This is a genomic window from Acinetobacter sp. WCHAc010052 (assembly GCF_002165295.2).
GTDB classification, from domain to species: domain Bacteria; phylum Pseudomonadota; class Gammaproteobacteria; order Pseudomonadales; family Moraxellaceae; genus Acinetobacter; species Acinetobacter chinensis.
The window spans coordinates 2474354-2589696 of the sequence record NZ_CP032143.1; the positions used below are offsets into that span (position 1 = coordinate 2474354).

Sequence of the window (115343 nt, forward strand, 5' to 3'; positions counted from 1 at the left end):
ACAGATGGCTTTTGGTGTACAGTCCATCGACCGTCAGGTATTAAAGAACAATACGGTTGGACTGGCTAAAGCAGCTAAAGTTTTTAATATTCCAACCACAATCACAACCGTAGAAACAGACAGTTTTTCAGGTCATACCTATCCTGAACTGCTCGATGTATTTCCAGACCTGCCACTGCTTGAACGTACTTCCATGAATTCGTGGGATGATCAGAAAGTCCGTGATTCACTGGCAAAAAATCAACGTAAAAAAATTATTGTTTCAGGTCTATGGACTGAAGTGTGTAATTTAACTTTTGCTCTGAGTGCCCTGCACGACACAGATTATGAAATCTATATGGTCGCAGATGCTTCGGGTGGTACAACAAAAGAAGCACATGACTATGCCATGCAGCGTATGATTCAGGCAGGTGTCATTCCTGTCACCTGGCAGCAGGTGCTGCTCGAATGGCAACGTGACTGGGCTAAACGCGACAGCTATGACGCGGTAATGGATATCGTCCGTGAACATTCTGGCGCATACGGTATGGGTGTGGACTATGCATATACCATGGTACATAAAGCACCTCAGCGTACTCAGTCCCAGCATGAAACTGTTGCACCAGTTCCAGCAAAATAACAATCAGGGCGTACTTTGGTACGCCTTCTTTTTTCTTGATGTACAACCATTGTCATAAAAGGAAATTGTCATGTCTGCAATACAGGTCATATATAAAAACGGAAAAATTACAACGCTTGATCGACAGCATCCTGAAGTGGAAGCACTTGCCATCAGTGACGGAAAAATCTTTCAGGTGGGTGACAACCAGGACATTTTAAAACTGGCTGATCGAGACACAAAAATTATTGATCTGAATGGCCGTCGGGTCATTCCGGGTCTGAATGACAGTCACCTGCACATTATCCGTGGTGGCTTGAATTACAACATGGAACTGCGCTGGGAAGGTGTTCCCTCTGTCGCAGATGCACTCAGATTACTGAAAGAACAGGCAGATAACACCCCTGCTCCTCAATGGGTTCGTGTGGTCGGTGGCTGGTCAGAGTTTCAGTTTGTTGAGCGACGCTTACCTACACTCGAAGAACTGAATAAAGCAGCTCCTGATACCCCTGTATTTGTTTTACACCTGTATGCCCGTGCCATGCTCAACCGTGCCGCACTGAATGTACTGGGCTTCAACAAAGACACCCCCGATCCACCAGGTGGAAAGATTCAGCGCGATGAAAAAGGTGAACCGACTGGCTTACTGCTCGCTACACCATCTGCCATGATTCTGTATTCCACCTTAGGCAAAGCACCGACTTTGCCCGTGGAAGATCAGGTCAATTCCACCCGCCATTTCATGCGTGAACTGAACCGTTTAGGCATCACCTCTGCAATTGATGCAGGGGGTGGTGGACAGAATTATCCAGATGATTATGCCGTAATCAATGAACTGCATAAAAATGATCAGATGACTGTGCGTATTGCTTATAACCTGTTTGCCCAAAAGGCAGGTTCAGAACTGCAGGATTATCAGAAATGGACAGATATGACATTTCCTGGAGATGGCGATTCATTATTGCAGGTCAATGGCGCTGGTGAAAACCTGACCTGGTCTGCAGGTGATTTTGAAAACTTTGTCGAACCACGCCCTGTCCTGCCTGAAAATATGGAAAGTGAACTGGAAAGCATCGTGGAATTACTGGCAGAGAAAAAATGGCCGTTCCGTATTCATGCCACCTATGATGAAAGTATTGACCGGATGCTGAATGTTTTTGAGCGGGTCAACTCCAGACAACCCTTTGCAACCCGTTTTATCATTGACCATGCAGAAACAGTTTCTGAACGGAATATTGAACGGATTGGTGCACTGGGCGGTGGTATTGCCATTCAGCACCGTATGGCTTTCCAGGGTGAAACCTTTGTTCAGCGTTATGGACAGGAAGCTGCGGCTGCAACACCACCTGTAAAGAAAATGCTTGAACTGGGTGTTCCTGTCGGGGCTGGTACTGATGCAACCCGAGTAGCCTCCTATAACCCATGGGTATGTCTGTACTGGCTCTCTACAGGCAAAACACTGGGCGGTTTAAGCCTGTTTGATGAAAAGAATATTCTGGACCGTAAAACCGCACTGGAACTCTGGACCAAAGGTTCTGCATGGTTCTCAGGCGAGCAGAATGTGAAAGGTGCTTTAACTGCGGGCGAATATGCAGATCTGGTTGTCCTGTCTGATGACTACTTCCAGGTTGAAGCTGAAAATATTCAGTGGATTGAATCTGTACTGACTGTCATGGGCGGAAAAGTGGTTTATGCAGGTGCCGAATTTAAACAGGATGATCCTCCTTTACCACCGGCTTCGCCCGACTGGTCACCAGTGAAAAAATTTGGTGGCTACTGGCGTCGTTCGGAAAACCGCAATGCACCATCTTTACAACCCTTGCAGTCCGAGTCCTGCGCATGTTCAAACAGCTGTGGCATGCATGGTCACAGTCATGCATGGTTTATGGAAGTCCCTGTCAAAGACAAAAAATCGTTCTGGGGTGCACTGGGCTGTTCATGTTTTGCATTCTGATGCCCTGTTCAAAACCATCTGAACGATCTGTAGCACTCAGAGGGAATTTTTATCAATGCACAGTCTCTCAATATTAGGTCTTAAAACTGAAAATGACAGATTGTGCATCTGATTTCCCTGAGACCACCAGAAATAAATTTAATTTTTCCCAGGATACATCATGAAGGTATATCTGATTTCTCTGGCAGTTGGACTGCTTGTCGGCATTTTATATTCAATGCTGAATGTAAAATCTCCTGCTCCTCCCATGGTCGCATTACTTGGATTACTGGGAATCGTCGTTGGTGAACAGCTTATTCCATGGATCAAAAACCTGATTTAAGCACTGAATAAAAAGAGCGGATCACCCTGTTTTGCCTTAGGCAATCCATAACAATATCTCTCATCATCACGGATTATCCAGCAATGCGTTTCAATTTAACCAAAATTTTAAGCTTTAATGCAGGCTATGTAGATACGGCAAGTTTCCTTGCACTGCATGGACTTTTTGCAGCACATGTGACGGGTAACTTTGTGACTTTAGGAGCAGCACTGGTCAATGACAGCCCGACTGGTGCCTTTGCCAAACTGTTTGCCTTGCCCATGTTCTGTCTAATGGTACTCCTGACGCGATTAGTTGATTTACGTCTTGTTCAGGCTCATAAAAGTTCTTATGAATTTCTGCTGATTTCCAAAATTATTCTGTTCAGCCTTGCCGCTGTTTTATCTGTTTTTTATTTGCCGTTCCCACAAACAGATACCTGGCCCAGTTTTATTGTGGGTATGTTACTGGTCAGCGCGATGGCGATTCAGAATGCCATGCATCGGCTGCACTGGGTCAAGGAGTCTCCGACAACCGTCATGACAGGTTCAACCACCCAGCTCATGCTTGATGTTGCAGATCTGCTCCGCAAACCCGATACAGAGAAAAAAGTACAGATTACTGCCCGTATTCAAAATATTTTACCGACCATGTTCTGTTTTGCGCTGGGTTGTGCCATTGCTGCACTGGTCTATCACTTTGCTTTACTGTGGATATTTATTATTCCACCCGTACTGACCGTACTCGCTTATCTGAAAAAAGAAGATTATAAAAAAGCCTGATGGTCAGGCTGTGTGTTCATATTAAAATGATCAGGAAATAGAAATGTCTGAAACTTCATCACAAAATCCAGCGTTCTGGAAAGACTGCCGTGACCCGATTATTCTGACCGTGGTCGGTGGTGCTATTGATACCATTGGTTTTATTGCTTTATTCGGTTTTTTTACGGCTCATGTCACAGGTAACCTGGTGCTGGCTGGCGCAGCATGGGTCAAAGGCGGTGCAGGTATATGGATTAAACTTGCAGCTATTCCACTGTTTATTTTGACGGTTGCCCTCACTAAATTTCTGATTGACCGCAGTTCAGCGAAGCATAAAACTCTGACTTATCTGTTTATTGCTGAAGCCCTGTTTTTAACGGCTTTTATGGCAGCCGGTCTGTTTTTTGAACCATTCAAAGATGCAGATAATATTGGTGTTGCCATCACTGGTGGGCTGGGACTCATCGCACTGGCAATACGTAATACATCCAGTAAAACCCTGATTAAACACATCAGCCCAAGCACCATGATGACAGGCAACACCACTCAACTGGGCATTGATTTATCACATTATGTGCGACACCGTTCAGCTGAACATAAAAAAGCACTGATCAAAAGTTTAAGCATCGTGCTGGGTTTTGTATTCGGTGCATTTGCAGGTGCTTATTTATATGTACAGCTGGATTTCTGGAGCGTGGCATTCTTCATTATTCCAGTTTTATATCTGGCATTCCTCGCTTCTCAGCAGCGTTTTAAAACACCCGAAAAATAGACATTTTTCTGTATTTTCATAACAATCATTTAAAACAGAGATCAGATCCTGATGTAAATGACACAGGATCTGGAGTGAAAGTTATGTCATCATGCTTAGATATAGACAAAATATACCCGTGATTTTTAAATAAATAAAAAGCAACAAACGACAGAGAACAGATTCATGACATGCTGGTTCAGGGGTGTTTTTACCCCCTTATTAACGATCACTTAAAAATAATGATAAAAACCGATACCATACTTCATCCAGTCCAGATCATTCTGCTGCTGATACTCCCAGTTCAGGCTGATGGAGTTCTGCTGATTCAGAGAATACTGTACCGCGCTGTTCAGCCGTAGATTCCATTGATGTGAATCTTCCCAGTAAGGCAGTTCCACCTGAATCAGGCTATTCACTTTATCCGTCCATATATTCTGACAACCCGCCGTTGGTCCCATTCCGACACGCCAGCCATTATCAAGCGCTTTACCTGCCTGAGCATAATTCTGTATCTGTACATAACACAGATGTTTACGTGACTGCGTGGCCAGTGTGCTTCCCATCTGAGCTTTGAAACTGAATACACCATGCTGTTCATTTTCACTGAACACGCCCTTGTGAACAGCTTCCTGTTGCCAGCCCAGATTGAAGCCCCAGCTCAATGGTGTTTTAAATGGCGTCACAGGGTTATAGGAGTTGACCGAAAGAAAGTCAAAATGATTCAGCTTCAAACGGTCGTCACGATACTGCACCGAACCATCCCAGAACATCAGCTGAGTTCCTGTTCTGAAGCCACCCTGAGGATCTCTCAGATCATGATATGCCTGTCTGTGTCCGAGCTGAACGAATTTATCACCCTGGACTTCACCTGCCTGAACTGAAAAATTTCGGGCATGATGCGACTGAACCGGATTTGTCTTTGGCTGCTCTGGTGCGCTGCGCTGCTTTTCAATATCAATCCGACTGCGTAAACCCAGCAACTGCCTGAACCGGGGCTGAGCAAAGCTTTCATCCACCTGTCTGGAGGTAAATTTAAGATATAAATCGTCATAAGCCATTTCAAGGATTTTTGCCTGCTCACTGGAAGTATATTTTTCCAGGTGAGACGACATCTTCCCTAGTTCTGCATAGGCAACTGCATGTGCTTCTCTTGCAAGTCGTTTCCCATGCTGTGCTGCCTGAGAAAGTAACTGTGTTTCCAGTGCAGGACGATAAACCGTTTCTGTAACCAGATCCTGTTGAGCAATGGACTTGAGGGTTTCCACAGGGATTGCAGCGACACTGAACTGATCTTTCAGATTCAGCTCTGGACGTACCAGATCAATCAGCCCCAGTAAACGATAAGCACAGTTATCACTGACAAAATAGTAAGGAAAGCTGACTTTCTGCATTTCCCAGATATGCTCCACCAGCATCTGGGTTTCTTCATGAGTCAGATTCAGCTCATATTCCCACAGGTCACGGCTTTCAAAGTCACCATATTCTTTGACCTTACGGTAATACGGCATCAGGGAATACTCCCCTGGATACTGCCCTGTCAGACCTTTCCAGGCATAGGACCAGTTGTCATTACCATTGACTGTCGCTGCATAATTGACAGCGTAAGACACCAGATTTAACTGTTTCTGATCTTTAGGATCAAGTCTTAACAGGGTATGTCCAAACATGGAACTGGGATTGCCCATAAAGTCTGTTGCATAGATCAGGGTCGCTTTATGCGGTTTGATCTGACCGATCCACCGATCAAACTCAGGACAGGCTACATCGGGCAGTTTATCTGCAGGAATACTGAGCTGTCTGATCAGCCAGTTGCTTCTTGCCGGAAATCTGCAACGCACAGACTGATCAGGTGAAACCTGTGCAAACAGCCCTTCAATATTTGCCATTAATTCCTGTTTTTGCTGGGTCTTTCCATTTTTCGACTGAAAATAACCTGAATAACTGACATCACTTTCTCCCCGATCATTCAGATACATCAGTCTTTTCCAGGTAATATCCTGTTCAAGATTTTTATGCTGTGCCTGCTGCTGATAGTGCTGAACAATACTCTCAGAGGAGTGTTCAGTTGCTGCAACAGTCATGGAGATCAGAGAAAAAAACAAGGCGGTAAATTTCATTCAGCTCTGGCGCTTTCTTTATTATGACTTTATAGAATATGGATTTTTTAATAAGAAAAAACCCTGCCAGTATGACAGGGTTTCTCTCACTTACAATTAAACGTAAGCTTTTAATACTTCATCATTTGCCATTACAGTCTGAAGACTTGCAAGAACCTGTAATGAATTCTGATTTTCAACAGAATAGATTTCTGAGAAATTCTGTTTAGAAACAGCGAAGAAACGTGCTTTATCTTCAGATTTGATGCTCATCAGTTCTGCAAGAACATTCAGGCTTTCACCCTGACCTACAGCCATATCACGAGCAAGTGATTCTGAGTTTTCATTTGTGAATGTTACAACCTGTGCAGTAACTGTACCACCTTTACCACAACCTAAAGTACCGAAAGTAATACCCAGCAGCTGATTAGTAAAAATACCGTTCGTTGTTGCAGCAAGGATTTTAGGAATTACACCTTTCTGTCCTGCCCAAACCTGTGTACCCACACCACAACCTACATCTTTATCTGCAAATGCAGCTGTAGAACCTACTGCCAAAACAGCAGCCAATGCCAGTTTCTTTAACATAAACTTCTCCAGAATTTTTTTCAGTGTTTCTAGTTTTTCATTGTGTAAATTTTATTACACGCTTTTAATGTAGCGTTATCAATCCAGGAACGCAAAACAAATTATTACAGATATTCATATTTAAAATTAAACAGCTGAATTTATTTGTCTTTTAATTTCCATTGACCATTCTCTGAGCGTATTCCAAGTATTTTTAAGACTAAAACCAGACTCAGCAGTAAAAGTAAATACCAGGAACCCAGTTTGCCCCAGCCGACCATATGCCAGGCATCCACCTGACTTGGATAAAGCCAGATTTTATAGAACGTACTGATATTTTCTGCCACCCAGATAATAAATGCCAGCAGGATCAGGACAGGTAACATAGGTAATGCAAACTGATGATGTTTTAATTCAAACCTGATGTGGGTTTTCCAGAAAATAATGATGCTCCACAGAAAAAGTAGATTTCGGAAATCCGGTATAAAAAACTTACTCATAAAATTCATATAAGAAAGTATCGCAAGGCAGAGCATATTGGCAAAACCAGGCAGTTTCTCAAATGAAACGTGATACAGACGCAGTGAACGGGCAAAAAAACTGCCGACTGCCGAATACATAAACCCCGCAAATAACGGCACCGTCATAATTTTAAACACGGCGGGCTGAGGATATTGCCAGGAAGCAATCTGAGGATGTGTCAGAAAAACTTCCATCACCATTGCCATAAGATGAAACAGTGCAATAACTTTAGCTTCAGCCCAGGACTCCAGTTTCAGATACAGCAGACAGACCTGAATAATCAGGGCATAGAACAGCAGAAAGTCATAACGGAAAAAGCCATAAACAGGATCGCTGCCCATGGGTGCAGTCACCACAAAAGCAACCAGCAACAAAATACCAAATAAGGCAGCAAACGCTGCCTTAGAGGAAAATTCAAAAATTGAAACGAACCAGGTCTTCAATACTGATTAACCCAGATATTTCGCACTGTATTCATGCACTGTATCAATAAATGCTTTCGGACGTGCAGGATCAACCCACTGAGTAATGCCATGACCTAAATTTGCGACATAACCCGTTTTTTCACCATTGGCATAAGCATCATCCAGCATGGCTCTGGTTGCCTTTTCAATGCTGGCTGCTGAACCATATAAAGTCGCAGGATCCAGGTTACCCTGCAGTGCTGCACGTCCATTGACTGTCTGGCGGGCAACATTCAACGGCGTGGTCCAGTCCAGTCCAAATGCATCTGCACCGGTTGCAATCATTGGCTCAAGCCACTGACCACCACCTTTGGTGAACAGGATGACAGGTACTTTACGTCCTTCATTTTCACGTTTTAAACCTGCCACAATTTTCTGCATATATTTCAGTGAAAATTCAAGATATTCACGATGCGCCAGTGCCCCACCCCAGCTGTCAAAAATCTGTACAGCCTGCGCACCTGCATCAATCTGAGCATTCAGATAATCAATCACAGCATCTGCAAGTCTGTCCAGCAAAGCGTGCAGCACTTCCGGCTGGGCATACATCATCTGTTTCGTGAAGCGGAAATCTTTACTCGAACCACCTTCAACCATATAGGTAGCCAGTGTCCATGGACTGCCTGAGAAGCCAATCAAAGGTACCTGACCACCCAAAGCAGAACGGATGGTGGAGACTGCATTCATAACATAAGCCAGGTCAGACTTTGCATTAAATGCAGGCAGGTTTGCCACATCCTGCTCTGTACGGACAGTTTTATGAAATTTAGGTCCTTCGCCTGCTTCAAAATACAAGCCCAGACCCAGTGCATCAGGAACAGTCAGAATGTCAGAAAACAGAATCGCTGCATCCAGTTCATAACGGCGTAATGGCTGTAAAGTCACTTCACAGGCAAATTCAGTATTTTTGCACAGAGAAAGAAAATCACCGGCTTTTGCACGGGTTTCACGATATTCAGGGAGATACCGTCCTGCCTGGCGCATCATCCATACTGGTGTTGTGTCTACAGGTTCACGCAGTAAAGCACGAAGAAAACGATCATTTTTTAAGGCGGTCATTCACTTTCCTGACTTCAGTTTAATCTTTGGAATATCATAACAAAAAGTCTGACTTTTTAATAACTTCTCTCTGCATTCTGCACTTTGTATAAAATAAATATAATAAATTCAGGATTTACACAAAACAAATACTGCAACACCATTTTATTTCTGCAATACTTGTCCAGTTTTTCACAATGTAAATGAATAATTCTTAAGGTTGAATTTCATGTTCGTTCGCACATTACTCGCAATGAGTTTAAGTTGCATTTTTGCCGGAACTGCATTTGCAGCCTCCACAGCTGAACAGCCATTAAATCCTAAAGTCGTTACGGATACAGCTATTGAGGATCCAATTGATCCTTTGGCAACAGGTGCATCTGCAGCAAAAGCAACATCTGAAGTCAGAATTTCCAAACAAGAACAACAGGATCTGAATAACGCATCCCAGACACTGCAGAACCTGCAGAATGCTGAAGATACAACAGCTGCAATCGGTGAAGCCCCTGCTTCATCTGCTCAGCCTTCGACCACAGTAAACAAAACAACACCTGCTGTAAAAGCATCATGGACACTGGATGGTCTGAACAATGCGCAATGGTATGAAAATATCGGCAAAGGTCAGTTCCCTGTTTATGCACGTGCGCACGTTATGCTGAACAATGCACATGCTTCTCCAGGTGCAATTGATGGTTCAAGCGGTAAAAATACACTGAAAGCCATTGCATCTTTCCAGCAGATCAATGGACTGAAAGCTACCGGTATTCTGACCCGTGAAACATGGGATGCACTGGTTGCAAATCAGGGCTCTAAACCTGCATTTATTGAATATACGCTGACTGATGCAGACATCAAAGGACCATACGCAGCTTCTATTCCGCATGATTATGCACTCCAGTCAAAAATGAAAGGACTGTACTACACCCGCGTCACTGAAATGCTGGGTGAAAAGTTCCATATGGATGAAGAGTTCCTGAAAAAACTTAATCCAAAAGCAACATTCAAAAAAGCGGGTGAAAAAATCATTGTGGCAAATATCCGCAATGAAGTTCCAGAAGATATTCACCTGATTGTTGCCCATAAAGGTGCAAAACAACTTTATCTGTTCAACAGCCGTAATCAGATGATCGGTTCATTCCCTGCAACCATCGGCAGTTCTGATACTCCGTCGCCAACAGGAACATATAAAGTGACAGGTGTGGCTCCAAACCCTTGGTACAGCTACTCTCCAAGCAACTTTGTACAAGGTAAGAACCTGAAACCTCTTTCTTTACCACCTGGTCCTAACGGTCCTGTCGGTAATATCTGGATTGGTCTGAGTAAAAAGTCGTTTGGTATTCACGGGACACCAAATCCATCTGCCATTTCAAAAACAGCATCACACGGCTGTATCCGTCTGACCAACTGGGATGCCAATGATCTGGGTAAAAAAGTAAAAGCAGGCGTAACTGTAAAATTCCTTGAATAATCAGTCAGCTCTCTGAATGAAAAAGCCTGCATATGCAGGCTTTTTTATGACTGTAATTTTCTATGATCTGTATATTTTTCTCTATCTGTTTCAAATATAGAACGACATGTTGCTTTTTTCCTGTTTTTCCAGCCTGACTCAACCTATTAAAATAAGCTCAAGTTAAAAATAAATATACGGAGTTGGCTATGACAACTTATCTACATCACAGTGAAGACCGCGGTCACGTAAAAATGGGATGGCTGGATACTAAGCACAGTTTCTCATTTGGCAGCTGGTATAACCCTAAATTTATGGGTGTCGGTTCTTTACGTGTCATTAATGATGACACAATTGCTGCACATAATGGCTTCGGCACTCACTCGCATGACAATATGGAAATTCTGACCTGTGTGCTTTCAGGAACAATTTCCCATAAAGACAGCATGGGAAATGAACGTCATATTACCGCTGGTGAATGGCAGCTGATGAGTGCAGGTACAGGTGTGCAGCACAGTGAAATCAACAATGGCGATATTCCTGTGCATATGCTTCAGATCTGGATTATTCCAAATGAACAGAATGCAGAACCGAATTATCAGCAGATCATGCGTGACCCAAAACAGAATCCAAATGAATGGAATCTGATCGTCGGTCCAGATGCTAGTGCACCGATGCATATCCGCCAGAATGCTGAAGTAAAAACCGCTTATCTTGAAAAAGGTCACAGTCTGGAAGTAAAAGCAACTCAGCAGTTTAACTATGTCCATGTGATTGAAGGTGAAATTGATATTGCAGGTCAGACGGTTAAAGCAGGTGATGCGTTATTGTTTGATGATGTTTCCACACTGACTGCAAATGCAGACAGCCAGTTCATCTGGTTCGATCTGACCCGATAAAACAAGGTACTGTAAAAAAGCCCTGACTGATGTCAGGGCTTTTTATGATTATCTGATCTGTATATTTCAGACTTTGATCAGCATATTACCAGCGAACTTCCAGACCCAGAGATCCGCCTTCATTTTTTGCACCTTTTTCTGAATACTGCCCATTAAACTGCCCATAGAAAGACAGGTTGGTAATCGACATCATCTTAAATCCGGCACTCACATCCAGTGTGTTTTTCTCCGGAACAGCACCCTGTACTTCAAATTTATACCCTGGAGCTGAAGCAAACTGCGCTTCCATTGAACGCCTGGTCGAAAAATCATGCGCCAGACTCAGTCGGGCATAAGGCTGAATACTTCCCTCACTGAACATAAAGGTTGTATCAAACTGAGCTCCTGCAAATAATGGTACGGAATAGGCATTGTTAGCACTGTAAACAAGCCCAAGAGCCTGACTGCCATCTGTCACTGTTTCACGGGTACTATCCACATTTACAGCAGATACCTGCAATCCTGCAAACGGTGTAATGTTCAGTTTTTTCCATGCCAGCTTATAACCTGCCTCAGTTCGCAGATTCATCGTATTGCCTTCAAACTCTGCCTGAAGATCACTGGAAATCCCTGCTACAGGAATCACTGGCACATCCGACCCTTCAACCATCGCAAAACGTTTCGTAGATGCATCCAGCCAGTCATAACTTAATGCACCCTTGATATACATTCTGTCCAGATTTTTATTGACATAAAATGCAAGACTGTTGGTCTCAGCAAGACCTGTCGTCGCTCTGTCTTCTACTGCAAACTGAGTTTTTGCATTACCAAAAGCCAGACCCAGTAATGTATTTTTATTTAGAGCATAATCCAGACCTGCAACTGTTCTGTAGCTGGTACCGGCATATGCTGCAGCACCTGAGTCACGATCTCTGTTGATTTCTGTTTTACCATTCTGCCCCGAAATCCAGACGCGCCACTGACTGTTATCAATACATTTAGCCCCATCTGGCGTAGACTGGTCACAGATGACGGTATAGACATCATTATGATGTGCATAAGCAGTCCGGGAATTCCAGTAGTCTGACTGTGCAGAAACATCATTCAGCACACCATGTCCGTGGTTGAATGCTGTCTGCAGAATTGCAGCATTTCCTTCACCACTGATGGAGTTATATGCGGTCTGTAATGCGCTGATGTCAGGTCGATACAGCAGAGCGGCTGCTACAGGTTCAAACTCGGGGCTGACCTGTGCCAGCTGAATGGCGTTGATCGCCCGTCCTAAGTGCTGTCCATTTTCAGTCAGCGTAGTCCGTGCAAAATCAATATCTGCCTGAATGGAAGATGAGTTTGCTGTAACAACTTTATTGAACAGTGCCACCGCAGATGGAACAGCTGAAACAGTAAATCCTGTATCAACGACATTGGTCGCACTGACCAGTGTCTGATTAAACAGACCAGGTGTGACTTTTTCTGGGTTCAATAAGTTAACTGATATGGTTCCGCCCAGTGTCGCAGTCCCTGTGACACTCATAATATCGGATGCGCCCAGGCTTGATGTCGAACCTGTCCCAGTACTCATTAAACTGCGCAGTCCTGCAGTTGCAACCGGCTGCACAGATGCCCGGTCAAGATCATAATCCCAATGTAAAACACCACTGTCCGTCTGTGTAAAATTACCGTCCAGATAAGTGGAATCCACTCGGTTAACTCCACCGACAGCCCAGTTCCCTTCATTGAGAGCTTCACCTTTTACAGCTGCACCTGCCAGATTCATCTGAATGTTCTTTCCTGCAAGCAACCAGGCATTCAGTGCATTGGTCAGGGTATTACGTCCATCATCCAGCCACAGTGAACCCGTCATGAAACCGCTGTTTACTACATTATCATTGCCAGTTCCTGCATTCACAGCGTTCGCATCCAGCCAGCCAGCGGCTGCCAGCTGCATATTTTCATCCAGATACAGCCCTTCTGTTTGCCCGAATGCAGTCAGATAACCGGCATTACTCAGAAGATTGTTCGCTCCATCAAACATACCAATCGCAGCGCCTGTTCCTTCACCACCGATCAGCACACTGTCTTTTCCAATACTGATTTCAATATTGCCATTCGTAGAACCCTGACTCTGCGCAAAAATACTGTATGAGCCTTGTCCTTTGGTCGCTATATTGCCCTGCTGATTAACAGTGATATTGCCTGCTGTACCTGTACCACCAGCTGAACCTGCGAAGAATCCTGTCAGATTACCTGTGGTATCCATCAGGTTTGCATAACCACCACCGCCAGCAAGAGACTGTACAACAATACCGTGGGCATAACGACCCGCTGTATATATACCTGTCGACTCGGCACCTGCTGCTGCAACATTGCTGATATTGATATTGCCACTGTTACCTGAACCCTGCCCCTCGGTCAGTACCTGCTGGGTCGCAGCTGCGAAACCACCACCGCCACCAATCGACTGTGCAACAATGGCGGATGAACCATCAGTTTCAGTTTCGATATAACCTGAGTTATTTACGGATACATTTTTAGCATGGCTTTGTGATGTATTGGTTCCGCCCAGTAATAACTGTTCGCTTAAGCCAATAGAGCCACCACCACCAGAAATGGATTGCGCAATAATTGCCTGAGATAAACGACCTGTTGTATTGATGGCTCCGGTATTTTTTACAGTGACTGCATCACCCAGTCCAGATGCTGAGGATGAACCCAGTTCAGCATAGACAGCCATCTGATCCAGACCACTGCTCAGACCACCACCGCCACCAATCGACTGCGCAACAATAGCAGCAGCATGCTCACCTTCAGTATACAGTCCACCGTCATTTTCAACCACTACAGTTCCGGCATTACCCTGAGCACCTGTTGCTGCACCTGCAATCAATATGCCTGAAGCACTGCCCGATGTACCACCACCGCCACCAATCGACTGAGCGACAATGGCATCAGCACCATTGCCCTTAGTGATGATCAACCCGTCTTTTCCTGTATTTTTAACAGTTACGCCCGATGCATTTCCGCCTGCGATGGCATTTTTCATCGAATTAAAATAATCCTGCAATGGAGCAGAAATTACGCCTTGAGCTGTGCTGATCAGACCACTGACAGATGTCATGGCGGAAATAACACTGGCTGTTGCTCCACTGCCTAAACCAATGGATCCCAGTTTTTCCTTGACCGTATTTGCTGCTCCACTGATGGTGCCTTCAATATCAATACCATAGCTTGAGCCACCCTGACCGCCACCACCGCCAATGGATTGAGCCAGTATTCCCCTGGAGTTTTCTGCTTCTGTGTAAATCAACTCTGATGAGTTTGTGACCGTAACCTGCCCGGCATTACCTGCATGCGCACCATTGCCACCCACAGAAATAAACGCTTCTTTGGTTGTGTTGTCTTTAGTATCCACACCACCGTCACTGGAACCACCATCACCACCGCCACCACCGATGGACTGCGCTACGATTGCCGATGAGTTTTTACCAAAGGTCCGTAAAATACCTTCATTGCCCAAAATCACATTCTGCCCATTACCAGCTGCCGAACCAAATCCTCCGACTGAAACTGAGCCTGATGCATTACCACCAACACCACCGCCACCACCAATAGATTGTGCCTGAATCGCAGCAGCACGTTCACCCTGTGTCTCAATCGTGCCTTTTGTACTGTTAGTGACAGTCACAATCTGACCATCACCACCAGTCGCAGTGGTAAATACAGGTATACCTTTTACTTTTGCATCACTGATTTCATCAAGGACATTCGCTAAAGTACCACCACCAATTGCTATGGTTGCCTGCTCAACAGAACCGCCCGTACCACCACCACCGCCAATGGACTGCGCGAGAATCCCCTGAGAACCATCACCTTTGGTCAGAATACCTGCATCATTGTCAACAGTTACAGTATCTGCATTGCCTGCATTTTTACCTGAACCACCGATACCGACTGTCGCTTTCTTTTCGACGTCTCCACCCGTACCGCCACCGCCACCGATTGACTGAGCAAAAATACCCCGTGAGAAAAGCCCGTCAGTAAGTAAGGATAATGCATTTTCTACGACAACCCTGCCACCATTACCCGCTGTCCCACCATCACCACCAATTGCCAGTTTTGCTGAAGCTGTACCGCCTACACCGCCACCACCACCCACTGACTGTGCGAAAATGGCATCAGCACGGTTACCTTTGGTATAGATGATATTCTGGATGTCACCTGCCAGCTGAGTCTGCTTCGTCACAACACTCACCAGATCTGCATTGCCTGCTGCACCTGTCAGATTACGGGTATCCCAATCCTGACCCAATACGCCAGCAAGTGCACTCATACCTGCAGCCAGCTCTTCCTGAAATGCACCACCACCTACGCCAACAGTAGCACCTGAAGTATCACCACCATTACCACCACCACCGCCAATCGCCTGTGCAAAAATACCTTTGGCATTATCACCTTCGGTCACAATAACCCCAGCGTGCTCAACATTAACCTCGCCAGACTGACCAGCCGCACCTTTATAACCGCCTACACCTAAGGCAAAGGTCAATTTATTATCATTTAACTGAATATCTGAAGGGTTTAATAGTTTAGTTCCATCCTTCGTAAGGTTAAAAACCTTGGACTCAACGATTGAAGTTCCACCATCGCCACCACCACCGCCGATGGACTGAGCATAAATACCGTGTGAACCACGACCTGAGGTTGCCAGTATGCCTGAACTGGTGACATTGACATCATCGGCATCATTTCCGATACCGCCCCAACCACCAACACTGAAAGAAATATTGGTATCTGATTTCGCGGTTGAGGCTGCAGTAGAATTTGAACCCGAAGTACTGCTGCCGCCTGATGTACCTGTATTGCCGCTATTAGAGTTACCTGTATTGCTCGATGCACTGTCCTTACACAGATCACCACACTGAAGCTTTAAAGTCATGGTGCTGGCATTGCCGCCGTTACCACCTCCACCACCAATGGATTGAGCCTGAATAGCACTGGATAACATACCCGAAGTAAAGATATTACCGATGCTGTTGACTGTCACAATATCTGCTGTATTGCCGCTGCCGCCAAAGCCGCCGACTGAGGCAGTGATATTTGTCGCCTTATCCGTATTTTTAGGACTATCAATGTATACAGAACCACTATAGCTGTTGCCGCCGTTACCGCCGCCACCGCCAATCGATTGCGCTAAAATTCCCGCTGCGCGCGCGCCTTCTGTAGCAATATCACCAAGACGCTTAACATCAACAGCGCCGCCTGTACCGCCTGTACCGCCCCAGCCGCCAACACTTGCAGATAAGCCCATGCTGTTTTTGGCCAGTGATGCATCAACTGTCATTGCCATACCACCGTTACCGCCGCCGCCGCCGATGGATTGAGCTAATACGCCGTTACTGTAGTTTCCAAAAGTATTAATTAATCCTTCAGAATTGACATTAACCTTGCCAGCTGCATCACCATTGCCGCCAAATCCACCGACAGCAACTGATGCGCTCAGAGCCTTTTTATCTTCGGACAAATTTGAGCTTGCCGCAACCGACAGCCCAAATCCGCCATTACCGCCAGCGCCCGCAATGGATTGGGCAGCAATGCCTGATGATCCATTCCCGAATGTGACAATATTATCTTTTGAATGTACCGTAACAGTATCAGATGTGTTGCCGTCACCGCCCCAACCGCCAATCGATACTGATGCTGCCGGTGCCGAATTGTCTTTTGAAATACTTAAAGCAAAGCTTCCGGAAAGTCCGCCGTTGCCGCCGCCGCCGCCAATGGATTGCGCCAGTATACCTTGTGAATCAGCACTTTCCGTGAGGATTGTATAAATGGGCTGATCTGGTTTACTTTCCGCTAAAATCTGGCTGTTATCAGAATCGATGCTGACTTCACCCGCAGTATTGCCATTTCCTCCAAAGCCGCCAACACTTGCCGATAATGCCAAAGCCTTACCTGTGCCTGCTTTTGCATTGACCGCAATGCTGGCTGCAACTGACAAGCCACCATTGCCGCCCTCACCGCCAATGGATTGCCCCACAATTGCACTGGAGCCTACGCCTTCAGTTGCAATGACATAATTTTTATTTACAACTCCAACGTTTCCAGCACGTCCGCCATTACCACCTTGACCGCCGACACTCACACTGACTCCAGCTGCGGTGCTGTCTAATGAACCAGCAATACTGCCCGCAATTGATAACCCGCCATTACCGCCATTACCGCCAATGGATTGAGCCAGAATGCCGTTGGAATACGAACCAGCGGTCGCAATTGATTGTACCTGGTCTAATACAGGAGTATTTGCATCAATGGAAGCGATATTGCGAACTGAAACATTATTGACCGGGGCAGTTGAGTTCTTTTTAGTTGATGCATCATAGCCGGCAGCATTTCCGCCCTTGCCGCCAACAGAAACTGAAGCGCTTAAAGCCAGTTCCTGCGCAAAAGCTCCGCTCAGATTTGCAGCAAATCCTCCGTTACCGCCGCTGCCATTGATGGATTGAGCCAATATCGCTGAGGACGAGTTTCCTGTAGTTTCAATACTTCCGGAGTTATTCACAGACACTGTATTTGCTGTGTTCGCATCACCACCATTACCGCCGACGCTTGCCCCTAAGCTGATAGCTTGCTTAGCACTGAGCGCCAGAGAAACCGAAGTTGAAAAACCGCCATCGCCACCAGAGCCGCCAATCGATTGCGCAATAATACCGGATGAATTATTGCCATGCGTGACAATATCATTATCTACAGTGACTTTGACCTCACCTGATTTACCGCCCGTTCCGCCATTGCCACCAACAGTTACAGCACTTGAAAATGCAGGAGCGCCTTCGAGCGAAGCCGACAGGCTTAAACCTGCTGCAAAACCGCCCGTGCCTCCATCACCGCCAATTGACTGGGCAACGACACCATGAGATGAATTACCAGAGGTTTCAATATCACCATCACTGTTCAGTTTTACATTGCCTGAGTTTCCGCCTTTACCAGCCCCACCACCCAGTGCGACTGAAATTGCTCCCGCCGCGCCTTCCACAGACAATGCTGCGGAACCTGCAACTGAAAAGCCGCCATTACCGCCACTTCCGCCAATAGACTGTGCCTGTAAACCGGATGAAAGATTCCCTTCTGTAATCACTGTATTGCTTGAAACCAATGTGACTGAATCTGATGTTCCGCCATTACCGCCCTTTCCACCCAGACTGACGCCTACACTGGCACTCGGATATAAATTGGCACTGGCACCCGCAGCTACTGAAAAACCGCCATTGCCGCCAGAGCCGCCAAGTGACTGAGCAAGTATTCCCGTTGAGCTTTCACCAGACGTTTTAGTAATTTGTTCATTCTTCTTTGTGCCAGCCTTTACACTGACTGCACCAGCCTTACCGCCTATAGCGCCAGAACCGCCCAATCCCACACTGACCGTTCCACCTATTGCAGCCCCGCCAGACACGGCAAAACCGCCATTACCGCCGCTGCCACCCAGAGACTGTGCGATGATTCCCGCTGAACCTGAGCCATTGGTTATCATTGAACCATATGAATCTACATTAACAGAACCAGAAGTTCCTCCAGCACCTGCACCGCCACCCAGACTTACATTTGCTGAAGCCGCTTTGACATCCAATCCTGCACTGATAGCAAATCCGCCATTGCCGCCGTCACCGCCAATCGATTGAGCCACAATTGCTGTCGAAGCATCGCCTTCAGTTACGATATTATGATCGGTTTCAATGGTTACACTCCCGGACTTGCCGCCATCGCCGCTGCCGCCACCCAGAGCAACTCCTGCTGAATATCCACCGCCTGTTAAAGCCGTTCCTGCTACAGAAAACCCGCCATTACCGCCTGAGCCGCCAATCGATTGAGCCAATATGCCAATCGCATTATTTCCTGCTGTTGACAGTGTTGCTGTATTTACCGCTGAATTTTTTGATTTATTTGCTGTGACTAAAACATCTCTGGATTGACCGCCGGCACCGCCAGCACCGCCTAGAGCCACATTTGCGGCAAATACGCCATTGCCTCCAGCCTTAACAGCAAGTGCCAGACCGCCATTACCACCAGTTCCGCCAATAGACTGGGCTACAATCGCTGAGGAGTTATTGCCTCTGGTTGCAATTTCACCCGTACTGTTCACTATCGCATTATTTGCTTCAGCGCCTGCTGAGCCTGCACCGCCAAAACTTAGACCAATTGAGTTTCCACCCATGATATCGGCAGCACCGGCAAACCCACCATTACCACCATCACCACCAATCGACTGTGCAACAATCGCTGAGGAGTTATCACCATTGGTTTCAATGTAATCAGCATCATTTTCTACTTTGGCAACACCTGCTTTTCCGCCTGCACCACCTTTACCGCCAATGGCCAGATTTACTGCATTTGCACTGCCCAGTGAAGCAGCGACTGCACCACCAGCATTCCCCCCAGCACCACCAATCGACTGACTGACGATTGCTGATGAACTGCTTCCCGATGTGACAATTTGAGCTTTATTTATGATTTTTACAGTATCTGCCTGACCACCTGCCCCACCTTTACCGCCTAAAGCGATATTGGCATTCAACACAGAAGGACCTATGCTGCCGCTTACGGCAATACCGCCATTACCACCGCCACCACCAACAGATTGTGCGAGAATCCCTGTTGATGAATTTCCTGTTGTTGTAATGAATGCCGCATTATCAACCTCAACAGTCGAAGCTTTACCGCCTTTGCCACCTGCTCCACCAAGAGCTACATTTGCGCTGATTAAGCTCGAACTTACACTTGCAGCAACTGTAATCCCACCGTTACCACCACCGCCACCTATCGACTGAGCCAAGACACCTGTTGATAAATCACCCGATGTTTCAATCGACCCTGACTGTGCTTTTACATTAACTGCTCCACCAACACCACCCTCTGCACCATTCCCCCCCAAAGCAATGTTTGCCGTTATACCAACTCCTGCACCAGCTGATACAGCCACCCCGCCATTACCACCACCGCCACCAATGGACTGAGCCCGAATCCCTGAAGAATCTGCTCCAGATGTAATCAGTTTGCCGCTCTGCATATCTACAGTTACTGTACCGGCAGCTCCACCCTTACCACCTTTACCGCCGATAGCTAATGAAACTGCACCTACCCCTACGGAGGTACTGCCATTACCACCACCACCACCAATAGACTGAGCAAGAATGGCAGATGAATTGGTTGCCTCCTTAGAACCTGTAGTGATATTTCCAGATTGGGTGACTTCTACTGCATCCGCTTTGTTACCTTCCCCACCTTCTGCGCCTATTGCTGCCAGACCAATTGCTGTACCACCATTACCACCACCTCCACCAATAGATTGAGCCAGGATTCCATACGAAAATGAACCCTTTGTAATCAACTGGCTGGCTTGATTATCCACAACAACTTTTCCACCATAGCCACCAACATTCCCTTCTGCTGCTAAAGTGACCAGACCAGCACCAAACTTACCACTACCACCACCACCACCTAAGGACTGAGCAATAATTGCTGAAGACTCATTCTTGCCATTCATCGTAATACTGGATTTATTATTAATTGTTACTTTATCCGCATCACCACCAGAACCACCGGAACCTCCCAACGCGGCAATCCCTACAGCATAGCCACTATTACCCCCTGAACCGCCGATTGACTGCCCTAAAATTCCTGTAGATTCATCACCATTAGAAACGATAGTCGTATTTTTATCAGTTGAGATTTCAACTGATCCTGCTTTTCCTGCACTGCTTCCCTTTCCTTGATGTGAAACAATACCGACTGAGCCACCAGCATCTCCGCCACGACCTCCTTCACTCACAGCTAAAACTCCTACAGAATTTTTGCCATGAGTAATAATTTCCAGGCTATCCGTTTGAATAACTGCCTTTCCTGCTTCACCGCCAGGATTGCCATTTCCACCCTGCGCATTTGCAGCAGCATATGAACCGCCGCCATCGCCACCAGTCCCCCCCCTGGAAGCTGCATAAAGCCCAATCGACTCACCTGTAGTTTCAATTTTTAACTTTGAAACATTAAGCACAGCATCAGAAGCATCACCACCCGCACCACCAGCTTTACCTTTTCCACCTAAATAATATGATCCACCCTTACCGCCTTTACCGCCTTCATTGACAGCCTGAATCGCAATTCCATTATTATTTTTAACTGTTGTCTGATTTTTCCCCTGTCCTTTCACAATGACATTAAGACTGTCATTTATTGCAGCAGGACTCGCAGCCTCAGCTTTTGTTGTTGGTGAAAAATTCATTGTTAAGTCATAAGATGGAATCTTAACAGTAAATTTCTCCTCATCAGCCGAATCATATGCCACAGTTGCAGTCACAGTTCTGGCAGGCGTATTGACGGATGGATCTGAATTTTTTTGGGTACTTTCAACAACAGTATATTCTGTCAGTTTCTGTTTATCTTTTGGCGTTAAAGTAATTGTTTTTATATGCGTATCACTGCCTGATGTCGCTTTAAATTTCATGACGACAACACCAGTGTTTACATCAATACTGGCAGCACCATCAGCAACATAAGTTAATCCCACATCCCCTCCAGGCTTACCTGAAGTTGGAGGTACAAACAGCACACCCGTTCTGCCATTTTTACCATCTTCAGCTTTCGCTTTCGCACCTATCGCTTTATTATCACTGTTACTGTAAGTGCTCGACCCAAGCGTGATTGTCTGTGTAAAATTATTGCTGTCTGTACAATTTATTGCGGTATTTGAAGTTGTTTTGCATGTTTTAACTGCATCATACGCATAAGCATTAACCCCTATCACGGGCAGTGCTAACAAAAATGCTGACTGTAAAGCTGTTTTAGCTGTTGATCTTTTCCCTTTTCTTTTTACATTCTCAGCAACAGCAACCCATGCCCCAAGAGTTTCATTCCATATAATGCGATATACATGATTCATTTTTATGTCCCCAGTGCAAACTTATAATCAGGACTGTTCATTGATCAATGCATGTCAAATCATCAGCACCGCAAACATTATTCGCAAAAGAAGGTTCTTTCCTTCTGTTGGGAATAAGTTCAAATAAACAGAAATGACCAAGTTATTAATAGAAATAATTCAGCCACGCATGAAGCATGCGTAATAAACGGCTCATTAGAGCACCTGACTGATAAAATGAATATCACTAGAAATGGGGATTAATTACAAAAATATATACTGATTAATCAGTAAATCATTCAGTATATAAAAGCCTTAATAATTCAAAATAAACCGGATAATCAAATTAAGTCATTAGCAATCAACAAAATGATTATAATCAGAATAATCAAACAGTAATTATTGATTATATTTCACACATTACAAAGAATATTTTTATAAAAATATATCCGGCTACATAATATAATTCACTTTTATCATGATTTTTTTCATATTTATTTTAGAAAAAAATAATCCATATATCGGATCAGTACATCCCTGTACATTAATCTTATTCTAAATAAAACGTTCGCAATGGTGGATAACCATTGAATTCAACTGATGCATAAGAAGTGGTATATGCACCTGTACTTAACCAGTACAGGCGATCACCAATGACCAGATCCAAAGGCAACTGATATGGAATTTTTTCATACATAATATCGGTTGAGTCACAGGTTGGACCTGCCAGTACTACTTTGGACTGTTCTGCCTGAGGCTGCATTTTAGGCGTATAAATCGGATATTTGGTTGTCTCACCCAGGGTTTCAATTAAACCGTTAAATACCCCAACATCTGTATAAATCCAGCGTTTTGAGTCTTTTTCAGATTTATTTGAAATTAAAACAATTTCAGAAACAATCACACCCGCATCACCGACAAGTGAGCGTCCTGGCTCTAAAAACAGTGTAATTTCCCGGTTAAAATTATGTTTTAAATACATTTTAATCTGTTCAGCATAAGCCTGAATGCTGTTGATTTCTGACAGATAGCGGGCTGGAAATCCACCTCCCATATTAATCAGTTCAAGCTGAATCTGATGCTGATTTTCCAGCGTTTCAAAAACTGATTTTACTGTATCCAGTGCTGTACGCCAGACCGTAACTTCTTTTTGCTGACTCCCCACATGAAAAGAGACACCATAAGGTTTTAACCCCAGTTTTTTTGCTTGAACCATTAAGTCCACTGCCATGGCAGGGTCACAGCCAAACTTTCTGGACAAAGGCCATTCTGCGGTAGTTCCTGATTCGACCAGCACCCTGACAAAGACACGGGAACCTGGTGCAAACTGTGCAATCTGCTCAAGATCTGCACGGGCATCTGTCACAAACAGTCTAACCCCCTGATCATAGGCATATTGAACATCGACCGCTTTTTTAATGGTATTTCCAAAAGAAATCCGTTCCGGTGATACACCGCTTTCCAGAACACGATCCAGTTCATAAGTGGAAGCGACATCAAAGTTTGAACCGATATTTTTCAGACGCTGAATAATTTCACGACCTGGATTTGCTTTGACTGCATAAAAAACGGTTGCTGATGGAAAGCACTGTTTCAGTTCTTCATATTTAAACTGGATACGATCCAGATCGACCACTAAAAATGGACTGTTTTTCATTGCAGAAAAGTTCTGAATTTTTTTCCATTGTTGTGACGAATAGTAATGTTCTAACTGCATAGGAAATCCATTATTTTTCAATTTTATGATGAGATGGCATACGTTTTTAACCATCAGAAGGTCTGGAGCAGTGCTGTAACTCAATCCAGGCTCAGCACCGCAAACTGAATATGCTGCCTACAGAATTTATTGATTTAAGCGCTGTAACCATCCAGTCACTGTCGGGTTTTCAACCAGATCCTGAAACTCAACGCTGATGCCAGAAGCTCGCCAGACACTGACCAGTGTCATCAGACTCATGGAATCCAGTCCCAGCATGAACAGATCATCCTCATCCTGAATATCCTGAGCATCTATATTGAGCTGCTTTGCAACGATCTGACGTATTTCTTCCAGATTCAGTCGGGTTGCATTCATTTCTGCTCTCCTGAATGAATGTCCTGAATGATGGATGCTGTATCCATCACTCTGGCGCATCTTCCTGCTGCATAATTCAGTGCCATTCTGTGTTCCTCAAGACTGAAATCTGCCAGTGCATCTCCTGCCAGAAACGCCTGTATATCCAGCATAAAGGCTTCAGCTGCCGTCATCAGACAACCGATATGTGCATAGACACCACAAATGATCAGCTGATCACGGTTTTGCGCTTTGATCTGCTGTTCGAAGTCAATTTTTTTAAATGCGCTGTAACGCCATTTTGTGAGTACAGTATCCTGCTCTGCAGGTTCCAGGGCAGAGATGATCGGCACTGTTTTTTCACCGGATGCCAGTCCCTTACCCCAGAAATCAGTCAGTAACTGACGGTGTTCAGGTGTCTGATCGCCCGGCTGTGCAGTGTAATAAACAGGAATACCTACTGCATGACACTGATCAATCAGTTTTCGACAGTTCTGAATCAGCTCTGGTATGGGCGCCTGTGTCTGATCATAGAAATCCAGAAAATACTGCTGCATATCGTGAACAAGTAATACTGCCCGATCTGTTTCAATGCGCCAGTTAACTTTATTGACCGGAAAACTGCCAGCCTGTGGCATGGCATAACCGGCTATACGGGGAATGGTCATTTTTTTACCTGCAAATTCAATTGGATGCTTTTATAAGACGTTGTCGCAATTCTTTTTTGTCGATTTTCCCTAAAGCGGTATAGGGCATATCCTCGACAAATTCGATGTGGTCTGGAATTTTAAATGTGGCTAAACCTGATTTCTGAACATGCTGTCTAAGCTGCATATTTAAACGCACAGGTGCAGGGTCATGTGCTTCACGGCGCCACTGAATAAACGCACAGCTTTTTTCACCCAGCATGTGATCCGGCATGGCAACCAGTGCCGACTGTATGACCTGAGTATGCTGGTTCAGCACCTGTTCAACTTCTTCAGTGGCAATTTTTTCTCCACCCCGATTGATCTGATCCTTACTTCGACCTTCAACAATGATATTTCCTTCAGAAGTCATACGGACCAGATCACCTGTCCGATAAAAACCGTCACTGGTAAATGCTTTGCGGTTATGTTCTTCTGCTTTGAAATAACCACGGATGGTGTAAGGACCTCGGGTCAACAGGTGTCCTGTTTCTCCAGCAGGCAGTTCCTGATCTTCATCATCGACAATTTTAATTTCATCATCTGCGCTGATGCGGCTTCCCTGCGTGGAAATGATGGTTTCTACAGAATCATCATAGCGGGTATAGTTGACCAGTCCCTCTGCCATACCAAAGACCTGTTGCAGGCAGCAGTCATAGTCCTCTATCAGTTGTCTTGCCAGTGCATCAGGCAGTCGGGCACCGCCCACCTGTACCACTTCAAGATCAGCAAAAATATTTCTGGCACCCTGCTGAACAGCTTCGACCCACTTTGCCGCCAGTGCAGGAACCAGGGCAACATGCGTAACCCTGTGCGTTTGAATAAGTTCAAAACATGTTCCAGGTGAAGGCTCTCTGGCAAGAACCAGTGTTCCACCGGCAAAAAACAATCCAAGCGACCCTGCTGAACTTAAACTGAAATTATGTGCAACAGGCAGTACCATCAGCATACGAGTGTTTTCATCCAGCTGACAGATTTCAGCACTGGCACGTACGCTGTATAAATAGTCGTCGTGTGTTCTTGGAATTAATTTAGGTGTTCCTGTGCTGCCACCAGACAACTGAAAAAATGCAACCTGTCTGGCTGTAATCTCTGCTGTAATCACATACCTGTTCGCAACTGTTGACAGTTCAGGCCATGCATCAAATTCTGCTGCATTTCCAATGACAATAACCTGTTGCAGTGATGGACAGCGCGACTGGCACTCTCTTGCCAGAGTCCGATAGTCAAATCCCATATACTGTTCAGCGCAGATGTAAAGTCTGGCTTCTGTCTGTCCAATAAAATGACTGACTTCAGCATGTCGGTGTGCAGGCAGACTCATAACCGGACGCATCCCAATACGGATTGAGGCAAAATACGCAATAAAAAATTCTGCAATATTCGGCAGCTGAATCACGACGCTGTCACCTGTCTGGTAGCCTTTCTGCGCAAGATATACAGCAAACAGATCCACCTTTTGTGCCAGTTCAGCATAAGTAATATGGCAATCAGCGCAGATAATGGCTGTACGTGTGGCATATTTCTGAACACAGTCGTCAAAGAACTGGCTGATGGTCTGCCCCTGCCAGTAACCTCTGGCAATATAACGCTCTACAAACTCAGGCGGATACGGCACGATTCCTTCCCCGAGTTTCGCTTCAATAAGTTGATGATCTGACATGACAAAACCTGTTAGTTAAAGATCAGTTCTTCAGCTTTTAAACCCAAAGCATTGAACATTGTTTTAAATTTTGCAGCGGTTTCACTCAGCTCAAGTTCAGGTTGTGAGGCTTCTACAATGCCTGCGCCTGCATACAGTCGGGCTGACTGATCATGGATACGACCACAACGGACATTGACTGACCATGCGCCATTACCATGAGCATCACTCCATCCCATCGTGCCGGCAAAAAGATTGCGCTGGAAAGGTTCCAGTTCTGAAATCAGGCTTCTTGCCAGCTGAGCAGGCTGTCCGCATACCGCAGGCGTTGGATGTAAAACAGAAACAAGGTCAAAAATATGCTGTTCAGGGTCTTTCAGTTTGCCCTGAACTGGAGTTGCCAGATGCCATAAGGTCTGGGTTTTAATTAAGGAGGGTGTTTTAGGAATATTCAGGGTTTTACATAAAGGAGAGAGTAAATCTGCAATCGATTCGATCACGAGCCGATGTTCATAATGATCTTTGGCTGAGGCTAAAAGGCGTTCAGCCTGTGCCTGATCTTCGGCATGATTTTCACAGCGGATCAGTGTTCCTGCAACAGGATGGCTGAAAACATTTTCATTCTGCTTTGCCACCAGCAGTTCTGGACTGGCTCCCATAAACCATCCATTTTTCTGAGGATTCTGTGCCAGAGCAAAAGTATATCCCTCAGGATTGGACATTAATAAACGGGAAAACAGCTCGACAATATTAATTTTTTCAGTGGTTTTTAAATCTATGGCACGTGCCAGAACTGCTTTTTTCAGTTCAGTTTTCTGCATGATTTCAACCAGCTTTCTGACCCCATCCACGTAGTCTGCATGTTGTGGCAGCAGCCTTGCTTCCGTATTTTCTGCACACAATGTGGTGCAGCTGACCTCAGCAATATCTGCCAAATGTGTGTTCCTGGCTTCCGCAATGGAGAGTTCAGGCAAGTCACGGTTATCAAATGGCAGACTGCCTACAATAATCAGCTCAGAGTTGTCTGTTTCCTGAATCTGATCGGTCAGCTGCTGTTTTGCCTGCTCTAACCATTTTTTTTGCTGCTCCAGAAAATTTAGATTTTCAGATCGCTCAAAACCAATATTCCTGATCATTTTTTTACTGGAAATCATGCCTGTCGGAGTTGCAAAGACAAAGCCTGGAATACCTTCTTCCAGCAGTTCTTCCCTTTTGATTCCAATTGCATTTTTAAATACAGATGGTTCTACTGACAACATATTTTCTCTCACTCTTTGGGAGATATTTTTATTCGATACAGCACCTGTTCACCGAGACCTCAAGTTACCTCAAGACTGTTGAACACCGACAATATAATGGTTATCATTTTTAAATGATAACCATTATCGTTTAGTTTTTGTTAAAATTATAAGGAGTACAGTATGACGGGCTTATTTATTGTTACCGGTGCAGCTCGAGGCATCGGTGCAGCCATAGTAAAGAAGCTGCTTGCCCAGGGGCATCAGGTGACTGGAATTGACCTGAATCCAAAGGTGGATGAATGGGAGGTTATGAAAACATCTGACCACCAGGAAATTCAGAATTTTGAAGCCATCAGCCACGATATTCAGCAAACTGCAACACTGATTGAAAAAATCCAGCATTCAAAATTTAAGCATCAGAGCATCATGGGGCTGGTCAATGCAGCCGGTGTCCTGGAAATGGGCAGTCTGCTCGAAACATCAAAAGAACAGTGGCTGAATAATCTGAACATCAATTTTATTGGACCTGCCCAGCTGAGTCAGTGGGTGGCACAGCAGATGCTTCCACATCGCTCAGGTTCCATAGTCAGTATCAGCTCCAATGCAGCACTTGTTCCCCGATCAGGTATGGGGCTGTATGCCACTACCAAAGCAGCCGTCAGTCATTATTTTAAAAACCTGGCGCTGGAACTGGCGCCCCACGGAATCCGCTGTAACCTGGTCCTGCCGGGTTCCACACTGACACAGATGCAACGCCAGTTATGGACAGATGATCGACCTCCTGAAAGTATTATTGAAGGTAATCTTGAACAGTACCGCAGCGGCATTCCCCTGAAAAAAATTGCAGAACCTGAAGATATTGCCAATGCTGTACTGTTTCTGCTTTCTGACCAGGCAAAACAGATCACCATGCATGAACTAGTCGTCGATGGTGGCGCAACACTTGGGGTATAGCACCACCCAGAACTGTCGGAACTAATCCGGCAGTTTTTTACCAATCACACAATCATTCAGTGTCATTTCAGGATGCATCAGCCATGACTTCAGCATGTTCATAAAGTCATGCCAGTATTCTTCCAGACTCGCCACTGTATACAGTTCAGGATGCCCATCCATCGCCAGAAACAACCGTTCCTGACCATCCACAATTTTATTGGTGACAGCCATATCAAAATCTTCAATCGGTCCTGCCGAAATGGTAGTTTTCTTTAAATGACAGCCTTCAAAAAACTCAGGCAATGGAAATGGAATCCAGTTCACCACAGGACCAAATAAAATATTATCAAATGGCTCAAAGTCATCCAGAACAAAACGTAACTGCTCAAAATAACTTTGCTGGTGCGGACGGATTTCTGAAAATCTGGACGCCAGCAGTTTCACTGTTTCCTGTAAATTTTCTGTACCCTGAGTACCCAGTCTGAGCGGTAGAATATTCATGGTCAGACATGGAATCCGCATTGCAGCTGTACCGATACGTGACAGTACCGGTATACCGAAACACTGCTGCTGATCATCCATCTGCTTTGCCATATAACCCATAAATACTGCCATGACAATCATTGCAGCAGGCAGTTTCAACTCAGCTGCCAGTACATTCAGCTGCTGTTGCTCCTCCTGAGCAATCACATCCTCAAAACGGTAACCCTGAGTAAACGGATCATTCAACTGCCGTTTCAGCCGTTTTTTTGGTGCATATTCACCTGAAAAGTTTTTCTTCCAGAAACTTAAATCTGTTTCTGCTTTTTCAGACTCAATATAACGCTGCTCATCTTCTATAAATTTACCGTAGTGATCAAAAGCCTTGTTTTTAAGTTCCGTTCCATTTTTCAAAGACTGATAATAATCAATAAAACGGCTGATCATCAGACCATAAGCATAGCCATCCAGCGCGACATGATGCGCCCTGAAGAACAGACCATACTTCTGATCATCCAGATGAACAAAAGTGTAGTCATATAAATGCCCTGTCGTTAAATCAAATGCAGGTGTCACCTGCTGTTCAATCCATTCCATCAATGCCTGTTCATTCAGGTGTGACAGATCCATAAAGCGGGCGGGCTGAACCTCAACATCATCCTGACGGTAGCATTTACCCTCCTGTTCAATCACACGCCAGTGCAGTGCTTTCGCTTCCTGTAAAGTCAGAAGTACTGCTTTATGAAATAATTCTCTATTGAGTGCCCCCTCAATGACCAGCCATTCTGCGGTATGAAACGGCAGACTGCCATGATAATTATGACCGAGCCACATGCTGTGCTGCGCTCGGGTCAACAGCTGCAATGTATCCACTTTTTGCATATAAATACCAGTAATCAAACAGGTTTTATCAGATAAATACCCGTCTTAAAATTGACGATAATTTTTGTAGCATTCGTTACGCCAGATATTATTCAGAACTGATGTGACAGAATCTGTAATAAAAGATAACAATTATCATTAACAATTGTAATTAAATATCTTTAAATTTATATTATGCTGATCCTGAATATAAAATATGCAGACATGCAGCTTTATGTTTATTCTTCCGTACACAAAAGTAGATGAGAAAATGGCAACAAATCCCGCTTCAACGCCACGACACATTCAGGTGCAATCCTCTGTTCAGCTCTCTCCCCACATGCAGCGCATCTACTTTTCAGGCAGCGGTTTTTCCGGTTTTCCACGCGATGCTGGTGGTGCTCATATTAAATTATTTTTTCCTGATCAACCGGATGCCACTCCACCACTCCCTTATAAAAATGAACTGGGTAAAGTGGTCTGGCCTGATGGAAAAAAACCGATTACCCGTACCTACACCATCCGGGATTTCTTAGTTCAGGAACAGCTGCTCGTCATTGATTTTGTCCGTCATGCAGATTTTGGCATTGCTGCTGACTGGGCGGTCAAAGCTCAACCGGGAAATATCATTGGGCTGGCAGGACCTGGTGGACCCGCAAGATTCAATCCGGCAGCTGATTATTTTATTTTTATTGGTGACTTATCTGCCCTGCCCATGATTGCAGCGTCACTTGAACAGTTGACTGATACGGCTTTTGGTGAAGTCTGGATTGAAACAGAAAACGAAACTGACCAGCAGAATTTAAGCCACCCTGAAGGTATCCAGATTCACTGGATCAGCTCTGACTCTGACACAGAAAGTACGATTCAACATGCTTTTAAAAGTCTCGACTGGAGCCATAACAATATCTCAGTCACCCTGGCAGGTGAAAACACACGTGTTGTCAATTTAAGAAAAATATTAAGACAGCAGTACAGCATCAGTAAAACAAACTTATATGCCGTTCCCTACTGGAAACGTGGGCACAGTGAAGAAAGCTACCATGATGAACGTCATAACGTCATGGACGATGAAGGATAATACCGATGTATAAACAAGAAAATAAAAGCAGATTTCCTGCAATCAAAACATTTGCGCTGATTGCACTGGTGACTGCCTTAACTGCCTGTTCAAAACAGGATGGCAGTACCTCAACGTCCACTCAGTCAGCAGACCCGCAGACTCAGAGCACCAGTCCACAGCAACGACAGATTACGGATGCCCTGGATCGCCAGGTCAGTATTCCCAGTCATCCTCAGAAAATTATTGTACTGAGCGAACTGGATCTGGACAGTTCAATTGCTCTCGGTATTACCCCTGTAGGCAGCACCTATGTCCGTGGACAGAGTACCTTTCAGCCCTATCTGTCCCAGCAGACTCAACAGGTTGCTTCAGTGGGTAATTTTGGACAACCCAGCATGGAAACCATTCTCTCATTACAGCCTGACCTGATTATTGCTGGCAGTATGATTGATACTCAGCTGATCAATCAGCTGAGCCAGATTGCACCCACTGTGGTCACTTTTGCACGTGGTGAAGCCTGGAAAAGCAGCTTTAACCGAATAGCAGATGTACTGAATCAGCAGGAAAAAGCCACCCAGGTACTGGCTGTATACGACCAGAATGTCCAGCAGGCAAAAGGCAAACTTGCAAAACTTCAGGGGCAAACGGTCAGCGTCACCCGCTGGACAGCAAATGGTCCTGTTTATATGTTTAAAGACTCATTTGCAAGCCAGGTTCTGGCAGATTTAGGACTGACCCGTCCAACACAGCAGCAGCAGGCAGGAGCAAGTCATTCCTCTCCGATCAGTAAAGAACGCTATGATCAGATTGATGCTGACTGGTTGATTATCGGCAGTGCTTTATCATCTGAAAAGCAACTGGACACCCTGAATCAGACACCTGAATTCAAACGGCTCAATGCTGTAAAAAACAACCAGTATTTTGTCGTTGATGCATCCATGTGGACAGGTGTGGGTGGTCCAAATGCTGCAAATAAAGCAATCGCAGATGTCACTGCATATATGTCCAGACCATAAGTTGCCATGTCTCAAACATTGCAGAAATCAGGTCATTTACAATATGTCTGTGCGGTGACTGTACTGATATTACTGAGCATACTGTCCATTGCCAAAGGAGCAGGTTCACCGGGTTTTACTCACAGCCTGAGCCTGCTTTGGCAAAGTCTCTCCAGTTTCAGCCTGACACCACTTGAACCTTTGTCTGAACTGCGTATTCCGCGTACATTTGCAGCGTTACTGACGGGAACAGCACTGTCACTTTCAGGTGTCCTGTTACAGAATCTGTTAAAAAACCCACTGGCTGACAGCGGTCTGATTGGCATCAACAGTGGTGCTTCTCTGGCTGTAGTGATTGCCGTTATTTTACAGCTCAGTGGTCTGAGCCTGTTTTTCTGGGCAATGTTAGGTGCACTGGTCAGTGCTGTGCTGGTTTTTGCCTTAACTCCCCGTGGACAGACTGACTTCAGTTCCCTGACCCGCCTGATCCTGGCAGGACTGGCGATCACCAGTACCTTTCAGGGACTGATGGCTGCGCTGTTACTGAAGTTTCAGAATGGACTGGATGAATACCGTTTCTGGGTGCTTGGATCACTCAACCGCGTTGAACCCGAATACCTTCTGACAGCCAGCCTGTCTGTTCTGGCAGGTGTCATCATCACATTTTCGGTCATACGCCCGCTGACCTTAAGCCTGGTCGGCGATCAGCTTGCCCAAAGCCTGGGACTGAACATCAAGTTACTGGAACTGAGCTGTATCACTGCCATTGTACTCATGACCGGAAGTGCCGTTGCACTGACTGGACCGATTGCTTTTTTAGGACTGATTGCACCCTATTTTGCCCGGGCTGCTGGCGCAGTGACCATTAGACAGCAACTACTTTACAGTGCATGGTTTGGCATGGTGCTGTTATTAATTGCAGATATTTTTGCCCGTATCATTGTCCAGCCCTTTGAAGCACCTGTCAGTATTTTATTGACCCTTGTCGGTGCTCCGGTTCTGATCTGGATGGTACGACAGTCCAGCCTGCAGAACATCGTTCAGGCGGAGAAGTAAAATGAAAGAACCTTATTCATTTTCAGTATTCAACCCGCCCCTGATTTCATGGTTACTCCTCTGTGTCATTGCATTGTTTCTGGTACTGACCAGTCTGATGTATGGTGAGATTCAACTTTCACCTGCAGAACTTTGGTCTGTGGCTTTTGATCAGGCTCAACCCATGCATCAGCTTTTGATTGAAAATATCCGGCTGCCCCGCCTGCTGGCAGGTCTGCTGATTGGTGCGGCTCTTGCACTGTCAGGTTTACTGCTGCAACTGGTCACAAAAAACACCTTAGCCAGTCCCGATATTTTTGGAATCAGTGACAGTGCTGTGCTGGCTTTAGCCTTTACCATTTTACTGACCAGCAGTCATGTAATGGGAGAGTGGTGGCATGCGCTGCTCGGTGCTGTTGCCTGTATCGGTATTATCCTGATTGCCTCCGGTGGGGTCGGTACTCAGGGTTATCGCATACTGGTCATTGGAGTTGGAATCGCAACCTTAATGAAAGCCAGTTTTGATCTGATTCTTTCCACACTGCCCATCATGCACAGCAGCAGTATTTTAGTATTCAGTTCAGGCAGCTTAATTGGTCGCAGTTATTCAGTACTATTACCAACTTCCATTTTGATTCTGTCACTGATTTTTATAATCACGTTATGGCGACGACTGTTCAGTGTTGTTGTTCTCCCTGATACGGTCATTCAGAGCATTGGAATTTCGCTACCGGCATTGCGCTTTATCATGATTATTATTGCAGCATTTCTTGCAGGTACAGCGGTCAGTATTGCAGGCCCAATTGGTTTTGTCGCCATTGCAGCTCCGATTCTGAGTTTTAAACTGTTCCCTGCAGATCTTTTCCCTTTAGCCCCAGCGATGTGTATTGGCGCATTAATGGTTGTGGCTGCAGACCTGCTCGGCAGAACTCTGCTGGCACCCGTTGAAATTCCTGCGGGCATTATCAGTGGAATGATCGGTGGACCTTTACTCTTATGGCTTTTATATAATAATTCACGAAATATGAGCAGGAAATGACACTCAAAATTTCTCAGTTAAATGCAGCCTATAAAAAACATGCTGTGCTGAAAGATATCAATCTTGAACTGAATCAGGGTCAGGTGACTGTTTTAATTGGTCCGAACGGCAGTGGAAAATCCACACTTCTGAAATGTATTGCCCAGATTCATGCTCAATACGATGGTCAGGTCATGTGGGAAAATCATATTCTGAATGATCTGTCCAAACGTGACCTTGCCCGACAGCTGGCACTTCTGCCCCAGCATGTGACTGCTCCCAGTGGAATGACGGTTGAACAACTGATCCGTTTTGGTCGCTTTCCACATCAGGGCTGGTTCAAACAATGGAAAACTGAAGATCAGCTTGCCATAGATGAAGCATTAACCTCTACCCATTTGACTGAAATGAGGCATCTGCCCTTATCCAGTCTGTCAGGCGGACAGCGTCAACGTGCATGGATTGCAATGGTGCTGGCACAACAGACACCTCTCATCCTGCTCGATGAACCGATCAGCATGCTCGATATCGGGCATCAGGCAGATATTTTGAATCTAGTCAGAGAACTGGCAAACAGAGGCAAAAGCATCATCATGGTATTACATGATTTAGCCACAGCTGCCCGATGTGCTGACTATATGATTGCAATGAAAGACGGGGAAATTGTTGCTCAGGGTATGCCTGCACAGATTCTCACGCCTGATTTAGTCATGCAGCTGTATCATATTCAGGTTGAGATCCATCAGGTAAGGCACTCAACCCAGACAGGTACACAAAGACTGATTGTCATCCCTGAAAATTTTGGCGACCCTGCTTGTTAATTCGCCCCTCTATCTCACCGACACCGTGATTAAAGATAAATAGCGTGCAATGAATTAAATTGTTTTTTCATTTATCCAGCACCAATAACACTTTAGTACATACTGACTATGCAGCTTCATATTTTTTAAGGTATTGCGGTTTGTTCTGATGGTACACGGAACAATGATATTCAACATATTATTGTTCAAGTTGAGCATGCAATGTGTCGCTCATTGCATCTACAACAAACACTTCTGAGGCTTCATAAGCGAATAACTTCAGTCAAACTAAAAATGCATCAACCGATACATAAAAAGCTCATTTTCTTTGCCTGACACAATTATATAGCTTTAACATTATATCGCTGATAAAAATATAGTTTTGTAGTCTTCAGCTGCGTCATCATTCAAGGTAAATTCACAAGTATTTGATTTAAATGGAGCATCAAAGACTTGTATTTAAATATGATAACTTCCCAAGCGATTAATGAGCATTTCCTGAAAATAGTCAATTTTAACCTTAGAATTATTTTCGATACAGATCGATTTGATCTGTGAACGATACTCACTATGTACAGGGTTTGCTTGCCATTGCCATGTTGTACTACATGCTGAACAAAGTATTCCACTTAATAAAGGGAAAATTAATCTTTTATTTTTCATATATAGAGTGACATATTTAAAGACAGCAGAATTACAACCTGCTGAACCATCAATTCAAGTATTTAGCTTATCTCACTTCACCGAATAACAATAGAGTAAGAATAACCAGTTATAAATGAGTCGAACAAATCTCAGTTAAAATCATATTGTCAATCAGTTTGGCATTTTAAGGATTTATTTCTGCCAATCTTTTTGATAACTCAGCATCATTTCCATCAATTAAAGGTACACCTTCATAATAAAACTTACTAGAATATTTACCTCTATTATTTATTGTTAATAAAAACCCAGACCAAATGTCACCATCCTTTTCACACTCTAAATAAAGTGAATCAATTGCTGCTAATAACTCCCCACTTGTATTTAATGCGTAATCTTTTGTATATAAAACAGAAGGAACTCCTACCCAGCATTCTATAGTTGTCTTATTTCTCAATCCAAGATTTTCATCCCTCATCCTTTCAGTATAAAAAGAAATATTATTCCAATTATTAGGAATAATATTATCAACAACTTCTTGAACTATTATATTGATAAGTTGAGCTTTTTCGATAAAGTTCATTTTACCCACCTGCTCTATTTTCAAATTGAACTCTAACCCAAGTACCATCTACTTTCTGATATTTAGTTACAAAACCTTCTGGACGAATTTTATTACTATCATAAATCACCTCAATCTTAACAGGAACATTCTTACCTGTTTGTCTATAAATTTCGGCTACAGGATTTTCAAAATCTGTTTTATAACGACTCTGATTTAAATTTTTCAGTAAAGTCCCATCTGAGAGTGTAACAGAACGCCCACATTAAAGACTGCTAAGCGTAGTCTGACAAACAATATAAAGTATTTTCCTGGTTTCAATAATGCAAGTCATGCTTTGTGCAGCATTTATAAAATTTTAGCAAAAAAAAGCCCTTGTAAATACAAGGGCTTTTTCATATCTGGCGGAAGCGGTGAGATTCGAACTCACGGAGGACTCACACCCTCGTCGGTTTTCAAGACCGGTGCATTAAACCGCTCTGCCACGCTTCCAATGGCGCCTATCATATAAATATTTTAAATACTTGGCAATTATTTTTATGCTCCACCAACACCAAACGATCAAAATAAGCACAAATTTATTTTAAACTTATAATTTTTATACAATAAAAGAAAAAATAAACGGATTATGCAGTTCCAGTTCACGCACGGACTATTTATTCATTACAAAAATGCCAGCAATTTCCATCTCATCCTCATACAAGAAGATTGAATTTCAATCAGACATGTTTATAATTAGGTAGATCGGTATATCTATTTTATAAATTATGAAAGCAAATCAAGCCAAAGATAAAATTCTGGATGCAGCTAAAACTTTATTCTACAAAGATGGCATTCATGCGACAGGCATCAATACCATTACAGATCAAGCAGGCGTTGCCAAAATGTCGCTGTATAACAATTTTCCATCCAAAGCTGATCTGGTGGAAGCCTATATCGAGTCGCGTAATATCGAATGGCAAGCCTTGTATGCCAAACGCCTGGAAACAGTCCATACACCATTGGATAAAATTTTAGCAGTGTTTGATGCCTATCGTGATCATGCAGAGTCCGCAGTGGACAATGGTTTCCGAGGTTGTGGCATGCTCAATGCAGCTGCGGAATTTCCTGCACACAGCCCTGAACGTAATGCAGTGAAATTGCTTAAAGAAGGTATTGAGCAATTGTTAACTGAACATTTAAGTGAATTATTTTCTGATTATGAGCAGATTCAATACATCGCCACCATGTTGTCTTTTCTGCTTGAGGGTTCAATCGCCCGTGCAGGTCTGGAATGTTCAAGTGACAAGCTGATTATAGTTCGGAAAATGGCGGAAGACCTGATACAAACCCAATTAAAACTCACAGGAAAATAATTCATTTCCCAATATTTAAAAACAACAAAATCAACGTAATAAAAGGAAGTTTGCAATGAACGCCAAACAATCAGGTCTGATCAGTATCAGTGCTTTTGTCCTGTTATGGGGAAGTGCCGCCATTTTTACCAAATGGGGACTGCATCATGGGGCTGTCATTCCCTTTCTGTTCTTTCGTTTTCTCATTGCGACTGTACTGATTTCTTTGTTTTGCATCATCAGCAAACAGGCTTTTTTACCGCAGAATACACCTTATAAATATGTGATTTTGACAGGTTGTTTTCTCATTACCGGTTATACCCTGTTTTACTTTTTATCGCTTGAGTTTGGGATTTCACCGGGACTTCTTTCGACCATTTTAGCTTTACAGCCGATTTTGACCTTTTTTATCACCGAGAAAAGCTTTTCTAAAGTGAAGTTAGTTGGGCTGATTCTGAGTTTTATCGGGATTATCTTTTTAGTTTATAACAATCTGTTTGTGAATAAATTATCGCTATGGGCAACGGTTTCCTCGATTATTTGTCTGGCATGTATAACGACTGGTGTGATTTTACAACGTAAAATTTCGGAAAAACCGTGGCAAGTTTTACCTCTACAATATGTGATTTCACTGATTTTTATTGCCTTAATTATCCCATTTCAGTCCTTTGACTTTGAAATGAATTTAGACTTTTGGATTCCTGTTTTATATCAAGGGATTATTATTTCTGTAGTCGCTCAACTGATTTTTTACAAGCTGTTGCAGTCAGGTAATCTAGTCAATACCACAAGTCTGTTTTATCTCGTACCGCTTGTAACCTTGATTCTGGACTTTATAATTTTTAGAACGCAACTGTCTGCCTTTGACTATGTTGGGATTGTGGCGATTTTGAGTGGGGTGTATCTGGTTTATCGCAATAAAGCAATTCTCAAAAGTTAAAAATGATATTAAAACCCATAGTTAATCAATATTTTTTGCAAAGAGACCTATTTATTTATATTTTTAATCATTTAAAGCGTATTTTAATATGATTAAAGTATATGTCAGATATGCAAAGCTCAGGTGAATCACATGTTCAATCATGAAAATGAGCCGTCTCTTTTTCCTTTGTAATTTTCAATGGTTTTAACTTAACTATTGTTCATTTTGTCATCTGGTTATTTTACCAATTTTAGTTCTAAATATTGACAAGACAAGGATTTCAATCAATGTTTGCCATTTTTACCGTCTTGTTCGGAAGCTTGATTGCTGCACTCATGTACGGATGGCTCAATCTATTAGGCTATTCAGTATTTTTGATTAAAACCGTAATGATCATTGAGGTATTGTGCATCATCATTGCTGCGATTTATGAACAGAATGCAAGTAAAACATCAGGCGCCAGCGGTTGGCTAATCTTTGTATTTATTGTATTCAATGTTTTCGCTGCATTCGGTTTCGGTGGTCTTAAACTTGTTTTATGGTTTTTCTCTTTGTTTTAGGACTGTAAAAGGGTGTCTTAGCAACATTAATCATGCATAGAAAAACCCGCTTTCGCGGGTTTTTTTCAATCAATCCGATCTCTTAAAGACGAACCAATTCCACAATTTTTTCTGCCAGTTCTTCAACAGTTTCCTGAGCAAAACTTACATCGGCGCCTTGCGCAACATCACTGATGATCACCACACCCGTCTGACGAAGCAATGCAACCTGCTCAGCAGATAAACCTGCTTTGGCAATGGCAACAATACCTTGCTGAATCAAAACACTTTCAAGTGATTGCGCATTCTCAAGTGCTTTCGCAGATACCGCAACCACAGCAGGCTTTTGCCCCAAACGTGCAGCACGTGCTTCAGCAGTCACAGGCTCATCATGTGCAGTCCATTCCACCGCAGCTTCTACCATACCCGCACCAACAGTGACGTTGCTTAAACGGTCGATGAAGATGAACGAACCTGTATAACGACTGTCCTGATAACGGTCAAATACCACAGGTGCATCAAACTCAATCTCAACATCTGCAATTGCATTCAGATCAAGCTGTTCAACCTGGATTTTTTCCAAAGTATTCACGTTAGTACGGAAGTTGATTTTCGCAACTTTCGCAGGAATCGTTTGCGTACCAATTTTTACGTTATATAGCTTACCAATCACAAGTGGTTGATCCGCCATCCACACTACAGAGGCACGTACAGAACGAGACAAAGACGGTTGCTCGCCTGCTTTCACAAGGACATTACCACGAGAAACATCGATTTCATCATTCAATGTCAATGTCACCGCTTGACCTGCAATCGCATGTTCAAGATTGCCATCAAAAGTCACGATTTCTTTAACCGTCGATTTTTTGCCCGATGGTAAAGCGACAAGTTCATCGCCAACTTTCACTTCACCTAAAGCAATCGTGCCACAGAAACCACGGAAGTCGAGGTTTGGACGGTTGACATATTGCACAGGGAAACGGAACTCGTGCGCACTGGTATCACGTGTAATTTCAAGCGTTTCCAGGGTATTCATCAGGGTTTTACCTGTATACCATAGCGTATTTGGTGATGGATTTACCACGTTATCACCATTCAACGCAGAAATTGGCGTGAAGATGATATTGGCAGGTTTACGATCGCCTAACTGATTTACGAATGCATTATATTCTTCTTGAATTTCATTGAAGCGCGCTTCTGAAAATTCAACGAGATCCATTTTATTGATCGCAACCACGATATTACGAATACCCAACAGGCTCGCAATAAATGAGTGACGACGAGTCTGTGTTTGTACGCCATATCGAGCATCAATCAGGATAATCGCAAGATCAGCCGTAGACGCACCTGTCGCCATGTTACGAGTGTACTGCTCATGCCCTGGGGTATCGGCAATGATGAACTTACGTTTTTCTGTAGAGAAATAACGATATGCTACATCAATAGTAATGCCCTGCTCACGTTCCGCTTGCAGACCATCGACAAGTAATGCTAAATCAGGTGCATCACCTGTCGTACCGACTTTTTTCGAGTCACGGGTAACGGCTTGTAATTGATCTTCATAAATCAATTTTGAATCGTAAAGTAAACGACCAATCAAAGTCGATTTACCATCATCCACGTTACCGCAAGTGAGAAAACGCAATAAGTCTTTATTTTCGTGCTGTTTTAAATACGCCAGGATATCCTGGCTAATCAATTCTGATTGATGAGACATTGCTCAAAGCTCCACATATTCTTTAGAAATCGGTTTAATCCCCCTGTATCCCCCTTTTTCAAAGGGGGAAATTCTCCTCTCTTTTCTAAAGATGAGCAGCACTGCTGCGCAAGGGGAGAGATTTATCAGGGATAAGATTTATAAACTGTTAGAAATAACCTTCCTGCTTTTTCTTTTCCATCGAGCCTGCTTCATCATGGTCAATCATACGACCTTGACGTTCAGAACTTGTTGCCAGAAGCATTTCCTGGATAATTTCAGGCAAGGTATCCGCTGTAGATTCAACTGCACCTGTCAATGGATAACAGCCCAAAGTACGGAAACGTACCGATTTCATTTGTGGAACTTCGCCTTCTTTTAAGCGCATGCGTTCATCATCCACCATGATCAGCGTACCATCACGCTCAACCACAGGACGCTCAGCAGCCAGATACAAAGGCACCAAAGGAATACTTTCCTGGTAGATATATTGCCAGATGTCCAGTTCAGTCCAGTTTGACAATGGGAACACACGGATACTTTCACCTTTGTTCACTTTACCATTGTAAAGATTCCAAAGTTCAGGGCGCTGGTTTTTAGGGTCCCAACGGTGTTTATTGTCACGGAACGAGTAAACACGCTCTTTGGCACGTGATTTTTCTTCATCACGGCGCGCACCACCAAATGCAGCATCAAACTGATATTTATCCAAAGCCTGTTTTAAGCCTTGAGTTTTCATGATATCCGTATATTTAGAGCTACCATAATCAAATGGATTGACGTTGGCGTCTTTGCCTTCTTTATTTTGATGTACGATCAGATCGAAACCATGTTCTTTCGCCATGTTATCGCGGAACGTGATCATGTCCTTGAACTTCCAGCCTGTGTCGACATGCAACAGTGGGAAAGGAAGTTTTGCAGGATAGAATGCTTTTAAAGCAAGATGCAGCATGACAGCTGAGTCTTTCCCGATTGAGTAAAGCATCACTGGATTTTCAAATTCAGCAGCAACTTCACGGATAATATGAATACTCTCAGCTTCAAGCTGTTTAAGATGAGTAAGTCTTTCCTCAGATATAGGCATTTTGACAGCACCAGCTCAAATAGTTGTGTACTTATTACACATTCAACAATATTTATTCATTATAGTGATTTACATATGCAGACTATTGCTTGTTTTGTTATATTGATATGCAAAATCATCATATAAAACAAAACTTATAATCAGTATAAGTTTTTATTAAGTATCCTGTAATCTAAATATCGCTGATAAGCTCATCGTTATTTACTCTAAGTCAGACCTTTCTGTCCGCCCCAAAAGCCCCTAAAGTATTCTTCTTTCAGCATATACTGTACAGCCTGATGAACATTGCACAAATTAAAAACCGCCTGGAACAGGCTCATCTTGCAGGATTTATTTATCAGCATCAGGCACATCTGCTTGTGCTGCAGGAACCATTGAATGATGCTGCAAAAGCTCTGAATATTTTTGTCCAGCATGAACACAGTGCCGATCAGATCGGTCTTCAGTTTGGTCTGCGTATTTCCGATAATCAGACTGAGTTTTTAATCGGAATTACACACAGTGATCAGAACCGCCAATATGAAATTGGGGCGGGGAATCTGAAAGCTGATCAGAAAGCATTTAACCTACTCTATGCTTTTTATAATTATCCAAAAGGTTTTTATCTGATCCATCTTCCTTTGAATGCAAATGCAGCCCAGCTTGAATCTGCACTGGATGCGCAGTTTTTTCATCATGAAACGCTTACTTTTTTACATACTGCATTTAAAACAAATCCTATGGGTGAGCAACGTGCATGGATGAAAGACTTTATTGTCCAGCAGTCCCTGGATATGAAAGTCAGAATTCAGACTGCATTGCTTCAATAAACCTTTGTAATGAACCGTGGCAATAAAAAAAAGTCCCCAAAGGGACTTTTTTATTCATCAATCAATAGCCCAACAGGCTCTTGTCTAAAGGAAATTCTATTCCGATTGAAGCACCGCCATCATTACCGTTGACATCTGAATCACTGATCCAGCCATTAACTTTCAGCGGAATATCAGGACGCAAATAATGTGACCAGGTCAGGTCTACTGCCTTGATTTCATCTTTCTGAGGGAATGCTGCATTGGTCAGACGGTCAGAACCATTCACCTTAACGACCATGACCCGACCATTCAGACGGTTAAGTGGATCCAACCGGATATCACCACCGACCGAAACCATCTGACCATCACCACCCATAGCATGTCCTAACGGGAAACCATGCTGATAGTAGCCATCCTTGTAAATCGTATGATTATAGGAAATACCTTTCACCTTACCATTTGTCCGTGTATCAGCCCATTCAGCATATAACTGATATGGCATGTTGCGGAAACTGGATGAATAGTCCGCCCCTGCCAGATACATTTTTTTAGCCGGTAATCCACCCGCCTCATCTTCACCGATAAACTGCCCATAAATACTGGCAGGTACCTGTAACCAGTGATTCAGATTCAGACGTGCATCAAAACCACCCACCTGATTGGATGGATCTGCTTCACCTGTTCCACCATTATCTTTATTTCCAACAAAAGCATCCCATAAAGAACTGAAACTTTCCGGGCGACCTTCACCACCCCACTGGAACGCTCTTGAAGCACCTACTTCCAGATAAGGAAGCGGTTGAGCGGTGAATCGTAAGCCCACGAGCTTTGCGTCCGGTACAGCTTTATAATCATCAAGTTGACCCGCAAAAGCCTGATACTGCCAGGGTCCAATCCATGACAGCCATTTAGTCTCAAAAGCACTCTGTTCAGCTCGCTGTGCCGTAAAACCATAAACTGGACGACTTGCATCACCACGGATCAGACTACCGTCATGTCCTGGTCCCCAATAAGTCGGGATCTGACCCGCTATGAGCCACTGATTCCAGAGTTTTCCTGCAATATAAGAACCTTCGACGTTGACATCCTGATCATGATCAATCCGAGGGTCTTTTTCACCATTTACCCGAATTTTAGCATCCCAGTTTGCACCACCTGCATTCAGTTCCAATGCAGCTGCATACTGAGCTTTCTGGGAGGCAGCAAAAGACTGAGGAATTTCTTTCTGGTCTGTGCCTGCAAACAATCCAATTTTCGCAATCTCATTATCTGCTTTCAGCTCATTCAGAATGGAAGCTACTACTTTTTCCTGTACAGGAGAGCTGATCTTTGCCTGAGATAATGCCCGTTGAATTTCATCGCCACTCATTGGCCAGGTAGATGTACTGATCTGAATGACACCCTGCTGGTTCAACCAGTTCAGATCTGTTCTAAGCGTTTCGCTGTTCAGGATCAGACCCTGTGTCCATCCTTGCTGGCTGAATAATGTCAGCATTAAAGCTGAAAATAAGTGGGAACGTTTCACTGGCATACTTCTTTCATTTTTCATCATTGGGAATATTTTGAATGATTCTATATACTTATTACTCTATTTTTACATTAATTAACAAAACAGAACGCGATAAGCTTAAAAAACATTCAATCCACACACTTAATATGCGCAGTGTTACATAAGTCACTTAAAGACCTGAAATATGAGCAAAAAAAGTGCAAAATCGCCAACAAAAACCCGTTAAATATCTACCATTTCAAATAAATCATGACTTAAATCACATATTAAAAAGTCAGAAAAACACGTCTATCCCTGATAAAAACCCAAAGCCACACCCGTTTTATATTTAACTTTTCCTCTTTTAAATGCTCTGTTTTTTAATTATTAATTTATCGAATAATCTAATATTACATATATTCACATGAATGACTGTCCTGACAGACCAAGCCTATAGATACATGGGCTCAACAGACGCCCAATAAAAAAGCCACTTAATCAAGTGGCTTTTTTAAACGTCATTTCAAAATTAATTTTTATGACGCATATGAGGGAATAAAATCACATCACGGATACTTGGTGCGTTGGCAAACAGCATAACAAGACGGTCAATACCAATACCTTCACCAGCTGTTGGAGGTAAACCGTATTCAAGTGCTTCAACGAAATCAGCGTCATAATGCATTGCTTCATCATCACCAGCATCTTTTTCAGCAACCTGTGCCTGGAAACGCTCAGCCTGATCAATCGGGTCATTCAGCTCTGAGAAACCATTCGCCAGTTCACGACCACCAATAAAGAATTCAAAACGGTCAGTAATGTGAGGATTGTCATCATTACGACGTGCCAATGGAGAAGTTTCCGCTGGATACTCAGTAATAAATGTCGGTTGACGCAGTTTGGTTTCCACAGTTTCTTCAAACACGATGGTCTGCAGTTTGCCCAGACCAAAACCAGGTTTAACCTGTTCTTTCAGCTCGTCTTTGACAAATTTTGCCAGGAATTCACGGTCAGCAACATTTTCAGCTGTAAATGATGGATTATTTTCAAGAATCGCATCAAACATTGAAATTTTCTTGAATGGACCTTTGAAGCTGTAAACTTCATCGCCATAAGAAACGTCAGTAGAACCCAGGATATCGATTGCCAGCTTTTCAAGCATGCTTTCAGTCAAAGCCATCAGGTCTTTGTAGTCTGCATAAGCCTGATAGAACTCAATCATGGTAAATTCTGGGTTGTGGCGAGTCGAAACACCTTCGTTACGGAAGTTACGGTTAATTTCGAATACACGTTCAAAACCACCAACCACCAGACGCTTTAAATAAAGCTCAGGCGCAATACGCAGGAATAAAGGCATATCCAGTGCGTTGTGATGTGTTTCAAATGGACGCGCAGATGCACCACCTGGAATCACATGCATCATTGGCGTTTCAACTTCCATGAAACGTTCATTGGCTAAATAGTTACGGATACCTGACACGACTTTTGCACGGATTTCAAAAGTTTTACGTGTCTCTTCGTTAACAATCAAGTCCAGGTAACGCTTACGGTATTTTACTTCTGTATCGGTCAGACCATGGAATTTATCAGGTAAAGGACGCAGTGATTTGGTCAACAGTTCAAACTGTTCGATGTGAACATACAGATCGCCCTTGCCTGAACGACCAATATAGCCTTCAACTGCAATAATATCGCCAAGATCAAGACTTTTCACAGTTTCAAGTACTTCAGGTGCCAGTTCTTTACGGGCAACATAAAGCTGAATACGACCTGTCATGTCCTGAATCACGATAAATGATCCACGGTTCAGCATGACACGACCAGCAACTTTCACATGAACCTTTTCACCAGACTCAATCTGTTCTTTGTCCAGGTCTGCGAACTGATCCTGTAAATCCTGTGCATAATGCTCACGCTTAAAGGTGTTCGGCCATGGGCTGACACCTGTTTCTTTCGCATGATCCTGTATCTGCTTTAACTTGGCATGACGCTGTGCAATTAAATCGTTTTCGGAAATAGGTTGTTCAGAAGTCGATTGAGCGTTATTTTGCGTCATTTCTGCCTCGAGTGTATAAAAACGGAAGTTGCATAGCATAGCAGATTTACAGCTTTATGCGCATGAATAAAAGCCAAAGAACAGCTTAAAACAATAAAAACAGTGGAAAATGAGATCCTTGATGGCTTATAAGTGGCTTTTATCATGCCTGGAACCATGCCATCTGTTGAATTAAAAATGATTATTCTGTCTTTATGATTCAATCCTCATGACAACACCTGACCGACAGAGCAGTTCACTGAATGGAAATCTGTAAACTGTCCAGATTCATCACCTGAAAACCTGCCCAACAACTGCCCCATCAAAATCAATCTCCTGTATTTCCTCCAAGTATTTATTTAACAGAATCATCTGAACAGTCCCCTGACCTTAGACCAAAAGCTAACTGCGGTAAATCAGATAAATACATACAATTCTCTTGGTAAAACACCCGAAAAAGACAGTAATTCATATATTACGCTCTTTGAGATAAATACAGGTAAACGCAATAATTAATGAATACTTGCACTTCAAAAATTCTGTTTTTGCATGGACTTGATTCTTCCAGGGAATCCACAAAATTCCATGCCATTCATGCAGTACAAAAATTCTGTATTGATGTGGATTATCGCAACCTGAATTACCAGACCGTTGCCAGTTTCTATCACGACATCATTCACAACATAAAACCTGAGATTCTGGTGGGACATAGCCTGGGGGCTTACTGGGCACTGAAAATGTCGAGTTATCATAAAATTCCAGCCATTATCGCCAATCCAAGTCTGCATCCGGATTTCAGAAGTGACTATCCACCCATCTCTGAAGAAGAGCTTGAAAATGATATTCCTCAGCTGGCTTATATAGAACTGGGGGATGAAATTTTAGATATGTATGAAGTCGTTCAACAGATCGAACCCTATATGCAGATTCAGGCACTGGAAGGAGGACACCATCGGCTCTCCTGCCCTGAAAATCTGAACCATCTGATTCAGTACACAGAAGAACATTTCCTGAAAAAATAAAAAACCTGCAAAAATGCAGGTTTTTTATTTTCTATTCCTCATCAAGCTGAAGAATAAAAACTTTCAGATACTGATTACGCAACGTCCTGAGCCGGCTGCTGCTGATTATTCAGTGAAGACCAGATGTTCAGACCAAGATCGCCATGCAGATCAGGTAAATCAAGGAAAATGCTGGCACCCAGCACCTCGTGATTACATTTTTCAGCAAGCTGTTTTACTGCTTTAAGCGTACCACCCGTTGCAAGAACATCATCTACAATGATCACTTTCTGTGAGCTGAGTTCAGCCGACATTTCCAGTCGATCCAGACCATATTCAAGGCTGTATCCCACGCCTACAACCGGAGGAGGCAGTTTTCCTGCTTTTCTGACCAGAATCAGTGCTTTGCCTGTTCGCTGTGCCAGCAACGTTGCCAGAACAAATCCGCGTGCTTCAACAGCAATAAAGCTATCCACTGCTTCAAGCTGTTCAGCAGGAATACTTGCAATTAAAGCATCAGTCAGTGTTTCAATGCTGTTCATGAAAAGCGGTGTCAGATCGTAAAAGCAGATCCCTGGTTTTGGAAAATTCTGGACAGTACGGATCTGTGACCACAGTGTTGCAGACAAATTGTTCATGGGAGAATGATACAAAAATAAAAAAGAATAGTTGAATTTTACATCTTTAAGAGAATTTTGACCACCTTTCAGACAGTGATCAGACTGAAGCATACGAATCAAAAACCAATAACTTATTGTTTTTATTACCATCATTTATTTAATAAATATTAAATATGTAACTACCTTATTATAAAATAATAGATTATTCCATTTTTAGCAGCTGGACTTTCGTCCATAGTCACCTTTCAGACATCGAGTATATCCTCTTCTGCACTGAATAATTTTCCATAGACAACTGCTTTCACTCACAAAATTAATCGCGATAGATTGTCCTACAATTTTATGATTTCTGTGCTTTTCCTGACAAGTTTTGTCCTGATCAGCCATTCTGATTTCAAATCGAGAGATTAAACTCCGATATTCACTTTACATTAGCTATAGAACTGCGTAAAAATTTAAGCGAATATGTACAGATGAAGTCATATCAAATAGAGTCTTGCAGTATATGGAATTTTTACTGATCAACTATCATTGGCAGATCAGTGTTTGGAGAGTCAAATGAAAAAATATCAATGCATCGTTTGTGGATGGATTTATGACGAAGCAGAAGGCTGGCCTCAGGACGGCATTACAGCGGGTACAAAATGGGAAGATATTCCTGATGACTGGACATGCCCAGACTGTGGTGTATCCAAAGCTGACTTTGAAATGGTAGAAATCTGATCAGCGTTTTTTAAGAGACCATACCTTTTGTTATGGTCTTTTTTTATGTCCTTATTTAACGGAGAAAAATATGCATCCTATCGTCATCATTGGTTCAGGCATGGCGGGTTATACCGTAGCGCGTGAGTTCCGTAAGCTCAATCCTGAGCAGGAACTGGTCATGATTTCTGCAGATGATGCGGTAAACTATGCAAAACCGACTCTTTCCAACGCACTGGTTGGAAATAAGGCCCCTGATCAGATTGCTCTGGGTGATGCCGCTAAAATGTCAGCTCAGCTGAATATACGCATTGAAACCCTGACTGAAGTAACTGCACTTCAGTCTGAACAGCATCAGATTATTCTCAAAAAAGATGGCACAGAAACCGCACAGCCTTATTCACAATTGATTCTTGCTGTGGGTGCAAATCCTGTGCGCCTTGCCATTGCAGGCGACGGCAGTGATGATATTCATGTCGTTAACAATCTGAACGACTATAAAACTTTCCGTGAAAATCTGTCCCTTAGAAATGACAAACGTGTTGTAATTCTGGGCGCTGGTCTGATTGGCTGCGAATTTGCAAACGATTTACAGAATACCGGACACAAAGTCACGGTCATTGACCTGGCTCCACAACCTCTGGGCCGTCTGCTGCCTGCTCACGTGGCTACAGCATTTAAAGAAAATCTGGAAGAAACCGGCATCCGTTTCGTACTGGGGACAACCGTTGAAAAAATTTCCCGTGTAGAACATGGTGATTATCAGGTCGTTCTTGCCAATGGTCAGTCCTTAACTGCAGATATTGTTCTTTCTGCAATTGGTTTACAGCCACAGCTTGCTCTGGCTAAATCTGCGGGCATTGAAACCAGCCGCGGCATTCTGACCAACTTACAGTTAAACACCAGTCATGCAGATATCTTTGCTGTCGGTGACTGTGCTGAAGTCAACGGCTTGTTGTTACCTTATGTCATGCCAATCATGCAACAGGCACGGGCACTTGCAAAAACCCTGAATGGTGAATCCACCGCAGTACACTACCCCGCAATGCCTGTCGCTGTTAAAACACCAACGGCACCTCTGACCGTACTGCCTGCTCCTCCTGATGTTGAGGTTACCTGGGAAACGGAAGAACTGGATGATGGCATGATTGCCCGTGCCCTGGATTCAGATGCAACATTGCGTGGCTTTGTATTACTTGGACCGACTGCCGGTAAACAGCGTCTGACACTGACAAAACTTGTGCCGGACTTGATTCCTGTCACAGTTTAAGGTTTAAATAATGAGGACGTTTTTTCACCGGAACGTCCTTTATTCAGGAAAATAAAAATGAACAGTGCCTTACAGTTTAAAGATTCACCTTATACAGCTTTCATGCATGAAACACGGGTTGACCTAGGCAACGGTATTGAACTGCACGTTGAAACAGGTGGTCATCCTGAACACCCTCCTGTTCTGCTGATTATGGGACTGGGTGCACAGATGTTGTTCTGGCCTGATTTTTTCTGTAAATCCCTGATTGATCAGGGCTATCGTGTGATTCGTTACGACAATCGTGATATTGGACTGTCTTCGAAAATCCGACATAAAGGTCCACGCCTGAATACTCTGAAACTGATGGGACGCTTTGCATTAGGACTGGAAAATCAGGGAGCGCCTTATAATCTTTACGATATGGCAGAAGATGCTTCACTGCTGATTGACCGTTTAGGACTGGAAAAGGTTCAGGTGATCGGTGCATCCATGGGCGGTATGATTGCCCAGATTCTTGCTGCCCGTTATCCTGAAAAAGTCAGTAAACTGGGCTTACTTTTTACCAGCAATAACCAGCCACTGCTACCACCACCTTTTCCTAAACAGCTGTTCAGCCTGATTGGAAAACCTGAATCGACAACAGAAGACGGGATTGTGAACCACAGTATCAAACTGTTTAAAATTATTGGTTCGCCTGGCTACGTCAATCAGCTGGAAGCCATGCAGACCGCCCGTAAATTATATAATCGAAGTTATCATCCAGCGGGTGTACTTCAACAGTTTTTAGCAATATTATGTACAGGTTCATTGCTGCAACTGGACAGACATATCACACAACCGACTCTCGTAGTTCATGGTTCACGTGACCGTCTGCTCCCACCAGGTCATGGTAAAGCCGTTGCTAAGGCAATTCCTGATGCTAAGTTTGAATTAATTGACGGAATGGGGCATGATATCCCACCGCATTTTATTCCATACCTTAGCGGATTATTTGCTCACCACTTTTCATAAACATTAGGACACTATGGCTGCATTACCATCCCTGAGACAGCTGTCATATCTCGTTACGCTGTCTGAAACGCTGCACTTTACTGAAGCAGCGCGCCGTTCATTTGTGACCCAGTCAACTCTTTCTGGCGGGATCATGGAACTCGAGCGTCTGTTGGGCGGCGTACTGGTTGAACGTGACCGTCAAAATGTACGTTTAACTCCGCTTGGTGAACAGGTCGTAGGTCGAGCCCGTGTTCTGCTTGCAGATGCTCAGGACCTGATGCGCCTGAGCAGGGAAATGAGTGAACCTCTGACGGGTGATCTCCATCTGGGAATTATTCCAACAATTGCTCCGTTCATTCTGGCTCAACTGCTGGATGAAGTGCACAGACAGCTGCCTAAAATTCAGTTGCATCTGCATGAAGCTCAGAGTGAAAAAATTGTTGAAAAACTGGAACACGGTAATCTGGACATGATTGCTCTCGCCCTTCCGTTTGATACCCGTGGTCTGAAAGTTGCAGAAATTGCCAAAGAAAATCTGTATCTGGTTTGCCATCGTAATGATCAGCATGCTGTAAATGCAGTTTCACTGGATGATCTGGATCTGTCACGCCTGATGTTGCTGGAAGAAGGTCATTGCTTACGTGATCACACTTTAAGTGCCTGCCCAATTGGTGAGCGTAAAAATGATCATCGTCTGAAAGCAAGCTCATTGCCAACACTTGTTGAAATGGTGGCTGCTGAACTGGGTTTCACTTTATTGCCTGAAATTGCAATTCATACCAATATGATCAAAGCAAACCCTGAACTGATGATCAAACCAATTGAGTCTGCTCCTAACAGAACACTTGCACTGGTGACCCGAAAAAGCACACCTTTACAAAGTGAGTTTGATGTTCTCCTCCAGATTATGCAGAAGATCACTCAGCATTTGCACTGAATCTGGTTATATTATAAAAAGGAGCTACGGCTCCTTTTCTTTTATGCACAGTAAATTCCTTTATTTTCTGCAAAAAAAAGCTTACCCGAAGGTAAGCTGATCGAAGTAAGAAATATAACGTCTCAAAACTGAATCGTAATATAGGCACCTCAAGGAGTTGGAATACTTCCCGCTAGCCAGATAAGCAGAAAGTATGTTTATAGTAATCAGTAAATTATCAGCAGAATATCCCTGGTATTTGGTATATTTCATAAAATTTGATCACTTTTAGTGCAATTCATCTGTTTCTATCCTTACAGAAGACAGCCTGTTTGCCTTACAGAACTTAACATTTCCATTTACCATCCAATAAATTTTTAATTTTTTAAAATCATCAATTTATTTCACATGTGAAATAAAACACCACTAGATATTAACAAAAAAACCATTTTTCATAAAAAAACTTAATACAACAAACACTTAAGTTTACTTTAAATACCTGATTCCAGGTATGGCATTCACCCCAAAAATCATTCAAAGTTCAAATTAAGATTCAGCTGCATCTGAGAATAAAAATGTTGAGAGAACTCGTTCTACCTGTACCCGCTATGATCATGCATCATGGTGATGAACCTGACAGTTCACTTAAACATATACTGACTGACATTGGTTATCCTGATGATCTGATTTTTCAGTCAGAACAGGATGATACCGCTTTCAGAATAATGGACAGGCACCTGCCGAACTTACTGCTGGTCGATCTTGATACCCCTCCAGAAGTTATTCAGCAGTTACATCGGATCAATCAGGGGATGCTGATTATCGGTATTTCAGGGCATGACCCAGTGAAAATTTTACGGGCGATTCATGCTGGCATTTCGGGTTATCTGTTTACAGATCAATCTCCTGAACAGCAGAAGAACCAGGTGATTATGACGTTAAGGGGCGGTTCACCTATCGACACTGAAGTTGCTCAGCTGATGCTGAAATGTATAGGCAAGACCGATCTGCCTTTTCGTTTTACCAATACAGAACAGGAAATATTAAACCTGGCAGGTCATGGTATTGAACTGGAGCAGATTTCAGATGATCTCCATATTCCTGAATACATGATTCCAGGCTACATCAAAAATATTTACCGGAAAATATCCATGTATCAGTCGGATGAACAAAACTGTTTATGTCATTGATCTGAATGTACGCAATAAAAAAGGAGTTCTGTTCAGAACTCCTTTTTATATACATGAATCATCAGAAAAGACGTTTACTTAATATATTCAAGCAGGTAACGCTGTGCATTGTGCAGTTTCTCACCTTCAGCCGGATGTGCACGCAGCCATGTACCATCACTCTGCAACAGCCACGCCTGCTGATTATCCTCAAGATACGTTAACAGTCCCTGTTGATAAATCCGTTTTTTCAACGCCGGATCTTCAATCGGGAAGCAGGCTTCAACACGGTTAAACAGGTTTCGATCCATCCAGTCAGCACTTGAACCATAGATGCGTGGATTACCGTTATTACTGAAATAATATACACGGGTATGTTCAAGGAAGCGTCCAACCACTGAACGAACCCGAATGTTTTCTGACAGACCCGGCAGACCTGGACGCAGACAGCAGATTGAACGGATAATCAAGTCAATCTGTACCCCTGCCTGAGATGCTTCATACAGTTTATTAATCAGTTGCTGTTCTGTCAGTGCATTGACTTTCACAATAATCTGAGCTTTTTTCCCTGCTTTAGCATTGGCAATTTCTTCATCAATATAATTGATCAGCTGAGCATGCAGCGTAAATGGAGCATGCAGCAGTTTCTTCAGTTTTGCCATTTTGCCCATTCCAGTCAGTTCCTGGAAAATACGGTGTACATCCTCACATAGCTCTTTGTCTGTGGTTAACAGACCATAGTCCGTATAGATACGGGCATTGCCTGCATGGTAGTTCCCTGTTCCAAGATGGACATAACGGATAAGTTTATTATTTTCACGGCGGACAACCAGGATCATTTTGGCATGTGTTTTGTAGCCCACAATGCCATAAACCACAACTGCACCCGCTTCCTGCAAAACATTAGCAACCGCAATATTTGACTCCTCATCAAAACGTGCCCGCAACTCAATGACAGCCGTGACTTCTTTACCATTACGGGCTGCTTCTGCAAGTACTTGTACAATTTCAGAGTCAGCACCACTACGGTACAGCGTCTGTTTAATTGCAAGCACCTGTGGATCACGCGCAGCTTCACGTAACAGATTAATCACCGGAGCAAAAGATTCAAACGGATGGTGCAGTAAAATATCCTGCTTCTGCATCGCTGAAAAAATATTTTCAGATTTTTTCAGTACTTTAGGAATAATCGGCGTATGTGAGTCATAACGTAAATGCGGACGCTTAAAATTTGACAGCAAACGGGCAAGGTTGACAGGACCATCCACTTTATAAAGCTGTTCTTCGTCCAGATCAAACTCATCCAGCAGATAATCATAGATATGCTTTGGGCAGTTCTCAGTTACTTCCAGACGCACAGCACGACCAAAACGTCTTGAGTTCAGCTCACCTTTCAGAGCTATCGCAAGGTCTTCAACATCTTCATTCAAAGCAAGATCAGCATTTCGGGTCACCCTGAACTGATAACAACCCGTGGCTGTCATACCAGGGAACAGATCAGAAACGTGTTCATGAATAATTGCAGAAAGCATGACATGGTGTTCTTTACCCGCTGTCAGCTCATCAGGTAAACGTACAACCCGTGGTAAAGAACGCGGTGCTGGAACAACAGCCAGATCAATCTGACGACCAAATGCATCCTTACCTTCCAGCGTAATAATAAAGTTCAGGCTTTTATTGACCAGTCTTGGAAATGGATGGGCTGGATCAAGACTGATAGGCGTTAGTACGGGAGCAACCTGTTCCTGGAAATATTTTTTCACCCAGGAGGACTGCGCAGGTGTCAGTTCACCGCGACGTAAAAAGCAGATATCTTCTTCGCGCAGTTTTGGCAGAATTTCTTCATTTAAAATACGGTACTGTCTTTCTATAGCAGCATGGGCTGTCTGAGAAACCTGATCAAGTACCTGTTTAGGTGTCAGACCATCAGGGCTTCGGCTTTCATTGCCCAGATCAAGCTGTTCCATCATACCCGCTACACGGATTTCAAAAAATTCATCCAGGTTTCTGGAAAAAATAAGCAGAAAATTCATGCGTTCCAGTAAGGGATGCAATGGATCAACAGCCTGTTCCAGCACCCGCAGATGGAAGTCAAGAATTGACAGCTCACGGTTGATGTAACGGTCGTTATAAGCGTATTCAATTGGTGCAGGAGTTATGTCAGCTGCCGTATTCATATCAAACCTATATTTTTCTAAGTATGTGCCAATGTTCTAAGTATGCTTCAAATTTATGACAATTTCATAAAAAAAAGCCCGACATGCGAGCTTTTTTAAAGTTTTCATTTCAGGGGATATGACTGTAACGCATATACTTCTGAATCATACGCTTACGATAATTCAGTTTTCTGTCATTACGGTTGTTCTGATAATACTTAGGATTTGGTAAAACTGCTGCCAGAAATGCTGCCTGTTCACGGCTCATACTTCTGGAACTTTTGCCAAAATAGTACTGTGAAGCAGCTTCAACACCATAAATATTTTCACCAAACTCTACAGAGTTGAGATAGACCTCAAGAATACGTTCCTTCGACCACATTCTTTCCATCATCCAGGTTGCTATGGCTTCCTGCCCTTTGCGGATAAAAGAACGTTTATTATATAAAAACAGGTTCTTTGCCAGCTGCTGAGAAATGGTTGAGCCACCTGCCACGACCTTTCCTTTGTCTTTATTTCGTTCCATGGCGAACTTCATTCCATCCCAGTCAAAACCTTTGTGCTGTAGGAACTTCCCGTCTTCAGCTGCTACAACTGCATGTTTGAAATATAGACTGATCTGATCATAGTCCCGCCATTCATGTTTAATCGGTTCAGAGGGGTCTGACCAGTAATCCAGGCGCATCATCATGGTACTTTCAACCGGATGTGCCCGCCACCAGGCAAGACTTGCAAATATCCACAACTGAACCACTAAAAACAGGCTGAACAGAATCAGCAAAGTGCGAACAATAAATGTCTTCATGTCTGATTACTGCTCCTGGTTTTATAAATTTTCATGCTAAGCTGAGTGCAAAGTTCTTTATATTGATAAAAGAATAACATGTCTGATCTTTCTTCTCCGCCCATACAAAGCAAATCCAGTATTCATTTATGGTGGATCACTGCACTTCTGATTGCTGTAAATACAGGTCTGTTTGCCTGGCAGGTCATTACAGGAATGGACATCAGTAATCCATCTACAGTCGATGCAATCCGCTGGGGTGCTGATTATGCACCTTTAACTTATCTTGCGGAACCCTGGCGGCTTTTCAGCAGTATGTTTTTCCATTTCGGCATGATTCATCTGATGCTGAACATGTGGGCATTGTATATTTTTGGCAGTGTAGCAGAACAGATGTTTGGTCGCTTTTACTTCAGTATTCTTTATCTGCTGGCAGGCTTAACAGGAAGTCTACTGAGTGGTTATGTCTCCATTCAGGACTCTTATGAGCTGATCAGAACAGGTATACCCACTCAAAGTCTGTTACCAAGTGTGGGTGCGGGTGCATCTGGTGCTGTCATGGGACTGGGTGCTGCGCTGACCGTTCTGTCTTTATTTCCGATGTTACCAGGACAACGTTTTGTACTGGATAAGAAAACATTACTCATGGTGATGGGTATAAACCTTGCCATGGGTTTTATGATCAGTGGCATCAACAATGCAGCGCATATTGGTGGCATGATCATGGGTGCTCTGCTTACACTGATCTGGTATGCCGGGCAGAAATATGGAAAAAATGGTTTCAGCCAGATCGCAGGAGCTGTACTTGGTACTGGGCTGTGTATTCTTTTTTATCAGTACTGCATGCAGCAGGTTCAGGCTATCAGCCCTTTGTGGCAAGGACTGATTGAGTGGATAAAATGAATCAGTCTTTACTGATTCATTTCCCTTAGACTCTGTAATGGTGGAATTTCACTGAGATAACTGAGTCGGTAACGCCCGATCAGTGCACAAAGTAAAGTCATCAATACAGGTAAAACCAGCCAGATTTGCAGATGTGGCTGAATCATCAGATCCATTTTATAACTGGCAACAGCACTGATCATTTCAGCAAAAACACAGGCAACCACACCTGCCATCAGACCAATAAAACCGATTTCCTGGCTCATCATTCCTTTCAGTTTCTGCTTTGAACTGCCAAATGACCTTAACAGTGCCACTTCTTTTTTACGTTCATCCATCAGCAGATTCAGACAGGCGATCAGCACAAGTAAACCAGAAATACTGACCAGTACAGCAAGAATCGTCACAATCTGAACCAGTACATTCATAATCCGTTTGACTTCATCAAGTATTGCACTGACATCAATAAATACGGTACTGGAAAACTGCTGTACCAGTGAAATCAGTTTCGGTTTATCTGCGTCTGGAATGTAAAAACTGCCTAGATAACTTCCCGCATTTTCATCAAAGGTTGCTGGTGAAAAAATAAAGAAGAAATTAGGACTGAAACTTTCCCATTCGACGCTGCGGAAATTGACCACTTTAGCGGTAAAATTTCCTTCAGGAATGCTGAAAGTCAGACGGTCACCAAGATGAATGCCCAATTCCTGTGCAATTTTACTTTCTACCGAAACCTCACCTGTCTGCCCTAAGTGGGCATTTCCCTGCACAATCACATTATCTGAAGGATAGACCTCAGACTGTGTCAGATTCAGTTCACGGCGCAGTGCATTATTATTTCCAATCAGTTCATATGAAAAAGGCAGATCATTTTTAGCAATCAGCCGCCCACGGATATTGGGATAAAGCGGAGTACCCTGCCATCCATGCTGTTCCAGCTGCTGCTTAAATTCAGGCATGTCGAAGGGAGGCAAACCATACACAAACTGATTGGGTGTACCGACAGGCAACTGTTGCTGCCAGCGTTCGAGTAAATCTGTTCTTAATACAGCCAGTACAGCGATCAGACTCAGTCCCAGTGCAAGTGCTGTCACCTGGAATGCCGTCATATAAGGTGTACGGACATAAGCAGAAACAGACCATTTCATCTGTCTGATCAGCTTCAGCCCCGCCCAGACCACCAGGTACAATACACAGCATAACAGCAGTACAGCGCCACAGATCCATAAACTTAAACTGATATTTTCAGTCAGTAACATACAGAAAAGCACCAGACTGATCAGCCCTAAACTGAGCATGAACAAAACTGAACGGAGTGATTTTTCCTGCTGACGGATGACCCTGACTGGCGGGGTGTTGAGCAGTTGCCAAAGTGCAGGCAATACAAAGCCCAGCAGCACAACAGTACAGGTAAAAAATGCCACAGGCAAAGGTCCTGCCAGCATACTCAGTACGGAAAAATGAATCTGAAGATGAGGGATTAACTGCAGCATTAACTGTAACAGACCATATCCTAGTGCAACGCCAAGCAATGTACCAATCAGCATGGAAATGACCAGCATAAAGCCCAGTAATCCCAGATATGCCCATAAAATCTGACGACGGGCAGCACCACAACAGCGTAACAGCGCAATATGGTCCTGATTCTGCTGAACATAACGCTGACTGCTTAAAGCAATCGCAAGACCGCACAGCAGTATGGTCAGAATATTCGCCAGCTGTAAAAATGTATCCAGGTTGGCTATGGGCTTCATCAGGCGGGTATTTCCCTCTCCTGCATTGCGCAGTTTCAACCCACCCTGTTCTTCTGCCTGCTCATTCGGCTTTATCTTTTGTTGATCTGCCCGCAGGTGCTGCTGTTTTTTAAAATTCTGCTCATAAGTCTGAGTCTGCTCAGGTGTTCCTGACATGAGTAAACGATAGTCAATCCGAGACCCGACCTGTACAGCATTGGTCTTTGCAACATCTGAACGTGAAATAATCACAGTTGGTGAGAACCCTGAAAATCCAAGTTCCTGATTGGAATCACGCTGAATTTCCGCAGAAACCTTAAACTGTCCATCTGCAAGGAAAATCTGCTCCCCTGGCTTTACATGCAGCAGCTGCATTGCTCGTGGACTGAGCCATGCCTCGCCTGACTTGAGTCCGGTTGCAACTGGCGTCACCTGGATGTCACCACGTAAAGGGAAATGCTGATCCACTGCTTTGACATTGACCATCACAAACTGTTGCGATGTTCGTGCCATCGTACCAAACATGGTTACTTCAGACGTTTTCAGTCCTGCCTGCTGAGCCTGATTTTTCCATTTACTGTCCAGTGGTTTACTGTCGCTGAGTACCAGATCCGCTGCCAGCATTTCGGCTGCCTGTAAAGCAACAGCATTCTGAATCTGTTCATTACTGAATTTGAGTGCTGTGGTCGCGCTGATTGCCAGTGTTAAAGCAATCATCAAGAGGTAAATACCGGTACTTTTTAAACTCTGCGTCAGTAAAGGTTTAAATAAATGATTCATTCTGACCTGCCCTTTACTGCATCTGCTCGGTTAACTGCCCATCACTCAGTACAAAATGCCGCTGACATTTTTTTGCCAGCTGCTGATCGTGTGTCACCAGAATCAGTGTTGTCCCCATTTCCTTATTCAGTCTGAACAGCAGTTCTTCAATTTCAAGAGCTGTAGCACTGTCCAGATTACCGGTAGGCTCATCAGCAAAAATAATCTGAGGTTCACTGATCAGTGCCCGGGCAATTGCAACTCGTTGCTGCTCCCCGCCTGACAGGACTTTGGGTGTCTGCCATGCCTGTTGTTCCAGTCCCACTTTCGTCAGTAACTGCAGGGCTTTCTGCTCAGCCTGCCTGAAGTTGAAACCTGGTTTAAGGCGCAAAGGTAGCAGTACATTTTCCACAGCACTCAGATGAGGCAACAACTGAAAAGACTGAAATACAAAACCAATATGATTCAGGCGCACCAAAGCCCGCTGTTCCTCATTCAGTTCAGAAACAGACTCTCCACAGACCACAAGCTGACCCGAACCTGCCTGGTCCAGCGTTGCAAGTATTCCCAGCAGTGTTGACTTTCCAGAACCTGAACGTCCCGTAATCGCAACCTGCTCGCCAGAAAATATTTCGAGGTTAATATTTTCAAAAACAACCAGTTCTTTTTGAGGGAGCTTAATCTTCTGGCTAAGTTGCTGTGCAGAAATAATTGCTTGTGGCATCATGAAAACATTACTCAAACTATTAAAAATGTCGGTATGCAAAAAAAATCTCTGCACTACGTTGTCTTTGTGACTTTCTGCTCAGTACTGTTGATGACTCCCGCAATGGTTTATGCAAAAACCATCATGATTCTGGGGGACAGCCTGAGTGCAGGTTATGGTATTCAGCAAGGTCAGGGCTGGGTCAGTCTGTTACAGAAACGTCTTGACCAACAGTATCCGAAAGCACACAAAGTGGTCAATGCCAGTGTCAGTGGAGAAACCACCAGTGGAGCACTCGCCAGACTGCCGAAACTGTTACAGACACATAAGCCTGATATTGTGGTGATTGAACTGGGGGGAAATGATGGATTACGTGGTCAGCCACCACAGATGATTCAAAAAAATCTGGCACAGCTCGTACTCAGAAGTCAGCAGAGTAAAGCCCATGTTTTATTGTTTGGAATGAAAATTCCACCGAATTATGGCACTGCCTACAGTCAGGCATTTGAAAATAACTACAGAACCGTCAGCCAGCAATACAAAATCAAACTTCTGCCCTTTTTTATGCAGAATGTTGCTGGACACAGCCATCTGATGCAGAAAGATCAGATCCATCCCAATGCAGCTGCTCAGAAAATACTGCTGGATAATGCCTTTCCATACATTAAAGGCGCTTTATAAAGCGCCTTTAATCAAAACAGTCTGTCTCACACTGTCTGTTTAAAAGTCATAGAACAGTACTTCACCTGTTTCCAGGGAATACTCTGCACCGACAACTTTCAGTTTGCCCTGTTCAATCAGGTTTTCCAGTACAGCAGAACCATGACGCAACTGATTCACAGAAGCAAAGACATTGGACTTCACTGCATGCATGGAAAGTTTTTCGAGATCATCTTTCAGCTCAGTCTGCAGCAGAATCTCCACAGATGGACGAACGCGGTTCACAATGGACATCAGATTTGCAGAAGATGGTGTTTCTGGATTTTTCAGAGCCTTGATGGTTGAACTGATTGCACCACAGTGAGTATGCCCAAGTACGACCACAATTGGACAACCAAAGCTTTCAGCAGCAAATTCCACACTGCCGACCTGAGATGGTGCAACAATATTACCTGCAACACGGATCACAAACAGGTCACCAAAGCCCTGGTCAAAAACCATTTCTGCCGGTACACGTGAATCTGAACATCCAAGAATAATCGCAAACGGTTCCTGGCTGCCGACCATCTCATTGCGCTGCTGATGTGTCAGGAACTTTGAAGAATTGGTTTCTTCTTTGGCAAAGCGGAGATTACCCTGTTTCAGACGTTCCAGTGCTTCTTCAGCTGTAAGCATGCTCTTTTGTTCCTTATGTGAAGTTGCAATATTTTAATCCTGTATATATTGAATGTCACTTGCAAAAAAGAATAGCTGCACATTTTTTGAAGCAGAAAAAATCCTGAGTAATTTCACTGGGTATTCTTTACTCACATCACATAAAAATATATTAAATATGAATCAGTTCAAAAAAATAAAAGTGACATTCCCTGGAGAGTATTTAAAATAATCCTATACTTCATATCTGCCTCAGACCCGTTTCAGCCTGATCAGAATTGCTTAATCACATCACGGTTATCAGTCTTCAAGGATGAATGCCTATGCCTCAGTTACGAAAATCCATCTTACGACCTCTGATTGTAGCTCTGGCAGCACTGACATCTTTTACAGGCAGTTTCTGTCAGGCTGCAAAAACCGAATCAAAACCATCCTCAAAATATGCCTATGTCACGCTGCAGAATTATCTGACCCAGCAAAGAGCGGCAGCTGGACTGAAATCCAGAACACTCAAAGTTGGAGATGTGACCTGGACATACAGCGAAGGTGGATCGGCACAGAACCCTCCTGTTCTCCTGATACATGGTCTGGCGGGAAACCGTGATAACTGGAACCGTGTCGCGCAGTTCCTGACACCTTATTATCATGTCATTATTCCTGACCTGCCTGCCAGTGGCGAAACACATATTCCAGCCAACTTTGATGTTTCCGTACCCAATGTCACCCAGCAGCTGAGACAGTTTGCTGAAGTACTGAACATTACTGAAAAACTGAATCTCGCCGGTCATTCACTGGGCGGTTCTATCGCTACAGTTTATGCAGCTCAGTATCCTTTTGACACACAGAGTCTGTTCCTGCTGAACAGTGCAGGTATTTACAGAAATGCATCGACCAAATACGCAAAGAATCCGGATATTTTAAAAAATCTGATTGTTTCAAGACCCGGTGACCTGGATGACGTACTGAGTACCATTATGCTGAATCCACCATCCGTTCCTTATGCACTCAAAAAAGCTCAGGAAAACATACTGATTTCCCAGGCAGATCAGACCCGCAAAGTGATTGATCAGGTCGTTGCCCTGAATAAAATCTACACCCCTGAATCATTTGCCCGCCTGACCTCTGCTGTTGAAGCGCCTACACTGATTTTATGGGGCAAACAGGATAAAATTATCAATGTCGAGGCAGCAGAAGAATTAAAATCACTGTTGAAACGTGCTGAAGCACCTGTCATCCTTAACAATGTAGGTCATGTCCCAATGCTTGAAGCAGACCGGTTGGTTGCTCAGCATTATCTGCCCTTTCTTACACGCACACAGCAAATGAAAAACCCTTTGGCAGATAAACTTATTCCTCTTAATTAGGTCAGTCACAGTGTATGCAGAAACATCCTTTAACAGAGCAGCTGATAGAAGCTCAGCTTGAATTTTTAGACGCTGAGTTTGTTCAGCCTGAAAACATTCAGCAGGAGTTTCTGAGTTTTTATCTCTGGTTCAGAAAACAGACGCTGCAGGATATATGGTCTTTTGAACAGATTAACCATCTGCTGCAAAAACAGATTCTGGATACTCCTGCAAGCTCATTTCTGATTGAACAGATTGCTGAACATATCCGTTTTGCCCTGGTTCATCCTGTCAATGAAACGACCCGGATCGCTGATGTCATTCCTGTACTGACCATTGATAAAATTGCACAGTATGTTGCAGCCAAAAGTGGTCATCGACAACGACTGATTAAAACTGTTGTAAATAATCCTGCTTTTTCAGCAATGATCACACAGCTCATTCAGCACTCTATTCAGGACTACCTGGACAACTCTGTCATGGTCAAACATGTACCTGGTGTCTCCCGTTTTATGAAAATGGGAAAATCCGTACTCGAAAGTGTGACCGACTCCAGCCTGGACAATACCATTGCCCATTATCTTCAGAAAAATATCATTAAACTCAGTCAGATGAGTGAAAATGTGCTGAACCAGCATTTTAATGATGAAAAACTGTATCAGTTTCAGGCAACGCTCTGGCATAAAATTAAGGACATGCCACTTTCAGTTCTGAAAAATTATATTGAAGTTCAGGACCTGCCACAGACGGTTTCAATGGGGCATGAAATATGGGAACACATGCGTCAGTCCGACTATCTGAAAAAACAGCTCCATGACGGTATTCATACCTGGTATGTGCGTAATCAGGCGCGCAGTTTTGACCTGATTTTACGTGATATCAATATTGATGAAGCACTCATACAGAATGAGCTACAGAAACTGCTCCAGCCGGTGATTCAGCAAATGATCAACCAGGGACATTTACGTGATCGAGCGCGTTATTATCTGGAAAAATTTTATTATTCTGAACGTCTGCAGACACTGCTGAACAAACCGACCTGATCTGTTTCTGACAGATAAAAAGCCGCTGAATGCGGCTTTTTATTTAATTCATATCATCAGAAACGGGTAGTCACACCTACAAAATATGAACGCCCTTGCAAAGTATGGTAATCACTGGAATCACTTGTTTCCAGATCCTCATCAAACAGGTTAGTGATCCCTGCGCGTAATGTTGTACGGTCATTCAGATCAAAGTTAGCATTTGTTCCAAATACCCAATACGCTTTGCTCCATGCATTTTCAGTTGAAATATCAGTTGTGTACTGCTTACCGATATACTGTGCATTGAATTGTAAATTCAATGCATCAGTTGCTCGATAATCAACAGCTGAATGCAAGGAAAATTTTGGTGTATCAATCAGAGCTGCGCCTGTATCAAGATTTTCTGACTGGAAAAAATAAGTTGCATTATTATTCCAGCGCACATAATCATTGAAGTTCACTGCAAAGCTACCTTCCAGACCACGAATACGTGCTTCTTCAGCATTATCTACTGCTACATACCAGACACCATATGGGTAGCGTGGATCGTTGATCTCACCAGCAGAGATATGTTTCACAGCTCGGTTAACCAGCTTATTATCAAAATCAGTATGGAAATAAGTCAAACCGCCTGAGTATTTCTGATCATCATACTGAAAGCCAAGTTCATAACTGGTCGACTCTTCTGCATCAAGATCAGGATTTCCTGTGGTATAACAATTCACAAATCCTGTTTGCGAATATGAACTCTGAAATCCATCAGGATTTGTTACTGGATCATATGTACCAAATTGTGAGCTACAGCCTTTACCCTTTGAGCCTGTGCTGAAACCCGCAGCAGTCTGAACAAGATCAGGGGCTCGAAAAGCTGTAGATACCCCACCTTTCAGCGTAAGTGCATCATTAAAATGATAAACACCATAAACACGTGGACTGAAGTTTGAATCATAGCGCTCGTCCTTATCCAGACGTCCGCCCAAAGTCAGTGTAAAATCAGAAGTGATATCTATCATATCTTCAAAGAACACAGCCCATACGTCTGCTGAAACTTTTGAATTACCTGAATGATCCTTGCCATCAATAGATGGCGCACCATTGGAATTAATACCAAGAGTACGTGTATTCACAAGCTCTTCAGAACGGAACTGTCCACCAACTGTAAGCTTATGAGGAACAATCAGTTCAAATGGTAAAGTCAGTTTAGCATCAGCTACAGATTGTTCAGTTGTTTGAACTGTTGGTGTAAATACGCCCTTAGATTCAGTAGTCGCACTGCGATCATATTCTGTCTCGTAGACACTGACACTGGAACTGCCACCCCAGTCATACTTTGCATCCCAGGCAAGTCCAAAGCGCTTGTTCTCCGTTTCATTTTTTTCACCTTCAGTTCCCAACCAGAACTCACCATTAGAAACGCCACGCGCATATGTCGGGTTAGTATTTTCCTGAGTACCATAATTTCCAAACAGTTCAAAATTATGGTTATCATTTAATTTATAATTAAGACTGGCTTCAACTGTATCATTTCTCATACCTGTAGTAGAGTTTTCAAGATCAGTAACGTTCTTATCAGCCTGGCGGTCGGTACGACCTAAAGTCAAACGTGCACTTAAACTATCTGTAATGGCACCACTGAGACTCGCAGACATCTGCAGTGTTTCACCTTCCCCACTATCAGCAGGCTTTTCAAAATTAATAGTCGCTGAACCACCCAATTCCTGTGCATTCTTTTTAGTAATAATGTTAATAACACCACCCATGGCATCAGAACCATAAAGTGATGACATTGGTCCTTTAACGATTTCAATACGCTCAATACTCTCTGGATTAATCCAGTTCAAATCCTGGCGCTGTAAATCAGTACGGTATGCTGTGCGTGATGAGTTACCAATACGTCGACCATCAACAAGGATCAAAGAATACTCTGTTGGAAGACCTCTTAATTTAATTTTAGCTCCCTCACCATTTAATCCCATACCACCTGTAACACCAGGAACCTTCGCGAGAACTTCAGAAATGCTTTTTACAGGCTGTTTCGCTATATCTTCAGCAGTAATTACTGTAATTGAAGCCGGAGCATCTTTCACATCAACTTCTGAACCACTCGCTGTCGTTACAATTGTTGCAAGCTGTGCAACTTCTTTTTTGTCAGGATTGGATGCAGCAGTTTCAGCATGTGCAATGGATACCATTGCGGTTAAAACAGAAAGAGAGAGAGCAGAACGGAAAATACGCTTGGTCATTTTAATGTCCCCAAGTGGCAATAATGGATAAATTCTGTAAATTTCGTTGCATAGTGTAACAAAAGATCTAATTAACACAATTGGTATTAATAATAATTCTCATTAATATTAGCGTAATTGATCAAATTTTCAGCTGATTTATTCGGTTTTTTAATTTTTTTAAGATTGATTTAAGATTCACCAGGAAGAATCTAAGGTTAAATTTAATTTTCACCGTTTTTTACTTATTCAGGTCTCGTCTTTTGTTTTAATCAGTAAACGAAGTGCAGGCATGCTCACAGTACAAGTTACAGCACTCCAGCTCATGACCATAAAAAAACCTCCCGAAGGAGGTTTAAAACAGTACAGCTGAATTCAGCATTATTTAAAATATGCACCATCAGCCTGTGAGTGGTCAGTCTGATCCACAACACGGGAAAGTTCTGGAACATGCTGTTTGAGTGTGGTTTCAACACCCTGTTTCAGAGTGACATCAATAGCTGAACAGCCCTGACAGCCACCGCCGAATTTAAGAACTGCAGTCAGACCATGCTCTTCATCTTCAAGCACTTCAACCAGCGCACAGTTACCGCCATGCCCTGCCAGACCCGGGTTAATTTCAGACTGTAAAACATAAGTGATACGTTCTTCAATGGATGCATCAGGACCTACACGTGGAACTTTTGAGTTCGGCGCACGGAAAGTCAGCTGACCACCAAAACGGTCTTTGTTATAGTCAATAACCGCATCCAGCAGATATGGAATGGATGGCGCATCAATGTGTGCTGCAAAATCTGGATATTCCTGTTTGTAATCTGTAGGAACAACTTCTTCTGGTGCACTGTATGCCATACAACATTCAGCACGCGGAGTTCCAGCATTTTCAACGAATATACGGACTGCAATACCTGGCGTATTCTGCTTTTCCAGCAGATCCTTCAGATATTCCTGAGCGTTCGGTGTAATCAATAAATTCGGAATTTCTTCTGCAACCGCAGTACTGATGTTCTCAGTCGACATAACAATATTTCCTCAAGCTGAAGCCTTTATTCTAACTGAAGATGCGGGGTAATAAAAAAAAATCAACTAAAATTGTCGGATTTATTATTAAAGTTAAACCTTATGATAAATTTAATGGCATTATTTATCTGATCAACTGAAGAACATTATTCATTTATGCTGAATTTACCGTTTAATCATACTGTTACACTGATCATTATTACGGTCATTATTTCCCTGATTGCTTTTCAGAATCAGAAGCTGATGAACAGACTGATCTTCTGGCCTCCAGCCATGCAGCGTGGTCAGTATGATCGTTTTATTACGCATGGTTTCATTCATGCAGACGGAACACATCTCCTGTTCAATATGATTACCCTGTTCTTTTTTGGCAGTGTGATAGAAAACTTTTATAAACAGTATGCATTCAACATGGGTTTTGTCCTGTTTTATCTGGGCGGACTGATTGTTGCCATATTACCGAGCTATCTGAAAAATAAAAACAATTCTCACTGGGCGAGCCTGGGTGCTTCAGGTGCTGTATCTGCTGTACTGTTTGCTTACATTCTGTTTCAGCCGTGGAAACTGATTTTTGTGTTTTTCATTCCAGTCCCTGCCATTATTTTTGCTTTTCTATATGTCGCTTACAGTATCTGGTCAGGCAAACGCGGCAACACCAATATTAACCACAGTGCTCACTTATGGGGAGCAGCCTACGGTGTGATCGTGACAATCATTCTGGAGCCACGCATGATTCCACATTTCCTCAACCAGCTGAGTCAGTTACCTTTTTAAAAAGTCAGAAGCAGAATGCTCTGCCACACACTGACTATTGCATGATTTAAGATATCTTCAGCATGAAAATTCATCAGCATTAAATCTGTTTTTTAATGCTGTTTTTTTTATTTTCAGCTTCATTTTCCATGATTTAACATCGCTTTAAATCACGGATAATGATCATATTTATGCATAAGAAATTACTCATCACTTCACTTTCATTAATTTTTTCAGGTCTGATTCTGACAGGCTGTAATGACAGTGATCATAACGATACTGCTCAGAACAGTGTTCCCGCTGAAAAAAGTAAGCCCAATGTGCTGTTCATTATGGCTGATGACTTAGGCTATTCTGACATTGGGGCTTTTGGTGGTGAAATACATACCCCTAACCTGGATGCACTTGCCAGCAATGGTCGTCTTCTGACGGACTATCATACTGCTCCAACCTGCTCTCCGACACGCTCACAGTTAATATCGGGTACAGATCATCATCAGGCAGGTATTGGTGCGATGGCTGAAGTGACACCGTCTCATCTGAAAGGTCAGCCTGGTTATGAGGGCTATCTGAATGAACGTTCACTGTCACTGGCAGAAGTCCTGCATGATCAGGGCTATCGTACCTATATCAGTGGCAAATGGCATCTGGGGTTAACTCCTGAAACCAATGCGCATGTCAAAGGTTTTGATCGTTCATTTACATTGCTGCAAGGCTTTGACCTGCATTATAAACAGGCACCCGTAGGTTATAACCGTAATGCAACCTATACAGAAGATGGTCAGACAGTTGCTGTTGCAGACCTACCGGATGATTATTTTTCAACCAATTACTATACCGATAAACTGTTGCAATACCTCGAGAGTGGAAAAAATACAAAACAGCCGTTCTTTGCTTACGCTGCCTATACTGCACCGCACTGGCCCATTCAGGCACCCAAAGAATTCAGTGACAGATATAAGGGAGTCTATGATGCAGGCTATGACGCCATCCGTAATGCCCGCATTGCAAAACAGAAACAGCTTGGCATTTTGCCTGTAAATTTTACTCCGGCAAATCCTGTTGATACTCAGAATGCACCTGCAAAATCAGGAAAATGGCATGAATTAAGTGTGGAACAGAAAGCCCGTGAAGCCCGTAATATGGAGGTTTACGCAGGTATGGTTGAAAATCTGGACTATAACATTGGACGGATTATTCAGTACCTCAAAGCCAGTGGGCAATACGAAAACACCTTGATCTTTTTTGTTTCAGACAATGGTGCTGAAGGTTCTTCGGGCAGTGCAAATGCAGGTGCTCAACCTGACAACTCACTGACCGGACTGGGTACAGCAAATTCCTATACCTTTATTGGTCCACGCTGGGCTGAAGTCAGTGCTGCACCTTTTCACCTGTGGAAAAACACGGCGGGTGAAGGTGGAACGACTGCTCCTGCGATTGTAAAACTGCCTGGGCAGACCAGAACAGAAACCATTCATCATGGTTTTGCTTCAGTCCTCGATGTATTTCCAACGGTTCTGGATTATGCAGGGATTACAGTACCTAAAGATCAATATAAAGGTCGTCAGATCAATAATCCGAGTGGTTACTCGTGGAAGTCTGTTCTGGAAAATAAATCTGCATCCATCCGTCCTGTCGATTTTACTTTTGCAGATGAACTGCATGGCAGTAAATATGCCAAACAGGGGGAATGGAAAATTGCTTTGCAGGGTAAAACAGAACTGGGAACAGGAAGCTGGGAACTCTACAATCTTAAAAATGACCGAGGCGAGACCATTAATCTGGCTGACCAGTATCCAGAACAGGTGGCGAAACTGGCAGAAGTTTATCGTCAGTACACCGTCAAAAATGGTGTGCTGGAATATAAACAATGATCCGGAAATATTTTTCAGCTATGGGTTACAGTCTGCTTATTGCAGGCTGTAACAATGCAGCTCAGGACACTGTCAAACACCAGGAGACATCAAAGACACAGACTGAATCAGCCCAGCCTGTTCTTTTAAAACTTGGCAATCTGGAACAGTGTCAGCAGTATAATGGGCTGCCACCAGACTGGTTAAAGAACCCACATGCAGGCATGGTGTGGATTCCTGCGGGCAGTTTTGAGTTGGGCTCTGCACTTGCCTATCCTGATGAACAGAACATGGGAGAAAAAAAGAATCAGGTTCAGGGTTACTGGATGGATCAGACCGAAGTGACCGTCGCTCAGTTCAGAAGTTTTGTGGATGCAACTCATTATATTACAGATGCCGAGAAACAGAATGAAGCCGCTGTTTTTACACCGGATATCAAACATCCTCAACAATGGTGGCAGTTAAAATCAGGCTATACCTGGAAAACGCCAAATGGTGCAAAAACAAAAGCTCCACACCCTGCTGAACCTGTGCGCTATGTTACACAGAATGATGCTGCACATTATGCTGCCTGGTTGAACCGCGACCTGCCGACTGAAACAGAGTGGGAATATGCTGCAAAAGCACATTCAGCCAAAGACACTCCACTGCATGAAGAACCGCGGGATCATCAGCATGCACCAGTTGCCAATTACTGGCAGGGCAAATTTCCTTTTGAAAATCTGAATCAGGATCATTTTCAGGGCATTGCACCTGTGGGCTGTTATCCTGCCAATGCCTTCAAACTGCACGATATGATTGGCAATGTCTGGGAATGGACCAGTTCACCCTATACAGGTGCTCATCATGAACAGGATGACAACCATATGGGGAACTACCGTCATTTACGTCATCAGCAGATTCAGGCTGTACCTTATGTCATTAAAGGCGGATCTTTTCTGTGTGCCAGCAACTATTGTGCCCGGTACAGAAACAGCAGCCGACATCCACAGGAAACTGATCTGGCAACCACACACACGGGATTCAGAACGATTGAACGGCATCCTTAAAGATCAGGCAGCATTCACTTTCATCTGTATAAAATTCACCAATATACGACATCAGGTTCTGTATGATTCATTAAAATGACCTTACACCCTCATAAAAAGTGAGTTCATACAATGAAAAAAATACTGCTTCTCATCTGCACCCTTGCCTCAATCACTTTATCTGCCTGTGCAGTACATACCCCTGCCGGCAGTGTCGTTGTTGACCCAGACGGTCATTATCATGACCGTGGTACAGGGGATTTCTGTCCACCAGGGCAAGCAAAAAAAGGTCGCTGCTGATTTTGACATCACAGCTTCAGTCCTTAAAACTGAAGCTGTTTCAATGATCCTACTCAGGCTGTTAAAAACAGATACTGCCCTGCCTCACTGAATTTTCCTCTCAATTTTGGTATCTAATGCCAACCTAAAACCGAATCTGGCATAGATAATGTATACATCTGTATATTAATTTAAAAATTGTTGGGATTTTTCGCATGTCCACATCTTTAGACGGTTTACAATTTCCACTCGATTCAGGCTCAGGTAAACCAAGCACCTCTGAAACAGGAAAATCCATCATTGCTGAAGCGCTGTCACTGGTTGACCATCAAACTTCACAGGAAGCACTTTCAGAAAAAAACTGGCGTAAACAGTATCCTCGCTATTTTAAGGCACTGGTCAGTCAGGGCATTGCAACAACCAGTAATCCCATCACGATTGCAAAACAGGGACTGCATAAAGCACAGCACAGTTTTGAATTTTATCGTGATGGTCAGAAATACCTGCTCAAAGATGTCATGCAACTGCCTGGTATCAGTAAGCTGCATACTGTAGAAGTCAAAGGCCAGAGTGATCAGGCACCTGAATGGTACATTCCATACCGTGGTCAGAAACTGCAAGGTGATGCCCTGCTGGCTCAGATACAGACCTGGCAGGATGCTGGTATCATTGAGTCCAGTCATGCAGAAGCACTGAGAGCTGTTCATGCACACCCTGAATGGTTTGATCTGTCTGATCAGACTATGGTGCTGTTTGGTGCTGCATCTGAAGCAGGTCCTTTAACCTGGCTCAGCCGCTGGAAAGCCAATATCATTGCAATTGATCTACCTGACAGTCGTGTATGGGACAAAATTTTATCCACTGTTTTAAAGGGAAATGCCACTTTATATGCACCAAGTCAGGAAAAAATATCAGACTCAGCAGATCCTGATGAACTGAAACAGAAACTCGGTGCCAATTTACTGACACAAATTCCTGAAATTGCCCACTGGCTTGCAGACAATCCTCACCAGCTGAACCTGGCTGCCATTGCTTATCTGGATGGTGAAAAACATGTCCGTGTTTCCATGGCAATGGACAGCATTATGCATTATGTCAGCGAACAGAAACCGGACAGCAGCCTGATGTATATGTGTACTCCAACCGATGTTTATGCTGTTCCTGCCGAAGTGATTGATGCCTCAGCACAGAAATTCACCCAGCGCTCCACGTTTGAAAAGGCTCTGAGTAAAGGTATTTCCACCCTGTCTGGACAGCATTTTTTCAAAAGCGGTCAACAGCAGCTGATTCCATCTGACAATGGTGAATCTTATGGCATCGCTGACTGTCTGGTTGTCGAACAGGGACCGAACTACGCCCTGGCAAAACGGATTCAGCAATGGAGAGCAACCCTTGCCCGTCATCAGGGTCAGAAAGTCAGTATCAACATCGCACCGTCCACCACTACGCATTCAGTCACTAAAAATCCATTACTGAAAGCTGCATTTAATGGTGCTGAACTGTTTGATGTTGAAGCATTTGAACCTGCAACCACCAATGCGATTATGGCAGCGCTGTGGATACATGACCTGCGTAACCCTGCTTCTGTTGCCAATCCAGAAACACCGTTGAAGCATCCCTTACAGCTCATGATGGAAGGTGCGAACCACGGCGGTTTATGGCGTGTGTCCTATCTGGCAAGAACTGCCCTGCCTTTTGCAGCAATCTATGGGTTTGCTGCCGATAAACTGCCCATTAAACAGGTCATGAGTAAACTGAAGTTTTAAATTTCGGCATTTATAAGACAGGCAGATCACTACAGCTGTTGAAATGACAGTGATCTGCCTGTGTATTGTGCGGTAATAACTGCCTTTATTTTGCCAATAAAAAACGCTGCCTGAGCAGCGTTTTTTATGAGGAACTTTCAGCTCTGAACTGAAATCCCGACTTATTATACAAACTGCAGGAATAACCAGAACAGACCACCTGACAGACAGATCGTCGCAGGTAATGTGAAAATCCATGCAGATAAAATTGTTTTAACTGTAGCAAAGTTCAGACCTGTTTTATTGGCAACCATAGTACCTGCAACCGCAGAGTTCAGTACATGCGTTGTCGATACAGGCAAGCCAAAACCATCTGCCGCAGCAATTGTGGTCATCGCAACAAGTTCCGCTGACATACCCTGACCATAAGTCATATGGTGCTTACCAATACGCTCACCAACAGTCACGACAATACGCTTCCAGCCGACCATCGTACCCAGACCCAGTGCCAGTGCAACCGCAACTTTGACCCAGTTCGGAATGTACTGCAGGAAAGAATCAAGGTTCTTACGATAATCCTTCACCACTTTTTTCTGAGTCTCAGACATTTTCGGCAACTGTTCAGCCTTATCCAGACGTTTAAATGCTGTTGTACTCAGGTACATGTCATTACGTAAAGAAGAAACTTCAGCTTCTGGAATATCTTTCAGATCGCCATACTTCGACACACGCTCGCCCAGATGATCTGTCAGGCTTGCAAGGGATGGAATCACCTGCGGATTCATCTCTTTGGTCTGAATAAACTTCGTAATCGTGTCACGCGCCTGCGTATCAGGAATATCTGCATGATTTGCATAAATAGCCGTTGCAGTCTGAGCAGACAACTGTTCAAAAGACTGAATGTGTTTTTCATCCAGGCTCTTATTCAGAGAATAAGCCAAAGGTACGATACCGATCAGAATCAGCATGATTAAGCCCATACCTTTCTGACCATCATTTGAACCGTGTGCAAAACTCACACCTGTACAGGTAAAAATCAGGATGGCACGGATCAGTGGCGGTGGTGGTTTGTTGCCTTCTGGTGGCTGGAACAGCTCCAGCTGTTTACGGAAAATCTTTTTCACGATCAGGAACACGACAGCTGCAAATGCAAAACCGATCAAAGGTGAAAACAGCAGTGCTTTACCAACTTTGAGAACCTGATCCATATCCACGCCACTCGCTCCACTGGAGGAATGCAGAATATAGTTCATGATCCCCACACCCAGAATCGAACCGATTAAAGTGTGAGAACTTGAAGCAGGAATACCTAAGAACCATGTTCCCAGGTTCCAGAGAATTGCCGCTATCAGCATGGCAAAAACCATGGCAAAACCTGCACCTGAACCGACGTTCATGATCAGTTCAACAGGAAGCAGCGCAATAATGCCGTATGCAACAGCACCACTGGCAACCATGACCCCAAGGAAATTACAGAAACCAGCCCACATCACCGCAACAGGTGCAGGTAAGGCATTGGTATAAATTACGGTTGCGACAGCATTGGCCGTATCATGAAAACCATTTACAAATTCAAAGCCAAGCGCAATAAGTAACGCTGTAGCCAGTAAAATCACAGAAAAAAGACTTAAAGCTGGAACATGAGCCAGATCGGCTGAAAGTTGAAAACCGATATAAATCAGTGTTGCAATAATTACCGTCAAAAACACAGGAACAAAAAATTTCGGCGTTGGGACGTGCACATTCGTCGATTTCAGCGGTACCTGTTGTACCTCATGTTCAGCGGGAGGAGTATTTGAATTCATGCAGACGGTTAAAGAGGATATGAATATCCGCTATTGTTCAATTTAATTATGACAATTATATGACAAAAAGCCCCCTGTTGAAGTTAATTTTTATACAAATAAACTCCATCCAGACGGCACTTTTACGCTTTAAAATTATTTTTATCAGATAAATATCAAATAGATAGTTAAAAACCACTCATATAATATATGTATTACACAGGCTTTCTGGAACTGTAATAAAAGTTGTCATATTACAAATCAGATCACATTCATCCATGTATTGCAGACCTATACTGAAGCATCTTTGTGACAGATTGATGAATATTCATACAGTTTAATGATTTTATTCAATCTTTCCTCTAACTGACTAAAGTTTCTGCAAATTATGTCCAGTTTGGCAGAGCATCACTGAATTTGAATTAAATCATGCTGAACTCTGCTAATATATTGCCGATTTTATATTCCATCGGATTGGGTTATTTATGTCCACGCTTGCCACATTAAAAGAGCTTCTCGCCAAACGCATCCTGATTATTGACGGTGCGATGGGTACCATGATTCAACGCCATAAATTAGAAGAAGCCGACTATCGTGGTGAGCGTTTTGCCGACTGGGCATCGGATCTTAAAGGCAATAATGACCTTCTGGTTCTGACTCAACCGCAGATTATTCAAGGTATTCATGAAGCGTACCTGGATGCGGGTGCTGACATCATTGAAACCAACTCTTTCAATGGTACAAAAGTTTCAATGTCGGACTATCACATGGAAGAATATGTCCATGAGATCAACTTTGAAGCAGCGCGTATTGCCAAAGCAGCGTGTGAAAAATATTCAACGCCTGACAAACCACGTTTTGTTGCAGGTGTTTTAGGTCCTACATCACGTACCTGTTCGATTTCTCCAAATGTAAATGACCCTGCATTCCGTAACATTACTTTTGATGAATTAAAAGAAAATTATATTGAAGCCGCACATGCCTTGATCGAAGGTGGTGCGGACATTCTCCTGATCGAAACTGTATTCGATACCCTGAACTGTAAAGCAGCAATTTTTGCGGTTAAAGAGGTGTTTAATCAGCTTGGTTATGAATTGCCATTGATGATTTCAGGAACGATTACCGATGCATCGGGTCGTACCCTCACAGGTCAAACTGCGGAAGCATTCTGGAACTCAGTCCGTCACGGCGATTTATTGTCGATAGGTTTTAACTGTGCCTTAGGTGCAGATGCCATGCGTCCACATGTAAAAACCATTTCCGATGTTGCGGATACTTTTGTTTCAGCGCATCCAAACGCAGGCTTACCGAATGCTTTCGGTGGTTATGATGAAACTCCTGAAGAAACAGCAGCATTCTTAAAAGAATTTGCCGAAAGTGGTTTGATCAATATCACAGGCGGCTGCTGTGGTACCACGCCTGATCATATCCGTGCTATTTACAATGCCGTCAAAGACATCAAACCTCGCCAAGTGCCTGAAACCAAGCCTGCATGTCGTCTAAGTGGTTTAGAACCGTTTAACATTACTGCTGATTCATTATTTGTGAACGTCGGTGAACGTACCAACGTCACAGGTTCGAAGAAATTCCTTCGTTTAATCCGTGAAGAAAACTTTGCTGAAGCTTTAGATGTGGCGTTGCAACAAGTGGTTGCAGGCGCACAGGTGATTGACATTAACATGGATGAAGGGATGCTCGACTCGCAAGGTGCGATGGTGCATTTCCTCAATCTGGTTGCGTCTGAACCTGAAATTTCTAAAGTGCCGATCATGATTGACTCATCAAAATGGGAAATCATTGAAGCAGGCTTGAAATGCGTTCAGGGTAAACCTGTAGTGAACTCAATTTCCCTCAAAGAAGGTTATGACGAGTTTGTACAAAAAGCACGTTTATGCCGTCAGTACGGTGCAGCGATCATCGTCATGGCATTTGATGAAACAGGTCAGGCAGATACAGCAGCACGTAAGCGTGAAATCTGTAAGCGTTCTTATGATGTATTGGTCAATGATGTTGGCTTCCCTGCTGAAGATATTATTTTCGATCCAAACGTGTTTGCTGTGGCAACAGGGATTGAAGAACATAACAACTATGCAGTTGATTTCATTGAAGCAACTGGTTGGATTAAACAGAATTTACCACATGCGATGATTTCAGGTGGTGTGTCAAACGTATCGTTCTCATTCCGTGGTAATGAGCCTGTGCGTGAAGCGATTCACTCTGTATTCCTTTATCATGCCATCAAACAAGGCATGACTATGGGGATCGTGAATGCTGGTCAAATGGCGATTTACGATGATATTGACCCTGAGTTAAAAGCTACGGTTGAAGATGTGATTCTGAATCAGAATCAAGGTGAAAGCCAACATGATGCAACTGAAAAGCTTTTGGAAGTTGCTGAAAAATACCGTGGTCAGGGTGCAGCGCAAAAACAGGTTGAAAATCTGGAATGGCGTGAACTTCCTGTCGAAAAACGTCTTGAGCATGCTTTAGTCAAAGGCATCACAACTTTTATTGATGAAGACACTGAAGAAGCTCGTTTAAAATCAGCTCGTCCTCTCGATGTGATCGAAGGCCCATTGATGGACGGTATGAACGTGGTCGGTGACCTGTTCGGTTCAGGTAAAATGTTCCTGCCACAAGTGGTCAAATCTGCACGTGTAATGAAACAAGCTGTGGCTTGGCTGAATCCATTTATTGAAGCTGAAAAGTCTGGCGGTCAGTCTAAAGGTAAAGTCCTCATGGCTACGGTAAAAGGCGACGTACATGATATTGGTAAAAATATCGTGGGCGTGGTTTTAGGCTGTAACGGTTATGACATCATTGACCTTGGTGTGATGGTACCTGCTGAGAAAATTTTACAGACTGCGATTGATGAAAATGTCGATATTATCGGCTTGTCAGGTTTGATTACGCCATCTTTGGATGAAATGGTTTTTGTTGCTAAAGAAATGCAGCGTAAAGGTTTCCATGTACCATTGTTAATTGGTGGCGCAACAACCTCTAAAGCGCATACAGCAGTAAAAATTGATCCGCAATATTCAAATGATGCAGTGATTTATGTTGCCGATGCATCACGTGCTGTGGGTGTGGCAACGACTTTATTATCAAAAGAAATGAAGCCGAAGTTTGTTGAAGAAACCCGTGCGGAATATGAAAAAGTCCGTGAACGTATTGCCAACAAACAACCGAAAGCTGCCAAACTGACGTATGCAGAATCCATTGAAAATGGTCTGAAAATTGACTTTGCAGCGAATAAGCCTGTGAAACCAAACTTCATTGGTATGCAAACACTGACCAATTATCCGCTTGAAACTTTAGTGGAATATTTTGACTGGACACCATTCTTCATTTCATGGAGTCTGGCAGGTAAATTCCCGAAAATCCTGACGGATGAAGTAGTCGGTGAAGCTGCAACTGATTTATATAATCAAGCGCAGGAAATGTTGAAAGACATTATTGAAAATAAACGTTTTGATGCTCGTGCTGTGTTTGGTATCTACCCTGCCAACCGTTCTGCGGCAGATTCTGTTGAAGTTTATACAGAAGATGGTCAATCGGTAACACATACCTTCCATCATATCCGTCAGCAGTCTGACAAAGTGACTGGTAAACCAAACTTGTCACTGGCTGACTTTGTCGCAACGAAAGATCAGGCGGAAGACTGGTTAGGTGGTTTCACCGTGTCGATCTTTGGTGCGGAAGAATTGGCACATGAATATAAAGCCAAAGGCGATGACTATTCTGCGATTCTTGCGCAATCTTTAGGTGACCGTTTTGCTGAAGCGTTTGCGGAGCATTTGCATGAGCGTATCCGTAAAGAGTTCTGGGGCAACCAGGCTTCTGAAAGTTTAAGCAATGAAGAATTGATTAAAGAGAAATATGTCGGTATCCGCCCTGCACCTGGTTACCCTGCGTGTCCTGAGCATTCTGAAAAAGCGTCTTTGTTTGATTGGTTAGGTTCTACCGATAAGATTGGTACACAGCTCACTACAAGTTTTGCGATGTGGCCACCGTCATCTGTCAGCGGTTTCTATTATGCAAACCCGCAGTCTGAATACTTTAACGTGGGTAAAATTGCTCAGGATCAGCTTGAGGATTATGCGAAGCGTAAGGGTTGGACAATGGATGAGGCGAAGCGTTGGTTAGCTCCTAATCTGGATGATTCGGTTAGTTGAGTTTTTAAATCTCCCCTACCCCCTCTTTGAAAAAGAGGGGAACTGCGCGTATCCAATGAATTACGTGACAGCTCCTCCCTTTTTTAAAATTGTAAAGCACTACTTCGTAGGTTAGGAATTTCTAAATGAAAAAATATAATTATTTATATTATTTCATAGGGTTACTCCCTTTCTATTATTTCAAATATATTTTAGAATACCTTTAACTTTATTTATAAAATTATGAAAAACATGAGTTCATGGGAAGACTTTACGCCATCTATTATTAAACCTGCTACCTACGTATACAAATATAGACACAAAATTAATGAGTTTTTAGTAAAAACCCGTGTAAAACTTAAATTCAGTGTATCACCTCATATATTAGTATTAGGTCGAGGCGGTGTCGGCAAAACAGTACTTCTAGATCATATAAGTGATGAGGCATCATCAAAAGAATGGCAATTACCAGATACCAGCACGACAACAGAATTAAAAACAGCTGAACTCGGAGAGTGGTATAAAATAATTGCTATAGCACCTGGTCAAAATACTTTAGAACGGAGAAAAGCTGTAGATGATGCGCTTAATACAAAAAATAATTTACAAGGTATCATTTATCTAACTGATTTTGGCTATACTGAAATTAGACATGAAGGCCTTAAAGATGAATTAATTCAAAAGGGACTTACAGATATCGAATCTATTAGGAAAAAGAATCTTGATTTAGAGTTTGATGAATTTGATTTATTTCTCAATTTTTTAGAAAATTCTATTTTGAATAATCGTGGTCCTAAATGGTTGATTATTGGTGTAAATAAAATTGATTTATATTTTGATCATCTAAGTGAAGCTCGAAAATATTATGATCCTGAATGTAATGGTAAATTCAGAGATCGTATTGAAAAACTTTATTCCCAAATAGGTAGACATAAACTTGAAATTATTTGTCTTCCTGTTTGTAGCCTAAATGAACCATTTTCATGGAATAATTTAGAGGTTACTTCAAAAATTAATAGTACTATGCTATCAAAAAATTACCTGAAAGCATTTATCGATCAAATTGGATTACTTTTGGATAAAAAATAACATGCAAGATCAATCTGAATTAGATAACTTAATAAATTTAGCTGAAAAAGTATCTGAGAAAATCGATACTTTAAGATATGCGCAATCCATGAATAAGTTAAAATTATTTTTAGCTACCGTCATATCTTATGCATTAATATTGACTACAGCATTCGTCATTTTAAAATCAAAAATTATATTCGAAAATTTAGAAACATATTGGAGAATATTAAGCTTAGTTACTTTATGTGCAATTACTTTTTTAAGTATTGGTTTTTTCACGCTGTATTTTTTTAAAATGAAATCTTTAATGATTTCAATAAAAAATGAGCAAGAAATAATTCTTGAATTATTAAGTCTAATTCATGAATTTAATGATTATATTTATAGTGAAAAAACTTCTTTTGCTGAAAAAGCACGATTAAATATTCGTCTTAAAAGAGTTTCTTTTGCGCTAAAATAATTTCCATTAATTATCTTTAATTATAAAGAGAACACTTAAGCTTACAATCTTAATCAAAAATCCCCTTTAAATATAAACAATTAGAATAAATTTTCAACTTAGTGGATTAGATATACATTTTATTTAAAAAACCTTCTCAAAATATAATCTAATCTGCCTATTATCAAATCACAGTACCCCCCCTTCTCTCACCCAATCAGCCTCTAAACCTTCCGCTGTATAATGCTGACTACCATCACACTCGATGACTAAATTTGCAGATGGACAATAAAAGTCCACAATAAAATTTAAAACAGGTTTCTGCCTATAAAACTGCAAACCTAAAATTTGCTTTGAATACGCATGCCCCTCACCCCCTTGCGAAGCAATGCTTCTCATCCCAATGGGAGAGGGGGCGATCATTACCAATTAAGTATCAACATAAATTTAATAATGGATATTCCCTCTCCTGAGCGTGTTTTAAAGCATTGCTTTAAAACTCAGCGCAAGTGAGGGCTAGGGAGAGGTGCTTATTCATCTACTTTTCAATCAAACTTCGTTCTGATTTTTTTTAAATTGGAATGTCGGCAAAAACTACTCCACCAACCTTAATTTCTTTAACCTCGCCCGAATCCCACCCTCTTTACGATTATGCCGTTTCGCAATTTCCTTAATCGACAGCTTTTCATCCATAAAAGCATCAATCAAACGGACTTCCTCATCCTCAGTCCATTTCTGCCCAATCATCGAATCATCTACTGTTTCAGTATTTGATGCTGAAACCAGCTCTTCAGCTTTTTCAATACTCACTTCAACTGAACCTTCTATAACCTCGACCTGACCAGCGGTTTGCTCATATATCTCTTTAATATCGGAAAGGAAGCCTTTATTTTCACAACCTAAAATAAACAGTTTATTCTGAGCACGGGTCATACCGACATAAGCCAGTTTTCGCTCAGAATCCATGTCACGGTTTTCACCGATACGTGGCATATAATCCAGTCCCACAAAAAATACATGCGGGAACTCCAGTCCTTTAGAAGATTCAACATTCATAATCTTGATTGAATTTTTATTCAGATCCAGCGCTTTCTTTTCAGCACTGCTGAAAACCAGTTCAACTTCAGTATCAGGCGTATATGTACTGAGTCTGGACTTCAGTTCTGTCACAAAAATATCGTATTCAGCAGACTTTGCCTGTAACACCGCAATATCTTTCGGTGCTGTATCGGATTTAAGTAACTGACGAATTTTTCGGGCAATCAGATCAGCCAGGTGGCGCACATCATTTTCATGATAAATACTTGGATATTCTCCTGTTTTACACTCACCTGTATCAGGGTCTAAAACACGGTCATATTCATCACTGTTCTGCAAACTATCCATAGCTTTAGGATTTAAAAATGCTTTGGCAATATCCAGAATCTCTTTGGTATTGCGGTAACATTTATACAGTTCAACGGGCTTTTTTCCCTGCACCTGTAAACCTACAGAACGCCAACTTGGTTTTTTACGGTTAAAAATATTCTGTGCTGGATCGTAGCAGAACAGAATATTATTGGTTTCAGCCTTTACCAGCTGAGATAAACCAATAATCCATTCCTGAGCAAAATCCTGCCCTTCATCAATCAGAATGGCATCGTACTTTTCAGTTTCAGCCAGACCGCTCTGTTCCAGATAATCCAGCAATATCTGCCCGACACGGCTGTTATAGTCTGTCTGCTTTTCATTTTTAAGCATGGACAGGTTTGCAGATGTGATCTGCTTGACCAGACTATGAAAGTTCCTGACTTCAAGCTTTTCATTAAAATCATCACCAAACATGTGCCGTAAATGATTACACAGTGAATTGTTATAACAGACCACTAAAATTTTATATTCGGGATAAATCGTTTTTAAATATTTAGCGCGACAAGCCAGCACCAGCGTTTTCCCACTGCCAGCCACACCTTTTAAAATACGGTGTCCATCACCAATATTTTTCGCAATCGACTCCTGAGATAAATCAAGCGCTTTGACCTCCTGTGGCTCGACTGCAAACAGTTCATCCTGCTTAAATTCATTGACCCGAATTTCAGGAAAAATCATATAACGTAGAAATTTTTCTTCTGCATAGGTCAGTGCTTCAAAAGGAAATGCGACGTCTTTAAATGCTGCGATCAGTTTATTTTTAAACGTTTTATTTTCAGCAACCAGGCGTAAGTCATCTTTATAAATAGTTTTATGTGCTGTTGTAATTGAAGGCAGGCTTAAGCCTATTTCATGGGCATCCTGTTCTTTCAGTTCGGTATAAATGACACAACTGCTGATCGGAAATTTGACATTGCCCTGATAAGGTCCATTTTGCTGTAAAAATACCGCGGTCTTTTTAAATTGATTCAGAATATTCAGCATGCACTTACGCACCTGCTGCTCGGGGTTTTGTACAGTAACCGTCTTTGCATTATTTTTATTATAAAAACGCCCGGTAAACATTTCGGGATTTAAAGTTTCAAAGCGTTCTTTTGACCAGTCTTTGACTTCAATCACCAGTAAACCATGCTCAGGCAACCACACAATAAAATCGGTATATCGGTTTAAAGCTTTAGGCTCGTACCAGATAATGGCATTTTCATCCTGAAAAACAGTCTCAAGTAACTGATAAACCTTTCTTTCACCACTTGTTGCTGACTTTAACTGTTGAATACCTGGAGGAATGAGTTCAGACACGTTTATTTATTCTCAAATTTTTAAATAATTGATAACTAAGCTGATTATATCCAGGAATGTTAAATAATCCACATATTACTTTTAATATCAATCAATTATTCATACAACGTATCAGACTGACTCCAGTCTCTCCACAAACAGTACACCATTTAAATGATCCACTTCATGCTGCACAATCCGTGCTGGAAAGCCTGAAAACTCAGCAATCACAGGCTCACCCTGAAGTGTAAAATAGCGCACACGGATATGCTCTGCACGGGCAACCTGCCCTCGCTCATCCGGTACACTCAGACAGCCTTCTTCACCTGAGACAGTCTGTTCTGACATTTCTATAATTTCAGGATTCACCATCACCACCGCGTCCATTTCAGGTGCATCGGGATAACGTGGATTTGAACGTGAAGCCACAATGATCAACCGTTTGGATACATACACCTGCGGAGCGGCTATGCCAACACCATTCCGCTCAAGCATGGTCTGCTCCAAAGCATGTGCCAGTACATTGAGCCACTCACTGCCAAACTCACTGTCTGCCACTGGTGCTGATATCAGTGTCAGTACAGCTTCACCCTGTTGTGCAACGGGTAGAACTTTACTCATATATCCTCTCATTTTTATACTGATCTTTCAGATGCTCACAGACGGACACCTGTAACCAGTTCATTTTAACACCGCACAGAATATGCAATATGAACAATTTCTGTATAGTTCTGAATTAAATAATAAAACAGTGAAATTTACAGTTCAGGTCTTAAGCTTTTTTTAATACTCTGTTTATATATTTCATTCAATAAAACATTTCAGTAAAAATATGGACACAACTGCACTTTTACTTGGGGTCATTTTCAGTTCTGTTGGCTTAGGCTATTTTATCTATGGTCGGAAACAGAAAATGAGTATGCCTTTTGTCTGTGGACTGTCATTAATGATTTTCCCTTATTTTATTGAAAACACAATCTTTATGGGACTGACAGGCTCTCTGCTCTCCATCATTCCCTGGTTGCTTCGGTTTTAAAGCCCATCTGCACCGAACAGCAAAATTTTTTCTCTAAGCTACACTTGATTCCGAGTGAAATCTGTCTGTAGATTCAATACATGCCATAACGGGTGAAGTTAGTTATATATTTTTTATATAAAATAACATAATTCATAATTTTTTGTTTTCAATACCACAATAAAGATTGATTATTCAACTAAAATAAGCTCCTTTAAAATCCATAATTTATCCAGTTATTTACGATTCAGGAAATGCGTATGCAAGCAAAACAGGGTCTTAGTCGTGAAGACAGACGCACTCTCGGACTGTCCTCACTGGGAGGAGCACTGGAGTTTTACGACTTTGTCATCTATGTCTTTTACGCAAAAATCATTTCCGAGCTGTTTTTCCCAAGCGGTTTAAGCCCTTTCTGGGCAATGCTGAACACTTATGGAATTTTTGCTGCAGGATATTTTTTCAGACCCCTCGGCGGCATGATCATGGCGCATTTTGGTGATCTGTTTGGTCGTAAACGGCTGTTCAGCCTATCCATATTACTGATGGCATTGCCTACTCTGCTGATCGGTTTCATGCCAACTTTTGAAAGTATTGGCTATGCTGCACCCTTACTGCTGTTGCTGATGCGGGTGGTTCAGGGCATTGCGATCGGAGGTGAAATACCTGCCGCATGGACGTTTGTTTCTGAACATGTTCCTGAAAAACGGATTGGTTTTGCCAACGGTTTACTGACCTCCAGTCTGTCACTGGGGATTCTGTTGGGCGCATTAATGTCCCTGTGGATTTCACTCCAGTTCACCGAACTTCAGATCCATGACTGGGCATGGCGTATACCGTTTATTGTCGGTGGTGTTTTTGGTCTGATTGCGATGTATCTGCGCAGTTATCTGCATGAAACTCCTGTATTTAAGGCCATGCAGGCTAAAAAACAGCTTGCTGCCGAAATGCCGGTGAAACAGGTACTGGCAAAGCATAAAACTGCGGTTGTGATTGGCATGATTTTCACTTGGTTCCTGACCGGCTGTGTCGTTGTGCTGATTCTGACCATGCCTAATCTGCTGACTGGTGCTTTTGGTTTTGAGCGTGCGGACGCATTTAAAATGCAAAGCCTGGCAATTGTGATGCAGATGGTCGGCTGTATCGTCGCAGGTCTGCTCTGTGACCGCTTGGGTGCAGCCAGAGTCATGCTGGCAGGTGCTGCAAGTGTTGCAGTGGTTGCGACGGTGTTCTATAACAGCCTGGGCGTTACTTCTGACCACACCATTTTTATGCTCTATATGTTGCTGGGTCTTTGTTCAGGAACTGTGGGTATGGTGTCTTTCAGCATGGTAAAAATGTTTCCTGCTCAGATCAGGTTTTCAGGGATTTCTTTTTCCTACAACGTAGCTTATGCCATTGCTGGTGGTCTGACACTGCCTGTGGTGCAATGGCTCAGTCTGTACAGTAAAACCGGTGCGATGTACTACATCTGGCTGGTGTGCGCAGTCTCCATTCTGACTGCATTACTGTATAAAAAGCGTTTTGAACAGACCTGATCCCCTTCCGTCCAACTGATAACTGCATAGTAGAATCAGTCAGATTGAATAACGCGTTCTGCTGATTCAGCGTTTTTATTCAGTCCATAAAAAGCCAGGTTTTACCTGGCTTTTTTAGTTGATGATTCTGTTCGTTTATTTACAGATTTTTTCTTAATTCATCTTCAACAATTTCAATTTCCAGGTCACTGAATTTACGGATTTCACCTTCCGCATGTTTCTCCAGTAAACCACCGATAAGCGGAACCTTTACCTTGACCTGCCAGTCCAGCTGGATATCAATCTGCTGATCATTTCCACTGACAGAGCGGTCACAGTGTGCTTCCAATGGTAAGTTTGCACCAAGATCCACTGTGGAACTCAGTTCAGTCAGATGGGTAATATCGGTACGCTTTAAACGGAAAGCATCTTTCAGCATTTTCTTTGCAATATCAGGAATATTGACATCCAGGTTATAAGCCCGTTTCATGGTATAGATATCACCACGGACTACGGACTCTAAAATTTCAAGATTTTCTCCTGGAATTCTTTTACAGACGGCTTCATGCATAGCTGGATCTGCAGCAAGGCGACGGAAATCCTCCACCGAAACGCCCTGAATTGTGGCTTTAATGGTAAATTTATGCGCCATAATCATTCTCAATTTTGTTGTTTTGACATATTTTCAAACTGAAAAATACTTCTTCAGCAGATTTTATTTAAACACAGGTCTTTAAAAAATCATTGACCAATCACGACGGTTCTTTATTTTCGTATGCCAAAACTGACCCTCAGTGTTCCCTCTGAGCTGATACTGATATACCGGTCTTTATATTCAATCTGCGCATAAAATTCATCTGCGCCATTGTCCAGTCCTGTTGCCGACCAGGTCGTCCCTTTTGGAAAATCATTCAGCCAGGATGCTTTATAAAAATCAGATACTGAGTCAAAAATGCAGTATTTTTCAGGTTCTGCCATTATTTTTTCTGCCAGCTGTTCAAACTTTTGCAGCTGCATTTCTTTCATATTGATCAGCATTCAGATGTCCATTATGCAGAACCAGATTCAGTATTCATTTAAATATTTCTTCAATATGCTTAAATACCTTTAAAGCCCGTACTGGACTGTTTCTTTTTCACCTGTTCCCACTGATACCAGCCAAAAGCCGCCAGCCCAACAAATGCAGCATATAATGCAGCGGTCAGGTATAAATCTTTGTACAGGAACATCCCGACATACACGATATCCACAAACACCCAGAGCACCCAGGTGGCAATGTGCTTACGGCTGGTCCAGTAGGTCGCCAGCAGACTGAATGCTGCAAGCTGTGAATCAAGCATCGGAAGTGCAGCATCAGTAAAGTAATGCAGCGAAAGACCAAAGATTGCGCCACCCACAGCTGCCATAATCATCTGAATCAGCACTGTTTTTCCAGCAATAGGTTCAATCCGGATTTCATGATCCTGCTGTTTGCCCTTCAGCCAGTGATAAAACCCATAAAAATTGACCACTATGAAGAAAAACTGCAGAATGGTTTCACCATACAGCTTATATTCATAAAACAACCAGGCATACAGAACAAAGGCAATAAAATTAAACAGCCAGCACCACATATTCCGCATAACGGTCAGACTTACGCCAATCAGACTGATAATAACCGAAAAAATTTCCAAAGCTGACATGTGTTGTACTGCCTGTATTTTAGTGGCGCTATTATGAAAAATTTCTGAACGATTGCAAACAGTTTCTCCTTTGCATTACTAAGTTTTAAATCCCTTTGAACACTTCAGACTCTGACCACAGTCGTTATAAAAATAGACTTGACAGTTTTCTAACGATCGTTTAAAAACTTAAAAAACAACCAAAGTGAGAACAAAAAATGTCAGCATCACAAGGAAAAGTCAGTCGTGAAGTTCGAGGTCATGTTTTCTTAATCGGACTGGACCGTGCAGATAAACGCAATGCCTTTGACAGCCATATGATTCATGATCTGGCTCAGGCTCTGACCGAATATGAAAATAATCCTGAACTGCGCTGTGCCGTTGTCTTTGCTCATGGCGACCATTTTACTGCGGGTCTGGATCTGGTGGAGTTACAGCCAAAACTTGCTGACGGCGTATTTAATTTCAGCGATGAAACGGTCAATCCATGGGGAACGGTTGGACGTCAACGAACCAAACCACTCATTACGGCAGTTCAGGGCTATTGCTACACGGCGGGCATTGAGCTGATGCTGAACTCAGACCTTGTTGTTGCCAGTGCAGACACCCAGTTTACCCAGATTGAAGTCCAGCGTGGAATTTTGCCTTTTGGTGGTGCGACCGTCCGCTTTGTTCAGGCTGCGGGCTGGGTTAAAGCGATGAAATACATCCTGACAGGCGATCTGTTCTATGCCCAGACAGCACTTGAAATGAATCTCGTCACAGAAGTTGTGGATGGCAACAATCAGTTGACCCGAGCAATAGAACTGGCTGAAGGCATTGCCCATGCTGCACCTCTTGCTGTACAGGCAGCACTGAAGTCGGCACATCAGGCATTTTTGCAGTCACCCGAAGCCGCTTTTGCCAGTCTGCAAAATTTACTGACCCCTTTACTGACTTCTGAAGATGCTCAGGAAGGTGTCAGAGCCATGCTGGAACGTCGTGCTCCTCAGTTTAAAGGAAAATAAATGATCAGTTCAGTTGCCTAAAATGTAGCTGTCCATGCAACAGCAAGGCAACTGAACTATTTTCAACTTCTGCCCGCTGGAATATTCCATAATTTTCAGCATGTTTTTTAATATATTCAGGAAAAATCACGATGAGTATGCAGCAACAGAAAGCCTTTCTTCAGGAACAGAACGTCCAGGTTGAAACTGTCCACTTTAAAGCGCTGGATGGTTATGCGCTGACAGGTATGCTCTACCGTCCGACCTCTGAAATAAAAGCCAGTATTGTCCTGTCCTGCGCAACAGGTGTGCCGCAGGCGTTTTACCGCAGATTTGCCGAATACGCGACACAGTCAGGTTATCAGGTTCTGACTTTTGATTATCGTGGTGTTGCCCTGTCCGCACCAGAACGTCTGAAAGGTTTTCAGATGTCTTATCTGGACTGGGGAAAATACGATCTGTCTGGCGCCATTGAATATCTGAACCAGTCTGAACTGCCTGTTTATATGGTGGGGCATTCGTATGGTGGACAGGCTTTAGGACTGACCTCCAATCACGACAAAGTGAAAGCTATGTATTGCTTTGGAACAGGTGCAGGCTGGCACGGTTATATGCCTTTCAAAGAAAAAATCAAAGTTCAGGTGATCTGGAACCTGATTTTCCCTCCAATGGTTGCAGTCAAAGGCTATCTGCCGTGGAGTATGTTAAATATGGGCGCAGATTTACCCAAAGATGTGTATAAAGAATGGCGCAGATGGTGTAAAAACCCGACTTATTTCTTTGCTGATCCTGCCCAGGCTGAACTGCACCATCTGTATGAACAGGTCAAAACCCCTATTTATGCGGTTTCTTCACTGGATGATGACTGGGCACTGCCAAGCTCCCGCTATGCCTTTATGCAGCACTATAAAAATGCTCCCATGAAATTCATCAACATTTCCGCAGATGATTTCGGCTTAAAACAGATTGGTCATATGGGATATTTCCGTAAAGGTGCTGAACCGCTCTGGGACACGATACTCAATACATTTGATGAAATTTCAGCTTAATCTGAAGGCAGATCGCTATGCGTCCACAGAAACTCAGTTCAGAACAGATGCTTCGTGCCTGTGCCTTACAGTTCAAGGCACATGGATATGCCGGCACCAGTATGGATATGCTGGCAAAAGCATGCGGATTAAGCAAAGCTTCTTTTTACTATTATTTTTCCAGTAAAGAAGCCTTATTACTGGAAGTACTGGAATATACGCAGAATGTTCTGAACAGAACGGTTTTTAATGTTTCAGCCACCCAGTCTGAAACAGTTGTGGTGCAGTTTCAGCAGATGCATCAGAAAGCGGTGCAGTTTTTCAGTGCTGAAGTGGCAGGATGTCTGATGGGTATTATTTCCCTGGAAGTCTCCACAATTTCGACTGATGTTTCAGAAAAAATCCGACAGATTTTTCAGGACTGGCGACAGGCATTTTTTCAGATCTTTGTTAAAGTTTTTGACCCAACTGTCGCAGATCAGCTCGCAAAAATGAGTATTGCGGATTATGAAGGTGCAATCCTGATGTACAGGCTTACACAGGATGCAGCATATCTGGATTATCAGGCTGAGCGGATTATCCGTCAGTTAGAGTCCGCGTAAATGTCTGTCTGCTGATCCAGGATTTATTCACTGCGCGTAAATTCCTGTTTATGTTCCTGACCAAAGCGGTCTACATGCGTCGAAAAAATGCCATAACGACCAACATAGTACTCCAGTGACTGATCATAAAAACTCCAGTAAACCGACCACTCATTCAGATCCATATTTCTGATACGGGTGACGGTTTTTGCAGGCATTTTTTTCAGCACATTTTCCTGAATCTGTAATGCTTTTGCAGGATTTACAATCTGTACTTCCTGCTCAAAAAACAGTGCTGCAATGTCATCAAACAACTGCGGTTCAAATGCATCCACATCATCCACACGCGAAGTCTCACGCTGTTCATCTGCAGGACTGACCACAGCAGGAACAACCTTAGTGTCCTTGAGCATACGCTTCCGGTACTGGGCACTTTTACGTATTTTTTTCCAGATGATTCTGCCCGACACCACCACCAGTACCAGGCAGATCAGCAGCAATAGATTCAGTAAACTCACATGTTCACCAGTTTCTGATTATTTTTTGATTAATTCTTACTATAACTGTTTTATGCCATAAGTTTCAAAAGAACTGAGCTCTGTGTTCCTTCCGTCCGCCCAGCGCTAAATTTCATTTGTCTGCCCTGAACAGGCATGCTATAAAAATAATCAGCTTATTTAAATTGATATTCATCATCATGAATTTTATCCCTTCAGCATCAGACATTTTACTGAACACTGTATCCATCCGGATTGCGGTGCGACGTATTCATGTCAGCTTTTCAGGTGCTCAGGAAAAAATTTATGAATAATATTTAAAATATTCACAGTTTCTTCAAAGACCGCCTGATCAGAGCGGTCTTTTTTATTGCCTAAAATTACAGGAAAATTCATCATGAATCATAATGTTAATACAGAAAACAGTCCTCCACCACAGTGCAGTCCGGCTACAGCTCCATCCACAGTGCGATCTTCCCGCCCAGCTGTAGTCGGACAATTCATCACCGTCATTTTAATCTGGTCACTGACTCCACTTGCTGCGGTATGGACAGTCCATGAAATTCACTGGGTATGGGGGCTGTTTTTCAGATTCAGCCTGGCACTGCTGTTTGCCCTGCCCCTGTTGCTTTATTTCCGCCAGACATTACCCATTCACCGTCAGGCGCTGCTGTGCTATGCGTCAGGTGCAATTGGACTGGTGGGCTCCATGGCTTTTTGCTATATGGGTGCTCAGTACGTCAGTTCCGGTCTGATTTCCATCATTTATGGACTGGCACCACTGCTGACCGGTCTGATTGGTTTCTGGTTTATGAAACAGTCACGCCTGAGTTCACTGCAATGGATCGGGCTGATTCTTGGCTTTATGGGGCTGTATTTTTCCCTGGGGCTTCAGCAGAGCAATGGGCAGCTTCATGTGGTCGGTGTGATGCTGGAAATCGTTGCAATGCTGCTTTACATTGTGTCAGCACTTGCGGTTAAAGCTACGGGTGATGGGATTCATCCGGTCAGCCAGATGATGGGAACCACGCTCACTTCCTGGTTGGTGTTTCTGCTGATTCTTCCTTTTTTTGCAGATACCTTCCCCTCAGCACTGCCATCCATAAAAGCACTCACGGCTTTACTCTACAGTGCTCTTTTTTCATCCGTGCTTGCCTTTATCTGCTACTACCAGCTGCTGAAAAATATTCAGACCTCGACCCTCATGCTGACTACGATTCTGACACCGGTCATTGCAACGCTATGGGGTGCTGTGCTCAATGCTGAACCTTTCGCTCTGCATTCAGTACTGGGACTCGCTTTGCTGTGTATGGGACTGACGCTTTATGCGAAAAAATCATTCCGAACTTCACTGGCATAAATCTGTGCCAGCTATCGACAACGTTGTATTCTCAAACGAAGAAAGCATAATCAGATCAGTGATCATGCTTTCTGCTCTTTATTTCCAGTCATCTTAAGTTCAGTCAATACGGATAATTTTTCCATATTCATCATGATGAACCACACTGATTTTCTGTTCCCTCCCCTGTTCAATCTCCTGAACAGGCAGCTCAAAATGCTTTGCGTAGTCGGTTAACTGTTTTCGTGGCAAATCCTGTACCGATCTGCCCGGCATATAATTCGCCCATAACAGCAAAGCTGTTGCTGCGGCAAACAATGCCAGAATCCCATGTTCCACCCCGAGTCCAAAAGCACCAAAAAGCTGCTGAATCACATGATGTTTCTGTAAGCTGACCAGACCTGCCACAATCAGTACCGGACGCCAGAGCAGCACCCATACCGCCCACATCAGAGCTGTCCCTGTGCTTGAAGCATAGCGTCTATGCCACGGTAACTGCTGTCTTAAATCTATAATCAGATGGTTTGCTTTCATTGTGTTTTCCCCAGTTATTATTGCTGTACCCGAATTCCACGATCCGGACTGACCCATCGGGCACGCTGCCCAGTGCCACGCAGCAGAACTTTTGGAAAAGCCACAATGCTGGCGGTAATGGTAATCAGCCAGAATACAAAGGGATACCAGATCATCCAGAAATAGTTTTTAGCCAGTGCCGGTTCATAACGACTGTCCATCCACTTACTCAGGGCAAACTGAATCAGACATGTCGCCCCCAGCAACATACCTGTTCCATACGGCAACAACGGTGAACTGACCGTAAAAATACCCATCGGGACAATGAAATGCACCAGCCAGATCACCGTCATGATCAGCATTAAATAAGACCATACCAGTGTCAGAATCAGTTCAAGCAGCAAAGGCCATAAATAATTCAGTCCAGGTTTAAACAACACATCCATGTTTTTGATCAGAACCTGTGCGCCGCCCATTGCCCATCTCAGTCGCTGTTTCCATAAGCCACGGAATGTTTCCGGCATCAGTATCCAGACCAGTGAGTTCGGTTCAAAACGGATATCCCACCCTGCTCTTTGCAGCTTCCAGGTAATATCAATATCTTCCGTCAGCATATCTGGCGACCAGTAACCCACATCATGCACAGCACTTTTACGGAATGCCGTGATGACACCTGAAACGGTAAACAGTCTGCCAAAACTCCGCTGAGCACGTTTAATCATGCCCACAATTGAAGAAAACTCTCCAACCTGAATCCGACCAATCAGTGTTGAGCGGGTTCTGATCCGAGGGTTTCCTGTCACCGCAGCAACAGTGGGGTCTTCATTAAAATGACGAACCATCCATGTTGCAGCATGTTTATCCAGCAGCGCATCACCATCTATTCCCAGTAAAATTTCTGCCTTGGTCAGCAGACTGCCTGCCTGTAATGCCATGGCTTTCCCCTGGTTCTGTGCCAGGTGAACAACTCTCAGACGCTCATGTTTTTCTGCAAGTCGGTTCAGTACTTCCGCTGTATTGTCCGAACTGCCATCATTGATAGCGATCACTTCAAAATCCGGATAATCCAGTGCCAGCGCATGACTTAAGGTTTCCTCAGCATTGTCCCCCTCGTTAAAACAGGGAACGAGAACTGCCACAGCAGGATAATATGCCAGTGCCGGTGGTTGCTGAAAAGGAGCTTCCTTACGTTCTTTCCAGTAAAAAATCAGTGCGCCAATCATCCATAAATACGACATGAATAATGGATAATAAAAAATAAAATGTAAGGCTGAATGCCATAATTGCTGAACAACAGACACTGGACGCCTCCTTAAGGAATAAGTTTGCTGGATTTCAGACTGAATACCTGCTTCATGATCTGCACCTCGGGATGATCTTTCACTGGATCATCCGGATAATATGCAACATGCATTACCCCTTGCTGATACAGAGAACGGATTGTTGCTGCCATTTCTTCAGAAGGTATTTTCTGGTTATTACGCCAGTTCACAGACTGAAGTTCAAAAACGGTCTTTTTCACACCGTCAGGATACTGTTTTACCCGACTGAGAATATCGTGATAGAACTTTTGCTGATCGCTGACCTGCTCCATATAAGGCATTGCCATAATGGCTGTAAAATCATAGCGTTTCAGTGACTGCTCCAGAGACTGTGAATACCAGTTTTCTGCATAAGGTTTAAGTGCCACCTGGGCATAAAGATTACGTGCTGTCAGTAAAAATGGCTGATACTGACGTACCGTTCCAGCCAGCTGCATGGCAAAATCATCAATATACTGTGTTTTAAAAGCCGTCCATTTCTGCAGTTCCGTATCATTATTTCTGATCTGTTGCAGATCCGCAGGCAGTCCTGCAGCCACATAGGCTTTTATGGCATCTGGACTTGCATCTTCATAATCAGACAGTGTGGTATCGTCATGAAACAGAATCCCGTTGAATGGAACAGACTTTGCAAGATCTGTATAAATGCCCTCAACGGTCTGACGGGCTTCTGCTGAAAATGGGCTGAGACGGTGATAGCCCATATCCAGATGCTCACCTTCTCTGGCAGGCTGAGTCACCACAATGTCTTTGGACACAGGATTGGATGCAGGTAAATCCCATGCCAGCAAAGGCATCCAGGCATACACCCGACTGACCTGTGTCCGGGTCTGGATCTGCCACGCCACCCTGTTGAACAGGTCAGCTCTGACCGGTAAATAACGGTTTGGAAAATACACCATATCTGCTGAACCATTGGCATCAGGATCTGAAAAAGCCTGCAGGTACACGGTATTAACTTTCATTGCCACAATACGGTCGAGCAGATGATCCAGGTTTTTTTCCTGCTGTACAGGATCAGGGTCATAAATATAATCCAGATCCACATGCATAATTTTCTGCGGGCGGTTGTTATCACCCAGATGTTTCTGGCGGTTTTCTATTTCCTGAGCCAGATCTGCCGTCGTCATTCCCCCTTCAATCAGGATACGGTTCAGTTGCCCAAGTGAACTGTGTACCGTATCTGCACCATCATCCAGACTGACAGCCACTGGCATTCCGAGCTGCTCTGCAATCGAAACGGTCTGCATGTTATAGCGACCATAAGGCCAGACGATCACTCTGGGCGAGCGCAGTCCGTGGCTGACCAGCAGATCATTATTCTTTTTCAGGTCACTCCGGATACGCTGGCTGTATGCTCCATCACTTTCATAAGTTGAAGTGGCTGGATTATATAAACGGCTGACCGCCGCCGGTTCTGAATTTCCCTGAGGATTTGCAGTGATTCCTCTGTGCAGGTTGTAACTGTGACTGGCAATTTCGACAAACCCACTGTTCTGCATTTCTTTTAACTGTGCCCAGGAAAGCATCTGATTCCTGTTGATGGCTTCCCCTGCAAAATCGACATTCTGTCCAGCTGAGGGTTCAAGCCAGCTACCAACCACAGCAAGGACTACAGGAATTTTCCGTACTTTTAAAACCGGAAAAACATTCTGATAAAATGACTCATAGCCATCATCCACGGTCAGTAAAACCGGTCTGGAGGGAAGTACTGCTTTTCCCTGATGTGACTGAATCAGCTGATCGACACTGATGAAGTGAAAACCCTGGCGGATCAGCCAGTCCAGATGCTGCTGAAACTGCACAGTGCTGACTGAATACTGGGGAATTAATGCATTTTTCTGATCGGTGATTTCATGGTATCCAAGAACAGTAACCACATCAGATGCCTGAACATTTTCAGGAGGTCTGCTCCATGCCGCAGTCGTTAATATTGCAGAAAATAAAGCGGTTTTCAGCAAGGTGGACAAAAAACAGTTTTTCATACGATGGACTCAGAATGTTCTGTAACATTGCCTTTCCAGTGTCCATACCTCACTGACTTTCTGCTTTTTTTCCCTGCATACTGGAAGGTCTTTTTCAGACTCGTATTTTTAATGGATCATTCTGAAATGAATCTTAAAATGACATCAGATTTTTGATGCAAAAGTGAAACAAAAGCAACAATATTTCAATTTCATTCGTGTGGCTTTTACATTCAAATAGCAGGCAAAGAGGACGAGCCGCATAAGGACAGCATGATCAGACCCGCCCAGATCCAGGATATTTCACAGATTTTACAGGTCATACACAACAGTATCCGTTCCTGCATACAGGATCATCAGCGGCATGAACCCTCTATACAGCAACTGCTTGAAAGCAAAACGCAACATAGCCTGCTGATGTCCATGCATTATAACGACAGCTGGGTCTATACCATTCAGGAGCGTGTTGTGGGTTTTATCATGATCAGTGATCAGGGTGAAATCATCATGAACTATGTGGCTTCAGAAGCTCAGAAACAGGGAATCGGGGCTGCACTGATGCAGAATATTATTGAACTGATCAAACCGAAAAAGCTTGCCGGCATTACGATACACAGCACCCACACCGCAAAAGATTTTTATCTGAAACAGGGATTTAAAGTTACAGCCCAGTCCACTGCCACAATTTCAATGCACAAAACGCTGAAACATGAAAAACAGCCCCACCCTGATCCGACTTTTTCTGTACTCAGCTGATCTGTCAGAAATAACCGAGGTCTCTGTCATCCGTAAAACCTGCATTTTATGATTTTAAATATCTACAGAAAGGTTATCCCTGCCCGCATTTTTAACCTTATAAAGCTGTACATCTGCTTCTTTCATGAACTCCAGTACGTTGCTGTAAGGCTGTGCAGCTGTCATCCATGACAAGCCCATACTCAGTGTCACCCAGGGTTTGCCATCTTCCCGTGCAATATGTTCATATTTCTCTTTACGGACTTCTTCGAGCAGATTTTCCATACAGGCAATCACTTCTGTTAATGATCCAGCATTGATGACAATTGCAAACTCCTCACCGCCATAACGCGCAGCAAACGCCCCTTCTGGAAGTACTCGGTGCATCACCCCAACCAGATTGCTGAGAATTTTGTCACCTTTTAAATGCCCGTAGTGATCATTATATTTTTTGAAAAAATCCACATCCATCATGGCAAATGCCAGTAAGCCCTGCTTTGTCTTACAGATCTGCTCAAAACGCTGCTGAATTTCATCATTCAGCGCACGGCGGTTATATGCCCCTGTCAGAACATCCACTTTCGCCTGATACTCAAGCTGATGATTCAGTTCCACCAGCTGTGCTGTCCGCTGTCTGACTTTCTGATCCAGGGAATCATTAAGACTGATCAGCTCATTATTCAGATGTTCAATATGATACGTATGATGCGCATAATTACGCGACTGCTGGAACATGATCAGCAGTGCATAAAGACTGGTGGAAATAAACACCAGGTTTACAGAGTCAATCAGATTCAGCATCAGCAGAAAATCATGAATAAAAGTTGCACACAGCAAAATTACTGCCCAGAGGTTCAACTTTGAATAATACTCATTATTCTTCAGGGTCAGGTAAAAGCCCCGGATAAAATTGATCAGGACAACTGGACAATAAACAGCACTGTAAAATGCAATTTTTTCAAAAATATGTGGCTGATTGAACAGCGTGATTAAAATATTCAGTCCGAGCAGCCCCATGGCTATCCAGTACACCACAGGATGCAGATATCTGCGGTTCAGCAGATACATATAGGTCAGGAACAGAATAATCGCCATGAAAGTAAACAGGTATTCCAGCCGTATACCCCACGGCCACTGAATATCTGTAAAGGATGTATAGGCATAAGGCGCAGAAAACAGATTGTGCAGTGCCAGAAACACAATAAAAATACCGAATATAAAAATACTCTTGGTATTCCGCCCAGTTGCACCGCGGAATATGGAGAACATGAGAGTGAAAATACCCACACCCAGTACTGCACCACAGACCATTGCAATACTCATCATTAACAGCTGGAACTGACGGTTGACAGTTCGGCTCAGTCCAATCCGCATCGGGTTTTCAATACCGCCCTGAATATTCTGAAAACTGGACGCCTGGATGGCTAAAGTAAAATACTCACTTTCAGCAATAAAATAAGCGATTCGGGGTGCATTTTCAGTCTGATGCTCATTCTTGTTTTTACCGACTTCCCCAACTCTGACGATCACATCGCCATTCAGATACATGCGGTAAGCGCCATACTGATTGGGTATCCATATCCCGATCCGTCTGCCAACAAATTCTTTCGGGAGCTTGAAGTGCCCGACAAAACTGCCGTAAGTGTCAGTTTTACCCGTGAGCTTTTTAAAAGAAACGGGCAGCTCGACGACTTCTGGAATCAGAACCGCGCTGGGCTGTATGACGAGCTGTTCTGGATAAAACAGCCACTCACCGCTCAGATATGTTGTCGATTTTTCAGTAAAATTGACTTCATTGAGTAATCTTTGATGCTGATAATAAGATGCCGGTGCAGATTCATACTGCGCCCACACATTTCCTGTAAATATACACAGACAGGACAGAATAAAAGCAATAAAGACTGAATGAAGCAGTCTGACCCCGTTCAAAATGAATATATATCCATAAATAAAACAAAAAAGCTAAGACTTTAATTTATCTTAATTATTTGTAAATTTGAATCTTTTTCTTGTTATTCCGATTATTTGCACAGCAGGAAAAATCTGACCTGCTGTGCGGTGTATTCTGCTGTTACTCAGTCACGGGTTTTGACATCAAACAGTTCAATTTCAAAAATCAGGTTAGAGTTCGCAGGAATAATATTGCCCATCTTGCGATCACCATAAGCCAGGTGTGAAGGAACGATCAGTTTACGCTTACCGCCCACTTTCATCCCCATGATCCCCTGATCCCATCCCTTAATGACACGACCCGTACCAATCACAGTTTCAAAATAATTACCGCGATCAACCGAAGAATCGAACTTCGTACCGTCTTCAAGCCATCCTGTATAGTGAGTGGTAATCAGAGCACCCTTAACGGCTTCTTTACCTTCACCCACTGTTAAATCAATAATTTCAAGTTCTGCTGTCATGTCTTAGTCCACCTGTACGTGAAAATTAAATTTAAAAAAATTCTGCTGCTTACTGCAACTGTGTCCACTCAATCACAGCCTGTGCATTATCACCGATCAGTGTCCATTCACCATCCATGACATTGAGCTGTAACTGCATGGTGCGCTCACATAAAGTCTGAATCGCAGCTGTTGTTGCTTCAGACAACTGCCACACCTGGACATTTTTCAATGTTTTCAGTTTAGAACTGCGCTTATACCATTCTGCAACTGCTGAACCATAAGCCACAACTGCCACTTCACTGCAACGTGCCGATGCTTTTTTGACTTTGTCTTCATCAGGTAAACCGACTTCAATCCATTTCACCAGCTGTCCAGTTAAGTCTTTTTCCCACAGCGCCGGTTCATCCGTTTCAAACAGATCTTTGGTAAATTCCAGACGCTCATCAGCAAAACGTGCAAATGCCAGAACACGCACCATCAGACGTTCAATGGTTTCGGATGGATGTAATGCCATCGTCAGCTGAAAATCGCCATACTGATGTACATCCATATTGGCAATATTTAAATCTGCCTTATAAATCGTCGCTTTTAAAGCCATGAACATTCCAGAAATTAAGTTCTCAGATATGGCGCACAGTCTATAAGATTTTCAGCTCAGATTCAGACTTATTTATACCGAACTGATCCGGCATGCCAGTAATCCAGTTTCAAGCGCTTCCCAGTCATGCACCTGTGCTGGCTGATCCTGCACAATCATTTCCACACGGTTATCCAGCCCTTCTTCACCCAGTTTATAGTTGATCTGCTCAGGGTTGAAGTTAAAAGTCATCCATCCCTGATCGGTATTGAAAATACCTTTTATACGCAACCAGTCCTGCTGCTCACACAAAGTATCAAGCAGATCATAAAAACGGAAAGACCAGCTTTTTGAGAATTTCCATCCCACCACGGTATAGCCATTGGAATGCTCAACATAATGATATGGCAGCTGCTTAATCACAGGTAAAGGCTCATCTGGTGCCAGCTGCTTCTGTACATGTATTAGAGGTACGATTTTGCGTTCAACAGCCCTGTGAGGCAGATCAATCTGATCAATACTGATATTGCCCTGCTCAGACATGATCCATGACTGCACACCGGTCATATATTCCTGCTTCAACTGTGTCAGCTGTAACTGATCTGCATCGGTCATGCTGTCTGCATGAGAAACAACAACGATTTCAGAGGTCTTTAACTGATCTTGATATAAATCCTGCGCTGTCCACTCAGTATCATGCAGTTTTGATCCATCCACCACACAGATCAGAGCCCGCATATTGATCTGACTGCTCCAGTGAGGTTCTGTCAGCTGTTCCAGCAGTTGTGCAGGATGCCCCAGTCCTGTAGGTTCTATAAACAACCGGTCTGGCTGCTTTTCCTGAATCAGACGTGATAATGCAATCTGCATAGGTAACTGACCGACACAACACAGACAGCCCCCGAGTAACTCTTTTACTTCATAGCCACTTTGCTGTGGTAATAACTGCTGATCCACACCAATCTGACCAAATTCATTCATCAGGACTGCCCAGACCTCATGTACAGGCTTCTGGGCAAGCAGGTTCTGCAACAGCGTGGTTTTACCCGCTCCCAGGAAACCTGAAATAATATGCACAGGAACCTGCCTGGTGCTTAGATTAATTTTCAAACTGAGCGCTCTGAATATTGATACATTAATAAAAATCATGCTATTGAAGATACAGACACAGTTCAATGCTGTAAGGGTAATTAAATCTCACCCTTCACAAAAAATTGTGCCATTTGTAAAAAATGCTTACATTTATTTTGATGATTTTTACTTCTTTTAAATTTCAGGTTTTCCACTTTTGTTTAACTTTGATTAAAAAATCCTGTTAATTTCCACCATTTTGAAATATTTCCATACATTTTATAAGGGAATTTCAGGATTATATTTACATAAATAATACATTTAAAACTGCTATGTGATTTTCCAGTAAGCCGCACTGTTTCTCTTTGTTTCATTCATTGATCAATCTTAAACTCAGCCGTAGCATGAGTGTCTGTTCATATTTAAGTGATGATGAATATGAATATTTATAAATTAATATTTAAGGATGCCACTATGAAATTAGCTCAGATTCTACTTGCTTCAACTTTCGCTTTAACTGCTGCAACAACTTTTGCTGCAACTGCTGAACAACCTAAAGAAGATAAAGTGATCGTTTCAACTCAGGAACTTCCTGCTGATGCTGCAACTGATGCAACTTCTGCTCAACCTGCTGCGGAACAACCAGCTTCTGCATCTGCGGCTACTGACGCTCAACCAGCTCAGTAATCCGGTAAAGCGATAAGGTTAGACCCATAACCTTTTAATCCAGAAGACCTGATCTCTCCAGTGATCAGGTCTTTTTTATGTGCAGATGAAAATCCACAGCATAACCATAGAAATAAATGATCAATGAATCAGAATCCAGTATCATCATTTTTATAAATTAATATTAAATATCATATAAATATATCAATAATAAATTTAAGGCAGTAAAAATTACATACTACTTATCCACTATGGCATAGCTAGGCTTAGACCCTCATTTGAGTCATTAATATCTACATATTGTGGTTTGAATGGAATAATCGCTGTGAGTTCAAAGATTGATTACACCACGCAAGTGGCTATTTTAGGTGCGGGTCCTGTAGGTCTGACAATTGCAAATTACTTAAGCAAACAAGGCGTACACGTGACTGTGGTCGAGCAACTGGACAGTTTAATTGATTACCCGCGTGCAATTGGGATTGATGATGAATCTCTGCGTACCATTCAGTCACTGGGTCTGGTGGACAAAGTCCTGCCACATACCACGCCCAACCATGCCATGCGTTTCCTGACGCCTAAAGGTCGTTGCTTTGCAGATATTCAGCCTTTAACCCGTGAGTTTGGTTTCTCGCGCCGTAATGCCTTTATTCAACCGCAAGTGGATAATGTGTTGCTGCAAGGTTTAGAGCAGTATGAAAATACGCAGGTTTTATTTTCACGTCATTTAGACGAGTTCACTCAGGACGCCAATGGCGTAACGCTGAACATCCAGAATAAAGATGGTAATAAAGAAGTCATCCATGCGCAGTACTTAATTGCCTGTGATGGGGGTAACTCAATTGTCCGTCGTACTTTAAATATCGGTTTCGATGGTAAAACAGCACCGAATCAGTGGATCGTGATTGATATTGAAAATGATCCATTGGCAACACCGCACATTTATTTATGTTGTGATCCAGTACGTCCTTATGTGTCAGCTGCCCTGCCGCATGGTATCCGCCGTTTTGAATTTATGGTGATGCCTGGTGAAACACAGGAAGAGCTCAGCAAACCTGAAAATATTGCCAAACTTTTATCTAAAGTTTTACCAACCACTGATGGTATCGAAGTGATCCGTCAGCGTGTCTATACCCACAATGCCCGTATCGCAGATAAATTCCGTGTAGACCGTATCCTGCTTGCAGGTGATGCTGCGCACATCATGCCCGTATGGCAAGGTCAGGGCTATAACAGTGGTATGCGTGATGCCTTTAACCTGGCGTGGAAAGTGGCTTTAGTCGTTCAGGGTAAAGCGACACCTGATCTGCTGGATTCTTACCAGGTTGAACGTAAAGACCATGCCAAAGCCATGATTGATCTTTCTGTGATGGCAGGTCATGTACTTGCGCCACCGAAAAAATGGCAAGGTTTTGTTCGTGATGGGATTGCTTATGCATTGAATTACATCAAACCCATCAAACAGTATTTACTGGAAATGCGTTTTAAACCGATGCCGAAATACAATGACGGGGCTTTGGTTAAAGACAACAATAAAGAATCACCAGTCGGTAAGATGTTTATTCAGCCGCAGGTTCAACTGGAAAATGGTCAAACAACTTTATTGGATGAAGTGATTGGTAATGACTTTGCCGTGATTGCCTGGGGTGTCGATCCGAAATGGGGCATCAATGACGCCAATATGAAAGTATGGCAATCTTTGGGTGTGAAGTTTATTCAGGTGCTTCCTGCGGTTCAGTTAGGCAATGAAAAACGTAAAATCCATGATGGTGTAATCACGATTGGTGATACAGGTACAGAAATCCGCTCATGGTTCGGTAAAACAGATCAAGCCATGGTGATTTTACGCCCTGACCGTTTTGTGGCAGCACTTGCCATTCCACAAACCATGAACACAGTAAGCCAACAACTGTTCAGTAAATTGCATGCGAAATAATCTGTAAATACTGCTCAATTTTTTTAAAATCACCATGTTTAAAAACATGGTGATTTTAAATACCAATAATTCATTTACCTATATCTGTTTTTTATTTTTCACATAAATTTTATACCAATATTTTTCATTCAAACATATTTCTGTCAATAAAAAAGCTGTATTGAAGAATAAATTTACGCATAATACCCATATTCAAATTAAACCATTTATTCTTATGAAAAAATTTATTTTACTTGCATGTATTACAGCACTCACTGCGTGCTCAAAACCGACATCTGAACAAAATAATACATCAACATCCTCCGATCAGATCATTGCCTTACAGCCTTCAAAAAATACACTGGACAGTACCCGCTTTACCCGCAGTGAGGAAGCTGGACCTTTGTGCCCAGAAAACTCATTACAATGTTATACCTATGCACAAGAACAAATTCGCTCTAAATATCCTGATTTAATCCAAAAAATTGGCGATGGCATCAGCATTAAACTTTTTAATGGGACAATTAAAAAATATATGCCAAGTCGAGGCAAGGAAGACCATCCAGAATACTGTGAAGTATGCTCCTATACAGTTGTCAATGAATATCCTGCTATTGATTCTTTGCTCTTACATACACAATATTATGAAGGAGCTGGTTATACCTTGCTGAATTTAAAAACGGGAACAGAAACTCATCTGTCAGGCATACCTACATTCAGTCCTGACTATAAATATATGCTCAGTATTAACAGCGATCTGGAAGCAGGCTATACAGACAATGAACTGAATATTTATCAAATTGATGAAAAAAATGACACTAAGCTCATTTTTGAAGCCACAAAAACCATCCCTCAATTTCAAGCAGAAAATAATGTCGGCTTTTCTGCTGCAACATGGCTGGAAAACACGAAATTTATTGTCCAGTTAGACTATCTTTCAGATAGTGAAAACTATTCCAGTGAATATCCACATAAATTTTATCAATTCAGTCTGATGAAAAGCGATGCAACACCACACTGGTCCGTCGAAGCACTATCAGAAGAAACCTATAACAAACTTAAAGATCAACAACATTGATCAACTCTATTTTCAGGCTTTAAACCGGCGGCTATCAACAGCCGCCGTTGTCTGTTCCAACCTTTCCATTGAAGGTCTAAACCGCCTGAAACCACTGTACATCCTTCACTGAATCACGTTGCTGAATCAACTTTAAGAAGGGTTTAAATTCATCCAGATACGGCACAATTTTAAAAGAAATCGCAAAAACCAGCCAATACGCTAGAAACAAATCCGCAGCAGAAATTTTGTCACCGAGCAGATATGGATTTGCCTTATTCAAACCTGCTTTAATAAAGTCATAAACCAACGCTTCAGTACCAAAACTTAAACTGCCTTTCTTCTGTGCTGCCAGTTCAGGAGAAACATTCAGACTTTTAAAATCCATCATTTCCGTTAAAGGTCCATGACAGAAAAACAGCCATTTCAAATATTCGCCACGTTTCGGATCGTTCAATGCAGGTGCGAAACCTTTCTCGATAAACTTATCGGCTAAGTAGGCAAAAATTGCAGGTGTTTCTGAAATGACTGAATCACCATCGACCAAAAATGGGACTTTCCCCATTGGATTTAAAGCCAGATATTCAGGCTGATGCAGATCTTTATATTCCACTTCAATGATTTCGATCTGATTTTCAATATCTAATTCTTTAAGCAAAGGTAAGAGTGTATTTCCGCGGGAGTATGCATTGGTAAAAAGTTTCATTATTCTGATCCGATTGATACTGTTTTTTATAGAGTAAGAATAGCGCAAATCAGATGTTTTTATGTACAGGAATGATGAAACAAAATGATGAAAACATCATCAGAATACCATGATGTATCCTGATGATGAATCAACTGAGAAAAACACAAATTTAATGAATCGTAATCTCATAATTGAAGTTTTCAGCAAAACCTAAAGACTCACGATATTCAATCGGCTGCCCTTCAATGTTTTTAGCAATACGACATACTTGTACCAAAGCTTCCGACAATTGATTGGCTAAATACGGGTCTTGAAGATTCTTTTTAAAAGAAAGCTGTTCAACCGCAGAAGAAACAAATTGCCCGCATTTTTCATAATAAAATGGATAAAGCAGATTCGCGAAATCTTTTAATGCAATATCTTTGAGTGTTGAAAACAACTGTGCTGACAGCCATATTTTTTCACTCAAAACCACCACATCTTCATTCAGACGTACACGTTCGATATAAATCAAAGCATCATTTTCACCGAGCTTCAATTTTTGGTTGATTGCAGGAACTGCTGCAATAATTTCCAGTTTTTTAATTTCACCAATCGGTTGTACATCTTCACCAAACTGGTTACGCATGCGAAAAAAGCGCATTAAAGACGTCGCAAAGTTAGGCTGTCTTAAAAACGTCCCTCTGCCCTGTGACTTCACCAGTAAACCATCTTCAACTAAACACTCAACGGCTTTGCGTACTGTCCCGACAGACACGCTATACATACTCGCCAGTTCCTGTTCAGATGGAATAGGTTCTTCGATTGTCCATTTGGACTGAACTAAAAGCTTTTGAATTTGCCAGCGCACTTGCTCATAGCGAGGTAGCTTAAAATTTTTAAATGCATTTTCATCAAGCATTTGCATAACTGTTACAAAATGAGGATTTGACAATCATAACACAACAGATTTTAATACAAACATTCAAACATATATATGTTTATATCTTTAGATGTATTTATGAGTCATATACTGTCAAGGAGAGATGACAAATGACTATGCTTATTCTTGCTGCTTTAGCCATATCCATTGGCTTAGGTTATGTCACGAAAATCAATATCGGATTTTTTACGATTATTTTTGCCTATTTGATCGGTTGTTTTGGTATGGGACTCAAACCATCTGAAATAATCGAACTTTGGCCTGTAAAAATTTTCTTTATTATTTTCTCTGTGACCCTGTTTTATAACTTTGCTCTTGCCAATGGCGCACTTGAAAAGCTTGCCAGTCATCTCCTGTATAAATGTCGTAAATTCCCACAGTTATTACCTTTAGCGGTCTTTTTCGCATCCACCATCATTGCAGGATTGGGTGCTGGTTTCTATACCGTCCTCGCATTTATGGCTCCGATTACCTTATTACTGTGCCGTAAAACCAATATGAGCATGATCATCGGTGGTATGGCTGTGAACTATGGTGCGCTTGCAGGTGCAAACTTTATGACCTCGCAAAGTGGCATTATTTTCCGTAGTTTGATGGAAAATGTCGGCATTGATAGTGCAACCAGCTTTAGCTATGCCACAGGTATTTTTGTAGTCACGCTGATTATTCCGATTGTCGTACTTGGCATCTATACCTTATGGAACAGAAACAGTAATTCAATTCATATCGAAGACACAGCACCTGAAGCATTTGACGAAAAACAGAAAAAGTCCATCGCGCTGATTATTGGCATGATGGCGATTGTGCTGATCTTCCCGATTTTAAATTTATTGATGCCTGATCAACAGACCATTGCATTTTTAAACTCGAAAATTGATATCGGTTTTATTGCCATCTTCTTTGCCCTGATCAGCTTGTTCATGAAACTTGCCGATGAGAAAAAAGTCATGGCATTGGTTCCGTGGAATACCTTAATCATGATTTGTGGTGTCGGTATGCTCATTGCATTGGGTGTCAAACTCGGTGTTATTACGCAACTATCTGACTGGCTGGCAAATAATGTTCCTGTATGGCTGATCCCGATTCTGATCTGTCTGATCAGTGCCATTATGTCTGTTTTCTCAAGCACTTTGGGTGTAGTTACACCTACGCTTTTCCCAATTGTACCTGCAATTGCACTTGCTTCGGGCTTAAACCCTCTTGTCCTTTTCCTTTGCATCGTTGTTGGTGCGCAAGCTTCCGCCATCTCCCCGTTCTCGTCTGGCGGAAGCTTAATTTTAGGATCTGCACCTGCAGATGTGGATAAAAATCAACTCTTTAATCAACTGTTATTCAGAGCTGTACCTGTTGGTTTAATCGCGGCTTTGATTGCAGTACTGATACTTAAATTTGTAATGTGAGATGAAAATGTTTGCTGTTGATACGCATGCCCATGTATTTTCAAAAAATGATCCTTGTATCGCAACTGCACGCTATACACCTGATTATGATGCTTCTGTAGCTGAATATATTGCGCATCTGGATCAACATCACTTCACACATGGTGTCTTAATTCAGCCGAGCTTTTTAGGTACGGACAATACCGCAATGCTAAATGCGATTGCACAGTATCCTGAGCGCCTGAAAGGCATTGCAGTTGTTGACCATACGATTCATATTGATGAACTGGTCAAGCTCAACCAACAAGGCATTGTCGGTATTCGTTTAAACTTATTTGGTAAAGACCTGCCTGATTTTAGCGATCAGGCATGGAGCACTTTACTGAATCATTTGTCTTTTATGAACTGGCAAATTGAACTGCATGCACCGCCTGCATATCTGGTACAGATTTTACCTGTGCTGAGTCCTTATAAACTCAATGTGGTGATTGACCATTTTGGGCGTATTGATCCAGTTAAAGGCATTACTGATCCTGATTATCAAAGCCTTTTGAATATGCTGGATGCAAATCAACACTGGATTAAAGTCTCAGCTTTTTATCGTCTAGGACAATTTCCTGAAAATATTGTAGTTGCAAGCCAAGCATTTAACCTGCTCAAAGAAAAAGGTTTGACGCATAAACTCATCTGGGGCAGTGACTGGCCACATACACAACATGAATCTAAAGTGTCTTATTCAAATGTTGTGGATGCATTTCATCAGATTGTTCCTGAGCTAAAAGAACAGCAACAGATTTTGGGTGAAAATACGCAAAAGCTATTTTTATTTTAAGACCATAAAAGAACAGCTCTTAAAATTCGATAGACAAAATAGAGTCGGAATAATTTTACTTATTCCGACTTTTTTTCTATCTGGTATTTTATTAGCTAATGTTACGCAGTAACATCAAAACATTATTTGTTTCTCAATAAAATTGGATACGCGGTAACGTCATCCGCAACGTGTTTGAGGCAGGACTACATCTGCAAGCTAATGTTTATGCGATATATTAATCAAAAGGTGGTAGTTGACGAGTTTTGCGGTGAGGAGCAACGCTCCGCAAGGTGGTTTTCTTGCGAAGCTTCGCTTCTCATTTGCCGAAACAAAAGTAACTCGAACCGAAGGTTAATCCTAATCTATGAACAAAGCCGATAAGACGCCGTCACAATGAGCTTTACAATAAATATTATCCAACTGGAATTATTAAAATAACTTATCGAACCCACATAACTTAAAACATCTCCATATAAAACTGTTCTTTTAAAATCTTTAAGATCAAAGTAATCGCTTCATTTTTCTGATCTTTGCGATAATTTGCATACAGCCCAATCATCGGTAAAGGTTCAATAGTATTTTTCACCACGATCTTATCGCCCAATAATGGAATCACATAAGCAGGCACTAAACTCCAACCCACGCCCATGCCGACCAGATTGACATTCAACAAAATATTGGTGGATTTCTGTACCACACTGACATTCAGCTTCGACTGCTTGAAAAAATCCTGAATAATTTTATGCAATTGTGGTGAAGCATCTTCATCACTGATCACAAAATCCTGATGATTAAACTCCTTGATACTCACCGTGCGCTGCTCTGCAAAAGATGATGCCTTTGGAATAATCAACGCCAGAGGTTCCTGAAAAATCTGCACATTTTCAAACTCACCCGACTCATCAGGATAACGGGTAAATGCAATATCAATTTCCCCTCTACGCAAAGCACCAAACTGCGCCGAGTCTGTCAGACTGTGAAAATCAATTTTGATATCAGGAAAATGTGCACGGATATTGGGCATGATATAAGGGAAAATTTTCATTTCAGCCACAGGAACAAAGCCAATTTTCAACTGATCTTTATTTACACTGGCAATCTGGCGCGCATCATAAATCGCTTTTTCTGCATGCTCCAGACTCAATAAAGCTTCTTTTAAAAAAGCCTTTCCTTCCTCTGTCAGCTCTACTTTACGATTTGAACGGATCAGCAACTGCACACCTACTTCCTGCTCAAGGTCTTTAATCTGCTGACTCAGCGAGGGCTGTACCGTACACATCCGCTGTGCCGCTCGGGTAAAGTTCAGTTCTTCAGCAACTGCTACAAAATAGCGTAAATGACGTAACTCCACAGCTCACCTCTTTATTTAAATTCAACAGCTGATGATCTGGACGTGATCAGTCTGATATAAACATACAGCGTTAGTATGACGATCACAGCACACAGCAGATAGGTCTTCTGAAAACCGTACTGAGCGATCACCATGCCCAGCAGAACCGAACCGATTGCCATTCCTGAATCAAACAGCGTAAAAAATGTAGATACAGCATGTCCCATTCTCTGCTTTGGTGCTGACTGTATTGCCAGCGTCTGAAAACAGGGAAACAACGAGCCATACCCCATACCAATAAATACAGCAGACAACCATAAAAGCCACTGACCAGATGCCATACTCACCATCACAAGCCCTGTTGCGAAACAGACAAATGAAGGGTAAATCACAGCACTTGCTCCCTTTCGGTCGTATATTTTTCCAACCCAGGGACGCACCACAATCATGGAAACTGCAAAGACAATAAAAAACAGACTGATGGAAGCCAGTAAGTGTTTTGATTCCGCATAAGCTGCGATAAAACTCATGATGCTGGAATAGGCAAAAGCCGTCAGCAATGCCACCACACCTATAGGAATGGCACGAACTTCGATTATGTCATGTATTCCAAGTTTCGTTTTATCTGACACCCTTGCTTTTTCTGAGGTAGCTGCATCTGTATCTGCTGCATTCTGCTGAACCGGAATCATTAAACAGAATATAAACCCTAAACAGATGATCGCGGTCAGCAAAGCAAAAAGCATCTGAAAATCAGTAAACTGAATAACACTCAGCGCAATCAGTGGTCCAAAGACAACCGCCAGGTTTGTGGACATGACAAAATAACCCATCCCCTCACCTTTCCTGTGCACTGGAATAAAATCATTGGCAACTGGCACTGTGACGGTCGTTAGCACACTGAACCATATACCGTGAATAAACCGGATGAGCAGCAATGACCAAAGACTGTCGGCAAACAGATAACCGAATGCAAACATCATGAACAGCAGTTCAGAACCACGGAAAGACCATTTTTTACCCAGTTTCTGAATAATCAGACCTGAAAATGGACGTACTGCAATGGATGAAATTAAAAACAGGGTTAAAGCCAGACCCGCTTCTTTGACCGAACCACCCAGTTCTTTCATGATATAAACCGGCAGAACGGTCAGCAGTGCATAATAGTAAATAAACAGAAAAAGGTTATTCAGCACACATAAAATAAAAGACCGATTCCATAGCCGTTGCTGAGATGCACTGACAATATCCATATAAAAGTACCAGAAAATTACGGAGTACGAGCTGGATGCAGAACCAGCTGCACCAGAGCTTCTATATAAGACTCATCAGGAATCCGGTTAAAAAAGATAATCTGATAATGGATAGGACCATACAGCGTATCGAGCATCAGTTCAAAAGGATAATCCGCCTGAATTTCCCCCTGCCCAATGGCTTGCTGAATCAGTTTTCGGGTCTGCTCACGGCGTGGTAAGAGATACTGTCTGAAAAACTCACCTGCTGCTTCTCTGTGCTCAGCCATAACCACCAGTAAAGCCCGCCCTACAGGATGGTTCAAAGCACAGGATAACTTCAGCAGTTGCTGCTTCAGGTTATAGTCCAGTGAAGCATTAAAATCCAGGTCAAACACTGAAGCAGTCTGCTCACGAAAGGCTTCAAAAACCAGATCGGACTTATGCTTCCACCAGCGATAAATCGTGGATTTACCGACACCTGCTCTGGCAGCAATATCTTCTATGGTTAAACTGCTGTAATCCGATTCTTCCAGCGCCGCAATCACAGCATTTAAAATACACTGCTTACGACGGGAGCTTTTTCCTGTTTCCATGCGGTTCACTGCTTATAATGAAACGATACGTATCGTTTCATTATAGGTAAAATAAAACCCTATGGCTACACATCCTGCTTAAAAATATAATCTGAGTTCAGTTTCAGGGACTTATCGTGCTATCCAGATTTTCTTCCTTCAAATAAAAAAGACCGGAATCTGGTCTTTTTTATATCAGCAGATTAACTCTGTACTGACTTTTTATAAATACTGCATGATGGATGATGGTTTTCCTGCAGACGGGCAACTTTACGGTGCTCCGCAGCTTCAAATCTGCAACGTTTCCAGTCATTGTTTAGATCCAGAGGTGGAATCTGTTTCGGCTTACCGGTTTCATCCACAGCAACCATTGTAAAATAACAGCTGTTGGTATGGCGAACCGTACGTTTCTGAATATTCTGCGCTTCTACACGAATACCGATTTCCATGGAAGTACGGCCAACATGGTTTACACTGGCAAGAAAAGTCACCAGTTCACCCACATGGATAGGTTCTTTAAAATTCACCTTATCTACAGACAGTGTTACCACATAACTGCCAGAATAACGGCTTGCACATGCATAAGCTACCTGATCCAGCAACTTCAGAATTGTTCCACCATGGACATTACCTGAAAAGTTAGCCATATCTGGAGTCATCAGGACGGACATGGTTAATTCAGACTGGTCTTCGGATGCTGGAGCAATTAGGTCTAATGGGGACATCGTTTTCTCTGGACTCTTTATAAGACGAGGGATATGTGAATATTATTATATCGTTTTTAGCTGAAATTAAATGTTCAATTCGGCAACAATTTCATCATTATTATTTATAGTGATTTGAGCATCATTCAGAAAAATATATATTCAATGCTCAATATACACATCACAACAATGAATACAGAATCTTTTAAATTTCGGTTTAAGCTTCTTAAGCACTGATATAAAAAAGATTCTGTTCTGTATATTTACTGACGCTATTATTCAGCATCTACCAGACATAACATTTCAGCTGAAATATTGTCATAACTCAGGTTGTTGTTTGAGTCAATTTCCGCTGAAACCGTGAAACTGCCATCCATATTTTTTTTCTGCACCGTAAAGATCAGCTGTGGACTGATTGTAAGTCTGACCTGCTGCCCAATCTGAATACCCATTGTTGCCGTACCAGACTTCTGTTCTTCAGGCATATTTAAATCCAGCTTTCATTTATATATGTAAATTATATGCAATAAAACCAATCTATCAAACATAAATATATGAATAAAAAAAATATTAAATATGATTTATGTATATTATAATAGATATTAAGTCTTAATAAATACACAAAAATGATCTGAATAATAATTTTAAGTCTTTATATTACTCAGATCAGCACCACATAAAATGCAACTTTTCACAGGAAAAGTTATGTACAGAACAGCATCGTTTAAACAGACCAACAGTGTGCTCAATACTGGTCTTTCACAGAAAACTGTACTTCTTTTTCTTTCAATGGATAATGCTGTTGATTGAAGACAGCTTCAATATCATTCATTTTTAACAACGCTGCATTTATACCAGCCTGAATGGTTGCTTCACGCCCTTTTACATCAAAAATATGTGCTTTTTCCCTTAAATCAGGCTGAATAACGATGTCCGCAGATTTCAGTTCTTCACGTGCCAGGCGGTTCTGCATGATGTTGATGTTCTGATTGAACAATCCCCAGACATTGGTGGTTTCGGTATATACCGGCTGTGCCAGGATATCCACTGCAATCACAATATCCGCACCCAGTTCACGCGCGGTATCCACAGGTACAGGACTCACCAGTCCACCATCCACATACTCTGTTTCCCCAATCTGTGCAGGAACAAACATACTCGGAATAGAGACCGACGCACGAACCGCCTGTCCTGTATTACCATAGTTAAAGACCACTTTTCTGCCCTCCCGCAGCTCAGTGGCAACCACGTACATCGGTATTTTTAAATGCTCAAGTGAAGTGTCTGCCACCTGATCATTGATATAGTCTTCAACTTTTTTACCATCAAAAAAACCTTTCATGCCCAGTTTAATGTCACGCACATCGCCAGCTTTCATTTTTAAAGCAATATCACGAAGTTCCGCTGCATTTTTACCACTGGCATAAATTGAACCGACAATACTGCCTGCACTCGTACCCACAATAAAATCAGGGCGGATACCGTATTCCTCAAGTACCTGTATGGCACCGATATGGGCATAACCACGCGCACCGCCACTTCCGAGTACCAATGCAATGACCGGTCGCTGCTGTTCAGTTTTTATCTTATTAAAATCAACTTTATTTATTCTTGCTTCTGCATCCATCTGACGATGAGAATTTTTATTTTCAGAAACCGATGGCTGCACTGTCACGGGTTGAACAGGCATGGCAAAAACCTGACTGCCTGTCAGGCACATTAGACCCAGAGCATATTTTAAAAATTTCATATTCACCATCTGCAAGCAGTCTGACCATTACCCGAAAACAGGCTATAGTCTAAGAATATTTAATTACATAAACCGTAATTTTTAGTAAAACTGTCATGTATTCCTGATATTTAATGTAAGGTCTTTTTCTAAAAATACAAGAATGAATCCGACACTTTCTTATTTTAAAATTTTTAAAATCTTTTTAAAAACAGGCTGTATTGCTTTTGGTGGACCCGCATCACACCTTGTCCTGTTCCATTTTATTTTTGTTCAGAAAGAAAAATACTTAAGTGCAGAAGAATACGCTCAGCTGGTCGCACTGTGTCAGGTTATTCCTGGTCCGACCAGCAGTCAGGTCGGTATGGCAATTGGATATCACTTCAAAGGCTATCTTGGGGCATTTTATGCCTGGCTCGGTTTCAGTTTGCCTTCTGTTATGCTGATGATCTGCATTGCCCTGTTAGGACAGCAATACTCTGCTCTGATCGGCTCTCAGGGATTTCATATTATTCAGCTGATTGTGCTGGCAGTCATCGGATGGGCTTTCTGGCAGATGCTCAGAAGTCTGTGCAACAGATTATGGCAATATATCCTGGTTGGTCTGTCAGTGCTGTTTCTGTCTTTTGCACCGGTGGGTACAGGACAGATCAGTCTGATCATGATATCAGGGCTGATCGGTATTTTACTTTATAAACCCCGCAAGAACAGCAACTCAGATACATACTCAGAAAATCCAACGGATGAAACAGTACATCGTCCTGTATTCAACAAGCGTAATATGGGGTCTTCAGTAATATGGCTGCTGATGTTTACAGCCCCCTTTTTACTTGCCCCATGGCTACATAATCCAGAATCACGTGGCTTATATCACCTGTATGAAGCCGCTTCACTGGTATTTGGAGGTGGACATGTCGTGCTGCCTTTTCTGTATCAGGACTTCGTTCAGTCGGGTCTGATTCGGGCACAGCAGTTTGACCTGGGCTATGCTTTTGCTCAGTTGATGCCAGGTCCTTTATTCAGTTTCTCTGCTTACCTGGGTGCATCTGTTCCTCTGGGTTCAACTCCATTGACAGGTGCTCTGCTGGCAGTGATTGCAATTTTCCTACCTTCTTTTTTTCTGTTATTTGCGACTTTGCCTCACTGGCAATGGTTGATGGCACAGCACCGCATTCAGGCCGCCCTGATGGGAATCAATGCAGCGGTCTGCGGACTTCTACTTGCCATGATTGGTGAAATGTCCAGACAGCAGATCCACCAGATTTCAGACCTGTTTTTTGTACTGCTGGTGATGATCGCCTTAAGAAGTAAAGCTCCTGTGTGGCTGATTCTGCCAGGCAGTTTTTTCATTTATTTATGGCTCACGCATATTTAACAGACATAAAAAAACCTTCCCGCAGGAAGGTTTTTAAAATATTACCAGATATCCGATTTCACTTTAGATTTAAACTCTGGATAATTATCCAGTTTAAATTCCGGTTCTTTAATTCCTTTTTTCAACTGAGCTGTATAGTCCTTCAACAGCATCCGTAAAAATGGTGTCAACAGCAGAATTGCAAACAGGTTAATAGTCGCCATCAACCCCATGGACAGATCTGCCATGGACCAGATCAGCGGTACACTTGTGATTGCGCCGAAATACACCATAAACAATACCAGCAAGCGGAATATCAGCATAACTTTCCTGTTGTTATTAATAAACTGTACATTGCTTTCGGCATATGCATAGTTACCAATAATCGAGGAAAAAGCGAACAGAAACAGAATCACCGCCAGGAAGTCATCTCCCCAGCTGCCAATCTGACTTTCAAGTGCCATCTGTGTCAAGGCTACGCCCGCAAAACCTGCTTCATGGTACAACCCTGACACCAGAATAATAATTGCAGTACATGAGCAGACAACAAAGGTATCCACAAAAACCCCAAGCATCTGCACAAGACCTTGGTTTACTGGGTGCTTTACATCAGATGCCGCGGCTGCATTGGGAGCTGACCCCATACCTGCTTCATTTGAAAACAGACCACGCTTAATGCCCTGCATCATTGCCATGGAAACCATAGCACCAAAGAAACCACCTGCTGCGGCATCAAATTCAAAGGCTTTACTGAAAATCAGTTTAAAAATATCAGGCAGTAACGCTAAATTAACCACTGCAATATATACAGCAACAGCCAGGTATAAAAATGCCATGAAAGGTACGAAACTTTCTGCCACTTTTGCAATACGTTTGATACCACCAAAAATGATCAGTGCTGTCATGACAACCAGTAACAGCCCTACCCATGAAAGTGTAAAGCTGTATCCTGCCACTGCAAACACAGGATCTGCCTTGTTCCAGCCCCAGGCATGTGAAGTTGCATCAATAATTGAGTTTGCCTGCACAGCATTGAACACAAACCCATACGCAAGAATAAGTGCCGATGCAAATACAACACCCAACCACTTCTGCTTCAGTCCCTGGGTAATATAATAAGCAGGACCACCTCGGAACTGCTGATTCTGTGTATCTCTAACTTTAAATAACTGAGCCAGTGAAGACTCCACAAAAGCAG

96 protein-coding genes, 1 tRNA gene and 1 pseudogene (2 of these 98 running past the window's edge) are annotated in these 115343 nt (G+C 42.8%); 48 read left to right on the forward strand and 50 right to left on the reverse strand.

Annotated features, from left to right (window positions below; translation table 11 throughout):
- From CDG61_RS12210 to CDG61_RS12230, 5 genes are all read left to right on the forward strand, one after another.
- Window positions 1–619, forward strand: the 3' portion of a protein-coding gene (locus CDG61_RS12210; RefSeq protein ID WP_087511885.1) for a hydrolase. Its footprint begins 68 nt before the window's first position; 619 of the gene's 687 nt are visible here — the last part of the coding sequence; its start codon lies beyond the left edge, outside the window; the stop codon is at window positions 617–619.
- Window positions 620–689: 70 nt separating this feature from the next.
- Window positions 690–2552 carry an amidohydrolase gene (locus CDG61_RS12215; protein ID WP_087549357.1) on the forward strand — a complete coding sequence of 621 codons (1863 nt, stop codon included), beginning with the start codon at window positions 690–692 and terminating at the stop codon, window positions 2550–2552.
- Between the two features lie 160 nt (window positions 2553–2712).
- A complete protein-coding gene (locus CDG61_RS12220) occupies window positions 2713–2874 on the forward strand; it encodes a DUF1427 family protein (RefSeq protein ID WP_087511887.1) in 162 nt (53 codons plus the stop codon).
- 83 nt (window positions 2875–2957) lie between these two features.
- The gene (locus CDG61_RS12225) at window positions 2958–3635 is read left to right on the forward strand and encodes a YoaK family protein (protein ID WP_087549358.1); all 678 of its coding nucleotides are present in this window, start codon (window positions 2958–2960) and stop codon (window positions 3633–3635) included.
- A 43-nt stretch (window positions 3636–3678) separates the two neighbouring features.
- Window positions 3679–4386 carry a YoaK family protein gene (locus CDG61_RS12230; RefSeq protein WP_087549359.1) on the forward strand — a complete coding sequence of 236 codons (708 nt, stop codon included), beginning with the start codon at window positions 3679–3681 and terminating at the stop codon, window positions 4384–4386.
- 212 nt (window positions 4387–4598) lie between these two features.
- On the opposite strand, the gene CDG61_RS12235 is transcribed toward CDG61_RS12230, so the two are convergent.
- From CDG61_RS12235 to hemE, 4 genes are all read right to left on the reverse strand, one after another.
- A complete protein-coding gene (locus tag CDG61_RS12235) occupies window positions 4599–6485 on the reverse strand; it encodes a DUF4105 domain-containing protein (protein ID WP_087549360.1) in 1887 nt (628 codons plus the stop codon).
- A gap of 96 nt (window positions 6486–6581) precedes the next feature.
- Window positions 6582–7052 carry a DUF3015 family protein gene (locus CDG61_RS12240; protein WP_087511891.1) on the reverse strand — a complete coding sequence of 157 codons (471 nt, stop codon included), beginning with the start codon at window positions 7050–7052 and terminating at the stop codon, window positions 6582–6584.
- Window positions 7053–7192: 140 nt separating this feature from the next.
- A complete protein-coding gene (locus tag CDG61_RS12245) occupies window positions 7193–7975 on the reverse strand; it encodes a DUF817 family protein (RefSeq protein WP_228199640.1) in 783 nt (260 codons plus the stop codon).
- A 27-nt stretch (window positions 7976–8002) separates the two neighbouring features.
- Complete coding sequence (hemE, locus tag CDG61_RS12250; protein WP_087549362.1) at window positions 8003–9076, reverse strand: uroporphyrinogen decarboxylase; 1074 nt, start codon at window positions 9074–9076, stop codon at window positions 8003–8005.
- Between the two features lie 208 nt (window positions 9077–9284).
- Here hemE and CDG61_RS12255 point away from each other — a divergent pair, with 208 nt between their 5' ends.
- Together CDG61_RS12255 and CDG61_RS12260 are read left to right on the forward strand one after the other, a co-directional pair.
- Window positions 9285–10523 (forward strand): L,D-transpeptidase family protein, encoded by a 1239-nt coding sequence (locus CDG61_RS12255; protein WP_087549363.1) that lies wholly within the window; start codon window positions 9285–9287, stop codon window positions 10521–10523.
- A gap of 188 nt (window positions 10524–10711) precedes the next feature.
- Window positions 10712–11401, forward strand: coding sequence for a pirin family protein (locus CDG61_RS12260; protein ID WP_087549364.1), 690 nt, complete (start codon window positions 10712–10714; stop codon window positions 11399–11401).
- Between the two features lie 85 nt (window positions 11402–11486).
- Here the strand turns inward: CDG61_RS12260 and CDG61_RS12265 are convergent, their stop codons facing one another.
- From CDG61_RS12265 to CDG61_RS12290, 6 genes are all read right to left on the reverse strand, one after another.
- The gene (locus tag CDG61_RS12265) at window positions 11487–22310 is read right to left on the reverse strand and encodes an ESPR-type extended signal peptide-containing protein (protein ID WP_087549365.1); all 10824 of its coding nucleotides are present in this window, start codon (window positions 22308–22310) and stop codon (window positions 11487–11489) included.
- A gap of 529 nt (window positions 22311–22839) precedes the next feature.
- Entirely contained in the window at window positions 22840–24006 is a 1167-nt protein-coding gene (locus CDG61_RS12270; protein WP_087549366.1) for a type III PLP-dependent enzyme, read from the reverse strand.
- Between the two features lie 126 nt (window positions 24007–24132).
- On the reverse strand, window positions 24133–24363 hold the full coding sequence (locus CDG61_RS12275) for a phosphopantetheine-binding protein (protein ID WP_087549367.1): 231 nt from the start codon (window positions 24361–24363) through the stop codon (window positions 24133–24135).
- Window positions 24360–25010 (reverse strand): isochorismatase family protein, encoded by a 651-nt coding sequence (locus tag CDG61_RS12280; protein WP_087549368.1) that lies wholly within the window; start codon window positions 25008–25010, stop codon window positions 24360–24362. The genes CDG61_RS12275 and CDG61_RS12280 overlap by 4 nt, the downstream gene beginning before the upstream one ends.
- A 16-nt stretch (window positions 25011–25026) precedes the next feature.
- The gene (locus tag CDG61_RS12285) at window positions 25027–26691 is read right to left on the reverse strand and encodes a (2,3-dihydroxybenzoyl)adenylate synthase (protein ID WP_087549369.1); all 1665 of its coding nucleotides are present in this window, start codon (window positions 26689–26691) and stop codon (window positions 25027–25029) included.
- An 11-nt stretch (window positions 26692–26702) separates the two neighbouring features.
- Window positions 26703–27929 (reverse strand): isochorismate synthase, encoded by a 1227-nt coding sequence (locus CDG61_RS12290; protein WP_087549370.1) that lies wholly within the window; start codon window positions 27927–27929, stop codon window positions 26703–26705.
- 162 nt (window positions 27930–28091) lie between these two features.
- Here CDG61_RS12290 and CDG61_RS12295 point away from each other — a divergent pair, with 162 nt between their 5' ends.
- Window positions 28092–28865, forward strand: a complete 774-nt coding sequence (locus CDG61_RS12295) for an SDR family oxidoreductase (protein WP_087549371.1) — start codon at window positions 28092–28094, stop codon at window positions 28863–28865.
- A 21-nt stretch (window positions 28866–28886) separates the two neighbouring features.
- Here CDG61_RS12295 and CDG61_RS12300 read toward each other — a convergent pair whose 3' ends face one another.
- Window positions 28887–30209 carry a condensation domain-containing protein gene (locus CDG61_RS12300; RefSeq protein ID WP_087549372.1) on the reverse strand — a complete coding sequence of 441 codons (1323 nt, stop codon included), beginning with the start codon at window positions 30207–30209 and terminating at the stop codon, window positions 28887–28889.
- Window positions 30210–30459: 250 nt separating this feature from the next.
- Between CDG61_RS12300 and CDG61_RS12305 the strand changes: the two genes are divergently transcribed.
- Genes CDG61_RS12305 through CDG61_RS12325 form a run of 5 tightly spaced genes read left to right on the forward strand, consistent with a single transcriptional unit; the run spans window position 30460 to window position 35120 of the window.
- Window positions 30460–31269, forward strand: coding sequence for a siderophore-interacting protein (locus CDG61_RS12305; RefSeq protein WP_087549642.1), 810 nt, complete (start codon window positions 30460–30462; stop codon window positions 31267–31269).
- Window positions 31270–31274: 5 nt separating this feature from the next.
- A complete protein-coding gene (locus CDG61_RS12310) occupies window positions 31275–32267 on the forward strand; it encodes an ABC transporter substrate-binding protein (protein WP_087549373.1) in 993 nt (330 codons plus the stop codon).
- Between the two features lie 6 nt (window positions 32268–32273).
- Window positions 32274–33302, forward strand: a complete 1029-nt coding sequence (locus tag CDG61_RS12315) for a FecCD family ABC transporter permease (RefSeq protein ID WP_087549374.1) — start codon at window positions 32274–32276, stop codon at window positions 33300–33302.
- 1 nt (window position 33303) lies between these two features.
- Complete coding sequence (locus CDG61_RS12320) at window positions 33304–34320, forward strand: FecCD family ABC transporter permease (protein ID WP_087549375.1); 1017 nt, start codon at window positions 33304–33306, stop codon at window positions 34318–34320.
- On the forward strand, window positions 34317–35120 hold the full coding sequence (locus tag CDG61_RS12325) for an ABC transporter ATP-binding protein (RefSeq protein ID WP_087549376.1): 804 nt from the start codon (window positions 34317–34319) through the stop codon (window positions 35118–35120). The genes CDG61_RS12320 and CDG61_RS12325 overlap by 4 nt, the downstream gene beginning before the upstream one ends.
- Window positions 35121–35928: 808 nt before the next feature.
- Here CDG61_RS12325 and CDG61_RS12335 read toward each other — a convergent pair.
- The 3 genes from CDG61_RS12335 to CDG61_RS12345 form a co-directional block, all read right to left on the reverse strand.
- Window positions 35929–36324: an immunity protein YezG family protein gene (locus CDG61_RS12335; RefSeq protein WP_087549643.1), complete on the reverse strand. Its 396-nt coding sequence runs from the start codon at window positions 36322–36324 to the stop codon at window positions 35929–35931.
- Between the two features lies 1 nt (window position 36325).
- Window positions 36326–36532 (reverse strand): DNA/RNA non-specific endonuclease, encoded by a 207-nt coding sequence (locus CDG61_RS17810; RefSeq protein ID WP_118847332.1) that lies wholly within the window; start codon window positions 36530–36532, stop codon window positions 36326–36328.
- A gap of 173 nt (window positions 36533–36705) precedes the next feature.
- A tRNA-Ser gene (locus CDG61_RS12345) sits at window positions 36706–36795 on the reverse strand.
- Between the two features lie 275 nt (window positions 36796–37070).
- Here CDG61_RS12345 and CDG61_RS12350 point away from each other — a divergent pair.
- The 3 genes from CDG61_RS12350 to CDG61_RS12360 all read left to right on the forward strand — a co-directional run bounded on the left by CDG61_RS12350 (window position 37071) and on the right by CDG61_RS12360 (window position 39119).
- Window positions 37071–37658: a TetR/AcrR family transcriptional regulator gene (locus CDG61_RS12350; protein ID WP_087549377.1), complete on the forward strand. Its 588-nt coding sequence runs from the start codon at window positions 37071–37073 to the stop codon at window positions 37656–37658.
- A 55-nt stretch (window positions 37659–37713) separates the two neighbouring features.
- On the forward strand, window positions 37714–38577 hold the full coding sequence (locus CDG61_RS12355) for a DMT family transporter (RefSeq protein WP_087549378.1): 864 nt from the start codon (window positions 37714–37716) through the stop codon (window positions 38575–38577).
- 269 nt (window positions 38578–38846) lie between these two features.
- Window positions 38847–39119, forward strand: a complete 273-nt coding sequence (locus CDG61_RS12360; protein WP_087549379.1) for a hypothetical protein — start codon at window positions 38847–38849, stop codon at window positions 39117–39119.
- 82 nt (window positions 39120–39201) lie between these two features.
- On the opposite strand, the gene cysN is transcribed toward CDG61_RS12360, so the two are convergent.
- Window positions 39202–40815: a sulfate adenylyltransferase subunit CysN gene (gene cysN / locus CDG61_RS12365; protein WP_087549380.1), complete on the reverse strand. Its 1614-nt coding sequence runs from the start codon at window positions 40813–40815 to the stop codon at window positions 39202–39204.
- Between the two features lie 148 nt (window positions 40816–40963).
- Window positions 40964–41872 carry a sulfate adenylyltransferase subunit CysD gene (gene cysD, locus CDG61_RS12370; protein ID WP_171405646.1) on the reverse strand — a complete coding sequence of 303 codons (909 nt, stop codon included), beginning with the start codon at window positions 41870–41872 and terminating at the stop codon, window positions 40964–40966.
- A 269-nt stretch (window positions 41873–42141) separates the two neighbouring features.
- On the opposite strand from cysD, the gene CDG61_RS12375 reads away from it, so the two are divergent.
- Complete coding sequence (locus CDG61_RS12375; protein ID WP_087549382.1) at window positions 42142–42687, forward strand: hypothetical protein; 546 nt, start codon at window positions 42142–42144, stop codon at window positions 42685–42687.
- 61 nt (window positions 42688–42748) lie between these two features.
- Here the strand turns inward: CDG61_RS12375 and CDG61_RS12380 are convergent, their stop codons facing one another.
- Window positions 42749–44164 carry a capsule assembly Wzi family protein gene (locus tag CDG61_RS12380; RefSeq protein ID WP_416240714.1) on the reverse strand — a complete coding sequence of 472 codons (1416 nt, stop codon included), beginning with the start codon at window positions 44162–44164 and terminating at the stop codon, window positions 42749–42751.
- A gap of 523 nt (window positions 44165–44687) precedes the next feature.
- Window positions 44688–46214 carry a lysine--tRNA ligase gene (lysS, locus tag CDG61_RS12385; protein WP_087549384.1) on the reverse strand — a complete coding sequence of 509 codons (1527 nt, stop codon included), beginning with the start codon at window positions 46212–46214 and terminating at the stop codon, window positions 44688–44690.
- A 494-nt stretch (window positions 46215–46708) separates the two neighbouring features.
- On the opposite strand from lysS, the gene CDG61_RS12390 reads away from it, so the two are divergent.
- Window positions 46709–47215, forward strand: a complete 507-nt coding sequence (locus CDG61_RS12390; protein ID WP_087549385.1) for a YqiA/YcfP family alpha/beta fold hydrolase — start codon at window positions 46709–46711, stop codon at window positions 47213–47215.
- A gap of 74 nt (window positions 47216–47289) precedes the next feature.
- Here the strand turns inward: CDG61_RS12390 and CDG61_RS12395 are convergent, their stop codons facing one another.
- Complete coding sequence (locus tag CDG61_RS12395) at window positions 47290–47832, reverse strand: adenine phosphoribosyltransferase (protein ID WP_087549644.1); 543 nt, start codon at window positions 47830–47832, stop codon at window positions 47290–47292.
- A 540-nt stretch (window positions 47833–48372) separates the two neighbouring features.
- Here CDG61_RS12395 and rubA point away from each other — a divergent pair.
- The 5 genes from rubA to CDG61_RS12420 all read left to right on the forward strand — a co-directional run bounded on the left by rubA (window position 48373) and on the right by CDG61_RS12420 (window position 52867).
- A complete protein-coding gene (gene rubA, locus CDG61_RS12400) occupies window positions 48373–48537 on the forward strand; it encodes a rubredoxin RubA (RefSeq protein ID WP_087511919.1) in 165 nt (54 codons plus the stop codon).
- A gap of 70 nt (window positions 48538–48607) precedes the next feature.
- The gene (locus tag CDG61_RS12405; protein ID WP_087549386.1) at window positions 48608–49786 is read left to right on the forward strand and encodes an NAD(P)/FAD-dependent oxidoreductase; all 1179 of its coding nucleotides are present in this window, start codon (window positions 48608–48610) and stop codon (window positions 49784–49786) included.
- Between the two features lie 57 nt (window positions 49787–49843).
- Window positions 49844–50779: an esterase EstB gene (gene estB, locus CDG61_RS12410; protein ID WP_087549387.1), complete on the forward strand. Its 936-nt coding sequence runs from the start codon at window positions 49844–49846 to the stop codon at window positions 50777–50779.
- Between the two features lie 13 nt (window positions 50780–50792).
- Window positions 50793–51698: a LysR family transcriptional regulator OxyR gene (oxyR, locus tag CDG61_RS12415; RefSeq protein ID WP_087511922.1), complete on the forward strand. Its 906-nt coding sequence runs from the start codon at window positions 50793–50795 to the stop codon at window positions 51696–51698.
- 554 nt (window positions 51699–52252) lie between these two features.
- A complete protein-coding gene (locus tag CDG61_RS12420; RefSeq protein WP_147387794.1) occupies window positions 52253–52867 on the forward strand; it encodes a response regulator transcription factor in 615 nt (204 codons plus the stop codon).
- Window positions 52868–52941: 74 nt separating this feature from the next.
- Here CDG61_RS12420 and ppk1 read toward each other — a convergent pair whose 3' ends face one another.
- Both ppk1 and mtgA read right to left on the reverse strand, forming a co-directional pair.
- Window positions 52942–55023: a polyphosphate kinase 1 gene (gene ppk1 / locus CDG61_RS12425; RefSeq protein WP_087549389.1), complete on the reverse strand. Its 2082-nt coding sequence runs from the start codon at window positions 55021–55023 to the stop codon at window positions 52942–52944.
- A 109-nt stretch (window positions 55024–55132) separates the two neighbouring features.
- The gene (gene mtgA, locus CDG61_RS12430) at window positions 55133–55807 is read right to left on the reverse strand and encodes a monofunctional biosynthetic peptidoglycan transglycosylase (protein WP_087549390.1); all 675 of its coding nucleotides are present in this window, start codon (window positions 55805–55807) and stop codon (window positions 55133–55135) included.
- Between the two features lie 78 nt (window positions 55808–55885).
- Between mtgA and CDG61_RS12435 the strand changes: the two genes are divergently transcribed.
- The gene (locus CDG61_RS12435; protein WP_087549391.1) at window positions 55886–56689 is read left to right on the forward strand and encodes a rhomboid family intramembrane serine protease; all 804 of its coding nucleotides are present in this window, start codon (window positions 55886–55888) and stop codon (window positions 56687–56689) included.
- A gap of 8 nt (window positions 56690–56697) precedes the next feature.
- Here the strand turns inward: CDG61_RS12435 and CDG61_RS12440 are convergent, their stop codons facing one another.
- Together CDG61_RS12440 and CDG61_RS12445 are read right to left on the reverse strand one after the other, a co-directional pair.
- The gene (locus CDG61_RS12440; RefSeq protein WP_087549392.1) at window positions 56698–59181 is read right to left on the reverse strand and encodes an ABC transporter permease; all 2484 of its coding nucleotides are present in this window, start codon (window positions 59179–59181) and stop codon (window positions 56698–56700) included.
- 13 nt (window positions 59182–59194) lie between these two features.
- Window positions 59195–59887 (reverse strand): ABC transporter ATP-binding protein, encoded by a 693-nt coding sequence (locus CDG61_RS12445; RefSeq protein WP_228199576.1) that lies wholly within the window; start codon window positions 59885–59887, stop codon window positions 59195–59197.
- A 33-nt stretch (window positions 59888–59920) separates the two neighbouring features.
- Here CDG61_RS12445 and CDG61_RS12450 point away from each other — a divergent pair, with 33 nt between their 5' ends.
- Complete coding sequence (locus CDG61_RS12450) at window positions 59921–60547, forward strand: arylesterase (protein ID WP_087549645.1); 627 nt, start codon at window positions 59921–59923, stop codon at window positions 60545–60547.
- A gap of 39 nt (window positions 60548–60586) precedes the next feature.
- Here the strand turns inward: CDG61_RS12450 and CDG61_RS12455 are convergent, their stop codons facing one another.
- A complete protein-coding gene (locus CDG61_RS12455; RefSeq protein ID WP_087511985.1) occupies window positions 60587–61201 on the reverse strand; it encodes a carbonic anhydrase in 615 nt (204 codons plus the stop codon).
- Between the two features lie 302 nt (window positions 61202–61503).
- Between CDG61_RS12455 and CDG61_RS12460 the strand changes: the two genes are divergently transcribed.
- Together CDG61_RS12460 and CDG61_RS12465 are read left to right on the forward strand one after the other, a co-directional pair.
- Window positions 61504–62544, forward strand: a complete 1041-nt coding sequence (locus CDG61_RS12460) for an alpha/beta fold hydrolase (RefSeq protein WP_087549394.1) — start codon at window positions 61504–61506, stop codon at window positions 62542–62544.
- A gap of 14 nt (window positions 62545–62558) precedes the next feature.
- Window positions 62559–63566: a hypothetical protein gene (locus tag CDG61_RS12465; RefSeq protein ID WP_087511930.1), complete on the forward strand. Its 1008-nt coding sequence runs from the start codon at window positions 62559–62561 to the stop codon at window positions 63564–63566.
- Window positions 63567–63622: 56 nt separating this feature from the next.
- Here CDG61_RS12465 and CDG61_RS12470 read toward each other — a convergent pair whose 3' ends face one another.
- On the reverse strand, window positions 63623–65791 hold the full coding sequence (locus tag CDG61_RS12470; protein ID WP_087549395.1) for a TonB-dependent receptor domain-containing protein: 2169 nt from the start codon (window positions 65789–65791) through the stop codon (window positions 63623–63625).
- A 360-nt stretch (window positions 65792–66151) separates the two neighbouring features.
- On the reverse strand, window positions 66152–66790 hold the full coding sequence (gene nfuA, locus CDG61_RS12475) for a Fe-S biogenesis protein NfuA (protein ID WP_087511932.1): 639 nt from the start codon (window positions 66788–66790) through the stop codon (window positions 66152–66154).
- A 156-nt stretch (window positions 66791–66946) separates the two neighbouring features.
- Between nfuA and CDG61_RS12480 the strand changes: the two genes are divergently transcribed.
- The 5 genes from CDG61_RS12480 (at window position 66947) to CDG61_RS12495 (ending at window position 72469) form a co-directional block, all read left to right on the forward strand.
- Window positions 66947–67564, forward strand: a complete 618-nt coding sequence (locus tag CDG61_RS12480) for a rhomboid family intramembrane serine protease (protein WP_087549396.1) — start codon at window positions 66947–66949, stop codon at window positions 67562–67564.
- 170 nt (window positions 67565–67734) lie between these two features.
- On the forward strand, window positions 67735–69417 hold the full coding sequence (locus CDG61_RS12485) for an arylsulfatase (protein ID WP_087549397.1): 1683 nt from the start codon (window positions 67735–67737) through the stop codon (window positions 69415–69417).
- A complete protein-coding gene (locus tag CDG61_RS12490; protein WP_087549398.1) occupies window positions 69414–70445 on the forward strand; it encodes an SUMF1/EgtB/PvdO family nonheme iron enzyme in 1032 nt (343 codons plus the stop codon). The genes CDG61_RS12485 and CDG61_RS12490 overlap by 4 nt, the downstream gene beginning before the upstream one ends.
- Before the next feature lie 111 nt (window positions 70446–70556).
- Window positions 70557–70724, forward strand: a complete 168-nt coding sequence (locus CDG61_RS17505) for a hypothetical protein (protein ID WP_087549399.1) — start codon at window positions 70557–70559, stop codon at window positions 70722–70724.
- Between the two features lie 194 nt (window positions 70725–70918).
- On the forward strand, window positions 70919–72469 hold the full coding sequence (locus CDG61_RS12495; RefSeq protein ID WP_087549400.1) for a hypothetical protein: 1551 nt from the start codon (window positions 70919–70921) through the stop codon (window positions 72467–72469).
- Window positions 72470–72633: 164 nt separating this feature from the next.
- Here CDG61_RS12495 and CDG61_RS12500 read toward each other — a convergent pair whose 3' ends face one another.
- Entirely contained in the window at window positions 72634–74253 is a 1620-nt protein-coding gene (locus CDG61_RS12500) for an inorganic phosphate transporter (protein WP_087549401.1), read from the reverse strand.
- 464 nt (window positions 74254–74717) lie between these two features.
- On the opposite strand from CDG61_RS12500, the gene metH reads away from it, so the two are divergent.
- The 3 genes from metH to CDG61_RS12515 all read left to right on the forward strand — a co-directional run bounded on the left by metH (window position 74718) and on the right by CDG61_RS12515 (window position 79917).
- The gene (metH, locus tag CDG61_RS12505) at window positions 74718–78407 is read left to right on the forward strand and encodes a methionine synthase (RefSeq protein WP_087549402.1); all 3690 of its coding nucleotides are present in this window, start codon (window positions 74718–74720) and stop codon (window positions 78405–78407) included.
- A 231-nt stretch (window positions 78408–78638) separates the two neighbouring features.
- Window positions 78639–79475: a hypothetical protein gene (locus CDG61_RS12510; protein WP_087549403.1), complete on the forward strand. Its 837-nt coding sequence runs from the start codon at window positions 78639–78641 to the stop codon at window positions 79473–79475.
- 1 nt (window position 79476) lies between these two features.
- Window positions 79477–79917 (forward strand): hypothetical protein, encoded by a 441-nt coding sequence (locus CDG61_RS12515; protein WP_087549404.1) that lies wholly within the window; start codon window positions 79477–79479, stop codon window positions 79915–79917.
- Window positions 79918–80100: 183 nt separating this feature from the next.
- Here CDG61_RS12515 and CDG61_RS12520 read toward each other — a convergent pair.
- The 3 genes and pseudogenes from CDG61_RS12520 to def form a co-directional block, all read right to left on the reverse strand.
- Window positions 80101–80253 (reverse strand): annotated as a pseudogene (locus CDG61_RS12520) (endonuclease domain-containing protein); the annotation flags it as partial.
- Window positions 80254–80490: 237 nt separating this feature from the next.
- Window positions 80491–82605, reverse strand: coding sequence for a 3'-5' exonuclease (locus CDG61_RS12525; RefSeq protein ID WP_087549405.1), 2115 nt, complete (start codon window positions 82603–82605; stop codon window positions 80491–80493).
- Between the two features lie 111 nt (window positions 82606–82716).
- Window positions 82717–83205, reverse strand: coding sequence for a peptide deformylase (def, locus tag CDG61_RS12530; protein ID WP_087549406.1), 489 nt, complete (start codon window positions 83203–83205; stop codon window positions 82717–82719).
- A 211-nt stretch (window positions 83206–83416) separates the two neighbouring features.
- Here def and CDG61_RS12535 point away from each other — a divergent pair, with 211 nt between their 5' ends.
- Together CDG61_RS12535 and CDG61_RS12540 are read left to right on the forward strand one after the other, a co-directional pair.
- The gene (locus tag CDG61_RS12535) at window positions 83417–83620 is read left to right on the forward strand and encodes an amino acid transport protein (protein ID WP_087549407.1); all 204 of its coding nucleotides are present in this window, start codon (window positions 83417–83419) and stop codon (window positions 83618–83620) included.
- A gap of 239 nt (window positions 83621–83859) precedes the next feature.
- The gene (locus CDG61_RS12540) at window positions 83860–85134 is read left to right on the forward strand and encodes an MFS transporter (RefSeq protein WP_087549408.1); all 1275 of its coding nucleotides are present in this window, start codon (window positions 83860–83862) and stop codon (window positions 85132–85134) included.
- A gap of 139 nt (window positions 85135–85273) precedes the next feature.
- Here the strand turns inward: CDG61_RS12540 and CDG61_RS12545 are convergent, their stop codons facing one another.
- The 3 genes from CDG61_RS12545 to pnuC all read right to left on the reverse strand — a co-directional run bounded on the left by CDG61_RS12545 (window position 85274) and on the right by pnuC (window position 86795).
- Window positions 85274–85765, reverse strand: a complete 492-nt coding sequence (locus CDG61_RS12545; protein WP_087549409.1) for a DUF2505 family protein — start codon at window positions 85763–85765, stop codon at window positions 85274–85276.
- Window positions 85766–85878: 113 nt separating this feature from the next.
- Window positions 85879–86151 (reverse strand): hypothetical protein, encoded by a 273-nt coding sequence (locus CDG61_RS12550; RefSeq protein ID WP_087549410.1) that lies wholly within the window; start codon window positions 86149–86151, stop codon window positions 85879–85881.
- A gap of 59 nt (window positions 86152–86210) precedes the next feature.
- Window positions 86211–86795, reverse strand: a complete 585-nt coding sequence (gene pnuC / locus CDG61_RS12555) for a nicotinamide riboside transporter PnuC (protein ID WP_087511948.1) — start codon at window positions 86793–86795, stop codon at window positions 86211–86213.
- A 197-nt stretch (window positions 86796–86992) separates the two neighbouring features.
- Here pnuC and CDG61_RS12560 point away from each other — a divergent pair, with 197 nt between their 5' ends.
- The 3 genes from CDG61_RS12560 to CDG61_RS12570 all read left to right on the forward strand — a co-directional run bounded on the left by CDG61_RS12560 (window position 86993) and on the right by CDG61_RS12570 (window position 89390).
- Complete coding sequence (locus CDG61_RS12560; RefSeq protein WP_087549411.1) at window positions 86993–87781, forward strand: crotonase/enoyl-CoA hydratase family protein; 789 nt, start codon at window positions 86993–86995, stop codon at window positions 87779–87781.
- Between the two features lie 131 nt (window positions 87782–87912).
- A complete protein-coding gene (locus tag CDG61_RS12565) occupies window positions 87913–88809 on the forward strand; it encodes an alpha/beta fold hydrolase (protein ID WP_394357221.1) in 897 nt (298 codons plus the stop codon).
- A gap of 17 nt (window positions 88810–88826) precedes the next feature.
- Window positions 88827–89390 (forward strand): TetR/AcrR family transcriptional regulator, encoded by a 564-nt coding sequence (locus CDG61_RS12570; protein WP_087549412.1) that lies wholly within the window; start codon window positions 88827–88829, stop codon window positions 89388–89390.
- 23 nt (window positions 89391–89413) lie between these two features.
- On the opposite strand, the gene CDG61_RS12575 is transcribed toward CDG61_RS12570, so the two are convergent.
- Window positions 89414–89887, reverse strand: coding sequence for a hypothetical protein (locus tag CDG61_RS12575; protein ID WP_087549413.1), 474 nt, complete (start codon window positions 89885–89887; stop codon window positions 89414–89416).
- A gap of 376 nt (window positions 89888–90263) precedes the next feature.
- On the opposite strand from CDG61_RS12575, the gene CDG61_RS12580 reads away from it, so the two are divergent.
- A complete protein-coding gene (locus tag CDG61_RS12580) occupies window positions 90264–91226 on the forward strand; it encodes a DMT family transporter (RefSeq protein ID WP_087549414.1) in 963 nt (320 codons plus the stop codon).
- Between the two features lie 99 nt (window positions 91227–91325).
- Here CDG61_RS12580 and pgaD read toward each other — a convergent pair whose 3' ends face one another.
- The 3 genes from pgaD to pgaB all read right to left on the reverse strand — a co-directional run bounded on the left by pgaD (window position 91326) and on the right by pgaB (window position 95025).
- Window positions 91326–91739, reverse strand: coding sequence for a poly-beta-1,6-N-acetyl-D-glucosamine biosynthesis protein PgaD (gene pgaD, locus CDG61_RS12585; RefSeq protein ID WP_087549415.1), 414 nt, complete (start codon window positions 91737–91739; stop codon window positions 91326–91328).
- 17 nt (window positions 91740–91756) lie between these two features.
- The gene (gene pgaC, locus CDG61_RS12590; RefSeq protein WP_416240715.1) at window positions 91757–92956 is read right to left on the reverse strand and encodes a poly-beta-1,6-N-acetyl-D-glucosamine synthase; all 1200 of its coding nucleotides are present in this window, start codon (window positions 92954–92956) and stop codon (window positions 91757–91759) included.
- Between the two features lie 74 nt (window positions 92957–93030).
- Window positions 93031–95025: a poly-beta-1,6-N-acetyl-D-glucosamine N-deacetylase PgaB gene (gene pgaB, locus CDG61_RS12595; protein ID WP_087549417.1), complete on the reverse strand. Its 1995-nt coding sequence runs from the start codon at window positions 95023–95025 to the stop codon at window positions 93031–93033.
- A 252-nt stretch (window positions 95026–95277) separates the two neighbouring features.
- Between pgaB and CDG61_RS12600 the strand changes: the two genes are divergently transcribed.
- Window positions 95278–95760 carry a GNAT family N-acetyltransferase gene (locus CDG61_RS12600; RefSeq protein WP_087549418.1) on the forward strand — a complete coding sequence of 161 codons (483 nt, stop codon included), beginning with the start codon at window positions 95278–95280 and terminating at the stop codon, window positions 95758–95760.
- A gap of 54 nt (window positions 95761–95814) precedes the next feature.
- Here the strand turns inward: CDG61_RS12600 and CDG61_RS12605 are convergent, their stop codons facing one another.
- From CDG61_RS12605 to CDG61_RS12620, 4 genes are all read right to left on the reverse strand, one after another.
- Window positions 95815–97593, reverse strand: coding sequence for a GGDEF domain-containing protein (locus CDG61_RS12605; protein WP_228199577.1), 1779 nt, complete (start codon window positions 97591–97593; stop codon window positions 95815–95817).
- 221 nt (window positions 97594–97814) lie between these two features.
- Window positions 97815–98153, reverse strand: a complete 339-nt coding sequence (locus CDG61_RS12610; protein WP_087511958.1) for an FKBP-type peptidyl-prolyl cis-trans isomerase — start codon at window positions 98151–98153, stop codon at window positions 97815–97817.
- A 49-nt stretch (window positions 98154–98202) separates the two neighbouring features.
- Window positions 98203–98733 carry a YaeQ family protein gene (locus CDG61_RS12615; RefSeq protein ID WP_087549420.1) on the reverse strand — a complete coding sequence of 177 codons (531 nt, stop codon included), beginning with the start codon at window positions 98731–98733 and terminating at the stop codon, window positions 98203–98205.
- 72 nt (window positions 98734–98805) lie between these two features.
- Window positions 98806–99861: a CobW family GTP-binding protein gene (locus tag CDG61_RS12620; RefSeq protein WP_416240688.1), complete on the reverse strand. Its 1056-nt coding sequence runs from the start codon at window positions 99859–99861 to the stop codon at window positions 98806–98808.
- Between the two features lie 396 nt (window positions 99862–100257).
- On the opposite strand from CDG61_RS12620, the gene CDG61_RS12625 reads away from it, so the two are divergent.
- The 3 genes from CDG61_RS12625 (at window position 100258) to CDG61_RS12635 (ending at window position 103439) form a co-directional block, all read left to right on the forward strand.
- A complete protein-coding gene (locus tag CDG61_RS12625; protein WP_087549423.1) occupies window positions 100258–100470 on the forward strand; it encodes a hypothetical protein in 213 nt (70 codons plus the stop codon).
- A 304-nt stretch (window positions 100471–100774) separates the two neighbouring features.
- A complete protein-coding gene (locus CDG61_RS12630; RefSeq protein ID WP_087549424.1) occupies window positions 100775–102382 on the forward strand; it encodes a bifunctional 3-(3-hydroxy-phenyl)propionate/3-hydroxycinnamic acid hydroxylase in 1608 nt (535 codons plus the stop codon).
- 382 nt (window positions 102383–102764) lie between these two features.
- On the forward strand, window positions 102765–103439 hold the full coding sequence (locus tag CDG61_RS12635) for a hypothetical protein (RefSeq protein ID WP_147387795.1): 675 nt from the start codon (window positions 102765–102767) through the stop codon (window positions 103437–103439).
- Window positions 103440–103515: 76 nt separating this feature from the next.
- On the opposite strand, the gene CDG61_RS12640 is transcribed toward CDG61_RS12635, so the two are convergent.
- Both CDG61_RS12640 and CDG61_RS12645 read right to left on the reverse strand, forming a co-directional pair.
- The gene (locus CDG61_RS12640) at window positions 103516–104124 is read right to left on the reverse strand and encodes a glutathione S-transferase family protein (protein WP_087549426.1); all 609 of its coding nucleotides are present in this window, start codon (window positions 104122–104124) and stop codon (window positions 103516–103518) included.
- Window positions 104125–104275: 151 nt separating this feature from the next.
- Window positions 104276–105007: a GntR family transcriptional regulator gene (locus tag CDG61_RS12645; protein ID WP_087549427.1), complete on the reverse strand. Its 732-nt coding sequence runs from the start codon at window positions 105005–105007 to the stop codon at window positions 104276–104278.
- 131 nt (window positions 105008–105138) lie between these two features.
- Here CDG61_RS12645 and CDG61_RS12650 point away from each other — a divergent pair, with 131 nt between their 5' ends.
- Both CDG61_RS12650 and CDG61_RS12655 read left to right on the forward strand, forming a co-directional pair.
- Window positions 105139–106428: an SLC13 family permease gene (locus tag CDG61_RS12650; RefSeq protein WP_087549428.1), complete on the forward strand. Its 1290-nt coding sequence runs from the start codon at window positions 105139–105141 to the stop codon at window positions 106426–106428.
- A gap of 7 nt (window positions 106429–106435) precedes the next feature.
- Complete coding sequence (locus CDG61_RS12655) at window positions 106436–107239, forward strand: amidohydrolase family protein (RefSeq protein WP_087549647.1); 804 nt, start codon at window positions 106436–106438, stop codon at window positions 107237–107239.
- A 439-nt stretch (window positions 107240–107678) separates the two neighbouring features.
- Here CDG61_RS12655 and CDG61_RS12660 read toward each other — a convergent pair whose 3' ends face one another.
- The 6 genes from CDG61_RS12660 to CDG61_RS12685 form a co-directional block, all read right to left on the reverse strand.
- A complete protein-coding gene (locus CDG61_RS12660) occupies window positions 107679–108572 on the reverse strand; it encodes a LysR substrate-binding domain-containing protein (protein ID WP_087549429.1) in 894 nt (297 codons plus the stop codon).
- An 11-nt stretch (window positions 108573–108583) separates the two neighbouring features.
- Window positions 108584–109804: an MFS transporter gene (locus tag CDG61_RS12665; RefSeq protein ID WP_087549430.1), complete on the reverse strand. Its 1221-nt coding sequence runs from the start codon at window positions 109802–109804 to the stop codon at window positions 108584–108586.
- Window positions 109805–109821: 17 nt separating this feature from the next.
- Window positions 109822–110379 carry a TetR/AcrR family transcriptional regulator gene (locus CDG61_RS12670; protein WP_087549431.1) on the reverse strand — a complete coding sequence of 186 codons (558 nt, stop codon included), beginning with the start codon at window positions 110377–110379 and terminating at the stop codon, window positions 109822–109824.
- A 182-nt stretch (window positions 110380–110561) separates the two neighbouring features.
- Window positions 110562–111083 carry an acyl-CoA thioesterase gene (locus CDG61_RS12675; RefSeq protein ID WP_087513351.1) on the reverse strand — a complete coding sequence of 174 codons (522 nt, stop codon included), beginning with the start codon at window positions 111081–111083 and terminating at the stop codon, window positions 110562–110564.
- 254 nt (window positions 111084–111337) lie between these two features.
- Window positions 111338–111547: a hypothetical protein gene (locus CDG61_RS12680; RefSeq protein ID WP_087513350.1), complete on the reverse strand. Its 210-nt coding sequence runs from the start codon at window positions 111545–111547 to the stop codon at window positions 111338–111340.
- Window positions 111548–111807: 260 nt separating this feature from the next.
- Window positions 111808–112821 carry a patatin-like phospholipase family protein gene (locus CDG61_RS12685; protein WP_416240689.1) on the reverse strand — a complete coding sequence of 338 codons (1014 nt, stop codon included), beginning with the start codon at window positions 112819–112821 and terminating at the stop codon, window positions 111808–111810.
- A gap of 133 nt (window positions 112822–112954) precedes the next feature.
- Between CDG61_RS12685 and chrA the strand changes: the two genes are divergently transcribed.
- The gene (gene chrA, locus CDG61_RS12690) at window positions 112955–114166 is read left to right on the forward strand and encodes a chromate efflux transporter (protein WP_087549432.1); all 1212 of its coding nucleotides are present in this window, start codon (window positions 112955–112957) and stop codon (window positions 114164–114166) included.
- 41 nt (window positions 114167–114207) lie between these two features.
- Here chrA and CDG61_RS12695 read toward each other — a convergent pair whose 3' ends face one another.
- Window positions 114208–115343, reverse strand: the 3' portion of a protein-coding gene (locus CDG61_RS12695; protein ID WP_087549649.1) for an alanine/glycine:cation symporter family protein. 340 nt of this gene lie beyond the right edge of the window; 1136 of the gene's 1476 nt are visible here — the last part of the coding sequence; its start codon lies beyond the right edge, outside the window — the gene reads right to left on this strand; it ends in the stop codon at window positions 114208–114210.

Bases quoted from the DNA above. Each gene is read 5' to 3' on its own strand.
- CDG61_RS12215 (WP_087549357.1), top strand. From the start codon at position 690: ATGTCTGCAATACAGGTCATATATAAAAACGGAAAAATTACAACGCTT.
- CDG61_RS12220 (WP_087511887.1), top strand. From the start codon at position 2,713: ATGAAGGTATATCTGATTTCTCTGGCAGTTGGACTGCTTGTCGGCATT.
- CDG61_RS12225 (WP_087549358.1), top strand. From the start codon at position 2,958: ATGCGTTTCAATTTAACCAAAATTTTAAGCTTTAATGCAGGCTATGTA.
- CDG61_RS12230 (WP_087549359.1), top strand. From the start codon at position 3,679: ATGTCTGAAACTTCATCACAAAATCCAGCGTTCTGGAAAGACTGCCGT.
- CDG61_RS12235 (WP_087549360.1), bottom strand. From the start codon at position 6,485: ATGAAATTTACCGCCTTGTTTTTTTCTCTGATCTCCATGACTGTTGCA.
- CDG61_RS12240 (WP_087511891.1), bottom strand. From the start codon at position 7,052: ATGTTAAAGAAACTGGCATTGGCTGCTGTTTTGGCAGTAGGTTCTACA.
- hemE (WP_087549362.1), bottom strand. From the start codon at position 9,076: ATGACCGCCTTAAAAAATGATCGTTTTCTTCGTGCTTTACTGCGTGAA.
- CDG61_RS12255 (WP_087549363.1), top strand. From the start codon at position 9,285: ATGTTCGTTCGCACATTACTCGCAATGAGTTTAAGTTGCATTTTTGCC.
- CDG61_RS12260 (WP_087549364.1), top strand. From the start codon at position 10,712: ATGACAACTTATCTACATCACAGTGAAGACCGCGGTCACGTAAAAATG.
- CDG61_RS12265 (WP_087549365.1), bottom strand. From the start codon at position 22,310: ATGAATCATGTATATCGCATTATATGGAATGAAACTCTTGGGGCATGG.
- CDG61_RS12270 (WP_087549366.1), bottom strand. From the start codon at position 24,006: ATGCAGTTAGAACATTACTATTCGTCACAACAATGGAAAAAAATTCAG.
- CDG61_RS12275 (WP_087549367.1), bottom strand. From the start codon at position 24,363: ATGAATGCAACCCGACTGAATCTGGAAGAAATACGTCAGATCGTTGCA.
- CDG61_RS12280 (WP_087549368.1), bottom strand. From the start codon at position 25,010: ATGACCATTCCCCGTATAGCCGGTTATGCCATGCCACAGGCTGGCAGT.
- CDG61_RS12285 (WP_087549369.1), bottom strand. From the start codon at position 26,691: ATGTCAGATCATCAACTTATTGAAGCGAAACTCGGGGAAGGAATCGTG.
- CDG61_RS12290 (WP_087549370.1), bottom strand. From the start codon at position 27,929: ATGTTGTCAGTAGAACCATCTGTATTTAAAAATGCAATTGGAATCAAA.
- CDG61_RS12295 (WP_087549371.1), top strand. From the start codon at position 28,092: ATGACGGGCTTATTTATTGTTACCGGTGCAGCTCGAGGCATCGGTGCA.
- CDG61_RS12300 (WP_087549372.1), bottom strand. From the start codon at position 30,209: ATGCAAAAAGTGGATACATTGCAGCTGTTGACCCGAGCGCAGCACAGC.
- CDG61_RS12305 (WP_087549642.1), top strand. From the start codon at position 30,460: ATGGCAACAAATCCCGCTTCAACGCCACGACACATTCAGGTGCAATCC.
- CDG61_RS12310 (WP_087549373.1), top strand. From the start codon at position 31,275: ATGTATAAACAAGAAAATAAAAGCAGATTTCCTGCAATCAAAACATTT.
- CDG61_RS12315 (WP_087549374.1), top strand. From the start codon at position 32,274: ATGTCTCAAACATTGCAGAAATCAGGTCATTTACAATATGTCTGTGCG.
- CDG61_RS12320 (WP_087549375.1), top strand. From the start codon at position 33,304: ATGAAAGAACCTTATTCATTTTCAGTATTCAACCCGCCCCTGATTTCA.
- CDG61_RS12325 (WP_087549376.1), top strand. From the start codon at position 34,317: ATGACACTCAAAATTTCTCAGTTAAATGCAGCCTATAAAAAACATGCT.
- CDG61_RS12335 (WP_087549643.1), bottom strand. From the start codon at position 36,324: ATGAACTTTATCGAAAAAGCTCAACTTATCAATATAATAGTTCAAGAA.
- CDG61_RS12350 (WP_087549377.1), top strand. From the start codon at position 37,071: ATGAAAGCAAATCAAGCCAAAGATAAAATTCTGGATGCAGCTAAAACT.
- CDG61_RS12355 (WP_087549378.1), top strand. From the start codon at position 37,714: ATGAACGCCAAACAATCAGGTCTGATCAGTATCAGTGCTTTTGTCCTG.
- CDG61_RS12360 (WP_087549379.1), top strand. From the start codon at position 38,847: ATGTTTGCCATTTTTACCGTCTTGTTCGGAAGCTTGATTGCTGCACTC.
- cysN (WP_087549380.1), bottom strand. From the start codon at position 40,815: ATGTCTCATCAATCAGAATTGATTAGCCAGGATATCCTGGCGTATTTA.
- CDG61_RS12380 (WP_416240714.1), bottom strand. From the start codon at position 44,164: ATGCTGACATTATTCAGCCAGCAAGGATGGACACAGGGTCTGATCCTG.
- lysS (WP_087549384.1), bottom strand. From the start codon at position 46,214: ATGACGCAAAATAACGCTCAATCGACTTCTGAACAACCTATTTCCGAA.
- CDG61_RS12390 (WP_087549385.1), top strand. From the start codon at position 46,709: ATGAATACTTGCACTTCAAAAATTCTGTTTTTGCATGGACTTGATTCT.
- CDG61_RS12395 (WP_087549644.1), bottom strand. From the start codon at position 47,832: ATGAACAATTTGTCTGCAACACTGTGGTCACAGATCCGTACTGTCCAG.
- rubA (WP_087511919.1), top strand. From the start codon at position 48,373: ATGAAAAAATATCAATGCATCGTTTGTGGATGGATTTATGACGAAGCA.
- CDG61_RS12405 (WP_087549386.1), top strand. From the start codon at position 48,608: ATGCATCCTATCGTCATCATTGGTTCAGGCATGGCGGGTTATACCGTA.
- estB (WP_087549387.1), top strand. From the start codon at position 49,844: ATGAACAGTGCCTTACAGTTTAAAGATTCACCTTATACAGCTTTCATG.
- oxyR (WP_087511922.1), top strand. From the start codon at position 50,793: ATGGCTGCATTACCATCCCTGAGACAGCTGTCATATCTCGTTACGCTG.
- CDG61_RS12420 (WP_147387794.1), top strand. From the start codon at position 52,253: ATGTTGAGAGAACTCGTTCTACCTGTACCCGCTATGATCATGCATCAT.
- ppk1 (WP_087549389.1), bottom strand. From the start codon at position 55,023: ATGAATACGGCAGCTGACATAACTCCTGCACCAATTGAATACGCTTAT.
- mtgA (WP_087549390.1), bottom strand. From the start codon at position 55,807: ATGAAGACATTTATTGTTCGCACTTTGCTGATTCTGTTCAGCCTGTTT.
- CDG61_RS12435 (WP_087549391.1), top strand. From the start codon at position 55,886: ATGTCTGATCTTTCTTCTCCGCCCATACAAAGCAAATCCAGTATTCAT.
- CDG61_RS12440 (WP_087549392.1), bottom strand. From the start codon at position 59,181: ATGAATCATTTATTTAAACCTTTACTGACGCAGAGTTTAAAAAGTACC.
- CDG61_RS12445 (WP_228199576.1), bottom strand. From the start codon at position 59,887: ATGATGCCACAAGCAATTATTTCTGCACAGCAACTTAGCCAGAAGATT.
- CDG61_RS12450 (WP_087549645.1), top strand. From the start codon at position 59,921: ATGCAAAAAAAATCTCTGCACTACGTTGTCTTTGTGACTTTCTGCTCA.
- CDG61_RS12455 (WP_087511985.1), bottom strand. From the start codon at position 61,201: ATGCTTACAGCTGAAGAAGCACTGGAACGTCTGAAACAGGGTAATCTC.
- CDG61_RS12460 (WP_087549394.1), top strand. From the start codon at position 61,504: ATGCCTCAGTTACGAAAATCCATCTTACGACCTCTGATTGTAGCTCTG.
- CDG61_RS12465 (WP_087511930.1), top strand. From the start codon at position 62,559: ATGCAGAAACATCCTTTAACAGAGCAGCTGATAGAAGCTCAGCTTGAA.
- CDG61_RS12470 (WP_087549395.1), bottom strand. From the start codon at position 65,791: ATGACCAAGCGTATTTTCCGTTCTGCTCTCTCTCTTTCTGTTTTAACC.
- nfuA (WP_087511932.1), bottom strand. From the start codon at position 66,790: ATGTCGACTGAGAACATCAGTACTGCGGTTGCAGAAGAAATTCCGAAT.
- CDG61_RS12480 (WP_087549396.1), top strand. From the start codon at position 66,947: ATGCTGAATTTACCGTTTAATCATACTGTTACACTGATCATTATTACG.
- CDG61_RS12485 (WP_087549397.1), top strand. From the start codon at position 67,735: ATGCATAAGAAATTACTCATCACTTCACTTTCATTAATTTTTTCAGGT.
- CDG61_RS12490 (WP_087549398.1), top strand. From the start codon at position 69,414: ATGATCCGGAAATATTTTTCAGCTATGGGTTACAGTCTGCTTATTGCA.
- CDG61_RS17505 (WP_087549399.1), top strand. From the start codon at position 70,557: ATGAAAAAAATACTGCTTCTCATCTGCACCCTTGCCTCAATCACTTTA.
- CDG61_RS12495 (WP_087549400.1), top strand. From the start codon at position 70,919: ATGTCCACATCTTTAGACGGTTTACAATTTCCACTCGATTCAGGCTCA.
- CDG61_RS12500 (WP_087549401.1), bottom strand. From the start codon at position 74,253: ATGAATTCAAATACTCCTCCCGCTGAACATGAGGTACAACAGGTACCG.
- metH (WP_087549402.1), top strand. From the start codon at position 74,718: ATGTCCACGCTTGCCACATTAAAAGAGCTTCTCGCCAAACGCATCCTG.
- CDG61_RS12510 (WP_087549403.1), top strand. From the start codon at position 78,639: ATGAGTTCATGGGAAGACTTTACGCCATCTATTATTAAACCTGCTACC.
- CDG61_RS12515 (WP_087549404.1), top strand. From the start codon at position 79,477: ATGCAAGATCAATCTGAATTAGATAACTTAATAAATTTAGCTGAAAAA.
- def (WP_087549406.1), bottom strand. From the start codon at position 83,205: ATGAGTAAAGTTCTACCCGTTGCACAACAGGGTGAAGCTGTACTGACA.
- CDG61_RS12535 (WP_087549407.1), top strand. From the start codon at position 83,417: ATGGACACAACTGCACTTTTACTTGGGGTCATTTTCAGTTCTGTTGGC.
- CDG61_RS12540 (WP_087549408.1), top strand. From the start codon at position 83,860: ATGCAAGCAAAACAGGGTCTTAGTCGTGAAGACAGACGCACTCTCGGA.
- CDG61_RS12545 (WP_087549409.1), bottom strand. From the start codon at position 85,765: ATGGCGCATAAATTTACCATTAAAGCCACAATTCAGGGCGTTTCGGTG.
- CDG61_RS12550 (WP_087549410.1), bottom strand. From the start codon at position 86,151: ATGCTGATCAATATGAAAGAAATGCAGCTGCAAAAGTTTGAACAGCTG.
- pnuC (WP_087511948.1), bottom strand. From the start codon at position 86,795: ATGTCAGCTTTGGAAATTTTTTCGGTTATTATCAGTCTGATTGGCGTA.
- CDG61_RS12560 (WP_087549411.1), top strand. From the start codon at position 86,993: ATGTCAGCATCACAAGGAAAAGTCAGTCGTGAAGTTCGAGGTCATGTT.
- CDG61_RS12565 (WP_394357221.1), top strand. From the start codon at position 87,913: ATGAGTATGCAGCAACAGAAAGCCTTTCTTCAGGAACAGAACGTCCAG.
- CDG61_RS12570 (WP_087549412.1), top strand. From the start codon at position 88,827: ATGCGTCCACAGAAACTCAGTTCAGAACAGATGCTTCGTGCCTGTGCC.
- CDG61_RS12580 (WP_087549414.1), top strand. From the start codon at position 90,264: ATGAATCATAATGTTAATACAGAAAACAGTCCTCCACCACAGTGCAGT.
- pgaD (WP_087549415.1), bottom strand. From the start codon at position 91,739: ATGAAAGCAAACCATCTGATTATAGATTTAAGACAGCAGTTACCGTGG.
- pgaC (WP_416240715.1), bottom strand. From the start codon at position 92,956: ATGTCGTATTTATGGATGATTGGCGCACTGATTTTTTACTGGAAAGAA.
- pgaB (WP_087549417.1), bottom strand. From the start codon at position 95,025: ATGAAAAACTGTTTTTTGTCCACCTTGCTGAAAACCGCTTTATTTTCT.
- CDG61_RS12600 (WP_087549418.1), top strand. From the start codon at position 95,278: ATGATCAGACCCGCCCAGATCCAGGATATTTCACAGATTTTACAGGTC.
- CDG61_RS12610 (WP_087511958.1), bottom strand. From the start codon at position 98,153: ATGACAGCAGAACTTGAAATTATTGATTTAACAGTGGGTGAAGGTAAA.
- CDG61_RS12615 (WP_087549420.1), bottom strand. From the start codon at position 98,733: ATGGCTTTAAAAGCGACGATTTATAAGGCAGATTTAAATATTGCCAAT.
- CDG61_RS12620 (WP_416240688.1), bottom strand. From the start codon at position 99,861: ATGATTTTTATTAATGTATCAATATTCAGAGCGCTCAGTTTGAAAATT.
- CDG61_RS12625 (WP_087549423.1), top strand. From the start codon at position 100,258: ATGAAATTAGCTCAGATTCTACTTGCTTCAACTTTCGCTTTAACTGCT.
- CDG61_RS12640 (WP_087549426.1), bottom strand. From the start codon at position 104,124: ATGAAACTTTTTACCAATGCATACTCCCGCGGAAATACACTCTTACCT.
- CDG61_RS12645 (WP_087549427.1), bottom strand. From the start codon at position 105,007: ATGCTTGATGAAAATGCATTTAAAAATTTTAAGCTACCTCGCTATGAG.
- CDG61_RS12650 (WP_087549428.1), top strand. From the start codon at position 105,139: ATGACTATGCTTATTCTTGCTGCTTTAGCCATATCCATTGGCTTAGGT.
- CDG61_RS12655 (WP_087549647.1), top strand. From the start codon at position 106,436: ATGTTTGCTGTTGATACGCATGCCCATGTATTTTCAAAAAATGATCCT.
- CDG61_RS12665 (WP_087549430.1), bottom strand. From the start codon at position 109,804: ATGGATATTGTCAGTGCATCTCAGCAACGGCTATGGAATCGGTCTTTT.
- CDG61_RS12670 (WP_087549431.1), bottom strand. From the start codon at position 110,379: ATGGAAACAGGAAAAAGCTCCCGTCGTAAGCAGTGTATTTTAAATGCT.
- CDG61_RS12675 (WP_087513351.1), bottom strand. From the start codon at position 111,083: ATGTCCCCATTAGACCTAATTGCTCCAGCATCCGAAGACCAGTCTGAA.
- CDG61_RS12680 (WP_087513350.1), bottom strand. From the start codon at position 111,547: ATGCCTGAAGAACAGAAGTCTGGTACGGCAACAATGGGTATTCAGATT.
- CDG61_RS12685 (WP_416240689.1), bottom strand. From the start codon at position 112,821: ATGGTGAATATGAAATTTTTAAAATATGCTCTGGGTCTAATGTGCCTG.
- chrA (WP_087549432.1), top strand. From the start codon at position 112,955: ATGAATCCGACACTTTCTTATTTTAAAATTTTTAAAATCTTTTTAAAA.